General features: G+C 70.3%; 127 protein-coding genes, 1 pseudogene and 1 riboswitch. Of the genes and pseudogenes, 82 read left to right on the forward strand and 46 right to left on the reverse strand.

Annotated elements, in window-relative coordinates; all coding sequences use genetic code 11:
- Window positions 1-9: 9 nt before the first annotated feature.
- Window positions 10-462 carry a DUF4442 domain-containing protein gene (locus tag ACFYWI_RS21930; RefSeq protein ID WP_389235010.1) on the forward strand — a complete coding sequence of 151 codons (453 nt, stop codon included), beginning with the start codon at window positions 10-12 and terminating at the stop codon, window positions 460-462.
- Between the two features lie 244 nt (window positions 463-706).
- On the forward strand, window positions 707-1,375 hold the full coding sequence (locus ACFYWI_RS21935) for a DedA family protein (RefSeq protein WP_389235013.1): 669 nt from the start codon (window positions 707-709) through the stop codon (window positions 1,373-1,375).
- A 41-nt stretch (window positions 1,376-1,416) separates the two neighbouring features.
- Here ACFYWI_RS21935 and ACFYWI_RS21940 read toward each other — a convergent pair whose 3' ends face one another.
- Complete coding sequence (locus tag ACFYWI_RS21940) at window positions 1,417-1,947, reverse strand: gamma carbonic anhydrase family protein (RefSeq protein ID WP_389235015.1); 531 nt, start codon at window positions 1,945-1,947, stop codon at window positions 1,417-1,419.
- Between the two features lie 146 nt (window positions 1,948-2,093).
- On the opposite strand from ACFYWI_RS21940, the gene ACFYWI_RS21945 reads away from it, so the two are divergent.
- Window positions 2,094-2,831 carry an acyltransferase gene (locus tag ACFYWI_RS21945; protein ID WP_389235018.1) on the forward strand — a complete coding sequence of 246 codons (738 nt, stop codon included), beginning with the start codon at window positions 2,094-2,096 and terminating at the stop codon, window positions 2,829-2,831.
- Here ACFYWI_RS21945 and ACFYWI_RS21950 read toward each other — a convergent pair whose 3' ends face one another.
- Complete coding sequence (locus ACFYWI_RS21950) at window positions 2,832-3,698, reverse strand: EamA family transporter (RefSeq protein WP_389235021.1); 867 nt, start codon at window positions 3,696-3,698, stop codon at window positions 2,832-2,834.
- A 93-nt stretch (window positions 3,699-3,791) separates the two neighbouring features.
- Here ACFYWI_RS21950 and ACFYWI_RS21955 point away from each other — a divergent pair, with 93 nt between their 5' ends.
- Together ACFYWI_RS21955 and ACFYWI_RS21960 are read left to right on the forward strand one after the other, a co-directional pair.
- Window positions 3,792-4,364 carry a helix-turn-helix domain-containing protein gene (locus ACFYWI_RS21955; RefSeq protein WP_389235024.1) on the forward strand — a complete coding sequence of 191 codons (573 nt, stop codon included), beginning with the start codon at window positions 3,792-3,794 and terminating at the stop codon, window positions 4,362-4,364.
- 43 nt (window positions 4,365-4,407) lie between these two features.
- Complete coding sequence (locus tag ACFYWI_RS21960; RefSeq protein WP_389235027.1) at window positions 4,408-4,962, forward strand: YbaK/EbsC family protein; 555 nt, start codon at window positions 4,408-4,410, stop codon at window positions 4,960-4,962.
- Between the two features lie 23 nt (window positions 4,963-4,985).
- Here the strand turns inward: ACFYWI_RS21960 and ACFYWI_RS21965 are convergent, their stop codons facing one another.
- Window positions 4,986-5,393, reverse strand: coding sequence for a CoA-binding protein (locus tag ACFYWI_RS21965; RefSeq protein WP_389235030.1), 408 nt, complete (start codon window positions 5,391-5,393; stop codon window positions 4,986-4,988).
- A gap of 63 nt (window positions 5,394-5,456) precedes the next feature.
- Here ACFYWI_RS21965 and ACFYWI_RS21970 point away from each other — a divergent pair, with 63 nt between their 5' ends.
- Genes ACFYWI_RS21970 through ACFYWI_RS21980 form a run of 3 tightly spaced genes read left to right on the forward strand, consistent with a single transcriptional unit; the run spans window position 5,457 to window position 10,522 of the window.
- The gene (locus ACFYWI_RS21970) at window positions 5,457-6,083 is read left to right on the forward strand and encodes a YigZ family protein (RefSeq protein ID WP_389235033.1); all 627 of its coding nucleotides are present in this window, start codon (window positions 5,457-5,459) and stop codon (window positions 6,081-6,083) included.
- Window positions 6,084-6,125: 42 nt separating this feature from the next.
- Window positions 6,126-7,292 carry an exonuclease SbcCD subunit D gene (locus ACFYWI_RS21975; protein WP_389235036.1) on the forward strand — a complete coding sequence of 389 codons (1,167 nt, stop codon included), beginning with the start codon at window positions 6,126-6,128 and terminating at the stop codon, window positions 7,290-7,292.
- Window positions 7,289-10,522, forward strand: a complete 3,234-nt coding sequence (locus tag ACFYWI_RS21980; RefSeq protein ID WP_389235039.1) for an AAA family ATPase — start codon at window positions 7,289-7,291, stop codon at window positions 10,520-10,522. Before ACFYWI_RS21975 ends, ACFYWI_RS21980 begins: the two co-directional genes overlap by 4 nt.
- Window positions 10,523-10,542: 20 nt before the next feature.
- Here ACFYWI_RS21980 and ACFYWI_RS21985 read toward each other — a convergent pair whose 3' ends face one another.
- Window positions 10,543-10,989, reverse strand: a complete 447-nt coding sequence (locus tag ACFYWI_RS21985) for an Lrp/AsnC family transcriptional regulator (protein WP_389235042.1) — start codon at window positions 10,987-10,989, stop codon at window positions 10,543-10,545.
- 135 nt (window positions 10,990-11,124) lie between these two features.
- On the opposite strand from ACFYWI_RS21985, the gene ACFYWI_RS21990 reads away from it, so the two are divergent.
- Entirely contained in the window at window positions 11,125-11,586 is a 462-nt protein-coding gene (locus ACFYWI_RS21990) for a rhodanese-like domain-containing protein (protein WP_389235045.1), read from the forward strand.
- Between the two features lie 285 nt (window positions 11,587-11,871).
- Here the strand turns inward: ACFYWI_RS21990 and ACFYWI_RS21995 are convergent, their stop codons facing one another.
- From ACFYWI_RS21995 to ACFYWI_RS22005, 3 genes are all read right to left on the reverse strand, one after another.
- Window positions 11,872-12,657, reverse strand: coding sequence for an ATP-grasp domain-containing protein (locus ACFYWI_RS21995; RefSeq protein WP_389235048.1), 786 nt, complete (start codon window positions 12,655-12,657; stop codon window positions 11,872-11,874).
- 156 nt (window positions 12,658-12,813) lie between these two features.
- Complete coding sequence (locus ACFYWI_RS22000; RefSeq protein WP_389235051.1) at window positions 12,814-14,496, reverse strand: DUF885 domain-containing protein; 1,683 nt, start codon at window positions 14,494-14,496, stop codon at window positions 12,814-12,816.
- 48 nt (window positions 14,497-14,544) lie between these two features.
- Window positions 14,545-15,033: an Lrp/AsnC family transcriptional regulator gene (locus tag ACFYWI_RS22005; protein ID WP_389235054.1), complete on the reverse strand. Its 489-nt coding sequence runs from the start codon at window positions 15,031-15,033 to the stop codon at window positions 14,545-14,547.
- A 59-nt stretch (window positions 15,034-15,092) separates the two neighbouring features.
- On the opposite strand from ACFYWI_RS22005, the gene ACFYWI_RS22010 reads away from it, so the two are divergent.
- Window positions 15,093-16,292 (forward strand): trans-sulfuration enzyme family protein, encoded by a 1,200-nt coding sequence (locus tag ACFYWI_RS22010; protein WP_389235057.1) that lies wholly within the window; start codon window positions 15,093-15,095, stop codon window positions 16,290-16,292.
- On the opposite strand, the gene ACFYWI_RS22015 is transcribed toward ACFYWI_RS22010, so the two are convergent.
- The 3 genes from ACFYWI_RS22015 to ACFYWI_RS22025 form a co-directional block, all read right to left on the reverse strand.
- A complete protein-coding gene (locus ACFYWI_RS22015) occupies window positions 16,228-17,667 on the reverse strand; it encodes a GNAT family N-acetyltransferase (protein ID WP_389235060.1) in 1,440 nt (479 codons plus the stop codon). The genes ACFYWI_RS22010 and ACFYWI_RS22015 overlap by 65 nt on opposite strands.
- 675 nt (window positions 17,668-18,342) lie before the next feature.
- Entirely contained in the window at window positions 18,343-19,917 is a 1,575-nt protein-coding gene (locus ACFYWI_RS22020; RefSeq protein WP_389235063.1) for an alkaline phosphatase D family protein, read from the reverse strand.
- A 431-nt stretch (window positions 19,918-20,348) separates the two neighbouring features.
- Complete coding sequence (locus tag ACFYWI_RS22025; protein ID WP_389235066.1) at window positions 20,349-21,179, reverse strand: alpha/beta fold hydrolase; 831 nt, start codon at window positions 21,177-21,179, stop codon at window positions 20,349-20,351.
- Window positions 21,180-21,339: 160 nt separating this feature from the next.
- Here ACFYWI_RS22025 and ACFYWI_RS22030 point away from each other — a divergent pair, with 160 nt between their 5' ends.
- Window positions 21,340-22,230: an RNA polymerase sigma-70 factor gene (locus tag ACFYWI_RS22030; protein WP_389235070.1), complete on the forward strand. Its 891-nt coding sequence runs from the start codon at window positions 21,340-21,342 to the stop codon at window positions 22,228-22,230.
- 253 nt (window positions 22,231-22,483) lie between these two features.
- Window positions 22,484-23,248 (forward strand): GntR family transcriptional regulator, encoded by a 765-nt coding sequence (locus tag ACFYWI_RS22035; protein WP_389235574.1) that lies wholly within the window; start codon window positions 22,484-22,486, stop codon window positions 23,246-23,248.
- Window positions 23,249-23,300: 52 nt separating this feature from the next.
- On the opposite strand, the gene ACFYWI_RS22040 is transcribed toward ACFYWI_RS22035, so the two are convergent.
- The 3 genes from ACFYWI_RS22040 to ACFYWI_RS22050 all read right to left on the reverse strand — a co-directional run bounded on the left by ACFYWI_RS22040 (window position 23,301) and on the right by ACFYWI_RS22050 (window position 26,378).
- On the reverse strand, window positions 23,301-24,458 hold the full coding sequence (locus tag ACFYWI_RS22040; protein ID WP_389235073.1) for an ROK family protein: 1,158 nt from the start codon (window positions 24,456-24,458) through the stop codon (window positions 23,301-23,303).
- Between the two features lie 89 nt (window positions 24,459-24,547).
- A complete protein-coding gene (locus tag ACFYWI_RS22045) occupies window positions 24,548-25,198 on the reverse strand; it encodes a response regulator (RefSeq protein WP_389235076.1) in 651 nt (216 codons plus the stop codon).
- 4 nt (window positions 25,199-25,202) lie between these two features.
- Window positions 25,203-26,378, reverse strand: a complete 1,176-nt coding sequence (locus ACFYWI_RS22050; protein WP_389235079.1) for a sensor histidine kinase — start codon at window positions 26,376-26,378, stop codon at window positions 25,203-25,205.
- 108 nt (window positions 26,379-26,486) lie between these two features.
- On the opposite strand from ACFYWI_RS22050, the gene ACFYWI_RS22055 reads away from it, so the two are divergent.
- Genes ACFYWI_RS22055 through ACFYWI_RS22065 form a run of 3 tightly spaced genes read left to right on the forward strand, consistent with a single transcriptional unit; the run spans window position 26,487 to window position 28,629 of the window.
- Complete coding sequence (locus tag ACFYWI_RS22055; RefSeq protein ID WP_389235083.1) at window positions 26,487-27,419, forward strand: ATP-binding cassette domain-containing protein; 933 nt, start codon at window positions 26,487-26,489, stop codon at window positions 27,417-27,419.
- Window positions 27,420-27,422: 3 nt separating this feature from the next.
- Complete coding sequence (locus tag ACFYWI_RS22060) at window positions 27,423-28,169, forward strand: ABC transporter permease (RefSeq protein ID WP_389235086.1); 747 nt, start codon at window positions 27,423-27,425, stop codon at window positions 28,167-28,169.
- A gap of 40 nt (window positions 28,170-28,209) precedes the next feature.
- On the forward strand, window positions 28,210-28,629 hold the full coding sequence (locus ACFYWI_RS22065) for a hypothetical protein (protein WP_389235089.1): 420 nt from the start codon (window positions 28,210-28,212) through the stop codon (window positions 28,627-28,629).
- A 26-nt stretch (window positions 28,630-28,655) separates the two neighbouring features.
- Here the strand turns inward: ACFYWI_RS22065 and mug are convergent, their stop codons facing one another.
- The 3 genes from mug to ACFYWI_RS22080 are packed head-to-tail and all read right to left on the reverse strand — an operon-like array spanning window position 28,656 to window position 31,550.
- Window positions 28,656-29,213 carry a G/U mismatch-specific DNA glycosylase gene (mug, locus tag ACFYWI_RS22070; protein WP_389235092.1) on the reverse strand — a complete coding sequence of 186 codons (558 nt, stop codon included), beginning with the start codon at window positions 29,211-29,213 and terminating at the stop codon, window positions 28,656-28,658.
- Between the two features lie 16 nt (window positions 29,214-29,229).
- Window positions 29,230-30,672 (reverse strand): adenylosuccinate lyase, encoded by a 1,443-nt coding sequence (gene purB / locus ACFYWI_RS22075; protein ID WP_389235095.1) that lies wholly within the window; start codon window positions 30,670-30,672, stop codon window positions 29,230-29,232.
- Between the two features lie 59 nt (window positions 30,673-30,731).
- Window positions 30,732-31,550 (reverse strand): SGNH/GDSL hydrolase family protein, encoded by an 819-nt coding sequence (locus tag ACFYWI_RS22080; protein WP_389235098.1) that lies wholly within the window; start codon window positions 31,548-31,550, stop codon window positions 30,732-30,734.
- A 59-nt stretch (window positions 31,551-31,609) separates the two neighbouring features.
- Here ACFYWI_RS22080 and ACFYWI_RS22085 point away from each other — a divergent pair, with 59 nt between their 5' ends.
- Window positions 31,610-32,623 carry a maleylpyruvate isomerase N-terminal domain-containing protein gene (locus ACFYWI_RS22085; RefSeq protein WP_389235101.1) on the forward strand — a complete coding sequence of 338 codons (1,014 nt, stop codon included), beginning with the start codon at window positions 31,610-31,612 and terminating at the stop codon, window positions 32,621-32,623.
- 308 nt (window positions 32,624-32,931) lie between these two features.
- Here ACFYWI_RS22085 and ACFYWI_RS22090 read toward each other — a convergent pair whose 3' ends face one another.
- The 5 genes from ACFYWI_RS22090 to ACFYWI_RS22110 form a co-directional block, all read right to left on the reverse strand.
- Window positions 32,932-33,945, reverse strand: a complete 1,014-nt coding sequence (locus ACFYWI_RS22090; protein WP_389235105.1) for a hemolysin family protein — start codon at window positions 33,943-33,945, stop codon at window positions 32,932-32,934.
- Window positions 33,942-35,423: a hemolysin family protein gene (locus ACFYWI_RS22095; RefSeq protein ID WP_389235109.1), complete on the reverse strand. Its 1,482-nt coding sequence runs from the start codon at window positions 35,421-35,423 to the stop codon at window positions 33,942-33,944. Before ACFYWI_RS22095 ends, ACFYWI_RS22090 begins: the two co-directional genes overlap by 4 nt.
- A 159-nt stretch (window positions 35,424-35,582) precedes the next feature.
- Complete coding sequence (locus ACFYWI_RS22100; protein WP_389235113.1) at window positions 35,583-36,011, reverse strand: GNAT family N-acetyltransferase; 429 nt, start codon at window positions 36,009-36,011, stop codon at window positions 35,583-35,585.
- Between the two features lie 117 nt (window positions 36,012-36,128).
- Complete coding sequence (locus ACFYWI_RS22105) at window positions 36,129-38,693, reverse strand: ABC transporter permease (RefSeq protein WP_389235116.1); 2,565 nt, start codon at window positions 38,691-38,693, stop codon at window positions 36,129-36,131.
- Between the two features lie 7 nt (window positions 38,694-38,700).
- Complete coding sequence (locus ACFYWI_RS22110) at window positions 38,701-39,513, reverse strand: ABC transporter ATP-binding protein (RefSeq protein WP_389235119.1); 813 nt, start codon at window positions 39,511-39,513, stop codon at window positions 38,701-38,703.
- Between the two features lie 167 nt (window positions 39,514-39,680).
- Here ACFYWI_RS22110 and ACFYWI_RS22115 point away from each other — a divergent pair, with 167 nt between their 5' ends.
- Both ACFYWI_RS22115 and ACFYWI_RS22120 read left to right on the forward strand, forming a co-directional pair.
- Complete coding sequence (locus tag ACFYWI_RS22115; protein ID WP_389235122.1) at window positions 39,681-39,896, forward strand: antitoxin; 216 nt, start codon at window positions 39,681-39,683, stop codon at window positions 39,894-39,896.
- Complete coding sequence (locus tag ACFYWI_RS22120) at window positions 39,893-40,264, forward strand: fic family toxin-antitoxin system, toxin component (protein WP_389235125.1); 372 nt, start codon at window positions 39,893-39,895, stop codon at window positions 40,262-40,264. The genes ACFYWI_RS22115 and ACFYWI_RS22120 overlap by 4 nt, the downstream gene beginning before the upstream one ends.
- 8 nt (window positions 40,265-40,272) lie before the next feature.
- On the opposite strand, the gene ACFYWI_RS22125 is transcribed toward ACFYWI_RS22120, so the two are convergent.
- From ACFYWI_RS22125 to bioB, 5 genes are all read right to left on the reverse strand, one after another.
- Window positions 40,273-40,950 (reverse strand): class I SAM-dependent methyltransferase, encoded by a 678-nt coding sequence (locus ACFYWI_RS22125; RefSeq protein WP_389235128.1) that lies wholly within the window; start codon window positions 40,948-40,950, stop codon window positions 40,273-40,275.
- Window positions 40,951-41,010: 60 nt separating this feature from the next.
- Window positions 41,011-41,364 carry a VOC family protein gene (locus tag ACFYWI_RS22130; protein ID WP_389235131.1) on the reverse strand — a complete coding sequence of 118 codons (354 nt, stop codon included), beginning with the start codon at window positions 41,362-41,364 and terminating at the stop codon, window positions 41,011-41,013.
- Between the two features lie 5 nt (window positions 41,365-41,369).
- Window positions 41,370-42,098 (reverse strand): dethiobiotin synthase, encoded by a 729-nt coding sequence (gene bioD, locus ACFYWI_RS22135; protein ID WP_389235134.1) that lies wholly within the window; start codon window positions 42,096-42,098, stop codon window positions 41,370-41,372.
- A gap of 142 nt (window positions 42,099-42,240) precedes the next feature.
- A complete protein-coding gene (locus ACFYWI_RS22140) occupies window positions 42,241-43,530 on the reverse strand; it encodes an adenosylmethionine--8-amino-7-oxononanoate transaminase (RefSeq protein WP_389235137.1) in 1,290 nt (429 codons plus the stop codon).
- Window positions 43,523-44,692, reverse strand: coding sequence for a biotin synthase BioB (gene bioB / locus ACFYWI_RS22145; protein WP_389235140.1), 1,170 nt, complete (start codon window positions 44,690-44,692; stop codon window positions 43,523-43,525). The genes ACFYWI_RS22140 and bioB overlap by 8 nt, the downstream gene beginning before the upstream one ends.
- 145 nt (window positions 44,693-44,837) lie before the next feature.
- Here bioB and ACFYWI_RS22150 point away from each other — a divergent pair, with 145 nt between their 5' ends.
- Together ACFYWI_RS22150 and ACFYWI_RS22155 are read left to right on the forward strand one after the other, a co-directional pair.
- Window positions 44,838-45,983, forward strand: a complete 1,146-nt coding sequence (locus tag ACFYWI_RS22150; protein ID WP_389235143.1) for an 8-amino-7-oxononanoate synthase — start codon at window positions 44,838-44,840, stop codon at window positions 45,981-45,983.
- 204 nt (window positions 45,984-46,187) lie between these two features.
- Window positions 46,188-46,619, forward strand: coding sequence for an ATP-binding protein (locus tag ACFYWI_RS22155; RefSeq protein ID WP_389235147.1), 432 nt, complete (start codon window positions 46,188-46,190; stop codon window positions 46,617-46,619).
- 504 nt (window positions 46,620-47,123) lie between these two features.
- On the opposite strand, the gene ACFYWI_RS22160 is transcribed toward ACFYWI_RS22155, so the two are convergent.
- The 3 genes from ACFYWI_RS22160 to ACFYWI_RS22170 form a co-directional block, all read right to left on the reverse strand.
- Window positions 47,124-47,600 (reverse strand): C40 family peptidase, encoded by a 477-nt coding sequence (locus tag ACFYWI_RS22160; RefSeq protein ID WP_389235150.1) that lies wholly within the window; start codon window positions 47,598-47,600, stop codon window positions 47,124-47,126.
- A gap of 2 nt (window positions 47,601-47,602) precedes the next feature.
- Window positions 47,603-47,769, reverse strand: a riboswitch (cyclic di-AMP (ydaO/yuaA leader).
- Between the two features lie 335 nt (window positions 47,770-48,104).
- On the reverse strand, window positions 48,105-48,413 hold the full coding sequence (locus ACFYWI_RS22165) for a hypothetical protein (protein ID WP_389235153.1): 309 nt from the start codon (window positions 48,411-48,413) through the stop codon (window positions 48,105-48,107).
- A 7-nt stretch (window positions 48,414-48,420) separates the two neighbouring features.
- Window positions 48,421-49,050, reverse strand: a complete 630-nt coding sequence (locus ACFYWI_RS22170; RefSeq protein ID WP_389235156.1) for an ATP-dependent Clp protease proteolytic subunit — start codon at window positions 49,048-49,050, stop codon at window positions 48,421-48,423.
- 84 nt (window positions 49,051-49,134) lie between these two features.
- Here ACFYWI_RS22170 and ACFYWI_RS22175 point away from each other — a divergent pair, with 84 nt between their 5' ends.
- Complete coding sequence (locus ACFYWI_RS22175; RefSeq protein WP_389235159.1) at window positions 49,135-49,416, forward strand: type II toxin-antitoxin system Phd/YefM family antitoxin; 282 nt, start codon at window positions 49,135-49,137, stop codon at window positions 49,414-49,416.
- A gap of 89 nt (window positions 49,417-49,505) precedes the next feature.
- On the opposite strand, the gene ACFYWI_RS22180 is transcribed toward ACFYWI_RS22175, so the two are convergent.
- Window positions 49,506-50,492, reverse strand: coding sequence for an ABC transporter permease (locus ACFYWI_RS22180; RefSeq protein WP_389235162.1), 987 nt, complete (start codon window positions 50,490-50,492; stop codon window positions 49,506-49,508).
- A gap of 103 nt (window positions 50,493-50,595) precedes the next feature.
- Here ACFYWI_RS22180 and ACFYWI_RS22185 point away from each other — a divergent pair, with 103 nt between their 5' ends.
- The 8 genes from ACFYWI_RS22185 (at window position 50,596) to ACFYWI_RS22220 (ending at window position 57,572) form a co-directional block, all read left to right on the forward strand.
- Window positions 50,596-51,216 (forward strand): TetR/AcrR family transcriptional regulator, encoded by a 621-nt coding sequence (locus ACFYWI_RS22185; protein ID WP_389235165.1) that lies wholly within the window; start codon window positions 50,596-50,598, stop codon window positions 51,214-51,216.
- A gap of 135 nt (window positions 51,217-51,351) precedes the next feature.
- Complete coding sequence (locus ACFYWI_RS22190) at window positions 51,352-51,654, forward strand: urease subunit gamma (RefSeq protein WP_389235168.1); 303 nt, start codon at window positions 51,352-51,354, stop codon at window positions 51,652-51,654.
- A 14-nt stretch (window positions 51,655-51,668) separates the two neighbouring features.
- On the forward strand, window positions 51,669-51,980 hold the full coding sequence (locus ACFYWI_RS22195) for an urease subunit beta (RefSeq protein WP_389235171.1): 312 nt from the start codon (window positions 51,669-51,671) through the stop codon (window positions 51,978-51,980).
- The gene (locus tag ACFYWI_RS22200; protein WP_389235174.1) at window positions 51,973-53,694 is read left to right on the forward strand and encodes an urease subunit alpha; all 1,722 of its coding nucleotides are present in this window, start codon (window positions 51,973-51,975) and stop codon (window positions 53,692-53,694) included. The genes ACFYWI_RS22195 and ACFYWI_RS22200 overlap by 8 nt, the downstream gene beginning before the upstream one ends.
- 79 nt (window positions 53,695-53,773) lie before the next feature.
- Window positions 53,774-54,436: an urease accessory protein UreF gene (locus ACFYWI_RS22205; protein WP_389235177.1), complete on the forward strand. Its 663-nt coding sequence runs from the start codon at window positions 53,774-53,776 to the stop codon at window positions 54,434-54,436.
- A gap of 24 nt (window positions 54,437-54,460) precedes the next feature.
- Window positions 54,461-55,141, forward strand: a complete 681-nt coding sequence (ureG, locus tag ACFYWI_RS22210; RefSeq protein WP_389235180.1) for an urease accessory protein UreG — start codon at window positions 54,461-54,463, stop codon at window positions 55,139-55,141.
- Window positions 55,138-55,875 (forward strand): urease accessory protein UreD, encoded by a 738-nt coding sequence (locus tag ACFYWI_RS22215; RefSeq protein WP_389235183.1) that lies wholly within the window; start codon window positions 55,138-55,140, stop codon window positions 55,873-55,875. The genes ureG and ACFYWI_RS22215 overlap by 4 nt, the downstream gene beginning before the upstream one ends.
- 119 nt (window positions 55,876-55,994) lie before the next feature.
- Complete coding sequence (locus tag ACFYWI_RS22220; protein WP_389235186.1) at window positions 55,995-57,572, forward strand: alpha/beta hydrolase; 1,578 nt, start codon at window positions 55,995-55,997, stop codon at window positions 57,570-57,572.
- 145 nt (window positions 57,573-57,717) lie between these two features.
- On the opposite strand, the pseudogene ACFYWI_RS22225 reads toward ACFYWI_RS22220, so the two are convergent.
- A pseudogene (locus ACFYWI_RS22225) lies at window positions 57,718-58,149 on the reverse strand (NAD-dependent epimerase/dehydratase family protein); the annotation flags it as partial.
- A gap of 64 nt (window positions 58,150-58,213) precedes the next feature.
- Window positions 58,214-58,933: a lysophospholipid acyltransferase family protein gene (locus ACFYWI_RS22230; RefSeq protein ID WP_389235189.1), complete on the reverse strand. Its 720-nt coding sequence runs from the start codon at window positions 58,931-58,933 to the stop codon at window positions 58,214-58,216.
- Window positions 58,934-59,323: 390 nt separating this feature from the next.
- Between ACFYWI_RS22230 and ACFYWI_RS22235 the strand changes: the two genes are divergently transcribed.
- From ACFYWI_RS22235 to ACFYWI_RS22260, 6 genes are all read left to right on the forward strand, one after another.
- On the forward strand, window positions 59,324-62,131 hold the full coding sequence (locus tag ACFYWI_RS22235) for an ATP-binding protein (protein WP_389235192.1): 2,808 nt from the start codon (window positions 59,324-59,326) through the stop codon (window positions 62,129-62,131).
- 218 nt (window positions 62,132-62,349) lie between these two features.
- Entirely contained in the window at window positions 62,350-63,423 is a 1,074-nt protein-coding gene (locus ACFYWI_RS22240) for a polyprenyl synthetase family protein (protein WP_389235195.1), read from the forward strand.
- Window positions 63,420-64,502, forward strand: coding sequence for a terpene synthase family protein (locus ACFYWI_RS22245; RefSeq protein ID WP_389235198.1), 1,083 nt, complete (start codon window positions 63,420-63,422; stop codon window positions 64,500-64,502). The genes ACFYWI_RS22240 and ACFYWI_RS22245 overlap by 4 nt, the downstream gene beginning before the upstream one ends.
- 3 nt (window positions 64,503-64,505) lie before the next feature.
- Window positions 64,506-65,936 (forward strand): cytochrome P450, encoded by a 1,431-nt coding sequence (locus ACFYWI_RS22250; protein ID WP_389235201.1) that lies wholly within the window; start codon window positions 64,506-64,508, stop codon window positions 65,934-65,936.
- 197 nt (window positions 65,937-66,133) lie between these two features.
- Entirely contained in the window at window positions 66,134-67,117 is a 984-nt protein-coding gene (locus ACFYWI_RS22255; protein WP_389235204.1) for a DUF3048 domain-containing protein, read from the forward strand.
- Between the two features lie 110 nt (window positions 67,118-67,227).
- Window positions 67,228-67,578: a PRC-barrel domain containing protein gene (locus ACFYWI_RS22260; RefSeq protein WP_389235207.1), complete on the forward strand. Its 351-nt coding sequence runs from the start codon at window positions 67,228-67,230 to the stop codon at window positions 67,576-67,578.
- A gap of 58 nt (window positions 67,579-67,636) precedes the next feature.
- On the opposite strand, the gene ACFYWI_RS22265 is transcribed toward ACFYWI_RS22260, so the two are convergent.
- A complete protein-coding gene (locus ACFYWI_RS22265) occupies window positions 67,637-67,846 on the reverse strand; it encodes a DUF6381 family protein (protein WP_389235210.1) in 210 nt (69 codons plus the stop codon).
- 377 nt (window positions 67,847-68,223) lie between these two features.
- Between ACFYWI_RS22265 and ACFYWI_RS22270 the strand changes: the two genes are divergently transcribed.
- Window positions 68,224-68,628: an SSI family serine proteinase inhibitor gene (locus ACFYWI_RS22270; protein WP_389235213.1), complete on the forward strand. Its 405-nt coding sequence runs from the start codon at window positions 68,224-68,226 to the stop codon at window positions 68,626-68,628.
- Between the two features lie 10 nt (window positions 68,629-68,638).
- On the opposite strand, the gene ACFYWI_RS22275 is transcribed toward ACFYWI_RS22270, so the two are convergent.
- The 5 genes from ACFYWI_RS22275 to ACFYWI_RS22295 all read right to left on the reverse strand — a co-directional run bounded on the left by ACFYWI_RS22275 (window position 68,639) and on the right by ACFYWI_RS22295 (window position 73,136).
- A complete protein-coding gene (locus ACFYWI_RS22275) occupies window positions 68,639-68,797 on the reverse strand; it encodes a hypothetical protein (protein ID WP_389235216.1) in 159 nt (52 codons plus the stop codon).
- Window positions 68,798-68,889: 92 nt separating this feature from the next.
- On the reverse strand, window positions 68,890-69,840 hold the full coding sequence (locus ACFYWI_RS22280) for a cytochrome c oxidase assembly protein (RefSeq protein ID WP_389235219.1): 951 nt from the start codon (window positions 69,838-69,840) through the stop codon (window positions 68,890-68,892).
- Window positions 69,841-69,949: 109 nt separating this feature from the next.
- Window positions 69,950-70,975, reverse strand: coding sequence for a 6-phosphofructokinase (locus ACFYWI_RS22285; protein ID WP_389235222.1), 1,026 nt, complete (start codon window positions 70,973-70,975; stop codon window positions 69,950-69,952).
- 165 nt (window positions 70,976-71,140) lie between these two features.
- Entirely contained in the window at window positions 71,141-71,869 is a 729-nt protein-coding gene (locus ACFYWI_RS22290; protein WP_389235225.1) for a type 1 glutamine amidotransferase, read from the reverse strand.
- Window positions 71,870-71,897: 28 nt separating this feature from the next.
- Entirely contained in the window at window positions 71,898-73,136 is a 1,239-nt protein-coding gene (locus ACFYWI_RS22295; protein ID WP_389235228.1) for a MurT ligase domain-containing protein, read from the reverse strand.
- A gap of 147 nt (window positions 73,137-73,283) precedes the next feature.
- Between ACFYWI_RS22295 and def the strand changes: the two genes are divergently transcribed.
- Window positions 73,284-73,850, forward strand: coding sequence for a peptide deformylase (gene def, locus ACFYWI_RS22300; protein WP_389235231.1), 567 nt, complete (start codon window positions 73,284-73,286; stop codon window positions 73,848-73,850).
- Window positions 73,851-73,917: 67 nt separating this feature from the next.
- On the opposite strand, the gene ACFYWI_RS22305 is transcribed toward def, so the two are convergent.
- Window positions 73,918-74,553: a TetR family transcriptional regulator gene (locus tag ACFYWI_RS22305; RefSeq protein ID WP_389235234.1), complete on the reverse strand. Its 636-nt coding sequence runs from the start codon at window positions 74,551-74,553 to the stop codon at window positions 73,918-73,920.
- 163 nt (window positions 74,554-74,716) lie between these two features.
- On the opposite strand from ACFYWI_RS22305, the gene ACFYWI_RS22310 reads away from it, so the two are divergent.
- Entirely contained in the window at window positions 74,717-75,955 is a 1,239-nt protein-coding gene (locus tag ACFYWI_RS22310; RefSeq protein ID WP_389235237.1) for an acyl-CoA dehydrogenase family protein, read from the forward strand.
- 93 nt (window positions 75,956-76,048) lie between these two features.
- Here the strand turns inward: ACFYWI_RS22310 and ACFYWI_RS22315 are convergent, their stop codons facing one another.
- Both ACFYWI_RS22315 and ACFYWI_RS22320 read right to left on the reverse strand, forming a co-directional pair.
- Window positions 76,049-77,338: a tyrosine-type recombinase/integrase gene (locus tag ACFYWI_RS22315; RefSeq protein ID WP_389235240.1), complete on the reverse strand. Its 1,290-nt coding sequence runs from the start codon at window positions 77,336-77,338 to the stop codon at window positions 76,049-76,051.
- Between the two features lie 389 nt (window positions 77,339-77,727).
- The gene (locus ACFYWI_RS22320; RefSeq protein WP_389235243.1) at window positions 77,728-78,216 is read right to left on the reverse strand and encodes a helix-turn-helix domain-containing protein; all 489 of its coding nucleotides are present in this window, start codon (window positions 78,214-78,216) and stop codon (window positions 77,728-77,730) included.
- A gap of 246 nt (window positions 78,217-78,462) precedes the next feature.
- On the opposite strand from ACFYWI_RS22320, the gene ACFYWI_RS22325 reads away from it, so the two are divergent.
- The 29 genes from ACFYWI_RS22325 to ACFYWI_RS22465 all read left to right on the forward strand — a co-directional run bounded on the left by ACFYWI_RS22325 (window position 78,463) and on the right by ACFYWI_RS22465 (window position 94,573).
- Window positions 78,463-78,696, forward strand: coding sequence for a helix-turn-helix domain-containing protein (locus tag ACFYWI_RS22325; protein WP_389235246.1), 234 nt, complete (start codon window positions 78,463-78,465; stop codon window positions 78,694-78,696).
- Window positions 78,665-78,979, forward strand: a complete 315-nt coding sequence (locus ACFYWI_RS22330; RefSeq protein ID WP_389235249.1) for a hypothetical protein — start codon at window positions 78,665-78,667, stop codon at window positions 78,977-78,979. Before ACFYWI_RS22325 ends, ACFYWI_RS22330 begins: the two co-directional genes overlap by 32 nt.
- A gap of 84 nt (window positions 78,980-79,063) precedes the next feature.
- On the forward strand, window positions 79,064-79,339 hold the full coding sequence (locus ACFYWI_RS22335; RefSeq protein ID WP_389235253.1) for a hypothetical protein: 276 nt from the start codon (window positions 79,064-79,066) through the stop codon (window positions 79,337-79,339).
- Window positions 79,336-79,809, forward strand: a complete 474-nt coding sequence (locus tag ACFYWI_RS22340) for a hypothetical protein (RefSeq protein ID WP_389235256.1) — start codon at window positions 79,336-79,338, stop codon at window positions 79,807-79,809. The genes ACFYWI_RS22335 and ACFYWI_RS22340 overlap by 4 nt, the downstream gene beginning before the upstream one ends.
- Complete coding sequence (locus tag ACFYWI_RS22345) at window positions 79,809-80,231, forward strand: hypothetical protein (RefSeq protein WP_389235259.1); 423 nt, start codon at window positions 79,809-79,811, stop codon at window positions 80,229-80,231. The genes ACFYWI_RS22340 and ACFYWI_RS22345 overlap by 1 nt, the downstream gene beginning before the upstream one ends.
- Complete coding sequence (locus ACFYWI_RS22350) at window positions 80,228-80,716, forward strand: hypothetical protein (RefSeq protein ID WP_389235262.1); 489 nt, start codon at window positions 80,228-80,230, stop codon at window positions 80,714-80,716. The genes ACFYWI_RS22345 and ACFYWI_RS22350 overlap by 4 nt, the downstream gene beginning before the upstream one ends.
- 102 nt (window positions 80,717-80,818) lie before the next feature.
- Complete coding sequence (locus tag ACFYWI_RS22355; RefSeq protein ID WP_389235265.1) at window positions 80,819-81,175, forward strand: hypothetical protein; 357 nt, start codon at window positions 80,819-80,821, stop codon at window positions 81,173-81,175.
- A complete protein-coding gene (locus ACFYWI_RS22360) occupies window positions 81,172-81,573 on the forward strand; it encodes a hypothetical protein (protein WP_389235268.1) in 402 nt (133 codons plus the stop codon). The genes ACFYWI_RS22355 and ACFYWI_RS22360 overlap by 4 nt, the downstream gene beginning before the upstream one ends.
- Before the next feature lie 117 nt (window positions 81,574-81,690).
- Complete coding sequence (locus ACFYWI_RS22365; protein WP_389235271.1) at window positions 81,691-82,074, forward strand: DUF6915 family protein; 384 nt, start codon at window positions 81,691-81,693, stop codon at window positions 82,072-82,074.
- Window positions 82,071-82,586 (forward strand): hypothetical protein, encoded by a 516-nt coding sequence (locus tag ACFYWI_RS22370; RefSeq protein ID WP_389235274.1) that lies wholly within the window; start codon window positions 82,071-82,073, stop codon window positions 82,584-82,586. The genes ACFYWI_RS22365 and ACFYWI_RS22370 overlap by 4 nt, the downstream gene beginning before the upstream one ends.
- Before the next feature lie 88 nt (window positions 82,587-82,674).
- Window positions 82,675-83,013, forward strand: a complete 339-nt coding sequence (locus tag ACFYWI_RS22375; protein WP_389235277.1) for a hypothetical protein — start codon at window positions 82,675-82,677, stop codon at window positions 83,011-83,013.
- Window positions 83,013-83,165, forward strand: a complete 153-nt coding sequence (locus tag ACFYWI_RS22380) for a hypothetical protein (protein ID WP_389235280.1) — start codon at window positions 83,013-83,015, stop codon at window positions 83,163-83,165. The genes ACFYWI_RS22375 and ACFYWI_RS22380 overlap by 1 nt, the downstream gene beginning before the upstream one ends.
- The gene (locus ACFYWI_RS22385) at window positions 83,162-83,533 is read left to right on the forward strand and encodes a hypothetical protein (RefSeq protein ID WP_389235283.1); all 372 of its coding nucleotides are present in this window, start codon (window positions 83,162-83,164) and stop codon (window positions 83,531-83,533) included. Before ACFYWI_RS22380 ends, ACFYWI_RS22385 begins: the two co-directional genes overlap by 4 nt.
- Window positions 83,530-84,321, forward strand: coding sequence for a hypothetical protein (locus tag ACFYWI_RS22390; RefSeq protein ID WP_389235286.1), 792 nt, complete (start codon window positions 83,530-83,532; stop codon window positions 84,319-84,321). The genes ACFYWI_RS22385 and ACFYWI_RS22390 overlap by 4 nt, the downstream gene beginning before the upstream one ends.
- A gap of 20 nt (window positions 84,322-84,341) precedes the next feature.
- Window positions 84,342-84,950, forward strand: a complete 609-nt coding sequence (locus ACFYWI_RS22395) for a hypothetical protein (protein ID WP_389235289.1) — start codon at window positions 84,342-84,344, stop codon at window positions 84,948-84,950.
- A 102-nt stretch (window positions 84,951-85,052) separates the two neighbouring features.
- Window positions 85,053-85,589, forward strand: coding sequence for a hypothetical protein (locus tag ACFYWI_RS22400; protein WP_389235292.1), 537 nt, complete (start codon window positions 85,053-85,055; stop codon window positions 85,587-85,589).
- Entirely contained in the window at window positions 85,586-88,204 is a 2,619-nt protein-coding gene (locus tag ACFYWI_RS22405) for a bifunctional DNA primase/polymerase (protein WP_389235295.1), read from the forward strand. Before ACFYWI_RS22400 ends, ACFYWI_RS22405 begins: the two co-directional genes overlap by 4 nt.
- 448 nt (window positions 88,205-88,652) lie before the next feature.
- Window positions 88,653-89,030, forward strand: coding sequence for a hypothetical protein (locus ACFYWI_RS22410; RefSeq protein ID WP_389235298.1), 378 nt, complete (start codon window positions 88,653-88,655; stop codon window positions 89,028-89,030).
- An 11-nt stretch (window positions 89,031-89,041) separates the two neighbouring features.
- The gene (locus ACFYWI_RS22415; protein WP_389235301.1) at window positions 89,042-89,731 is read left to right on the forward strand and encodes a hypothetical protein; all 690 of its coding nucleotides are present in this window, start codon (window positions 89,042-89,044) and stop codon (window positions 89,729-89,731) included.
- Between the two features lie 55 nt (window positions 89,732-89,786).
- The gene (locus ACFYWI_RS22420; protein ID WP_389235304.1) at window positions 89,787-90,935 is read left to right on the forward strand and encodes a DNA cytosine methyltransferase; all 1,149 of its coding nucleotides are present in this window, start codon (window positions 89,787-89,789) and stop codon (window positions 90,933-90,935) included.
- 45 nt (window positions 90,936-90,980) lie between these two features.
- A complete protein-coding gene (locus ACFYWI_RS22425; protein WP_389235307.1) occupies window positions 90,981-91,331 on the forward strand; it encodes a hypothetical protein in 351 nt (116 codons plus the stop codon).
- Between the two features lie 65 nt (window positions 91,332-91,396).
- Window positions 91,397-91,729 carry a MazG-like family protein gene (locus ACFYWI_RS22430; RefSeq protein WP_389235310.1) on the forward strand — a complete coding sequence of 111 codons (333 nt, stop codon included), beginning with the start codon at window positions 91,397-91,399 and terminating at the stop codon, window positions 91,727-91,729.
- Window positions 91,726-91,956: a hypothetical protein gene (locus ACFYWI_RS22435; protein WP_389235313.1), complete on the forward strand. Its 231-nt coding sequence runs from the start codon at window positions 91,726-91,728 to the stop codon at window positions 91,954-91,956. Before ACFYWI_RS22430 ends, ACFYWI_RS22435 begins: the two co-directional genes overlap by 4 nt.
- Window positions 91,953-92,126: a hypothetical protein gene (locus ACFYWI_RS22440; protein WP_389235316.1), complete on the forward strand. Its 174-nt coding sequence runs from the start codon at window positions 91,953-91,955 to the stop codon at window positions 92,124-92,126. The genes ACFYWI_RS22435 and ACFYWI_RS22440 overlap by 4 nt, the downstream gene beginning before the upstream one ends.
- The gene (locus ACFYWI_RS22445; RefSeq protein WP_389235319.1) at window positions 92,108-92,473 is read left to right on the forward strand and encodes a helix-turn-helix transcriptional regulator; all 366 of its coding nucleotides are present in this window, start codon (window positions 92,108-92,110) and stop codon (window positions 92,471-92,473) included. The genes ACFYWI_RS22440 and ACFYWI_RS22445 overlap by 19 nt, the downstream gene beginning before the upstream one ends.
- 167 nt (window positions 92,474-92,640) lie before the next feature.
- Window positions 92,641-93,174, forward strand: coding sequence for an HNH endonuclease signature motif containing protein (locus ACFYWI_RS22450; RefSeq protein WP_389235322.1), 534 nt, complete (start codon window positions 92,641-92,643; stop codon window positions 93,172-93,174).
- Window positions 93,174-93,779, forward strand: a complete 606-nt coding sequence (locus tag ACFYWI_RS22455; protein WP_389235325.1) for a hypothetical protein — start codon at window positions 93,174-93,176, stop codon at window positions 93,777-93,779. The genes ACFYWI_RS22450 and ACFYWI_RS22455 overlap by 1 nt, the downstream gene beginning before the upstream one ends.
- 78 nt (window positions 93,780-93,857) lie before the next feature.
- A complete protein-coding gene (locus ACFYWI_RS22460; protein WP_389235328.1) occupies window positions 93,858-94,256 on the forward strand; it encodes a hypothetical protein in 399 nt (132 codons plus the stop codon).
- Complete coding sequence (locus ACFYWI_RS22465) at window positions 94,253-94,573, forward strand: hypothetical protein (protein WP_389235331.1); 321 nt, start codon at window positions 94,253-94,255, stop codon at window positions 94,571-94,573. Before ACFYWI_RS22460 ends, ACFYWI_RS22465 begins: the two co-directional genes overlap by 4 nt.
- Here ACFYWI_RS22465 and ACFYWI_RS22470 read toward each other — a convergent pair.
- From ACFYWI_RS22470 to ACFYWI_RS22485, 4 genes are all read right to left on the reverse strand, one after another.
- A complete protein-coding gene (locus tag ACFYWI_RS22470; RefSeq protein WP_389235334.1) occupies window positions 94,570-94,716 on the reverse strand; it encodes a hypothetical protein in 147 nt (48 codons plus the stop codon). The two genes, ACFYWI_RS22465 and ACFYWI_RS22470, sit on opposite strands and share 4 nt — an antisense overlap.
- A 58-nt stretch (window positions 94,717-94,774) precedes the next feature.
- Entirely contained in the window at window positions 94,775-95,179 is a 405-nt protein-coding gene (locus ACFYWI_RS22475; protein WP_389235337.1) for an NUDIX hydrolase, read from the reverse strand.
- Window positions 95,176-95,808: an NUDIX domain-containing protein gene (locus ACFYWI_RS22480; RefSeq protein WP_389235340.1), complete on the reverse strand. Its 633-nt coding sequence runs from the start codon at window positions 95,806-95,808 to the stop codon at window positions 95,176-95,178. Before ACFYWI_RS22480 ends, ACFYWI_RS22475 begins: the two co-directional genes overlap by 4 nt.
- 144 nt (window positions 95,809-95,952) lie before the next feature.
- Window positions 95,953-96,183, reverse strand: coding sequence for a hypothetical protein (locus tag ACFYWI_RS22485; protein WP_389235343.1), 231 nt, complete (start codon window positions 96,181-96,183; stop codon window positions 95,953-95,955).
- A gap of 172 nt (window positions 96,184-96,355) precedes the next feature.
- Between ACFYWI_RS22485 and ACFYWI_RS22490 the strand changes: the two genes are divergently transcribed.
- The 8 genes from ACFYWI_RS22490 (at window position 96,356) to ACFYWI_RS22525 (ending at window position 101,741) form a co-directional block, all read left to right on the forward strand.
- Window positions 96,356-96,508 (forward strand): hypothetical protein, encoded by a 153-nt coding sequence (locus ACFYWI_RS22490; protein WP_389235346.1) that lies wholly within the window; start codon window positions 96,356-96,358, stop codon window positions 96,506-96,508.
- 90 nt (window positions 96,509-96,598) lie between these two features.
- Window positions 96,599-96,796, forward strand: a complete 198-nt coding sequence (locus ACFYWI_RS22495) for a hypothetical protein (protein WP_389235349.1) — start codon at window positions 96,599-96,601, stop codon at window positions 96,794-96,796.
- A gap of 39 nt (window positions 96,797-96,835) precedes the next feature.
- Complete coding sequence (locus ACFYWI_RS22500) at window positions 96,836-97,006, forward strand: hypothetical protein (RefSeq protein WP_389235352.1); 171 nt, start codon at window positions 96,836-96,838, stop codon at window positions 97,004-97,006.
- Window positions 97,007-97,022: 16 nt separating this feature from the next.
- Window positions 97,023-97,211, forward strand: a complete 189-nt coding sequence (locus ACFYWI_RS22505; RefSeq protein WP_389235355.1) for a hypothetical protein — start codon at window positions 97,023-97,025, stop codon at window positions 97,209-97,211.
- A gap of 86 nt (window positions 97,212-97,297) precedes the next feature.
- Window positions 97,298-97,492 (forward strand): hypothetical protein, encoded by a 195-nt coding sequence (locus ACFYWI_RS22510; protein ID WP_389235358.1) that lies wholly within the window; start codon window positions 97,298-97,300, stop codon window positions 97,490-97,492.
- Between the two features lie 32 nt (window positions 97,493-97,524).
- Window positions 97,525-98,859, forward strand: coding sequence for a hypothetical protein (locus ACFYWI_RS22515; RefSeq protein WP_389235361.1), 1,335 nt, complete (start codon window positions 97,525-97,527; stop codon window positions 98,857-98,859).
- Window positions 98,856-101,057, forward strand: coding sequence for an FtsK/SpoIIIE domain-containing protein (locus ACFYWI_RS22520; protein WP_389235364.1), 2,202 nt, complete (start codon window positions 98,856-98,858; stop codon window positions 101,055-101,057). The genes ACFYWI_RS22515 and ACFYWI_RS22520 overlap by 4 nt, the downstream gene beginning before the upstream one ends.
- Before the next feature lie 222 nt (window positions 101,058-101,279).
- The gene (locus ACFYWI_RS22525; protein ID WP_389235367.1) at window positions 101,280-101,741 is read left to right on the forward strand and encodes a hypothetical protein; all 462 of its coding nucleotides are present in this window, start codon (window positions 101,280-101,282) and stop codon (window positions 101,739-101,741) included.
- Between the two features lie 4 nt (window positions 101,742-101,745).
- Here the strand turns inward: ACFYWI_RS22525 and ACFYWI_RS22530 are convergent, their stop codons facing one another.
- On the reverse strand, window positions 101,746-101,931 hold the full coding sequence (locus ACFYWI_RS22530) for a hypothetical protein (protein WP_389235370.1): 186 nt from the start codon (window positions 101,929-101,931) through the stop codon (window positions 101,746-101,748).
- Window positions 101,932-102,114: 183 nt separating this feature from the next.
- Here ACFYWI_RS22530 and ACFYWI_RS22535 point away from each other — a divergent pair, with 183 nt between their 5' ends.
- The 7 genes from ACFYWI_RS22535 (at window position 102,115) to ACFYWI_RS22565 (ending at window position 107,923) form a co-directional block, all read left to right on the forward strand.
- Complete coding sequence (locus ACFYWI_RS22535; RefSeq protein WP_389235372.1) at window positions 102,115-102,369, forward strand: hypothetical protein; 255 nt, start codon at window positions 102,115-102,117, stop codon at window positions 102,367-102,369.
- A 60-nt stretch (window positions 102,370-102,429) separates the two neighbouring features.
- Complete coding sequence (locus ACFYWI_RS22540; RefSeq protein ID WP_389235375.1) at window positions 102,430-104,889, forward strand: collagen-like protein; 2,460 nt, start codon at window positions 102,430-102,432, stop codon at window positions 104,887-104,889.
- 13 nt (window positions 104,890-104,902) lie between these two features.
- Entirely contained in the window at window positions 104,903-105,613 is a 711-nt protein-coding gene (locus ACFYWI_RS22545) for a hypothetical protein (RefSeq protein ID WP_389235378.1), read from the forward strand.
- The gene (locus ACFYWI_RS22550) at window positions 105,610-106,203 is read left to right on the forward strand and encodes a class I SAM-dependent methyltransferase (protein ID WP_389235381.1); all 594 of its coding nucleotides are present in this window, start codon (window positions 105,610-105,612) and stop codon (window positions 106,201-106,203) included. The genes ACFYWI_RS22545 and ACFYWI_RS22550 overlap by 4 nt, the downstream gene beginning before the upstream one ends.
- Window positions 106,200-107,069 (forward strand): NAD-dependent epimerase/dehydratase family protein, encoded by an 870-nt coding sequence (locus ACFYWI_RS22555; protein ID WP_389235384.1) that lies wholly within the window; start codon window positions 106,200-106,202, stop codon window positions 107,067-107,069. The genes ACFYWI_RS22550 and ACFYWI_RS22555 overlap by 4 nt, the downstream gene beginning before the upstream one ends.
- A 17-nt stretch (window positions 107,070-107,086) precedes the next feature.
- A complete protein-coding gene (locus tag ACFYWI_RS22560) occupies window positions 107,087-107,428 on the forward strand; it encodes a hypothetical protein (RefSeq protein ID WP_389235388.1) in 342 nt (113 codons plus the stop codon).
- Window positions 107,429-107,722: 294 nt separating this feature from the next.
- Window positions 107,723-107,923 carry a hypothetical protein gene (locus ACFYWI_RS22565; protein WP_389235391.1) on the forward strand — a complete coding sequence of 67 codons (201 nt, stop codon included), beginning with the start codon at window positions 107,723-107,725 and terminating at the stop codon, window positions 107,921-107,923.
- Window positions 107,924-108,097 lie beyond the last annotated feature (174 nt).

Consider the following 108,097-nt stretch of genomic DNA (forward strand, 5'->3'; position numbering starts at 1 on the left):
ATAGCCGTCATGAGCGCTGATCAGATGTCCGTCGGCGAGATGCTCGCTGCCACCGTCCCCATGGCCCGGACCCTCAACCTGGAGTTCCTGGAGACCACCGCCGAGCGTGCGGTCGTCCGTATGCCGGACCAGGCCGACTTCCACAACCACGTCGGTGGACCGCACGCCGGAGCGATGTTCACGCTCGCCGAGTCCGCGAGCGGCGCCATCGTCCTCGCCGCCTTCGGCGACCAGCTTTCGCGCGCGGTACCGCTCGCCGTCAAGGCCGAGATCGGTTACAAGAAGCTGGCCATGGGCATCGTGACGGCCACCGCCACGCTCGGTCGCTCGGTCGCCGACGTCATCAAGGAACTGGACGCGGGGGAGCGCCCCGAGTTCCCGGTGAACATCGCCATCCAGCGTGAGGACGGCGCCGTGACGGGCGAGATGACCATCGTGTGGACCCTGCGCCCCAACAGCTGACCGCGGCGCGCACAGACCGGGCCGCCCCGACACCCCCGAGGTGACGGGGCGGCCTCCTGCACCCCGCCGGCACCTTGGGCGGCCGGTCGGAGAGACCAAGGCCCCGCGGCCGAGCAGCCCGCAGATGGCTCTGCGCAGCGCCCGGCCGACCGTCGTGCGACCAGGTAGGCTGCCCGGGGTGCGCCGACGGGGGTGCATTGAAACGGCGGGCCGTTTGCCCATGAGATGTCGGGAGGATGCGGTCTTGCACGTCCAGGAGTGGCTCGAGAACGTCCCTGCGATCAGCATCTACCTTCTGGTGGGTGTGGTGATCGGCCTCGAGAGCCTCGGCATCCCGCTTCCGGGTGAGATCGTCCTTGTCAGCTCGGCGCTGCTCGCCTCCCAGCACGGCGACATCAACCCGTACATCCTCGGCGCATGCGCCTCGGCGGGCGCGATCATCGGCGACTCGATCGGCTACGCCATCGGCCGCAAGGGGGGCCGCCCCCTGCTGGCCTGGCTCGGCGGAAAGTTCCCCAAGCACTTCGGCGAGCCGCAGATCGCCATGGCGGAGCGTTCCTTCGAGAAGTGGGGCATGTGGGCCGTGTTCTTCGGCCGCTTCGTCGCTCTGCTGCGGATCTTCGCGGGCCCGCTGGCGGGCGTGCTGAGGATGCCGTACTGGAAGTTCGCCATCGCCAATGTCTTCGGCGGAATCCTGTGGGCGGGCGGCACGACCGCCGTCATCTACTCCGTCGGCATCGTCGCCGAGGCGTGGCTCAAGCGGTTCTCCTGGCTGGGGCTGGTCCTCGCGCTGCTGATCGGTGTCACTTCGATGCTGATCCTCAAGAACCGGGCCAAGAAGGCGGCCGCGCAGGCCTCCGCAGAGCAGCCGGCGACGGCGGCCGAGCCGGAGCCCGTGCCCGCCGCCGACTGATCCCCGGCCGGACTCGCCGCGCGGTCCGTGTGCGCCGCTGCTCAGTCCGTGTGTGCCGCGCGGTGTTCCCGGGACAGGTCCACGTAGACCGCCGCGTTCAGCCTGATGCCCTCGAGCTCCTCGGCGGTCAGCTCCCGCCTGACCTTCGCGGGAACGCCCGCGACCAGCGAGCCCTGCGGCACCTGCATGCCCTGCGGTACCAGTGCCTGCGCCGCGATCAGCGATCCCGCGCCGATGTGTGCGCCGTTGAGGACGGTCGCGCCCATGCCGACCAGTACGTCGTCCTCGACGGTGCAGCCGTGCAGCACGGCGTTGTGACCGACCGAGACCCGCTCGCCGACGGTGACCGGGAAGCCGGGGTCGCTGTGCACCGTGCAGTTGTCCTGGATGTTGCTGTCCGCCCCGATCACGATCGGACCGCAGTCGGCGCGCAGGACGCTCTGGTACCAGACGCTCGACCCGGCGGCCAGGGTCACCTCGCCCATCAACACGGACGTCGGCGCCGTGAAGGCCTGCGGATCGACCTTCGGCTCCCTGCCGCCCACACCTGAAACCAACGCCCGCTCAGCCATGCCGTCTCCCTGGTGATCACCACTCACGCGTACGAGCACGGTAAGCGAGCCACCCTGCCCGCGGTGAGGTGGGGTCCGGTGGGGTGGGGTGAAGATCACAGCATGCGGCGCCGGGCCCGTCGTGCGGGGGCGACTACCGTGTGCGGGTGCCGAAGAACCGAAACACGTTCCCATCGCCGACCGCATGGGGCCGGCGCGTTCTCGCGCGCGCCGTCCACCTCGGATGGCGCTGGGTCCAGGAGGCGGGCGCCGTCACCGCCGAGCACCCGGGGCGGCTGCGCTTCCGGCGCCTCGGCCCCGGCACCCGGCTCGCCTTTCCGCAGGGCACCGTCTTCGGCGAGGCCTGGATCGAACTCGGTGACCACTGCATCATCGCCGAGCAGGTGACCCTGACGGCCGGGATGATGCCGGGTCTGGACCTCGGTTGCGACCCGATCCTGACCCTGGGCGACGGCGTGGTTCTCGGACGCGGCAGCCATGTCATCGCCGACACCCGCGTGACCATCGGCTCGAACACCTACTGCGGGCCGTACGTCTACATCACCTCGACCAACCACAGTTACGACGATCCGCACGAGCCCGTCGGCAGGCAGTGGCCGCGCACCGACCCGGTGGAGATCGGTCCGGGCTGCTGGCTGGGGACCGGCGCGGTGATCCTGCCGGGCGCGCGGCTCGGCCGCAATGTGGTGGTAGCCGCGGGCGCGGTGGTTCGGGGCGAGGTTCCCGACCACTCGGTGGTGGCGGGAGCGCCGGCCCGCGTCGTACGCAGCTGGGACGAGGAGCGCGGCTGGCAGCCCCCGCTGCGCACGCCGGCTCCCCGGCCGATCCCCGAGGGGGTCACTCCCGAGCAGCTCGTGGCGCTCGCCCAGCTCGAGGAGAGCTGATCAGCCGGTGGCCAGCATGACGGTGCCGACGAGTGCGAGTCCGGCACCGGCCGCCTGGACCGTACGCAGCCGCTCCTTGAGAACGAGCAGGGCGGCAAGCGCCGTGACCACCGGGTAGAGGTTGGCGAGCACGGCCGCGACCGTGACCGGACCGGTCTGGGCTGCGATGGAGTACGTGCCGTTCGCCGCGACATCGGCCAGGCCCACGAAGGCGAGGGCGGGCAGCGCGGCCAGGATCGCCTTCGGACCGCCGGCCTCGGGCAGCGCCCGCGCACCGCGCCGTACCGACACGTACAGCGCGGCGCCTCCCACCGCGACATTGGTGACGCGCTGCACGAACAGTGCGAGGAACAGGCCGGTGAGGGTGGTCGAGGCCTCGGCGATCAGGGCGAGCACCGCACCGAATCCGAAGGCGGCGACCAGGGTCATGATGACCGCCTGCCGCTGTACGGGTGCGCCGCGCAGCTCCGGGCCGCCGGCGAGCACGATGCCGGCCACGGCCACCGCGATGCCCGCGAACTGCAGCAGCCCCGGCCGCTCGCCCAGGATCAGGCCCACGCCGACCGGTACGGCTACACCGAGCGACCCGAGCGGTGAGACGACTCCCATCGGGCCGAGCGCGAGTGCCTTGTAGAAGCAGAGCATCGCCACCGGGCCGACGGCGCCCGCCGCCACGGCGTACCAGAGCTGCGGGCCCGCCTCGGCGAACCCGCCGGTGGCCACGACGATCGTCCCGAGCACCAGTACCGCGATCGACTGCGAGACGACCACGACGGTGAGTGCCGGGGTGCGTCGCGTCAGCAGCCCGCCGCCGAAGTCGGCCAGCCCCCAGAGCAGGCTGGTGGCCAGGGCGAACAGTGCGGTCATGGCGTGCCTCGCAGTACAGTGCAGTGAACGATTGAGTACAGCACACCGTAGTGCAGTCTGTTGGACTATGTCATCCAGAATATTGGACGGAATGTGTCGGATCTCGACCAGCTCACGCAGTCGCTCGCGCGCAACCTCAAGCACTGGCGTGGCGAGCGGGGTTTCACGCTGGATGCCCTCGCCGCCCGCGCGGGCGTCAGCCGGGGCATGATCATCCAGATCGAGCAGGCCCGCACGAACCCGAGTGTGGGCACCACGGTGAAGCTCGCCGACGCCCTCGGCGTCAGCATCACCACGCTCCTCGACTACGAGCAGGGCTCCCAGGTCCGCCTTGTCCCCGCGGACCAGGCCGTGCGCATGTGGTCCACGTCCACCGGCAGCTACACCACCCTCCTGGTCGGCAGTGAGCGCGGCGGACCGCTGGAGATGTGGGGATGGCGGCTGATGCCGGGCGACGGCAGCGCCTCCGACCCGCACCCCGACGGAACCACCGAACTGCTGCACGTCACCGCCGGTGTGCTGACCCTCGTCGTCGACGGCCGGTCCCACACCGTGCCGGCCGGCACCTCGGCGACCTTCGAGGCCAACGTCCCGCACGCCTACCGCAACGACGGCGAGGAAACGGTCGAGATGACGATGGCGGTCTCGGTGCCGCCCGTCCGCTGAGAGGGACGATCACCTGCTGCGGCGGGGCTGTTAGCGTGCGACCATGCGCGCACCCATCGGAAACTTCGACGACGCCACGCCTGCCCCCGACTGCCTCGACGAGCTCACCGCACCGGTCGCCGCCGCCGTGCGCGCCTGGAGCGGTGACATCCCCGCCGAGCAGCTGATCTACGTCGACACCGACCCGGAGATCGCCGACACCGCCGTCTTCGTCGAGCACTACGGACAGGATCTGCTCGAGCAGTCGGCGAACTGTGTCATCGTCGTGGGCAGGCGCGGCGGCGGGACGACACTGGCCGGCTGCCTGGTCCTGTCCCACACGCGCGTCGACGTCAACGGTGCCGTACGCAAGCAACTGGGCGCCCGCAAGGCCTCGTTCGCGGCAATGGACACCGCCACCGGCGAGAGCGGCATGGAGTACGGAGGCATCACCCCGATCGGGCTGCCCGCCGACTGGCCGCTGCTGGTGGACTCCGCCGTGATCGACGCGGAATGGGTCCTCGTCGGCAGCGGCCGCAGGCGGGGCAAGCTGATCGTGCCCGGGAAGGCCTTCGCCGCACTGCCGGGTGCCGTGGTCATCGAGGGCCTCGGCATCTGACCTGCGGGGGCGAGCGGTGGCGCTCAGCCCAGCCGGGGGATCTCGATCGCGGGGCAGCGGTCCATCACCATGTCGACACCGGCCTCACGCGTGCGTGCGTACGCCCCGACATCGATCACCCCCAGCTGGAACCAGACCGCCTTCGCGCCGATCTCGACAGCCTCGTCGGCGATCGGACCCGCGAGGTGGGAGTTGACGAAGACGTCCACCACATCCACCTCGAACGGGATGTCTGCGAGTTTCGCGTACCCCTGCTCACCGTGGACCGTCTCCGCCTTCGGGTGCACCGGCACGATGCGCTTGCCGTAGCGCTGGAGCGCATCGGCCACGCCGTACGCCGCCCGCGACTCGTTGCTGGACAGGCCCACCACCGCCCAGGTGTCGCCGGTGGAGGTCAGGATGCGGCGGATCGTCTCTGCGTCTGCGTACATGCCAGGGAACAACCGGCCCACCTGGCGGAGAATTCCGCTCCGGCCGCCGCATAGGGTGGCGGGATGCAGGAGCAGTACCGGACAGTCGCAGGCGAGGGCGTCCACGAGACCGAGATCAACCGATCGCGCTTCATCTGTGCGCTCGCCCCCGCCGCGACCGAACAGGAGGCGCAGGCGTTCATCGCCCGCATCCGCAAGGAGCATCCGACCGCCACGCACAACTGTTCCGCGTATGTCATCGGAGCCGATGCCGCCGTGCAGAAGGCGAGCGACGACGGTGAGCCGGGTGGGACGGCGGGCGTGCCGATGCTGCAGATGCTCCTGAGGCGGGAAGTCCGGTATGTCGTAGCTGTCGTCACCCGGTACTACGGCGGAGTGAAACTCGGCGCGGGCGGACTGATCAGGGCCTACGGGGGAGTGGTCGGTGAGGCACTGGACGCGCGCGGCACGATCACCCGGCAGCGCTTCCGGCTGGCCTCCGTCACGGTCGACCACCAGCGCGCGGGCAAGCTCGAGAACGATCTGCGGGCGACCGGCCGACAGGTGCGCGAGGTCCGGTACGGCGAAGCCGTCACGATCGAGCTCGCCCTGCCCGGCGCCGGCGTGGACGACTTCCGGGCGTGGCTCGCCGATGCCACGGCCGGTACAGCGGAGTTGGAGCTCGGTGGCGAGGCGTACGCAGATGCCTGAAGCCACCCGCGATGTCCGACCCCACCGATACGCTCCTGGATCATGAGATTCCTGCATACGTCGGACTGGCACCTGGGGCGGTCGTTCCACCGGGTGAGCATGCTCGACGCCCAGGCCGCGTTCCTCGACCACCTGGTGGCGACGGTGCGCGCGCGGGACGTGGACGCGGTGCTGGTCGCGGGAGACGTGTACGACCGGGCCGTCCCGCCGCTCGCCGCCGTCGAGCTGTTCGACCAGGCACTGCACCGGCTCGCGGCCGCATCCGTACCGACCGTGATGATCTCCGGGAACCATGACTCGGCGCGTCGGCTCGGCGTCGGCGCAGGACTCATCGAGCGGGCCGGTATCCATCTGCGGACCGACCCGGCAGGTTGCGCCACTCCCGTACTGCTGGCGGACGCCCATGGTGAGGTCGCCTTCTACGGACTGCCGTATCTCGAACCGGCGCTGGTCAAGGACGAGTTCAAGTCGGACAAGGCCAGACACGAGAGTGTGCTCGCCGCGGCCATGCGGCGCGTACGGGACGACCTGGCCGCCCGGCCGCAGGGCACCCGGTCCGTGGTCCTCGCCCATGCCTTCGTCGCGGGCGGTGAGGAGAGCGACAGCGAACGGGACATCACCGTCGGCGGGGTCGCCGCCGTGCCCGCGGGGGTCTTCCAGGGCGTGGACTACGTCGCCCTCGGCCATCTGCACGGCTGCCAGACCATTACCGAGCGCGTGCGCTACTCGGGATCGCCGCTGGCCTACTCCTTCTCCGAGACCCACCACCGCAAGACCATGTGGCTCGTCGACATCGACGCCGAGGGCGGCATCGCGGCCGAGCGCATCGACTGTCCCCGCCCCAGGCCGCTGGCCAGGCTGCGCGGCACCCTCGAGGACCTCCTCGAGGATCCGGCGCTCGTGCGCCACGAGGAGTCTTTCGTGGAAGCAACCTTGACCGATCCGGTGCGTCCCGCCGAGCCGATGGCACGGATGGCCGAACGGTTCCCGCACACCCTCAGCCTCGTGTTCGAACCGCGGCGCACCGGCGAGGAGACGCTCGCCTCGTACGCCCAGCGATTGCGCGGCCGCAGCGACCAGCAGATCGCGGAGGACTTCGTGGCCCATGTACGCGGCGGCAGCGGGCCCGACGACCAGGAGCGCACGGTGCTGCGGGGCGCCTTCGACGACGTACGGGTCGAAGCGGGCGTGCGCGAGGTGGCCGGGTGAGGCTGCACCGACTGGCCGTCACCGCCTTCGGACCGTTCGGAGCCACGCAGGAAGTCGACTTCGACGCGCTCTCCAGTGCCGGTATCTTCCTGCTCCACGGGCCGACCGGCGCGGGCAAGACGTCCGTGCTCGACGCCGTCTGCTTCGCGCTGTACGGCGCCGTACCGGGAGCGCGGCAGAGCCCGGGCGCATCGTTGCGCAGCGACCATGCCCAGGCCAATACGCCCACCGAGGTCCGCCTCGAACTGACCGTCGCCGGACGGCGTCTGGAGCTCACCCGCCGCCCCGCTCAGCCGCGGCCCAAGACGCGGGGTACGGGCTTCGTCACCGAACGGGCCCAGAGCCTGCTGCGCCAGTACGACAGCGAGCGCGGCGAGTGGCAGGCGCTGAGCAAGTCGCATCAGGAGATCGGTGAGGAGATCACCCAGCTCGTCGGGATGAGCCGCGACCAGTTCTGCCAGGTCGTGCTGCTCCCGCAGGGCGACTTCGCGCGCTTCCTGCGGGCCGACGCCGAAGCACGCGGCAAGCTCCTCGGGCGGCTCTTCGACACCCGGCGCTTCGCCGCCGTGGAGGACAGGCTCGCCGAGCGGCGGCGCGCCGCGGAACAGCGGGTGCGGGCCGGTGACGAGCGGCTCCTCGCCCTCGCCCACCGGATGGCGCAGGCCGCGGGCGAGTCAGCGGGCGACTGGCCGCTGCCGGAGCAGCAGCCCGGTGACCCGGGCCTGGCCGCGGCCGTCCTGCAGTGGGCGGCGATCGGCCGCTCGGCCGCCCGCGAGCGGCTGGAGATCGCCGAATACGGCCTGGCCGGGGCCGAAAGCCGGCAGGCCGCGGCCCGGCGAACGCTGGACGACGAACGCGAACTGGACCGGCTGCAGCAGCGGTTCGCGGACGCCCTGCGCCGGTCCGAGGAGCTTCAGGCGCGTCGCCCGGAGCACGAGGCGCTGCTGGCGCGCCTGGAGCGGGCCCGCAAGGCGGAGCTCGTCGGGCCCGCACTGCGCCTGCGCGAGGACGCCGAGCGTGACCATCGGGTGGCTGTCACGGAGCGCGAGCGGACCCGGGCCGGGCTGCCGGCCGACCTCGCCGACGCGGGAGCGGAGCAGCTGGCGGCCAGGGAGGGGAGCCTGCGTCAAGAGCTCGGCGGCCTGGACGCCGCCCGCCGCGCGGAGCGGCGCAGCGCTGACATCACTCGTGAGCGGGGCGAACTGGACCGCCAGGCAACGGCCGACGACGACATCCTGCAGGACGCGGCGGACTGGCTGGCCGATTGGGAGCGTATGCGCAGCCGCCACCAGGAGCGGATCGAGGCCGCCCAGGAGGCCGCGACCCGTGCCGAGCACCTCGCGGGCCGGCTCGAATCGGGGCGCGAGCGCCTGCACGCGGCGCGCGAGCGCGACGAACTTGCCGCCCGTACGGATCGGGCCGAAGCCCGACTGCGTAGGCTCCACGACGAGGCGAACACCGCGCACGGTACGTGGCTGGACCTGAAGGAACGCCGACTGCGCGGCATCGCTGCCGAGTTGGCGTCCGCGCTGGTCGCGGGAGACCCCTGCGCGGTGTGCGGTTCGGCCGAGCACCCCGCGCCGGCGCGCGCGGACGCCGACCATGTGGACCGTGCGGCGGAGGACGCCGCGTACGAGGGCTACACACGGGCCGACGAGGCGAAGGCGGCGGCGGCCAGTGAACTGGCGGTGCTCCGGAGGTCGCGTGCGACGGCTGCCGCCCGCGCCCGTGGCACGCAGCCGTCGACGCACCCAAGTGCGTCTGCGGGGACGGTCGATGCGGACGGCGAGTCGGATATCGGCGTGCCCGGTGCGGGGGGTCCCGTCGACGACGCTCCGGCACAGGTCGTCGGCGGCACCTCTGCGTTCGGGGTCGATGGGACGGACGGTCGGCCTTCGACTCCCGCCGAGCACGCCGGAACCGGCGGTCCGGCCCAGCCGTCGGCGCCCGACCGCGAGCCATCGGTCGTTCAACTCCTGGCTGTCGTGGAGACGTTGGAGCAGGACCACGACCAGGCGCGCCGCATCGCCTCCGGTATGCATGCCGCTCGCGAGGCACTGGACCGGGGCGAGCGCGAGCACCGGGAGCGCATGGACGCCCAGCAGCAGGCCGGGCGACGGGTCGCCGCACGGACCTCGCGGCGGGAGTCCCTCGAGCAGGAACAGACCGAGCTGGAAGCCGAGTTGATACGGGCGCGCAGCGGCGCGGCCGACGTCGCCGAGCGGGCCGACCTGCTGGAGCGCAGGGTGCGGCACCTGGCCGGCGCGGCGGAGGCCGTACGAACCCTCGACGGCACGGCCCAGCGACTGAAGGAGGCCGACGACCGGCTCGCCGACGCGGCGTTCCGGGCCGGCTTCGGCACCCCGAGGGACGCTGCCGCCGCCCTCGTCGGCGACGGCGAGCAGCGCGAGATCCAGCACCGGATCGACGCCTGGCAGACCGAGGCCGCCGCGGTCGCCGACCGGCTCGCCGAGAACGACAGCCGCGCTGCGGCCGAGCGTCCGCCTGCCGACCCCGGCTCGGCGCTGACCGTCCATGAGGCCGCCGAGCGGGCGTCGCGGACAGCAGCGACCGGGCTCGCCGCCGCGCGCGAGCGCTGCGCCGAACTGGACCGGCTTTCGGGGCAGGCGACGGCAGAGGTCCGCGGTCTCGGTCCGCTGCGTGAGGAGTACGACCGCGTCGCCCGCCTCGCCGCGCTCACTGCGGGCACGTCGGCCGACAACGAACGCAAGATGCGCCTGGAGTCGTATGTGCTCGCCGCCCGTCTCGAACAGGTCGCGGCGGCTGCCACCGTACGGCTGCAGCGGATGTCGTCCGGCCGCTACACCCTGGTCCACTCCGATGCCCGTACCGGAGGCAAGCGGGCCGGCCTCGGCCTGCATGTGGTGGACGCGTGGACCGGCAGTGAGCGCGACACCGGCACCCTCTCCGGAGGAGAGACCTTCTTCGCCTCGCTCGCCCTCGCGCTCGGCCTCGCCGATGTGGTGACCGACGAGGCCGGGGGAGTGCGGCTGGACACGCTCTTCATCGACGAGGGCTTCGGCAGCCTGGACGACCAGACGCTCGACGAGGTGCTCGACGTGCTTGATTCACTGCGCGAACGGGACCGCAGCGTCGGCATCGTGAGTCATGTCGCCGATCTGCGCCGCCGGATCCCCGCGCAGCTGGAGGTGGTCAAGGACCGGCACGGGTCGGTGGTACGCCACCGTACGGCGGGAGGGGGGAGCTGAGGCCTGTTTCCAAGCGGGGATCAGCCGCTGATCGCCCGGCGCGGAAGGGGCGAGGAGTAGACGACGCTGGTGGTGACGGACCCCAGCGTGCCGATCTTCCCCGAGACCTCCTCGAGGTGGCTCATGGAGCGGGTGGCGACCTTGATCACAAAGCAGTCGTCGCCCGTCACATGGTGGGCCTCGAGGATCTCGGGCGTCGTGCCGAGCAGATCGTGGAACGGCTTGTAGTTCCCGTTCGGATAACGCAGCCGCACGAACGCCAGGAGGGGCAGTCCCAGCCGCTCGTGGTCGACGACGGCCGTGTAGCCGGTGATGACCCCCGCCTCCTCCAGCCGCCGCACCCGCTCGGTGACCGCGCTCGCCGACATCGAGACGGCCCTGGCCAGCTCGGCGAAGCCGGCCCTGCCCCGGGCCTGGAGTACGTGGAGTATGCGCCAGTCGGTGGCGTCCGGTGAATATCCCGTCATGTCCGAGAGATAACAGGGGAATCCCCGGCCGATCAAGACACCTCCCGTGGATTCCCACTTCATGGGAACGACCAGCGACCCTAGATTCTCAGTCATGACCACGACGACGATTCCACAGCTCGGGGCAGTCGGCCGGTGAACTCCGTCCTGCGGGTGCCGCCCGCCTCCCCGGCCGCCGCTGCCGTCTACTTCAGCGCGAGCCTGGCCTTCCATGCCGATGTCTCGGACGTCGCGGGCGCCCTCGCGGCCGACGGGGACCCCGGATTCGTCGTGCTGGACTCCCGCTCCACCGAGTCCTGGGACCAGGGCCATGTGCCGGGGGCGATCCACCTGCCGACCGCGCTGATTCCCGCGCAGGCGGAGAAGCTCCTCGACAAGTCCGTGCCGGTCGTCACGTACTGCTGGGGTCCCGGCTGCAACGGTGCCACCCGTGCGGCGCTCGCCCTTGCGGAGCTCGGCTTCCAGGTCAAGGAGATGCTCGGCGGCTTCGAGTACTGGGCCCGGGAGGGCTTCGCGTACGAGACCTGGCAGGGTCCGGCCGAGCGTGAGGCCGACCCCCTGACCGCGCCTGTCGACGCGGAGGACTGCGGCTGCTGAGACGGGGCCGCCGCTTCGTCGCGGGTCGTGCCGTGGGCCCAGCAGCTCGAACACGCTGGAGAATCGGTCGGATCCATGCCCTCGGCCGAGCGCCGCCGTGGCCGACCGGGGGCCGCCGCGCTGCGCGCAGCAGCGGTGCTCCCATGCCGCAGGCCGAGCGGGGCGATGTCGAGCGCATCACCGTGCGGAACGGGCCGCGCCGGGGGAGGAGGCACACGCGGCGGAGTTCGCCGCGTACGCCGACGCCGGGGCCGGGATCCCTGCCCAGGCTGAACGGCGCCGCGGTCACCCCCCGCGCAGGACCGACGGGCAAGGGCGTACAAAGCGCGCGTCCGACGGCAGTGTCTCGGCCGCCGGGCGTGCGGCCCGCAGAACGACGTCCAGGGCCGTGTCGTCGTCGCAGGCGTAATGGCCGCTCGCCCAAGCAGCGTTGGCCTCCACGACCGCCCAACCACCGTCCACGGCGCCGACGTCGACCACGATCGCGCTCGGCAGACCCGTACCCCCGAGCCGGGCGGCGAAGTCGAGAACCTCGGCCCGGCGCGGGTCCTTGTCGAGCGGCGCGACATCGAGGTCGCCGTGCACGGCGTAGCGGCTCCCCGTCACCACGACACCGTCCAGCAGGAACAGCCGGTACTCCGTCATGAACCTCACGATGTCGCTGACCAGCACTCGGGTGTCGTCGTCCGCCGCGTCAGGTCCCGGCAGCCCGCTGCCGTCCGCGTAGATCCGTGCGGGGAAGCTCTTGTCGTTGGGCGGCTTGACGAAGGCGGGCCGGCGAAGGGCGCGGGCCTTCGCGAGAGAGGTGAACTGGATCTCGCGGCCGGTGAGTTCGTACGGCAGCGAGGCCAGCCAGTCCTCGGGGGCCTCCAGCAGCGCGAGCCCCAGCTCGTCGGCCACCGCGTCGGCGAACAGCGGAGCGGCGTACAGGGAGGCGCCCGGCGCGCCCTTCGACTCCTCGGGCACCCGCCAGTCGTGCATCGTCCGGACGCTCATGCCGCGCCGCACTGCCGCTGCCGCGAGGGCGGAGCCGGTGGCGGTGACTCTGGGGGAAAGGTGAAGCGTGCGCATGACACGACAGGATGCGGCAGGGGGAGGGGGAGCGGGAAACGAATTCTCGGGGCGGGGCGGGGCGGCGGCGCTCGCATCCCCCGGCCGATGAGCTGCGGGGTCCCGGGTACGGCCGGCCGGGGGGGCGAACCCGCCCCCCGGGCCGGCCCTCAGCCGTCACAGTTTCGACAGCTCGTCGACCAGGTCGTCCAGTCCCAGCGCGCCCTGTGACAGGGCCGCCATGTGCCACGCCTTCGCGTCGAACGCGTCGCCGTGCGCACGGCGGGCGTTCTCCCGGCCCAGCAGCCAGGCGCGTTCGCCGAGCTTGTAGCCGATCGCCTGGCCGGGGATCGACAGATAGCGAGTCAGTTCACTCTCCACGAAGTCCGCGGGCCGGCCGCTGTGGCTGCCGAAGAACTCCTGCGCCAGCTCCGGCGTCCAGCGCTCGCCGGGGTGGAAGGGCGAGTCCGCCGGAATCTCCAGCTCAAGATGCATGCCGATGTCCACGATCACCCGGCACGCCCGCATCATCTGCGCATCGAGATACCCGAGCCGGCGCTCCGGGTCGGGCAGGAAACCCAGCTCGTCCATCAGGCGCTCCGCGTACAGCGCCCAGCCCTCCACATTGGCGCTGACGCCGCCGACCGTCGCCTGGTAGCGGGACAGCTGGTCGGCGACATGCGCCCACTGCGCGATCTGCAGATGATGGCCCGGCACTCCCTCGTGGTACCAGGTCGACACCAGGTCGTACACGGGGAAGCGCTCGGCTCCCATGGTCGGCAGCCAGGTGCGGCCGGGGCGGGAGAAGTCCTCGGAAGGGCCGGTGTAGTACGGGGCGGCCGCTCCTCCCGGCGGGGCGATGCGGGACTCCACTTTCCTTACCCGCTCGGCGAGTTCGAAGTGCGTGCCGTCCAGCGCGACGATCGCCTCGTCCATCAGGTTCTGGAGCCACACCCGCACCTCCTCCTCGCCCTCGATGTGCTCGCCGTGCACGTCGAGGTGGGCCAGAGCCTCCCAGGGGCCCGCGCCCGGGATGATCTTGTCGGCCTCGGTCCTCATCTCGGCGAGCAGCCGGTGGTACTCGGCCCAGCCGTAGGCGTACGCCTCGTCGAGATCGAGATCGGTGCCGTTGTAGTAGCGCGACCAGCGCGCGTAGCGCTCGCGGCCGACCGTGTCCGGGGCGTCGGCGACAGCGGGGGCGTACACATCGCGCATCCAGTCGCGCAGCTCGGAGAGTGCCGTGCCGGCGATACGGGCGGCCTCGTCCAGTTCGGTGCGCAGCGCCTCGGGGCCGTCCGCCGCGAACTCCTCGAACCAGCCCCGCTCCGAGCCGATCCACTCCGTCAACTGCCCGATGACCGTCCTCGTCGCACGCGGGCCGCCGTGCAGCTTCCTCTCGAGTCCCAGGGCCAGCGACGCGCGGTACCCCTCCAGAGCCGCCGGGACCGCGCGCAACCGCTGTGCCACGGCCGCCCAGTCCTCCTCGGTCTCCGTCGGCGTCACGCTGAACACCGAGCGCACGTCATGGGCGGGCGAGCTCAGGTTGCTGACCGTTCGCAGGCCCTCGTCCGCCTCATGGACGGCAAGCTGTGCCGTCAGCCGCTCGCGCAGCAGACGGCCGCAGCGCCTTTCCGTACCGCTCTCGGCCCCGGGGAGCTTCTCCGCCTCGTCGAGCCGGGCCAGTGTCGCGCGAGCGAGCGCGGCGACGGCCTCCTGCCCCACGGGCGAGTAGTCCGGGAGGAGACCGGAGCTCTCCCTGATTCCCAGATAGGTACCGGTGATCGGGTCGAGTTCGATGAGTGCGTCGACGTAGGCGTCGGCTACTTGGCGCGGCAGCGCGCTGTTGGAAGTGTCTGGCATGCGCACATCCTGATACGAGCGGGGCCCCCGCGTCACCACCGTCCGGATTCAGTCGCCTGTCGCCGAAGCGGGCGGGAGCAGCGGGCCGCAGTCCCACTGCTGGAAGATCAACCGGGTTTCCACACGCGCGACTTCGCGCTGCGACGTGAATTCGTCCAGAACCAGCCGCTGCAGATCCGCCGGATCCTGCACGGCCACATGCACCAGATAGTCGTCGGGGCCGGTGAGATGGAACAGCGCGCGCGACTCGGGCAGCGCCCGGATGCGGTCGACGAACGGCCCGATCAGCTCCCGCCGGTGCGGCCGCACCTGCACCAGGAGCAGCGCCTGCAACCCGCGCCCCAGCCGGGCCGGGTCCAGGGCGAGCCGATGGCCCAGAATCACGCCGGAGCGGCGCAGCCTGGTGACACGGTCCAGACAGGTGGACGGGGCGACCCCGACCTCTGCCGCCAGCTCCCGGTACGTGGTCCGGGCGTCGTTCTGCAGAAGGCGGAGTATGTGCAGATCTACCGGGTCCAGTGCGACAGATTCAGCCATTTGTCGAACGTAGCACGGGCCTGGAGCATTACTTTCCGGTAGGTGTTCACAGTGCGGCCATGGAGAACGCAGCTTCGGTCACCCCTGTACCCCGGGCCCTGGCCACCGATGCCGTGCACGCCGGACGCGAGGATCTCGCCCAGCTCGGCCTGCACGCCCCGCCGCTCGATCTGTCCACGACCTACCCGTCGTACGACGCCGCAGCCGAGGCAGGACGGATCGACGCATTCGCCACGACCGGCGCCAAGCTGGAGGGCCCGCCGGTCTACGCCCGGCTGGACAATCCGACCACGGCCCGGTTCGAGACCGCGCTGGCCAAGCTCGAGGGAACCCAGAGTGCGGTTGCGTTCGCCAGCGGTATGGCGGCATTGACAGCCGTCCTGCTGGTGCGGGCGAGCATGGGGCTGCGCCATGTGGTTGCCGTCCGGCCGTTGTACGGCTGCAGCGACCATCTGCTGAACGCCGGGCTGCTCGGGACCGAGGTGACCTGGGCAGACCCGGCCGGCATCGCCGACGCCCTGCGCCCCGACACCGGTCTGGTGATGGTCGAGACGCCCGCCAACCCGACGCTCGCCGAGGTCGATCTGCGGGCCGTACGGCATGCCTGCGGCTCGGTTCCGCTGCTGGTGGACAACACCTTCGCCACCCCCGTGCTGCAGCGCCCGGTGGAGGAGGGCGCCCGGCTGGTGCTGCACAGTGCGACCAAGTACCTGGGTGGTCACGGTGACGTCATGGGCGGCGTGGTCGCCAGCGACGAGGACTTCGCCCGCAAGCTGCGCCAGGTGCGGTTCGCGACCGGCGGCGTACTGCATCCGATGGCCGGATACCTGCTGCTCCGCGGCCTGTCCACGCTGCCGGTACGGGTCCGGGCCGCATCCGCGACCGCCGCCGACCTGGCGCGGAGGCTTGCCACGGACCCGCGGGTCGCCCGGGTCCACTACCCGAGCATCGGCGGGGCGATGGTCTCGTTCGAGGTCTACGGCGACCCGCACGACGTGATCGCCGGAGTCCGGCTGATCACCCCGGCGGTCAGTCTCGGCAGCGTCGACACCCTGATACAGCACCCGGCCTCCATCAGCCACCGGATCGTGGCCGAGGGAGACCGGCGCGCGGCGGGCGTCAGCGACCGGCTGCTGCGGCTGTCGGTCGGGCTCGAGGACGTCGAGGACCTCTGGCGGGATCTGACCGAGGCGCTCAGCGCTCGATCTGTTCGTAACGGGACTCCGGACGTGCGGGAGCCGTATCGAGTCGCGCGGTGACCACCAGCGTTCCTTCCTCGATCTGGTAGTCCAGCGGCAGACCGAGACCGCGCATGGCCGCAACCATGGCGGTGTTGGACGACTGGGTGACGGCGTACACGCTCTCGCAGCCCGCCTCGCCGGCGAGCACGACCAGCCGGCGGAGCAGCTCGGAGCCGATACCGCGCCGCTGCCAGTCGTCCTCGACCAGCAGAGCCACCTCGGTTTCGTCGCCGTCCCACAGCAGATGGCCGAGGGCGACCAGGCGGCCGGACGCCGCCTCCACGGCGAGCGTGCGGCCGTAGCGCGGGCTGAGCAGATGGTCGAGATAGCGGCCGGCGTCGCCGACCGGCCCGTGGTAGCGCAGGCTCAGGGTGCGGTTGGAGCACCGCTCGTGCATGGCCAGGGCGGCCTCGACATCGCCCTGGTCGGCGCGGCGCACGGTGATCTCGTTGCCCTCGGGGAGGGTGAGGACGTCCTGGCTGCGCGGGATACGGGGGCCCAGACGGGCGTCGAGCTCGACCAGAGCTCGTGCCCTGGCGAATTCGGTGGGCGTGAAGGGGAGATAGGGCCGATCGACGGTGATCGCGCCGCCGTTCGGGTCACGCAGGTGCATCACCGTCTCCTCCAGTACGCCCTCCAGTGGCGGCAGCTCACCGGTGGACCGGCCGGTCAGCGAGAGGGCGGGCCGGGAGCGTATCGTGCAGCGGCCCAGCAACTGCCGTAGCGCGAGAGGGAGTTCGGCCGCGTCCAGCGCGGTGCGGGTGGCGAGTCCGAGCACCCGGGTCGGGGTGTCGACCAGATCGTGGGCATCGGCGCGCTCGATCCACGTGCTGCGTCCGCCGGCCGCGGCAACCTCACGGCTGATCTCCTGTGCCTGGAGTGCGGCCGGGGCCCGCAACAGGAATTCGTCCACCGTCCCGTCGGCCAGTGGATGGGTCTGCAGCGTCAGAATGTCCACGCGCTGCCCCGCGAGCGCCGTGCACAGCGCGGCAAGGCTGCCCGGCGTGTCCCGCACCGTGGTGCGCATGCGCCACAGCACGGTCTCCCGCGGGCGGTCGTCGGTGGAGTGGTCGGTGGAGTGTTGCGTGGAGTCGTCGGTGGAGCCGGAGTTGTGGCCCGATGCGGTGCGGCCTTCGGCGGCCGGTGTCCGTGTCGGGCTTCCGGTCGGAGGAGCATGGCTGTGGCGGCGTGCCCACCATGTGTGGAACGCGGCCGTGGCGACGAGCGTCCCCGCCGATACGACCAGCAGGAACGGGCCGTCGGGACCGTGCCCGACGAGATTGGCGACGGCGTCGGCGACCGCGACGGCGGTGAACATGGCGGCCAGTTCGACGAGATCCCGTCGCCAGTGGTGCGGACGGCGGGCACTCTTCGCAGAAGTCACATCTGTCATGGCACCACTGTGACCGAACGGTGTTGCGTGATCACGAACGCTTTGTGACTGATGGGTTAAGCGTGCTTCTAGGCCGCTATAGGTGGTTTTTGGCTATTCCTGGCGTGGAGTGTTCGTTCCAGGATGCGCCGCAGTCGTCAGCCGGGATGCCGGCCGGGGGTGGGCCCGGGCGAACCCGTTTTCCCGGCCGGTGCGGCCGGACCGCAGATCTCCTGCTCGCCGGCCGCACCCGTGCGCCGTGACCGCGGCGCGCACTGCTCGACACAGTCTGCGGCATGTCCAGTACCCGGCGAGTCCGCGCGGCGGCGGTCGGCGCTGGGCAGCGACCCGGGCGCGGCCGGGAGGACCGCCCACGTCCTCGCACAGGTGCCGATCACGGCGGTCGCACGGGGGCCGAAACGACCGGCCGGTGGAGCTGCACCGTCCCCTCCCCGCACTCCGATCTTCCGCCCGCGCCGCGTGCTGTCCCGCTGCCGGCGTGCGGACGGCACCGGCAGTGCGTCGAAGGCCCGTAGCCGGTCCTCGCCGCGCTCGGCGCCCACGCCGTCGGAGGAACTGAGCAGCGCCGGTGCCTCCCCGCCGTCGCCTTCGGCGAGCAGGGCCCCGGCCGCGACGAGCGCAAGCCCGGACGGCCCGGCAGGTCACCATGCGCTGCGCGACCCGCGCTGCCCGCCGCTACTGGCCCACCCGGCCCGGCTGAAGCGTCTTGCTGAACAGAACCGTGTTGCCCTCCGCCCGCAGCCGCACGGTCAACTCGCCGCTGTCGCCGTCGATGGCCACCTCTCCGAAGTACTGCGGCGACTCCATCGGCGACACATTCGGGCGCTCAGGCGCCCGGACGAAGATCCGGTCCGGACCGAAGGTGCCGTCCAGCGCGTTGGCCGGGAAACCGCCGGCCGCCAGTGGACCGGAGACGAACTCCCAGAACGGCGCGAAGTCCTTGTACACCGCCCGCTCCGGCGCGTAGTGCTGAGCGGACGTGTAGTGCACATCCGCCGTGAGCCACAGCGTGCCGGTGATCCGGCGGTGCTTGATGAACCGCAGCAGATCGGCGATCTGCAGCTCCCGGCCGAGGGGCACGCCCGGGTCCCCCTGTGCCACGGCCTCGAAGTTCGCTGAACCGTCCGGCACCACGAGCCCCAGCGGCATGTCGGATGCGATCACCTTCCACACCGCACGCGACCGGGAGAGCTCCCGCTTGAGCCAGGCGAGCTGCTCGGCACCGAGGATGCCCTCGGCGTCGTCGGCCTGGCGCCCGGGGGAGTTGGCGTTGCGATACGTCCGCATGTCGAGCACGAACACGTCGAGCAGCGGACCGTGGTGCACCACCCGGTGGATACGGCCGTCGCTGCCGCGCGGGGACAGCGTGCCGACGGGGAAGTACTCGCCGAACGCCTGCATCGAGCGCCGCGCGAGAACATCGACGTCCTTCTCGGTGTACCGCGGATCGTCGAGGATCTGGCCGGGGTACCAGTTGTTGCGCACCTCGTGGTCGTCCCACTGCACGATCGTCGGGACCTGGGCGTTGAACCGCCTCACATGGTCATCGAGCAGGTTGTACCGGAAGTTTCCGCGGTATTCGCCGAGCGTCTGGGCGACCTTCGACTTCTCCTCGGTCACGAGGTTGCGCCACACCCGTCCGTCGGGCAGCGTCACACTCGCCGCGAGCGGCCCGTCCGCGTAGACCGTGTCACCACTGCACAGGAAGAAGTCCGGGTCGAGGCGGCGCATCTCCTCGTAGGCACGGTAGCCGCCGATGTCCGGGTTGATGCCCCAGCCCTGCCCCGCGATATCGCCCGACCACAGGAAACGCACACCCTCACGCCGCCGGGCAGGGGCCGTACGGAACGTCCCGTACACCGCCTCGCCACAGCGCCGCGGATCGTCCGGGTCGGCGAGCGTGACCCGGTAGTGCACCTGCTCGCCGGGCGGCAGCCCGCGCAGCGCGGTCGTCCCCGTGAAGTCCGTGCCCGGGCCCAGCAACGGGCCGTGCCAGCGGCGCGCGTGCCTGAAGGACTCGGTTGCGGAGGTCTCCACGATCATCCGCGCGGGCCGGTCCGAGCGCACCCACACCAGCCCGGACGAGGTCGTGACATCGCCGGTCTGCACGCCCCACGCGGCGCGCGGGCGGCCGGACAGCGCCAGCGCGGGGGCGGCGGCCGTCGGCAGCGCCAGCGCGGCCGATGCGGCGACCGTGCCCATCAGGACGGAACGGCGGGCGGGGGAGGATCTTGGCGGGATGTGCGACATCGCTTGCGCCTCCAGGCGGTTCCGGACAGTGTGCCGTGCCATGCCTAGTGCCCGGCCGCGGCCGGCACGCGAACCCCAAGTGAACAGCCGGCAGCGGACGTTGAGGGACCGTCCCAGCGCGCCGCGCGCGTGGACCGCTTCAGTCGGCGGCCGTACCTCGCGAGCGATCTCGGACGGTCCAGATGCGCGTACCCGAGCAGCTCCACCCCGTCGTCCGCCCCAGCGCCGGCCGCACCCGTCGACTGCCCGAGCGGCCGACGGGTGGTCGGTCGGCGGACGCGTGGCCCGGCCGGCCCCGGAGTGGCGCTCGGCTCGGGCGTGCCCGCGCCCGAGCCGGACGCCGCGACGCCACCGTTGCCGCCGCGGGCCTCCGGTTCGGTCTCCACCGCCGCGGCGGCCTGCGGCACCGGATCAGCCGCAGGCTTGCCGGGTCAGTTGCTGGCGTCCAGCAGGAGGCGGGCCACCAGCGCCGGGTCGTCGTTCATGGGGACATGCCCGCAGCCCGGCAGCCGGACCAGACGCGCGCCGGGAATGATGTGCTTGGCCCGCAGGCCCTGACGGCGCACGAGCAGACGGTCCCTGGTGCCCCAGCCGATGGTGACGGGCAGATCGGGGATGTCGTCGGTGAACAGCACATCGCGCCCCGCGGCGAGGGTCTGGTGGAAGCCGGTGGCCCCCCGCAGGCTGAGCGTCTCGGCGACGGCGGCCTCGGGTGAACGCCGTCCGGGCCGTGCGTAGATGGTGCCGGTGAGCGCCGTCCGACCGGCGGCCGTGCGGGACAGTCGCTCGATCAGCGGCAGGGGCATGGACCGCGCCCCCAGCCGCATCGCGCGAAGCGTCGTGAACGCGTAGCGCCTCTCGGCCTCCGACCAGAAGCCGGCCGGGGACAGTGCGGTCACCGACCTGACGAGCTTCTCGCGGCCCAGCTCGAGAGCGAGCAGGCCGCCGAGGGAGTTGCCCGCGACATGCGGCCGCTCGACGCCCAGCGCCGTACAGAACGCGCCGAGCGCGACGGACACGGTGGACAGGTCGTAGGGCACGCCGTCGGGCAGCGCGGGCGAGGTGCCGAAGCCGGGCAGATCGACGGCGATCACATCGCGCTCGGCGGCGAGAATCCCCAGCACGGGCTCCCATGCCTGCCAGTGGTGCCCTATCCCGTGGAGCAGCAGCAGCGGCTCACCGGAGCCGCGGCGTTCATAGGCGACGGACAGCGCGCGGCTGCCCTGCGCCGTCTCGATGGAGAACGAGATCTCTGCGGCCATCCAGCTGCTCCCCTGACACTTGTCGTAGACGCACTGTCAGTAACAATTACCGTTCGGTAGCTTCCAGTTCAAGGGGACAGTAGTGCGGTGCTCGCCACTGTGCCGCGCGACGCACCCATACCGCCTGGACAGCGGAGGCCGCGTGGGCTGGGATGGAGGGGTGGCAGCAGACACCGCAACCGCCGTTTTCGAGGAGCACCGACCCGTTCTGACCGGCGTGGCCTACCGGATGCTCGGCAGGGTCGCCGACGCCGAAGACGTGGTGCAGGAGGCCTGGCTGCGCTGGTCGGCCGAGGAACGCGACGAAGTCCGGGAACCGCGGGGGTACCTCGTCCGGATCACCACCCGCCTCGCCATCGACCGGCTGCGCCACGTCCGGTCGCGGCGCGAGGCGTACGTCGGTCCCTGGCTGCCCGAGCCCATCGTCACCGACTTCGGCCCTGCCGTGCCCGACACGGCCGAACGGGTGGTGCTCGCCGACTCCGTCTCCCTCGCCGTCCTTGTCGTCCTGGAGTCGCTCTCGCCGCTGGAGCGGGCGGTGTTCGTGCTACGAGAGGCCTTCGGCTTCTCCTACGGGGAGATCGCGACCACGCTGGAGCGCTCCGAGGCGGCCGTGCGCCAGCTCGCCGGCCGGGCACGCAAGCATGTCGAGGAGCGCAGACACCGGTACGACGTGGACCCCGCCGAGTGCCGCGATCTGACGGAGCGTTTCCTCGCGGCGGCGGCCGGAGGCGACCTGCACGGGCTGCTGAACCTCCTCGCCCCCGATGTGCGCCTGGTCAGCGACAGTGGAGGCAAGGCCAAGGCCCCCTTGCGCGTCATGGAGAGCGCCGACAAGGTGGGTCGTTTCCTGGTCGCCGTGGCACAGCAGCAGGCACCCGACGCGGAAGCCCGCCTGGTGGAGCTCAACGGCGCTCCCGCCCTGCTCGTGCTCTCGGGCGGGAAGCCGGACACGGCCTTGCAGGTGGAGGTTCTGGACGGACGCATTCAGTGCATTTACATCGTCCGCAACCCAGACAAGCTCGGCGCGCTCGAGTCCCTCCAGCGCTGACGCCACGGCTTTCGCCGCACGTCGGACCCCGTGTCGGATCCGGACACGGGGTCTCATGCCGTGCCTGTTCGGCGGGGTCACGAACGTCCTGTAAACGCTCTGCGAAGTCGTGCTGTTCCGTAGCGTGACGGAGGCAGGATTGGTCTTGACCAAGGTCCTGGGCGGTCCTATGGTCGCAGAGATAGTGCAGGAACCTTTAATAAACAAGGGCGCGGAAAAGCCGCCGCTGACACGGCGATTGCGGAGGATCAGGGTGGGGACCACGCAACTGGAATCGGTGCCGGAACCTAAGTACTGGCATCTCAAGACCGTGATCGGTGAAGCACTCGACTCGGACTTCACCGTGGGCGAGATCCTGCCGAACGAACGAGATCTCGCCGCACGCTTCGGCGTCGCCCGCGCCACGCTCCGCCAGGCGCTCGAGCAGCTCGAGCTGGAAGGCCGCCTCCAGCGCCGCCGCGGCGTCGGTACGACCGTCGCCCCGCCGCGCATGGGCGTGGACGTGTCCACCTCCGAGCACGACTGGCCCGGCACGGACGCCGACGCCTGGCAGGCCGCCGAATGCACCGTCACCGTCCCGCCGCCCGCCGTGGCCCGCGTGCTCGGCACCGACACCGACGAAGCCACCCACATCGTGCGCCGCGTCCGCATGATCCACGGCCAGCCGGTCGCCGCCGAGCTGCTGTACGTCCCCGCCTCCTCGGTGCCCGCCCTGCCGGCCATCGACGCACCGTCAGGACCCGCGCTCGCCCGCGGCGTCCTGCGCGAACTCCAGCACCTCGACCTCGAGGGCCAGGACCGCGCGGTGGAACTGGGCTCGGCGCGCGCCGACGACGCCAGGGAACTGGACCGGCTGCCGGGCGCGCCTGTACTGGTCGTCACCACCCGCTACTTCTCCGCCGGCCGCACGGCCGCCGTCTCGGTGGCCACCTACCGGGCCGACACCTGCCGTCTGACGTTCGGCGACTCCGGGGACCTGGAGATCAGCCACCACGACCAGGAGCGCCGCGCCTCCTGACGGGCCCGCTCCACGCCCGCCGGTGCGGCCGGCCGCAGCCGAACTCTCACGCTCAGCGCCGGGCCGTCACCGTTCGCTCGACCGCGAACAGCTGCTCCTCCACGTGGTCGAGCGCCAGGCGCAGCGCACCCGTCGCCACGGCCGCTTCGCCCAGCAGGGACAGTGCCACCCTCGGTGGCCGCAGGCAATAGCGGGACAGCTGCTCGCGCAGCGGATCCAGTACGCCGTCCAGCCCCGCCGCCCAGCCGCCGACCACCACCAGCTCGGGATCGAGTGCCAGCACCAGGGCGGCCACATTGTGCACCAGTCGCTGGATGAACCGGTCGACCGCCGCGCGTGCCTGCTCGTCACCGCCCTTGGCGAGCGCGAACACATCGGCGACCGCCTGCTCGTCCAGCGGGTGCAGCGGCTTGTCCGTTGTCGACAGCAGCTTCTCGGGGGTCGCCTCGCGGCCCAGCAGGTGCAGCGCGCCGATCTCGCCCGCCGCACCGCCGTAGCCGCGGTGCAGCCTCCCGCCGATCAGAGAGCCCGCGCCCGGGCTCAGCCCCGCCAGCACGAACACGATGTCGTCCGAGTCCGTCGCGGCGCCCTTCCAGTGCTCGGCCACCGCGGCGGCGTTGGCGTCGTTCTCCACGAGGACGGGGCAGCGGAACGACCTGCGCAGCCGCTCGCCGAGCGCCAGACCGGTCCAGCCGGGCAGCGCCGTGCACAGCCGTACGGTGCCGTCGGACTCCACGATCCCGGGTGAGCCGACCCCGACCGCACGCAGACTGCCGCGGGCGACACCGGTGCGGCGCAGCACATCGGCGACGACCGCGCGCACGCGTTCCAGTCGCTCGTCCTCGCCGGCGGTCTCCGGCACCTCACGGGAACCGGCGCCGATGATCCGCCCGTCGAGGCCGGAGAGCAGCACGGCGACGCGATGGGCCCCGATCTCGATCCCCAGCAGATGACCGGCTTCGGCACGGAACCTGAACCGCCGGGCCGGACGCCCCTGTCGGCGCGTCTCGCCCTCCTCGGGAACGCACTCGACGACCAGACCGATCTCGATCAGCCCTTCGACCACACCCTCGACGGTCGGCCGGGACAGCCCTGTGATCCGGGTCAGATCCGTGAGCGTGGGGGAGTCGGCGCTTCGCAGGGAATGGAGTACCACCGCGGAATTGATCCGCCGCAACAGCGACGGGTCTCCGCCGGTCAGCCGCCCCATCCGTTGTGTCCTCCCAGCTCGAGCGCGTGTGTGCGGATCGTACTCGCCTGCGTACGACGGCGGCGAGCTCCTGCCGGACGGAGCCGGGGTCAGGCAGGGGCCACGAAACCGGACTCGTACGCGGCGATGACCGCCTGGGTGCGGTCGCGGGCGCCCAGCTTGGCGAGCACAGCGCTGACATGGGACTTCACCGTCTCCGAGCCGACGATCAGCTCGGCGGCGATCTCCGCGTTGGACAGCCCCCGGGCCATCAGCCGCAGCACCGCCGCCTCGCGCTCGGTGAGCGCGGCCCGCTGCATCGCGTCGCGGGCGGCGCAGTTGCCGTACTCGGCGGCCAGGGAGCGGACCGCAGCCGGGAACAACAGCGACTCGCCCTCGGCGACCAGCCGCACCGCGTGCACGATCTCGGCCGGCCGGGCGCGCTTGAGCAGGAAGCCGTCCGCCCCGGCGCGCAGCGCCTCGTAGACGTACTCGTCGTTCTCGAAGGTCGTCACGACCAGGATCTTCGGCGGCTGAGGGACTGTACGGAGCACGATCCGTGTGGCCTCGATGCCGTCGAGCAGCGGCATCCGCACGTCCATCGCGACCACGTCGGGCCGCAGTTGCCGGACGAGGGGGACCACGGCCGCGCCGTCGGCCGCCTCGCCCACCACCTTGATGTCGGGCTGCGCCTCCAGCACGGCGCGCAGACCCGCGCGGACCAGGGGTTCGTCGTCAACGAGCAGAACGGTAACCGGCATCCGGTCAGCGTAGGCCGTCCAGCGGCAGCCTTACGCGCACCCTCCATTCTCCCTCGCACGGTCCGGTCCGGGTCTCTCCGCCGAGCAGAGCGGCCCGCTCCCGTATGCCGCGCAGCCCGCTGCCGCCCTGTCCCCTCGGTGCCGTGCCGCTGGTGAGCGGATTGGTCACGTCCATCTCCAGTCGCTCCCCGATGACAGCGATCCGCACCTGTACCGCGACGGGACCGCAGTGGCGCAGCACATTGGTGAGTGCTTCCTGGAGGATGCGGTAACCCTCCCGGGAGACCGGCCCGGGCACCAGCTCCAGCGGACCTGTCATCTCGGCGTCCACCTTCGCCCCGGACGCCCGTGCCGACTCCAGCAGGCGGTCCGACTCTTCGAGAGACGGTCGCTGGCTCACCGGCTGTCCGGTCTCGCGCAGAACGAGCAGAACGCGCTCCAGATCGTCGAGGGCGGCCCGGCCCGTCTCCTCGATCGCGGCCAGGGCCCGTTCGGTGAACTCCGGGTCCCCGGCGACCCGCGCCGCACCCGCCTGCACCACGGCGACGGTCAGCGCGTGCCCGATGGAGTCGTGGATCTCCCGGGCGATGCGGTTGCGCTCAAGCAGTTGCTCGGTGCGTTGCTCGAGGGCGGTGAGACGTTCGGTCGGGGATGGCCCGAGCAGGCGGCGGGCGAGGAAGGTGACGAATTCACCGAGCACCACGAAGCAGACGCACAGCATCACGATCGGTACCACCGCGAGCAGCGCGTACCACCAGTGCGGCTCCCAGGAGCCCAGCACTTTGGCGTCGGTAGGTGCACCGCCCCCCGCCCGCGCGATCAGATCGATGGTGGTCACGGGCAGCCACACGCTCGCCATCGTGGCCACGCCGGACAGGAGCAGCCGCACCTCGAGCCACAGCACCGTCCTCCAGCGGTCCCGCCAAGTGGCCGCCGGCGCGGTCGCGATGGAGGCGTCCGGCTTGCCCCGCTCGTGCGGCGTCAACAGCAGCTGGGCCTGTATCCCCTCTTCGAGCCGCACCGCAGGAAGGAGACCCACCGGAACGGCCAGCGCAGCCACGACGTAGACCCGCTCCATGTCGATGAACATCCAAATGGCCACGAAGGCCATGGGGATGCACAGATGCAGCCAGCGTGTGTACGTGACGGGCCGGGCCAGCGGGCGGAGGAAGCGGAGCATTCGTCCATGGTGCCAGCGCCATGATCGCAGCCGCTCCCCCCGCACGGGGGAGACGAAGTCCACGAGTGGGGGAGGTCCGGGACCTGGTGCGAGGGCGAATGTTGAGACATGAGCAGCATCGATGTCCAAGAACTCACCAAGGAATACGGCACGACCCGCGCCGTGGACCACCTCACGTTCAGCGTGCGGCCCGGCCAGGTCACCGGATTCCTCGGCCCCAACGGCGCCGGAAAGTCCACCACCATGCGCATCGTCCTCGGTCTGGACCGGCCGAACTCCGGCACCGCCACCTTCGGCGGACGGCGCTACGCCGAGCTCGGCGAGCCGCTGCGCCAGGTCGGTGCCCTGCTCGACGCCCAGGCCGCGCACGGTTCGCGTACCGCGCGAAACCATCTGCTGGCCCTCGCGGTGAGCAACCGCATCCCGGCGCGGCGTGTGGACAACGTCCTTGAGGAGGCGGGCATCGCGGGGGTCGCGGACCGGCGGACAAAGACCTTCTCGCTCGGGATGCGCCAGCGGCTCGGGATAGCCGCAGCCCTGCTCGGCGACCCGTCGGTGCTGATTCTCGACGAACCCTCCAACGGACTCGACCCCGAAGGCATCATCTGGATCCGAGAACTGATGCGAGGGCTCGCCCGGGAGGGCCGCACCGTCCTGGTCTCCAGCCATCTGATGAATGAGACCGCGACCTTCGCCGACCACCTCGTCGTCCTCGGCCGGGGCCGACTGCTGGCCGACACCCCCGTGCAGGACTTCATCGACCTGCGCATCCGGCCGAGGGTCCGACTGCGGACCACGGAAGGCAGCCGACTGCGCGCTGCCCTGCTTGCCCGGGGCTTCGCACCTGTCCGGAGCGAGGACGGACTCTGGACGGTCGAAGGCGCTCGGGTGGAGGAGATCGGGCGGATCGCCGCCCACGAGACCATTCCCATCCTCGAACTCACCCATGAGACAGCCACGCTGGAGCAGGCCTATCTCAATCTGACCGCAGACCAGGCGGAGTACACGTCCGTTCGTACCAACGTGACCCAGGAGGCGTGAGCCGTGTCATTCCCTGCAGTTGTGTATGCCGAATGGATCAAGATCCGCTCGCTGCGCTCCCTTGCCGGTTCGCTGATGTCCGTCTTCCTGGCTACAGCCGGCTTCTCCGTCCTCATTTGCGCCGCGCTGGGGCGTCCGGAGCCCGGCGTCACCGACTTCGATCCGGTGCTGTTCTCCTATTACGGCCTGAACTTCGGCCAGATGGCGGCCCTCACCTTCGGTGCCATAGCCATGGCCGCCGAGTACAAGAACGCCGGTATCCGGGTCTCCCTGGCGGCTGTTCCGAACCGGGGACTCTTCTACGCCGCCAAACTGGCCGTTGTGGGCTGGGCGGCGTTCGTCGTCGGCCTGGCCACAAGCCTGACCTGCTTCCTGTCGGGTCAGGCACTCATGGACGAGGGATTCGGCATAGGCATCGGCGACCCGGGAGCGCTGCGCGCGGTCGTCGGCTGCGCCCTCTACTTCGCGCTGATCAGCCTGCTGTCGGCCGGGCTCGCAGCCCTGCTGCGCAGTGTGACCGGTGCGCTGAGCCTGCTCGTTCCGCTGTTCCTGATCATGCCGTTCGTGATCGGGGACGTATCGCGTGACAGCAGCGCCGCCGAGTTCCTGCCGGACCGGGCGGGGCAACAGATCCTGCTGCAGGATCCGGCAGGGACGCTGGGTCCCTGGAGCGGCATGTCGGTCCTGGCGCTCTGGAGCGCACTCGCGATGGCGGCGGGCTGGTGGGCCCTGCGCGGACGCGACGCCTGACGGGCAGCCACATGTCAGTGCCGACAGGTTTACTGGGACCATGACCACCGCACGGCATCTCGAAATCATCGACCTGCTGCGCGCCCGTGACTTCCCCCCGGAGTGCGGCCCGTCGGACGTCGGCTCGCAGGGCCCCGGATTTCACATCGCGGAGCTCAACGGGCACTTCGGCGACGGCGCCTCCGCGGACGCGGACCGAGAGGCGGAGGCGGAACAGCGTCTGGCCGAGCAGGAGGGCTTGTTGCGGGGACTCACAGAACGCTGGGGCGAGCCGGACACCTTCAGCCTCGCCGGTACGCGGCTGCGCGTGGAGAGGGACGAAGAGGTGCCGGAACCGTGGCGGCGGCTCGGCCAGCAGATGGGGTGGCTGCACCTGTGGCGCGTCGATCAGCGGTGGATAGGGGTCGGACTGTCCGCGTTCCAGCTGCTGGCCGTGGTGACCGAGACAGACCCGCCCTGACGATCCTGGAACAAGCCGTCCTGGATTCAGCCGTCCTGGAGCGAGTCGTCACCTTCCGCCGCGGCGCGCAGCCGCGCGAATTCGTCGGCCATCGTCTGCGCGGTCCAGTGGGCGTTGAGTCCGCTCGGATTGGGCAGCGCCCAGATCCTCGTCCCACCGATCGTGCGCTCCTGCGGTCCGATCTTCGCCTTCCGTTCGCCGAACGCCGTGCGGTACGCAGTCACTCCGACGACCGCCAGCCACCGGGGCCGCAGTCGCTCCACCTTGGCGGCCAGCAACTGCCCGCCCGTGCGCAGCTCCTCCTCGCTCAGCTCATCGGCGCGGGCCGTGGCCCGCGCGACCACATTGGTGATGCCGAGGCCGTAGTCGAGCAGTTCGCGCTGCTCCGCGGGCCGTAGCTGACGCGGCGTGAAACCGGACAGATGCAGCACCGGCCAGAACCGGTTGCCGGGCCGGGCGAAGTGGTGGCCGGTGGCCGCGGACATCAGGCCGGGATTGATGCCGCAGAACAGCACCGACAGGCCGCCCGCCACCACGTCGTCGATGACGCGGTCGCGGGCGGTCTCGAGTTCCTCGGGGGTCACGCGGGGGCGCCGAAGCTCACAGGATCGAGCCCGGGGCGTAGGCCGCCGCCTCCGGGTGCTGCTTGACGATCTCCTCGACTCGGGAGACCACCGAAGCGACCTGGTCGCCCGCGGCGCCGGTGAACGACAGCTTGTCGGCCATCAGCACGTCCAGCTGCGACCGGTCCAGCGGGATCCGCTCGTCGGCGGCGAGCTTGTCGAGCAGCTCGTTGCGCTCCGCGCCCTGCTCCCGCATGGCCAGCGCCGCCGCGACGGCGTTCTGCTTGATGGCCTCGTGCGCCATCTCGCGGCCGACGCCTGCGCGCACCGCGGCCATCAGCACCTTGGTCGTCGCGAGGAACGGGAGGTAGCGGTCCAGCTCGCGCGCGATGACGGCGGGGAACGCGCCGAACTCGTCGAGGACCGTCAAGAACGTCTCCAGCAGACCGTCGAAGGCGAAGAACGCGTCCGGCAGCGCGACCCGGCGAACCACGGAGCAGGACACATCACCCTCGTTCCACTGGTCGCCCGCCAGCTCGCCGGTCATGGACGCGTAGCCGCGCAGGATGACCATCAGGCCGTTCACCCGCTCGCAGGACCGGGTGTTCATCTTGTGGGGCATCGCCGACGAGCCGACCTGTCCGGGCTTGAAGCCCTCGGTGACCAGCTCGTGTCCTGCCATCAGACGGATGGTCTTGGCGAGCGAGGACGGGGCGGCGGCCAGCTGCACGAGTGCCGAGACGACGTCGTAGTCCAGCGAACGCGGATAGACCTGGCCGACAGAGGTGAAGGCGTGCGCGAAGCCGAGATGACCGGCGATGCGCTGCTCCAGCTCCGACAGCTTCGCGGTGTCGCCGCCCAGCAGGTCGAGCATGTCCTGTGCGGTGCCGACCGGGCCCTTGATCCCACGCAGGGGGTAGCGGCCGAGCAGGTCCTCGAGGCGGTCGTAGCCGACCAGCAGCTCGTCGGCAGTGGTCGCGAACCGCTTGCCGAGCGTCGTGGCCTGCGCGGCGACATTGTGCGAGCGGCCGGCCAGGACCAGCTCCGCGTACTCGCCCGCCAGCTTGCCCAGGCGCGCCAGCACGGCGACGGTCCGGTCGCGCATGAGTTCCAGCGAGAGCCGGATCTGCAGCTGCTCGACATTCTCGGTCAGGTCCCGGGAGGTCATGCCCTTGTGGACGTGCTCATGGCCCGCCAGCGCGTTGAACTCCTCGATCCGCGCCTTCACATCGTGGCGTGTGACCTTTTCGCGCTCGGCGATCGACGCCAGGTCGACCTGGTCGAGCACCCGCTCGTAGTCGGCGATGGCGGCATCCGGCACCTCGATCCCGAGGTCCTTCTGGGCACGCAGCACCGCGAGCCAGAGCTGACGCTCCAGCTTGACCTTCTGCTCGGGGGACCAGAGGACGGCAAGCTCCGCAGAGGCGTAGCGGCCGGCCAGGACATTGGGGATGCGAGGCTTCGCAGACACAGCAGTCACGTGACCAGATTCTACTGGCGGTTTCTGCAGGCCAGCGCCGCGCCCCGGTTCGTACCTTGCTACGAAAGGGCCTCGTCCCGGCCGAGCGGTGCCTCGTCCCGGCCGAGCGGCAGCTCGTACGGGAGCAGTTCGGCGCGCTTGGGCGGGCGCCCGTCGCCCGAGGAGCGGCCCGTGAGCCGGCGCCCTATCCACGGGCCCAGGTACTGGCGCGCGAAGCGCAGATCGGCGGTCCGCCGGGCTGCCCAGCCCGTGGGATCGGTCGGCGGTAGCGGCGCCTGCCAGTCGTCCTCGGCATCGAGGCCCAGCGCCTGCCACACCGCCTCGGCGACGCGGCGGTGCCCCTCGGCCGTCAGATGCAGCCGGTCCACGTCCCACATCCGCCGGTCGCTCAGAGCCGTCGATCCGTACAGATCCACCACCAGCGCACCGTGCCTGGCCGCCAGGGCGTCGATATGCGCGAACAGCTCCTCCATGCGCGGGCGGAAGCGCTCGAGCACCGGGCCGCTGCGACCGGGACTGCGCATCAGCACCAGCTGCCGGCAGGACGGTGCGAGTGTCTCGACGGCTTCTTCCATCAGCCCGCACACCCGCGCCATGTCGCATTTGGGCCGCAGGGTGTCGTTCAGCCCGCCCACGAGGGTGACCACGTCCGCCTGCATGGCCGCCGCCATGCCGATCTGCTCGTCGACGATCTGGCCGATGAGCTTTCCGCGCACGGCGAGGTTGGCGTAGCGGAAGCCGGGTGCGCTCGCGGCCAGCCGGGCGGCGAGCAGATCCGCCCAGCCGCGATAGGAGCCGTCGGGGAGGAGGTCCGACATGCCTTCGGTAAAGGAGTCACCGACCGCGACAAAACTGGTGTATCTGGCATTCATCTCCATGGCGGGGAGATCCTACCGCGCGGTAAGGTCCGTCGGTTCCGTACCGGGAGGGGAGTTCTGTGAGTGACGCACTGCTCCACGCGCTGACCGAAGCGTTGGCCGATGTGGTGACCTCGATCGACACCTGTGACGACGATGTGCTCGACCCGGACACCGCGGTGAAGTGGATGGAGACCACCGCGTATCTGCTCGACCGGCTGTCGCCCGCCGACCGCCGTGAGCTGGCCGGACTCTTCCGCCGCGTTGCGGCGCGCCGGCCGGAGGGTGCCTGGCGGGACGAGCTGCTGAAGATCCCCGAGGGCTTCGGCCTCGACGACGACCAGCACGAGCTGTACTGCGACGGCGTCGAGCAGCTGGTGCGGCGCTTCGTCGACGCCGTACGGGACGTGGACCCCGCGACCCCCGTGCCGACCTGCCCCGGCTGGACTTTCGCGGACCTGGTGAAGCACCACGGCACGACCCACCGCTGGATGGAGCACCTGGTCCGGACCCGGGCCGCGGAGCGGGTCCGGTCGCGGGACGTTCCCCTCGATCTGCCCGAGGAGACGACGGCGTATCCACGGTGGCTGGTCCACAGCGCCGAGGCGACGCTGCGCACGCTGCGGAAGGTGGACCCGGACACGCCCATGTGGTCGCACGGGGCGGACCAGCGGGTGGGCTTCTACCCGCGGCGACTGCTGTTCGAGACGGTGGTTCATCTCGCCGACGCCGAACTCGCCCTCGGCCGGGAGCCGGGCATCCGGCCGGGCACAGCCGCGGACGGAATCGACGAGTTCCTGGAGAACGTGCCGTACTTCGCGTGGATCGCCGAACCGGTCGGCGAGCTGGCGAACGGCTCGCTCCGGCTGACGGCCACAGATACCGGCGGAGCCTGGACGATCACGTTCGGGGATGCGGGCTACGCCTGGACGACGCACGGGGAGAACGCCGACACGGCCGCCGTGTGCGTTGCGGCCCCGGTCGCCGATCTGCTGCTGCTCCAGTACGGCCGCCGACACCCCGACGACCCACGGTTCGCCGTTGCGGGCGACCACGCCGTACTGGACAGGTGGCTGGCGGCGACGGCGATGTAGGGGGCGAAGCCGTAGGCAGGCCGCCGGGCACGGGCCGCAGCCGGGCGCGGTGACCCGAGCCGGGACGCCGGGGCGCGCCGGCGCGCCCCGGCGTGCGGTAGCGGGCACCTGCCGCCGCGGTCGTCGCCGCGCACGGTGGCCGAGTGCGGGGATGCCTGCCCCGCAACGCGACGGCCCGGCCGATCGGGCACGCGGGCGCAGGCCACCCGACGCGGCGACGCCCGGGCCCGCGGCCACAGACCGCGGGCCGGTGGCGGCCGGTGCCGTCACCGGCCCGCGCAGCGCCGTCAGTGCGGTCGGGTATCCCGTCAGTCCGGACGGCCCACCAGTTCGCGCAGGACGTCCTCCATCGTCACCAGGCCCCCCGGTCGGCCGTCGTCGTCGAGGACAGCCGCCAGGTGGGTGCGGCTGCGGCGCATCGCGGTCAGGACGTCGTCCAGCGGCGTGGTCGCCCGGACGCGGGCGATCGGGCGCATCGCCGACACCGGGAACGGCGCGTCCCGCGGAGTCGCGTCCAGCGCGTCCTTCACATGGAGGTAGCCCAGGATCCGCCCGTCCGCGTCCACGACCGGGAAACGCGAGAACCCGGAGTGGGCGGCCAGCAGTTCCAGCTGTTCCGGAGTGGTCCCGGCCCGCGCGTACACCACGCGGTCGATCGGCACCACCACGTCCCGCACGGGCCGGCGGCCCAGCTCCAGGGCGTCGCGCAGCCGCGCGGCCGACCGGTCGTCCAGCAGCCCGGCGTCGCCCGAATCACGTACCAGCGCCGCGAGCTCGTCGTCCGAGAACGCCGCCGACACCTCGTCCTTCGTCTGGACCCGCAACAGCTTGAGCAGCCCGTTCGCCATCGCGTTGATCGAGAAGATGACCGGACGCAGTGCCCGGGCAAGCGTCACCAGTGGCGGGCCGAGCAGCAGCGCGCTGCGTACCGGCTCCGCGAGCGCGATGTTTTTCGGCACCATCTCGCCGAGCAGCATGTGCGAATACGTCGCCAACGACAGGGCGATCACGAAGGAGACCGGGTGGACCGCGCCGTGCGGCATGCCGACCGCGTCGAAGACCGGCTCCAGGAGATGCGCGATGGCAGGCTCGGCGACGATGCCCAGCACCAGAGTGCACAGGGTGATGCCCAGCTGCGCGGCGGCCAGCACTGCCGAGACATGCTCGAGGCCCCACAGCACACTGCGCGCCCGCCGGTTGCCCGCCTGCGCCTCCGGTTCGATCTGGCTGCGGCGAACGGAGATCAGCGCGAACTCCGCGCCGACGAAGAAGGCGTTGACGACCAGCGTCAGGAAACCGATGAAGAGCTGAACGGCGATCATCGTCCGGCCTCCTTGTTCCGGCCGGTCCGGCCGGTCCGGCTGCGCCGCTCGGAGCCGGGGCCTCTGTGGCCGTCTCCGTGTCCTCTTTGGCCCCGGCCGCTCCGGCCGTCACCATCGGTCTCTTCCGTCCCCTCGCCCCGGTCCGGCCCGGCCTCGTCCGCGTCCTGGACCGGGTTCAGGGGTGCGTGCAGCAGCACCCGCGCCGCCCGCCGCCCCGTGGCGTCGACCACGTCGAGCCGCCACCCGGCGACGTCGATACGGTCGCCCTCGACCGGGATACGCCCCAGCTCGGTTGCGATCATCCCCGCAAGTGTCTCGTACGGGCCGTCAGGTACCCGTAGTCCGATGCTCGCCAGCTGGTCGGTACGGGCGGCGCCGTCGGCGGACCACAGCGTGCGGCCGTCCGCGTCCTCGCCCGCCGGGGCCAGATCCGATGTCTCGTGCGGATCGTGCTCGTCGCGCACCTCGCCGACGACCTCCTCGACGATGTCCTCGAGCGTCACCACGCCTGCCGTACCGCCGTACTCGTCGACGACGACAGCCATCCTGGACCGGCCGGACAGCCGGTCGAGCAGTCGGTCCACGGTGAGCGTCTCGGGTACGAACAGCGGCTCGCGCATCAGCTCCGAGACCGGCTGGCGGGGCCTGCGCTCGGCCGCGATCGCCACCACGTCCTTGATGTGCGCGATACCGACGACGTTGTCGAGGTTGCCCCGGTAGACGGGGAAGCGCGACAACCCGGTCGCCCGCGTGGCGTTGGCGACGTCCTCGGCGGTCGCCTGCACATCGAGTGCCGTGACCTGAACCCGCGGCGTCATGACGTTCTCCGCGGTCAGCTCGGCCAGATGAAGCGTGCGGACGAACAGCTCGGCGGTGTCCGCCTCCAGAGCACCCTGCTTGGCGGAGTGGCGGGCCAGCGCGACCAGTTCCTTGGGGCTGCGCGCGGATGCCAGCTCCTCCGTCGGCTCCAGGCCCAAGCGCTTGACGATGCGGTTGGCCGTGTTGTTGAGATGGCTGATCAGGGGCCGGAAGGCGGCGGTGAAGACCCGCTGTGCGGGTCCCACCGCCTTGGCGACGGCGAGCGGCGAGGAGATGGCCCAGTTCTTGGGGACCAGCTCGCCGACGACCATCAGGACCACCGTCGACAGCCCCGTACCGATGACGAGCGCGGCCGAGGACGCCACCGAGTGGGAGATGCCGAGGTCCTCGAGCGGGCCGCGGATCAGCCTGGCGATCGAGGGCTCGGCGAGCATGCCGACGACCAGATTGGTGACGGTGATACCGAGCTGGGCGCCGGAGAGCTGGATGGTGAGGCTGCGTACGGCCTTCAGCGCGCCTGCCGCACCGCGCTCGCCGCGCTCGGCCGCCCGTTCGAGCGCGCCGCGCTCCACCGTGGTGAGCGAGAATTCCGCCGCGACGAAGGCCCCGCAGGCGAGTGAGAGCAGCACGGCCACGAAGAGCAGGAGCACTTCGGTCATCGGTTCACCTCCGTCCCATGATCGGACAGCGGGAGGAGGATTGCTCGATGTCGGCTACTGGGAGGCTCGCCCATGGGCGGACGCTCACACCTTTCCTACGGGAAGTGAATGATCCACCCATGGTAAAGGGTCGGCAAAGCACCCCGGGCGGCCGGTGCCTCAGAGCGATGCGAACGGCTTCACCCACCGCCGCCAGTGGTCCTCGCGCCGGTAGCCTGCCGCCGCCCAGGCCAGCTGAGCCCGCTCGTTCGCCTCCAGCACCATGGCGTCGCCGCGCCTGCCGCCCGCGGCGCGGAACCGCCGCTCGGCCGCGTCCAGCAGCGCCGCCGAGATGCCCTGCCGCCGGTGCGAGGGCAGTACGGCGAGCCGGTACAAGGAGCAGCGCCACCCGTCGTAGCCCGCGATCACCGAGCCGACGAGCAGCCCGTCCCGTTCGGCCAGAATCAGTGCCTCGGGGTCCCGGGCGATGAGCCGGGTGACCCCGTCCACGTCGTCCGTGATGCTCGTGCCCTCCGCGGCCTGCTTCCAGAAGGCGAGCACGGTCGCGGCGTCGGCGGCCACAGCGGTACGGATATGCGGGTCGGTCATGGCCGGAGCCAAGCATGTGCGGCCGCTGGGCTGCCACCGGCTTTCGCAGGCCGAGACGGGCGCGGGGCCCTGCCACCGGCTCCCGCCCGTCCCTGCGAACACCATGGCGCAGCGCGGCTACTCGTGTGCGATGGCAGCGAGCACATTCATCCGGGAGGCGCGCAACGCGGGCAGCACGGCCGCCGCGAGACCCACGACGACCGACCCCACGACGACCGCCGCCATCGTGCCCCAGGGCACGGCGAATCCGGTCAGTCCCTCCAGCGCCAGAACCTGCTGCACGGCCACGCCCCACACCAGCCCGAGCGACAGGCCCAGTACCGCCCCGAAGACGGCGATCACCACGGACTCCAGCCGGATCATGCGGCGCAGCTGGATCCGGGACAGCCCGATCGCCCGCAGCAGCCCGATCTCCCGGGTCCGCTCAACCACCGACAGCGCGAGCGTGTTGACCACGCCCAGTACGGCGATGACGATCGCGAGTCCCAGCAGCGCGTACACCAGATAGAGCATCACGGAGATCTGGCGGCGCACCAGGTCCTTGTAGTCGGCCTGGTCCCTGACCTGGACCTGCGGATACGGATCGAGGGCCGCCTCAAGCCCCTCGCGCAGCCGGGCGACGTCGTGGCCGTCCGCCGCATTGACGTACAGCGCTGCCTCCTGCCCGCCCGGCTGGTACTTATCCACCGTGCCCAGCCCCGTGAACAGGCCGCCCTCCATGCCCGGGCCGCCGCTCTGGTCCATGTCGGTGAGCGCCCCGACCCTCAGCCGCGCACTCTGTCCGCCCGCGAACCGCGCGGGCAGCACCGAGCCGACCCGCACCTTGTGCTCCGCCGCGTAGTCGCGGTCCATCGCGATGCTGTCCGGGGCCAGTGCCGCGGCGGTGTCCCCGGCGGCGTAGGTGATGTGCGCGGCCTCGTCCAGCCCCGGGTCGTAGCCGGAGGCCGTCGACTCGATCCGCTTGCCGTCGGGCAGCGTCAGGGCGAGCGCCGCGAAGCGCTGCCGTACGACCGTGCCGGCACCCGTCACACCCCGCACCTTCTCGGTGACCTCCTCGGGGAACGGCATGAAGTTGCTGTTCTGTACGACGAAGTCCGCGCCCAGCGTCCGGTCGATCTGGTCGTCGAAGGACTTGGTCATCGAGGCGCTGGCGATCGACAGTCCGCCGACCAGTGCCAGGCCAACCATCAGGGCCGCCGCCGTGGCCCCCGTACGCCGCGGATTGCGCAGCGCGTTGCGCCGGCTCATGCGCCCGACCGGGCCGAACAGCCGTGTGAACGTGCCACCCAGCACCCGGATCACCGGCCGTACCAGCAGCGGGCCCGCCACCACCATGGCGATCAGCGTCAGCACCACACCCAGACCGAGCAGTGAGGAGGCGGTGGCAGTCCGCTCGCTGACCGCGCACCCGGCCAGCGCGGCCAGGCCCGCGGCGCCGACCACCGCTCCGGCGACCGCCCGCGCCCTCAACGGCCGTCCTGCTCCGGCGACTTCCGCGTCCACCAGGGCCGCCATCGGGGACACCCGGGCAGCGCGTCTGGCCGGCAGATACGCGGCCACGAAGGTGACACCGACCCCGACCACGTACGCCGACAGCGGTGTCGCCACCCCCACCACCATCTCGGCAGCGCTCAGGTTCATGCCGAGGAGACCCATGAGCTCGATCAGTCCCGCGGCCAGACCGATCCCGGCCGCCAGCCCCAGCGTGGAGCCGACCAGACCCAGCAGCAGCGCCTCGGTGAGCACCGAACGGCGTACCTGGCGGCGGTCGGCCCCCAGCGCCCGCAGCAGCCCCAGCTCTCTGGTGCGCTGGGCGATCAGCATCGAGAAGGTGTTGACGATCAGAAAGATGCCGACGAGTACGGCGACCCCGGCGAAGCCGAGCATCACCCATTTGATGACATCGAGGAAGGGGCCGAGCCCGGCCGCGGCGGACTCGGCCTGTTCGTCGGCGGTGCGGTATGCGTAGCTGTCACCGAGCGCGGCGGCGATCCGTGCTCTGAGCACCTCGTCGCTCACGCTGTCCGCGGCCTCCACGGCGATGGACGTGGCCAGACCGGGCCGGCCGAGCAGTTCGTTCTGGGCGGTCGGTGTGTGCAGAAAGACCAGCGCGGCACCGGGGTTGGTGGTGGTGAAGGTCGCGATCCCGACGACCTTCACCGTGAACGAGCCGGGCTGGGCGAGGACGGTCAGGGTGTCGCCGATGCGAACGTGCTTGTTGTCGGCGGTGTCCTTGTCCAGCAGCGCCTCGCCGGCGCCGCCCGGTGCGCGGCCGCTGGTCAGCTTCACCGGACTGCGGTCGGTGACGTACCAGTTGGTGGCGATCGTGGGCGCGCCGGTCGTCGGACCGACCGGCTCGTTGTCGGCGTCGACGACCGTCAGGTTCTCCACGGAGGCCTCGACATGGGTTGCCCGCACGCCGTCGACCGCGTCGATGCGCCGCGCGAGCGAGGCCGGCACGGTTCGTACGACACCGGTCGGCAGCCGTTCGCCGATGTCTTCCTTCGGTGACACCGTGACATCCGCCGATGTGGAGGCGAAGAGCCGGTCGAAGGTACGGGAGACGGTGTCCGAGAAGATGAGACTGCCGGCGACGAACGCCACCGACAGCACCACGGCCAGTGCGGACAGCAGCAGCCGTCCCTTGTGTGCGAGGAAGCTCCGCAAAGTCGCCTTGAGCACCGTGGCCTCAGCTTCTGTGTGGTTCGTCGGAACGGGCGCTCTGGGGGTGCCCGCCGGAGAACAGGCGCATGCGCTCCAGGACCGCCTCCGCCGTCGGGTCGGGCATGACATCCACGATCCGGCCGTCCGCCAGGAACAGCACCAGATCGGAGCGGGCCGCCGCGCCCGGGTCATGGGTGACCATGACCACCGTCTGCGCCAGCCGGTCCACGGCCTCACGAAGAAAGCCCAGCACCTCGGCGCCCGCGCGTGAGTCGAGATTGCCCGTCGGCTCGTCGGCGAAGATCAGCTCGGGCCGGGACGCCAGCGCCCGGGCGCAGGCGACCCGTTGTTGCTGGCCGCCGGACAGCTGCGACGGCCGGTGGCTCAGCCTGTCGCGCAGCCCGAGGGTGTCGATGACCTGGTCCACCCACTCACGGTCGGGTTTGCGCCCGGCGATGTCCATGGGGAGCGTGATGTTCTCGGCGGCGTTCAGCATGGGCAGCAGATTGAAGGCCTGGAACATGAAGCCGATGCGGTCCCGGCGCAGCCGGGTCAGCTCACGCTCCTTGAGCCCGGTGATCTCCGTGTCACCGAGCCACACCTGGCCCGCGGACACGGTGTCGAGGCCGGCCAGACAGTGCATCAGCGTGGACTTGCCCGAACCCGACGGCCCCATCACCGCGGTGAACCGGCCGCGCGCGATATCGACGTCGACCGCGTCCAGGGCGCGTACGGTCGTCTCGCCGCTGCCATAGGCCTTGGTGAGGGAGCACGCCCGCGCGGCGAGGGGCACGTCCGCGGTCCGGTCGCCGTGAGGTGAAGTGGCAGGTGTGGACAAGGCCGCCTCCTGGATCGTGGCCGCTCCCCGATTCCCGTACAGGAGGGGAGAGTAGGGCCGGCGGGAGCACGCCGGTATCCCTCGTAGGGTTCGGTTCTCGGGGTCGGTGTAAGGGCCATTCGGGTGCCGTCTTGCGGCTGCTAGCATCCGCGCGCTAGCTTGTTGGTGTGGCGAAGACTCAGCTGAACGTAAGGGTGGACGAGACCACCGCCGAGGCAGCCCGCCAGCGGGCCCTGCAGCGCGGGATGAGCGTGAACCGCTACATCGAGGAGCTCGTCAAGCAGGACGCGGGTGAAGTGGGGCGTACGTTCGTGGACGCGGCCGCCGACTTCATGAAGCAGTACGAGTCGGTCTTCGTCGAGGAGTTCGGCGAGAAGCGTTGAGCCTTCGGATCGATCTGGCCTGGCTGCTCATGGTCGCCGAGCACAAGACTCCCGGCGACCCGCAGGTCGCCGACTGGGGCGCGCTCGTGGCCGCCGTCACCCGACATGATGCCGAGATATTCGGCATCCCCGTCTACAGCGATCCGCACACCAGGGCCGCTGCCCTGCTCCAGCTGCTGCTGCACGTGCCCGCGCTCGAACACTCCAACGCGATGTTCGCCTCCGCCGTGGCTTACGGCTATCTGGTTGCCTGCGGCCTCAAGGTCGTCACCTCGCCGGAACAGGTGCGCGACCTCGCCCGGCTGGTGAAGGAGGGCAAGGCGGACGTGCGCGCCATCGCCGACGAACTGCGGCAGTGGAGCCGGTAGGCCCTGCCCTAGTCCGCGCCGAACGGCCGGCGCGCGACTCCCAGCACACAGGGCGACGTCGGTAGCTGGATACGGCTCTCGGGCACCCGGAACCTGCGGTGCACCCCCAGCTCGAACCCGGCCTCCTCAATGGCGGCGACCGTGTCCCGCGCCGTGTGACAGCCACCGCACAGCAGCGGCCACACCGTACGGTCCAGGGCGCGCTGGGTACGCGCGAGGCCCGTGCCGGCTGCCAGCGTGTGCTCGAAGAACCGCAGTTCACCGCCCGGCCGCAGCACCCGCCGGATCTCCGACAGCGCCCGGGGAAGGTCCCGTACGGAGCACAGCACCAGCGAGGCGACGGCGGCGTCGAAGGCCTCGCTCTTGACCGGCAGCGCCTCCGCGGCGCCCGGCACCACATCCACCGGGACATCGGCGCGCAGTGCCGCGTCGGCGGCCAACTTCCGCAGAGTACGCTCCGGTTCCAGCGCGACGACCTCGCTGACGGCCGCCGGGTAGTGCGGGAAGTTCAGACCGTTGCCCGCGCCGATCTCGATCACCCGGCCCGACAGGCCGCTCAGCAGCTCCGCGCGGTACGCGGCGATGCCGCCCTTGGTGTCCGCGGCGACGCTCATCCTGGCGTAGAAACGCGCGAAGAGCGGATGGTGGACGGCGTCGTGGGGCACGTTGCTGCTGCGCAGCGGCATCGCGGGCCTCCTGGGAACGGACGGACCGGTCACCGCCATTCTCCCCCCGGGCGGCGCGAGTCAGCCGCCCAGGGCGGCCACGAAGCAGAATTCGTTCCCCTCCGGATCCCGCAACACCTGGAACCGGCCGTGATCGTCGGTGACGATCGAGCCGAGCCGCACCGCGCCGAGCCGGGCGGCCTCGTCGGCCGCGGTGTCGACATCACCGGCGTCCACATCCAGGTGGAGCCGGTTCTTGGCCGTTTTGCCCTCGGGCACGCGCTGGAAAGCGATCCGTACGCACTCCGGCGGATCGACGTACGACCAGTCGTCGCTGCGGTCCACCGGATCGCCGCCGAGGAGAGCGGCCCAAAAACGCACCAGCAGCGCGGGGTCCTGACAATCGAAGACGATCTCGTCGATACGTGCACGCATGCGGGTCAGCGTACGGCCACGTCGAACGCCGCCGCGGTGAACGCCGCCGCGTCCCAGCGGCCGCCGAGCCGGGGAGCGAGCCAGTCCCCGGCCTGCTCCCGGAACCGGTCGGGTGGCAGTGCCCCGGCACCCTGCGGTACGGCTCCGAGCAGCGGCGCACCCGCCGCCTGAGGCAGGTCCGCCAGATTGCAGCGCGCGGCGAGGTCCGGGTCGGCGGGCCAGCTGCCCACGACCACCCCGAGCTGCTCCAACTGCCGTGTCCGCAGAGCCTCCGCGGTCAGCGTCGTCATGTTCAGCGTGCCGAGCCCGGCGGGCGCGACCACCAGGACGGGCGCGCCCAGCTCACCGGCCACATCGGCGAGCGTGGCCCCGCTGTCGTCGAACCGGACGAGCAGCCCGCCCGCCCCCTCGACCAGCACCAGATCGTGCTGGGTCGCCAGCCGCTGCGCGGCCTCGGCCACCTGCTGGGGACGTACGGGAACCAGGCCTGCCCGTCGCGCGGCCGTGGCGGGCGCGAGCGGCTCGGGGAAACGGGCGAGCTCGGCGCCGGTCACCTCCCCGGCGAGGCGCCGCACCTCCTCGACGTCGCCGGCCTCACCCGGCGCGACCCCGGTCTGCGCGGGTTTGACGACGGCGACGGACCGCCCCCGCGCCCGCGCGAGCGCGGCAACCGCGGCGGTCACCACGGTCTTGCCGATCTCCGTCCCGGTTCCGGTCACGACGATCACTGGCATGGTGCTTTCCTCTGTTCGCTGCGGCCCTGCCCGTCTGCCGGCCGCGGTCGTGTCGCCGGGTGCCCGAGGCGCAGCCCGTCCGCCGGTGGCCTGCGGTGCGCCCGGCAGGTGAGCCCCGCCGTGGGGACGCACCCACGCGCCCTCATCCCGCGGACACGGCCGCGCACACCGCCCTGCACACCCGGGCCACATCCTCGTCGCCCGTCACGTACGGCGGCATCGTGTACACCAGGTCGCGGAACGGCCGCAGCCACACGCCCTCGCGTACCGCCGCCGCCGTGGCCGCCTCCATGTCCACCGCGTGGTCCAGCTGGACCACGCCGATCGCCCCGAGCACCCGGACATCCTTCACCCCGGGCCGGCCGGCCGCCTCCGCCAGACCGTCCCGCAGGCCCGTCTCCAGGCGCTTGATCTCCTGCTGCCAGTCCTGGGCGAGCAGCAGGTCGATCGACGCGCAAGCCACCGCCGACGCCAGCGGGTTGCCCATGAACGTCGGTCCGTGGGCCAGTACCGGGATCTCGCCCTGCGAGATTCCGTCGGCCACGCGTGAGGTGCACAGCGTCGCCGCCATCGTGAGATAGCCGCCGGTCAGCGCCTTGCCCACACACATCACATCGGGCGCGACCCCACCGTGCTCCGCAGCGAACAGCGCGCCCGTGCGGCCGAACCCGGTGGCGATCTCGTCGAAGACGAGCAGCACACCGTGCTCGTCGCACGCCGCCCGCAGCACCCGCAGATACTCGGGGGAGTGGAAGCGCATACCGCCCGCGCCCTGCACCACCGGCTCCACGATCACCGCGGCCAGCTCGTGCGCATGCCGCGCGATCAGAGCGCGCAGCCCGTCCGCGTACGTCTCCTCGTACTCGGCCGGCGGCGCGTCCGCGAAGATCTGACGCGGCAGCACACCCGACCACAGCTCGTGCATCCCTCCCTCGGGATCGCACACCGCCATCGGCTGCCACGTGTCCCCGTGGTACCCGCCGCGCCAGGTCAGCAGCCGCCGTTTCTCCGGCCGTCCCACCGATCGCCAGTGCTGCAGGCACATCTTCACCGCCACCTCGACGGACACCGAGCCCGAGTCGCACAGGAAGACGTGCCGCAGGGGCTCGGGGGTGATCTCCACCAGCCGGGCGGCCAGCCGTACGGCGGGCTCATGCGTGAGCCCGCCGAACATCACATGACTCATCCGCCCCAGCTGGCCGTGCGCCGCATCGTTGAGAACCGGGTGGTTGTAGCCGTGGATCGCCGACCACCACGACGACATGCCGTCGATCAACTCGCGCTGACCGTGGGCGGGTTCCGCGAGCCGCAGCCGTACCCCGGACGCGGACTCGACGACCAGCGGGTCCGTACGGCCCGGCATCGGGCCGTACGGATGCCAGACATGGGCCCGGTCCAGGGACAGCAGTTCAGCGGGGGACAGCTCAGGCATTGGGCGCGAGATCCGTGCCGGCACCACGGCGGCGTACGGACACGAGGTCGGTGCGCGCCGCCTGGACGTCGGGAGCCTTCTCGGCAGTGGCCGGACCGCCCGAGCACGCGCCCGCCCCTTCGCCGTCGCCGCACACGGACGTGGCACAGCCGCCACCGGACCGGTGCTCGGGCAGGGTCGAGGTGTCCGTACCCTCCACCTCGAAACCGGCGTCCGTGATCATCTCCAGGTCGGCCTTGCCGGCCTGGCCCTCACTGGTCAGATAGTCGCCGAGGAAGATCGAGTTGACCAGGTGCAGGGCGAGCGGCTGCATCGTGCGCAGATGCACCTCGCGGCCGCCCGCGAGCCGTACCTCCACGTCCGGGCAGACGAACCGCACCATCGCCAGAATGCGCAGGGCGCGCTGTGGTGTGAGGTTCCATTCCTTGGCGAGCGGGGTGCCCTCGAACGGGATCAGGAAGTTCACCGGTACCGAATCCGGGTCCAGTTCACGCAGCGCGAAGACGACGTCGACGAGGTCCTCGTCGCTCTCGCCCATTCCGGCGATCAGACCCGAACAGGCCGACAGACCGGCGGCGTGCGCCTTGTTCACCGTGTCCACGCGGTCCGCATAGGTGTGCGTGGTCGTGATGTCCCCGTACGTCCCCTCCGAGGTGTTCAGGTTGTGGTTGTACGCGTCGGCGCCCGCGTCGCGCAGTCGCTCTGCCTGGCCGTCGGAGAGCAGCCCGAGGCACGCACAGACCTCCACGCCCTCGTTCTGCTCCTTGATCGCCTCGATCGTCTTCGAGACCCGGTCCACGTCCCGGTCCGTCGGACCGCGGCCGCTCGCCACCAGGCACACCCGCTTGGCCCCACCGGCCACACCGGCGGCCGCGGCCTCGGATGCCTCGTCCGGCTTGAGCCAGGTGTACTTGAGGATCTCCGCCTTGGATCCCAGCCGCTGCGAGCAGTACGAACAGTCCTCGGGGCACAGACCCGACTTGAGGTTGACCAGATAGTTGAGCTTCACCCGCCGCCCGAACCACTGCCGGCGCACCTTGCCGGCCGCGGCAACCACATCGAGCAGATCGTCGTCGGAGGTCGCCAGTACGGCGAGCGCTTCTTCACGGGTCGGCAGCTCGCGCCGCAGCCCCTTCTCCACCAGTGCGTTCAGCAGGTCCATGGCGTCGATCCTGACGTACGGCACACGCCGTGGCCAAGGAGGATCCCCACAACAGCGTCTGTTTGAGGTGTGTGCATGGCCACATCCACTCCTCGAGCGCACCCGGTTAAGGTCTGTGCGCTGCCTACAAAAGGACCGGACCACCATGCCCCAGGATCCTTTCGACTGGATCGACGACGAGTCGCGCCGCCGTGAGCGCGCGGGCCTCGTACGGACGCTCCGGCCGCGCCCCGCCGACTTCGGCCTGCTCGATCTGGCGAGCAACGACTACCTGGGTCTCACCCGCCGCCCGGAGATCACCGAGGCCGCGGCCGAGGCTGCCCGCCGCTGGGGCGCGGGGGCCACCGGATCCCGGCTCGTCACCGGCAGCACCGCACTGCACGCCGAGCTCGAACGCGAACTGGCGGCCTTCTGCGGATTCGAGGCAGCCCTCGTGCTGTCCTCCGGCTACGCCGCCAACCTCGCCGCCGTGACCGCGCTCAGCGGCCGCGACGCGCTGATCGTCTCCGACGCGGGCAACCACGCCTCCATCGTCGACGGCTGCCGGCTCTCCCGTGCCGAGACCGCGGTCGTACCGCACACCGATGTGGACGCCGTACGCAAGACGCTCGACGCGCACCCGGGCCGCCGGGCCCTCGCTGTCACCGACTCGGTGTTCTCGGTGGACGGCGACGCCGCGCCGCTGCCGGCGCTTGCCGACGCCTGCCGTGAGCACGGCGCAGCGTTGCTCGTCGACGACGCACACGGGCTCGGAGTGCTCGGCGACGGCGGTCGCGGCGCCCTCGACGCCGTCGGCCTGGCAGGCCGTCCAGGTGTCGTCACCACGCTCACGCTGTCCAAGTCGCTCGGCAGCCAGGGCGGCGCGGTCCTCGGCCCGGCCCGTGTCATCGACCATCTGGTCAACACCGCCCGCACGTTCATCTTCGACACCGGCCTCGCCCCCGCCGCCGCGGGCGCTGCCCTCGCGAGCCTGCGGCTGCTGCGCCGGGAGCCCGCACTCGCGGGTCGGGCGCGAGACGTGGCGGCGACGCTGCACCGGCGGCTGACCGATGCCGGACTCATCTCCGCGCGTCCGGACGCCGCGGTCGTCTCGGTCCAGGCGCCCTCACCGGAGGCAGCGCTGCAGTGGGCCGCCGACTGCCGGGCGGCGGGGCTCGTGGTCGGGTGTTTCCGTCCCCCCTCGGTGCCGGACGGAATCTCCCGGATCCGGCTCACGGCCCGGGCCGACCTCACCGATCAGCAGCTCGGCGCAGCGGTCGAGACCATCGTCCGGGCCGCGCCGATGCGTTGACGCGCGGCGGTGTCACCGCCCCAAATACGCTCTCCCGTAGCAGAGTTCACCGCATCGAGCGACAGATAAATGCCTATCTCGGTGGATCGGCGTCCCTGACGCCCGATAAGTGGCAGTCTGACGCGCAGCGCAATCCGTGGCCGTCCTCGCATTTCATCCGCTACGAGTCGGAGACCGGCCCGGTGGGAAAGGGACAGCGTCGCCATGGCAGACCACCAAGAAGCATCCGTCACTCTGCCGAGCGATCCCGCCTCGGTCTCGGTGGCCCGAAGATATGTCACGAGCGTCGTATCCGGGTGGGGGCTGCCGACCGAGGCCGAAGCAGCCGACACCGTACGCCTGATCGTTTCCGAACTGGCTACCAATGCCGTGCAGCACACCTTCGGGCAGTCGCCCACCTTCACCGTCGACCTGCGGCTCGAGCGCGACGAGCAACTGTGCATCGGAGTCACCGACAGTCATCCGCGCTGGCCGCAGCGGCTGCCCGCCGCGGTCCGCCAGGACAACGGCCGTGGCATGGTCATCATCCGCAGCCTCACCGCGGAGTGCGGTGGCAGGCTGTCGATCACTCCTACCGCGGACGGCGGAAAGACCGTGTGGATCGCCCTGCCCTGGAGCGTTCCGGTACAGAGCTGAGCCCGGGTGCTCCTGCGCGGACTGTCGGCCGGTCCGGCCGAACACGCCGCGCAGCAGGGCCTATAGCGACTGCGCGGCGGCACTCGATTCCGGACCACGGCGCACGAGCGAGATCGTCCGGCGCAAAGCGGTGGGGTCCAACTGCCGTACCTCCAGCGGAGTCGCGGCCATTGCCGCCACCATCTCCGGTACCACGGCCACCCCGAGGCCCCGGAGCAGGCGCACTCCAGCGCATGGCCCGGCGACCTGCACACCGCGGCGGGCGTCGCACCCCGCCTGCGCCAGAGGGCCATCCGCCCCTGCAGGAAGGATGCGAGGGCGCGCTGCCGATCAGCGGCTGCCCGGCGAGATCACTCACCAGGCAGCCGAACCGGTGTTGCAGGTCGAGGGCTGCGACGGCCGTGCCGTGGAAGGCGTCACGGGTGGCGCGTGCACCGTACCGTGCGCGCGGTCCGGCCGTTGCCGCACTGGTGCAGGGGAGCGTGATCCGTATCGGTCGTGGTGTCAGCGCACGCGGCCGTACCGGACGCTGCTCGACCAGATCTTGTCCCGCCGCACCACCGAACCCGTTTTGGGGGAGTGCCAGATCCTGCCCCTGCCGGCGTAGATCCCTACGTGGTAGACGTGACCGCCGTAGTGGAAGAAGACCAGGTCGCCGCGTTGTCTTTCCGCGGCGGAAATACGGCGGGTCCGGTTGTACTGCTGCTGGGCGGTACGCGGCAGTCGTTTGCCCGCCTTCTTGTAGGAGTACTGAGTCAGCCCTGAGCAGTCGAACAGATGCGGGCCCGTGGCGCCGTACCCGTAAGGCGCTCCTCTCTTCGACGCGGCCACTTCGAGTGCCCTGGTGGCGTGGGTGGTCACCGCCTGGGCGGGAGCTGCGCCACCGGGTGCCACAAGTGTGCCGCCGACAACGGCAAGAGTCAGTGCCGATACGGCCCCCGCTCGTGACAGCAGGAGCGGGAGATCAATCTGCGCAGTCATGCGCAACCCTTCGTCAGCCGCCTGTGAAGGGTGACCTGTCGGGTTCGGACCGGCGAAGACGCCCGGCCGCTGAAAGCGGCTTAACCCCAAGGGACGACCGAAGGAAACGGTCGCCCCGTACTGCCTGGGCCCTCCACTCCTGCCGATGCACTTCTGTCGACCAGTCATCCGGTGCGGCGGCAGGACTCAGCGTCCGCCCGGACCGCCCCGTCAAGGTGGCGGGGGCTTGTCGTCTCACGGATCCTGACCCACACATGTCCGTTTTCCGAGTTGAAACGGCTATTGTGAAGCTAATCACGACTGATCTATTTGGGTATTCGGTACCGTTTTGATCGCTTTTGCGTGACGTCGAACCCCCGCTGTGCAGGGGTGAAACCGTCAATTACGCCAAACCGGTAGTCGTGTTGCGCAACTCCTTGAGCAGGTGCTCAATTCGTCCGGAGTCCACCGAACGGGGTACTGGAGGCAGTACCCCGTTGGCGGTTGACGGCAGCAGATAGTCCGTCAACTCGTGGCTGAAGGTGGCATCGTCACCCGGTTCGCCCTCCGCTCACCGTCGAGGACCCGCAGAGCCTCGGCGAGCGTCGCGGCGTGAACCTCGCTCTCGCCGCGCGTATGCATCAGCGTCAGGGCCTCCTTGAGAGCGGCGGCCCGGCCGACCAGAGCCTGAGCCGCGCGCAGCGCCCCGTAGGTGTGGGCGGAGCGTGCAGGGTTGATCCGCCCCAGCAGATCGACCACGGCGAGGTAGCTGTCGACGAAGTCGGCCTCTGCGCGGGTCAGAGCGGGCAGCGGCGGCAGTTCCGGCAGCGGCATGTGCCACTCACCTCTGCCCGGAGAGCGAGGTCTTGCGGTTGTCGACGACATGGTCGACCAGACCGTACGCCCTGGCCTCCGTGGCGTTGAAGATCTTGTCCCGCTCCAGGTCGGCGGTGATCCTCTCGGCGGGCTGCCCGGTGTGGCGCACCAGCATCCCGGCGACTTGGGTGCGCAGCCGCAGCAATTCCTGGGCATGGATCTCCAGATCGGACGGCTGTCCGCGCAATGGCTCCTCGAAGGAGGGCTGCTGGACGACGATCCGTGCACCGGGCAGGGCCATCCGCTTGCCGGGTGCGCCCGCGGCGAGCAGCACGGCGGCGGTCGAGGCGGCCCGGCCCAGGCAGTACGTCTCCACGTCGCAGGTGATGACCTGCATCGTGTCGTAGATCGCGGACATGGCGCTCATCGAGCCGCCCGGGGAGTTGATGTACAGCGCGATGTCGCGGTCCGGGGCCGCGTACTCGAGATGCAGGAACTGGGCGATCACATCGTTCGCCGCGGTGTCGTCGACCTCGGTGCCGAGAAAGATGATCCGCTCGTCGAGGAGCTTCGAGTAGGGGTCGAGGGTGCGCGTGCCGTTGCTCGTGCGCTCCGTGAACTGCGGCAGGACGTAACGGGCGGAAGGGCGGTTCATGGCGGCGTGGCTCTCCTCGTCTCCGGGTCATGTCCCGTTCTCTGTAAAAAATGTACAGGACGTACAGACCGTTATGATGGGAGCATGGCCTACGAGATTCCGGTGACGCAAGCCCGCGCAGAGCTCGCCGAACTGATCAACCGCGTCGTCTACGGCGGGGAGCGTGTCGTCGTGACCCGGCACGGCAAGCCGCTCGTGGCGCTCGTCTCCGCCGCTGACCTGGAACGACTCGAGAGTGAGCGGCAAGCGGACGAGGAACAGGTGATCAGCTCGGTCTCCTCGCTCGGCTCGATGACGTCCGCTTCCGGCGAACAGGGGCGCTTCGGTCTGGCGGCGGAGCACCGCCGGCCCGACCGGCACGGCTGACCCGTTGCCCGAGACCCTCCGCACAGCGCAAAGGGCTGCGCGCCCCCGTCCGCTACAGCGGGGACGCGCAGCCGGTCCATGACGGCCGGTCAGCCGACCGGTACGGGCGCGGCCTGAGCGGATTCCGGGGCGGCGGGCCGTTCCGCGCGCCTGCCGCCGAGCAGGACTGCGGTGAGCCCGAGCGCCGCCCAGACCGACAAGGTGAGCAGCTCGGCCCCGGCGCCGCTCCCGTCGAAGTACGCGACCGAGCGGAGCGCGGTCGCGCCCGCACCCGGCGGCAGCCACTGGCCGATCGCCCCGGCCGGCTCGGGCAGCAGTTCGGGTGCTGTCGCGGCACCCGCGAACGGGTTGCCGATCAGCACCATCAGCAGTGCGCCGACTGCGATGCCCCGCGTGCCCATCAGGGCCCCGAACCCGGCGACGGTCGCGGAGATGGCGAGGGCGGTCAGTGCCAGTACGCCGGCCTCGGCCCACCAGTCGCCGGTGAGCACCCCGAGCCAGCTGCCCGCCAGCGTCACGGCGGTGATGCCGACGAGTGCCGCCGTGGCGACGAGGGCCACGGCCGCCCGTGTGCCGCGCAGCCGCAGCAGGGTCACCATCGCTCCGGCAGCGACGCCTGCGAGGGCGAGTGGCAGGACGCTCGCCGCCAGAGCGCTGCCGCGCGGGTCGCCGGAGGGGGTCGGGGCCACATCCGTGACCGGCACCGCCGTGCCTGCCGGTGCCTGCGTGGTCACGGCCTCCTTGAGCAGCTGCGCGACCACAGGGCTCGCCGCCGACGCGGTCAGCAGCCGCGGGCCCTCGGGGGTTGCCACGACCGCTCCGTATACGACCCGGTCCTCGACCGCGGCGCGGGCGGCGGCCTCGTCGTCGTAGCGGTGGACGTCGAAGGCTCCTGCCCGCTGCTCGAACCGATGCTCCAGCTCGGTGGCCGCGGCGGCCGGCCCGGCGACGCCGATGGGCAGATCGCGCGGTGCGATGCGGGCCGCCGGCCAGGCGAAGGCCCACAGGGCCAGCGCCACCACGACCGGAACCAGGACCATCACAGCGACCATGCGGCGGGTTGGCGCAGTGGACATGATGTCTCCACGTAAAGAGAAGGATCGTTCGTTTTATTGCCTTCCCACTGTCGCGCCGGAGTGGGAGGTTGTCAAGAATGAATGTTCGTTTTAAATTCGGGACATGGCTCGCGTATCCCAGGAACATCTCGACGCACGCCGTCGGCAGATCATCGACGGCGCCTCCCGCTGCTTCGCCCGCAACGGATTCCATGCCACATCGATGCAGGACATCCTGCGTGAGGCGGGCCTGTCGGCCGGGGCGGTCTACCGCTACTTCCGCAGCAAGGAGGAGCTGATCGAGGCCATCGCGGACGAGGCGTTCAGCGGGATCCGCGCCGCCTTCGAGGAGGCGGCCCGTCACACCCCGCCGCCGACCCCCGACGTACTCCTCGGCAGGGTGCTGCGCCGCATGCTCATCGAGGAGGTGCCCGGTGGCGACCGGCAGGCCTTCGCCCGGCTGATCGTGCAGGTGTGGACCGAGACCCTGCGCAACGAACGCCTCGCCGCCACATTGGGCGAGGGGTACGCGGGAATGCGGCTGGCCTGGGCGAAGCTCGTCGACGCCTACCGCGCGGGCGGCCTGATGGACGCGGACGTGCCGGCCGACCATGTGGCCCGCACCCTCATCGCCACCGCTCAGGGGTTCATCGCCCAGCAGGCGCTGTTCGGCGACGCGAGTGTCGAAGTCATCGAGGACGGTCTGCGGGCCCTGATGTCCATGCAAGATCCCAAGATCAGTTAACGCGCAGGAAAAACTCGCGTCCTAACGTTCAACCCCTGGTCGTGGGATGCCCGCGACCCGGTCGGCAGAGCGTTGACCGGGTCAGGGCCCCGCTGCACCCGGACGGCCCGGGCAGGACGACAGTGAGGTGGACGCGTGCAACTCTCCCCGCACGAACAGGAACGACTTCTCATCCATGTGGCTGCCGATGTGGCGGAGAAGCGCCGGGCGCGCGGGGTGAAGCTGAACCACCCCGAAGCCGTCGCCCTGATCACCTCGCACATCCTCGAGGGCGCGCGCGACGGCCGCTCGGTCGCCGACCTCATGAACTCCGGGCGCACGGTGCTCGGCCGCGCCGACGTCATGGAGGGCGTCCCCGAGATGATCCACGACGTTCAGGTCGAGGCCACCTTCCCCGACGGGACCAAGCTCGTCACCGTCCACGACCCGATCGTCTGAGGGGAGCACCGCCGATGATTCCCGGAGAGATCCTCTTCGCGGAGGGGACGGTCCCGCTCAACGAAGGCCGCGAGACCACCTCCCTCACCGTCGTCAATGCCGCCGACCGGCCCGTCCAGGTCGGCTCCCACTACCACTTCGCCGAGGCCAACCCCGGTCTGGACTTCGACCGCGCCGCCGCCCACGGCAAGCGGCTGAACATCGCGGCGGGCACCGCCGTGCGCTTCGAGCCCGGCATTCCTGTCGAGGTCGAACTCGTACCCCTCGCGGGCCGCCGGGTGGTCCCCGGCCTGCGCGGCGAGAGCGGAGGTACCCTCGATGGCTGAGCTCAGCCGCCCCGTGTACGCGGATCTCTTCGGGCCCACCACCGGTGACCGGATACGGCTCGCCGACACCGACCTCCTCGTCGAGATCGAGGACGACCGCTCGGGCGGACCCGGACGCGCGGGCGACGAGGCGGTGTTCGGCGGCGGCAAGGTGATCCGCGAGTCGATGGGCCAGTCCCGCACGACCCGGGCCGAAGGCGCGCCCGACACCGTGATCACCGGCGTCGTGATCATCGACCACTGGGGCATCGTCAAGGCCGACATCGGCATCCGCGACGGACGCATCAACGGCATCGGCAAGGCCGGCAACCCCGACACCATGGACGGGGTCCACCCCGCTCTGGTCATCGGCCCCGAGACCGAAGTCATCGCGGGCAACGGGAAGATCGTCACCGCGGGTGCGATCGACGCGCACGTCCACTTCATCTCACCGACCCTCGTGGACCAGGCGCTCGCCACCGGCGTCACCACCCTGGTCGGCGGCGGCACCGGCCCGGCCGAGGGCACCAAGGCCACCACCATCACCCCCGGCCCCTGGCACCTTGCCCGGATGTTCGAGGCACTGGAGACCTTCCCGGTCAACATCGGCCTGCTGGGCAAGGGCAACACCATGTCCCGCGAGGCCATGCACTCCCAGCTGCGCGGCGGGGCGCTCGGTTTCAAGATCCACGAAGACTGGGGCGCCACGCCCGCGGTCATCGACGCCTGTCTGAGCGTCTGCGACGAGACCGGCGCCCAACTCGCCGTCCACACGGACACCTTGAACGAGGCCGGATTCGTCGCAGACACCCTCGCCGCAATCGCGGGACGCACCATCCACGCCTACCACACCGAGGGCGCGGGCGGCGGGCACGCACCGGACATCATCACCGTGGTCTCGGAGCCCTACGTCCTGCCCAGCTCCACCAACCCGACCCGGCCGCACACCGTCAACACCATCGAGGAACACCTCGACATGCTGATGGTCTGCCACCACCTCAACCCGGCCGTGCCGGAGGATCTCGCCTTCGCGGAGTCCCGGATCCGGCCCTCCACCATCGCGGCCGAGGACATCCTGCACGACCTCGGTGCGATCTCGATCATCTCCTCCGACTCCCAGGCGATGGGGCGCATCGGCGAGGTGATCATGCGTACCTGGCAGACGGCGCATGTGATGAAGAAGCGCCGGGGCGCGCTGCCCGGCGACGGCCGGGCCGACAACCACCGGGCACGTCGCTATGTCGCCAAATACACGATCAACCCGGCGGTCGCCCAGGGGCTCGACCGGGAGATCGGCTCGGTCGAGACAGGCAAACTCGCCGACCTCGTCCTGTGGGAGCCCGCCTTCTTCGGCGTCAAGCCGCAGCTCGTCATCAAGGGCGGGCAGATCGCGTACGCACAGATGGGCGACGCGAATGCCTCGATCCCCACGCCGCAGCCCGTGCTGCCACGGCCGATGTTCGGTGCGCTGGGGACCGCCGCGGCGCGCAGCTCGTTCAACTTCGTGGCCGAGGCGGCGATCGAGGACGATCTGCCCGAACGCCTCGGTCTGGCGAAGAAGTTCGTGCCGATCACCAGTACGCGACGGGTCACCAAGGCGGACATGCGCGAGAACGACGCGTTGCCGCGGGTCGAGGTGGACGCCGACACCTTCACCGTGACGATCGACGGCGAGGCCGTCGAGCCCGCGCCCGCTGTGGAACTTCCCATGGCCCAGCGGTACTTCCTGTTCTGATGGACGCGCGCAGGGGGACCCGCGGGCGGCCCGGGCCAGGGGACGGCCCGGCTGCGCGACCGGCCCGTGGGCGGCGACCATGAGCCGCGCCGCGCTGCTCGTCCTGGCGGACGGGCGCTTCCCCGCCGGAGGGCACGCCCACTCCGGCGGCGCCGAGGCGGCCGTCAAGGCAGGCCGCATCAAGGACGCCCGCGATCTCGCGGCGTTCTGCCAGGGGCGCCTGCACACCAGCGGCCTCACCTCCGCCTCACTCGCCGCTGCGGCTGCCCTCGGGCACGACCCCGTCGAACTCGACGAGGCCGCCGACGCCCGTACGCCCTCGCCCGCCCTGCGCGCCGTCGCGCGCAGGCTCGGGCGACAGATGATGCGTGCCGCCCGGGCCGCCTGGCCGTGCGCCGAACTCGCCGCGCTCGCCGCGGCGTTCCCCCGCGGCACGCATCAGCCGATCGTGCTCGGGACCGCCGCCCGCGCAGCCGGTCTCGAGCCCGAGGACGCCGCGCACTGTGTGGCGTACGAGACGGTCAGCGGTCCGGCCACGGCCGCGGTGCGGCTGCTGAGCCTTGACCCGTTCGAGGCCACCGCCGTCCTCGCCCGCCTCGCCCCCGAGATGGACGACGTCGCCGGGCGCGCCGCCGCTGCCGCGCGCGAGGGTGTCGACGCGCTGCCCGCCGTATCGGCGCCGCTGCTCGACATCACGGCCGAGCAGCACGCGACCTGGCCCGTACGCCTGTTCGCCTCCTAGAACCCCGCACCAAGGAGCCGCACCATGCATCTCGACCACAGCCATGACACCGCCACCGCGGCGGTCGGCGCCGACGCCGCGCGCCCCGACGGCAGTCGGCGTGCCCTGCGCATCGGCCTCGGCGGACCGGTCGGCTCCGGCAAGACCGCCACTGTCGCGGCCCTGTGCAGAGCCCTGCGCGACAAGCTGTCCATCGCGGTCGTCACCAATGACATCTACACCCGCGAGGACGCGGAGTTCCTGCTCCGCAACGCCGTACTGCCGCCCGAGCGCATCCAGGCGGTCGAGACCGGGGCCTGCCCGCACACCGCCATCCGCGACGACATCTCCGCCAACCTCGAAGCCGTCGAGGACCTCGAGGACGGTGTCGGCCCGCTCGATCTGATCCTCGTCGAGTCCGGCGGCGACAACCTCACCGCCACCTTCTCCAAGGGGCTTGTCGACGCCCAGATCTTCGTCATCGATGTCGCCGGCGGCGACGACATTCCGCGCAAGGGCGGCCCCGGCGTCACCACTGCCGATCTGCTGGTGATCAACAAAACCGATCTGGCGCCGTACGTCGGCTCCGATCTCGCACGTATGGCCCGCGACGCCGAGGAACAGCGCGGCGCACTCCCCGTCGCCTTCACCTCCTTGACGAGCGACGAGGGCGTCGGACCGGTCGCCGACTGGGTACGTGCCCGGCTCGCCGACTGGACCGCATGAGCGTCCGGGCCACGGCCCGTATCGTCGCCACTCCGGCCGGCCTGCCCGTCCTGGCCGGAGAAGGACCGATCGCACTGCGCCGCACCCGCTCGACGGGTGCCGGCCTGCGGGTCACCGTCGTCGGCGCGATGAGCGCGCCGCTCGGCGGTGACCGGCTCGCGATCCAGGCCGCTGTGACCGAGGGCGCGCGGCTCACCGTGGACTCGGCCGCCGCGACGATCGCACTGCCCGGCCGCACCGGGGAACCGGCGCACTACGACGTGACGCTGACCGTGGGGGAGGGTGCCGCACTGCAATGGATGCCGGAGCAGCTCATCGCGGCGCGCGGCAGCGAGCTGCGGATGCGTACGCGGGTCGAACTGGCCTCAACGGCACGGCTGGTGCTGCGCGAGGAGCAGATCCTCGGCCGCCACGGCGAGGAGCCGGGCACCCTGGCCACCCGCCTTTCCGTGCGCCGCGCGGGACGCCTCCTGCTGGACAGCGAGCAGGTCTGCGGACCGGGCGCACCCGCAGGCTGGGACGGGCCCGCCGTACTCGCCGGACACCGTGCTGTCGGCCAACTCCTCGTCGTTGACCCGCAATACGCCCAGAAGCCGGTCCCCGCGCGGCTGCTGGGCACGAGTGCGGTGCTGACTCCCCTTGCCGGACCGGGAGTTCTGGTCACCGCCGTGGCCGCGGACGCGCGGGCGCTGCGCGCCCTCCTGGACGAGGCGCTCGGCGAGCTGCACCGCTGAGCGGGACGTGACACACCGGTTATTGGTTCGGTAAAGAACACCAGTACGGCCTGTTCCCCGCTGCCCTGCCCACGAAAGGATCCCCGGGACAACTCGACAACAGCAGGGGGAGGTTCTACGTGAGACGCACAGCAGTGCTCGGCTCGGCCGGCACTCTGGTCGCGGGCACCCTCATAGCGGGCGCGATCGCCGCTCCGGCGGCGAACGCCGAAAGCCGCTACCACGGTTGGTCCGAAGCACGCGGCGTTCAGGTCGCCGCCGAGCGGGCCGCCAAGAAGGGCATCGACTGGGCGGACTGTCCCGACGACTGGGGGCTCGCCAAGCCCATCCAGTGCGGCTCGGTGAGCGTTCCGCTCGACTATGCCCGGCCGTACGGCAAGCAGATCAAGATAGCCGTCGACCGCATCGGCAACACCGGCACCAAGGAAGAACGCCAGGGTGCCCTGATCTACAACCCGGGCGGCCCCGGCGGCTCCGGTATGCGCTTCCCCGCGCGGGTCACCAACAAGAACCCGCTGTGGGCCAAGACCGCGAAGGCATACGACTTCGTCGGCTTCGACCCGCGCGGTGTCGGCCACTCCACGCCTATCTCCTGCATGGATCCGCAGGAGTTCGTCAAGGCGCCGAAGCTCGACCCGGTGCCCGACAGCGAGGCCGACAAGCGCGCGCAGCGCAAGCTCGCCGCCGAGTACGCGGACGGGTGCGCCGAGCGCAGCGGCTGGATGCTGCCGCACATGACGACCCCGAACACCGTGCGCGACCTGGATGTCATCCGGGCCGCCCTCGGTGAGAAGAAGCTCAACTTCCTCGGCGTCTCCTACGGCACCTACCTCGGCGCGGTCTACGCGACGCTGTTCCCCGGCCACGTCCGCCGGATGATCGTCGACAGCGTGGTCAACCCGTCGCGCGAGAAGATCTGGTACCAGGCCAATCTTGACCAGGACGTCGCCTTCCAGATGCGCTGGGACGACTGGAAGGCCTGGGTCGCCAAGAACGACGCCACCTTCCACATCGGGGACACGCCGGAGAAGGTCGAGCAGCAGTGGGTGAAGCTGCGGGAGACCGCGAAGAAGAGCCCGCTCGGCGGGGTCGTCGGCCCGGCCGAACTCATCGGGTTCTTCCAGAGCGCCCCGTACTACGACTCCGCCTGGGTGCCCACCGCACAGACCTGGAGCAAGTACCTCGCCGGTGACACCCAGGCCCTCGTCGACGCCGCGGGGCCCGACCTGTCCGACACCGCGGGCAACATCTCCGCGGAGAACGGCAACGCCGTCTACACGGCAGTCGAGTGCGCCGACGCCAAGTGGCCCGCCAGCTGGAAGAAGTGGGACCGGGACAACACCCGGCTGCACAAGGACCATCCGTTCATGACGTGGGCCAACGCCTGGATGAACCTGCCGTGCGCCACCTGGTCCGCGAAGCAGCGGACGCCGGTGGAGGTGCGGACCGGCAAGGGCCTGCCGCCGGTGCTCATCGTGCAGTCCGCCCGTGATGCCGCCACTCCGTTCGATGGCGCTGTCGAGCTGCACAAGCGGCTCAAGGGCTCGCGTCTGATCACCGAGAAGGACGCCGGTTCGCACGGTGTGACCGGCCTGGTCAACCCGTGCATCAACGAGCGGGTGGACGCCTACCTGCTCGACGGCACGCTGGACAGCGGCGACGTGACGTGCACCCCGCACGCCACGCCCAAGCCGTAGCATCCGGCGTCAGGGAGGGGCGGCCGGTTCCGGCCGCCCCTCCTTCGTCCTGGCGGTCACCTCACCGTGCGCCCCTGCTCCGCGAGCCACGCGTCCTCGTCCGCGTAGCCGAACAGATCGCCGGGCGGGGCGTACTGCTGTGCCAGCTGCTGTACGTCGCCTCACCGGGCACCACGGTCCGCTGCGCCTCGGGGATCGGCACCGGATAGCGCACGACGCCGTCCGGCTCGCCCTGGGTGTCGAAGCCGCGGCCCCGATCGTCCTCGTACACGGCTCAGCTGGACATCACGACAGCCGAACCGATCCGGTCCGTGAGCCCGCGCAACTGACGTCCGTGGCTCTGGTCGTACGCCACCATGTCGACGAGCACATCACAGCCGTCGCCGAGCGCCTCGGCCAGCGCCCCGTCCTCCTCGCGGTCGACCCGGACCGCCCGCACATCCTCGGGCCGGCCCTCGTCCCGGCCGCCACCGAGGGAGGCCGCCCGCACCCCCCATCCGTCCGCCGCGAGCGCGCCGACCGCTGCCCGTCCCACCTGCCCTGTCGCTCCGAGTACGAACACACGTCTTTTGATCATCCACCGCACGCTACGAGGCCGGGAAGGGACGGACCGGACTCGTTCGCCGAGCACGGATACGCTGTCAGCTGCGCCTGCGCGGGAACCTCTTCCGGCTCTGCTGCTGTTCCTGCTCCTCGGCCTTCACCACCGCCGCGTAGCGGTCCACGTACTCCTGGCCGGACAGTTCGAGAATGGCGTACATGATCTCGTCGGTGACCGCCCGGATGGCCGCCTTCTCGTTCTCCAGGCCCGCGTACCGCGAGAAGTCCAGCGGCTCACCGAACCGCACCGTGACCCGTTTGATCTTCGGGATCACCTGTCCCGGGGGCTGGATCTCGAAGGTTCCCACCATCGCGCACGGCACCACCGGCACCCCGGCCCTGATCGCCATGACCGCGACGCCGACCTTGCCCTTGTACAGCCGGCCGTCGTGGGAGCGGGTGCCCTCCGGGTAGACGCCCAGCAGCTCGCCCTTGCCCAGCACCCCCAGCCCCTCGCGGATGGCGGCCTGGCCGGCCTCCTTGCCGGAACGGTCCACCGGGATCTGCCCGGCACTGCGGAAGAACGCCGCCGTCAGCCGGCCCCTGACACCGGGCCCGGTGAAGTACTCGGCCTTGGCGAGGAAGGTGATGCGCCGCTTGATGATCGCCGGCATCAGGAAGTGGTCCGAGAAGGACAGGTGGTTGCCGGCGACGATGGCCGCGCCCTCGGCCGGGATGTGCTCGAGTCCCTCGATCCTGGGGCGGAAGAGCAACCGCAACAGCGGCCCCAGAAGGACGTACTTGAGCACGTAGTAGAACACGGATCGCTCCCAACGGTACCGGTTCGGCTCTGGGGCCGCGTTCTGCCAGGTCACAGGGCGTGCGGAGAGAGTCAGTGTAGGGGGAGGTCTCGCCACCTGTAACCACTTCTGATCGGACTCATGTTGACTCAATGCCGACTTTACTGATAGCTCGTCAGGTGCCTGCGCAGGGCGACCGGTACTGATCCGTCCGTGACCGACATCGATGTCGGAGGGATCCGCCGCATCCATGGGAGTCAACGCGCCGCAGGAGCGGGACAGTGTAGGGGCTCGTCCACTCATCGGGGTGTATCTGTGCCGCCGCCCTCTCGCTGACGGCCATTCGGCGGATAGTCTGCGTCACGAGCAGGTTCGCCGGCGGGCATGCTCGCCGTGTCGGGAGGGGAACGGGTGGTCGCTGATCGGTCGGAGACGCAGCGAGCCGAAGGCCGGGCACCGGACGAGGGGCCGCTCGAGGGGTCGCACGAGCGGGACCGGCGGATCGTTCCGAGGACCCTTGAGCGAGATGCCGAGCTGGTCGTTGTCAAGGCGGCGTTGGACGCCGTGAGCGGCCGCTCGGCGAGGGGTGCGGTGATCCCCTCCGTACGCCGCGGTGGATTACTGGCCTTCACGGGGCCGGCGGGAGCGGGCAAGACGACCCTGCTGGAGGAGGTGCGTCGCCGTGCGGCCGAGCGGGACTGCGCGGTGCTCATCGCGAAAGGCGGCGAGCAGGAGCGGAATCTGGCCTTCCATGTCGTGCGGCAGCTGCTCCAGCCACTGCTGGCCTCCTACTCCGAGAGCGAGCGCCGGGAGGTGCTGGGCGACTGGTACGGCATCGTCGGTCCCTGTGTCGGCCTGTGTCCCGCGGCGAAAGGCGCGGTACCGGACCCCCAAGGTGTGCGGGACGGTCTGGACTGGGTGGTCACTCATGTGGCGGTAAGACGTGGCCCCTTGGTCCTGGGCGTCGACGACGCCCACTGGGCGGACGCCGAGTCCATGGCCTGGCTGACCTCGTTCGCCGCACGGGTCGAGGATCTGCCTGTTCTCGTGGTCGTCGGGTACCGTCCGGAAGAAATGTCCGATGGGGCCGCGGCGTTCAGCGACATGGTCGCGCGCAACCAGGTGGGCCCGCTGGACCTGGCACCGCTGACACCGACCGCAGTCGCCGATCTGATGCGCGAGGCGCTGGGTACGGAGGCCGACGACGACTTCTGCCGTGAAGCGTGGCTGGTCACCGGCGGCAATCCCTTCGAGACGGTCGAGCTGGTGGCGAAGGTACGCGATCGCCGGCTGGCCCCCAGGAAGGACAACGCCTGCGCGTTGCGCGACCTCGGGGCGGAGACCAAAGGCGGCGGCCTGGTGGACCGGCTCGAGCAGCTGGGCACGATCGCGGTGCGCCTCGCGTGGGCCGTGGCCGTCCTCGGCTCGGAGGCGACCTTCAGCCTGGCGGCATCGCTGGCGGCGCTGGGACCGGCCGAGTCCGCGGAGGCGGCGGACGTGCTGCGGACCGAGCGTATTCTGACCTACGGCCTGAAACCGGAGTTCGTCCATCCGCTGATCGCGACAGCGGTCTACCGGGCCATCCCGCCCGCGATGAGGGTGGCACTGCACGGCAAGGCTGCCTGGGACCTCGTCGAAGCGGGCGAGGGTCCGGCCGTGGCGGCGCGCCATCTGCTGGAGACACAGCCGGAGGGCGACGCCTGGGTGGCGGAGCAACTGCGCGAAGCGGCCCAGGAGTATGTGCGCCGCGGTGCCCCTGATGCCGCCCGGCGCTGTCTGAGCCGTGCGCTGCGCGAGCCTCCCCCTGCCCGGCTGCGGGCCAGGGTGCTGCACGAACTCGGCTCCCCGGCGCTGCTGCACGATCCGGCGGTGACGGTGAACCACTTGCGTGCCGCCTTGGACGAGCCGGCTCTGCCGCCGGAACTGCGGCAGAGCATCGTCATCCGCCTCGGGCGGGCGCTGTCGCACTGCGACCGGCTCGCCGAGGCCGCTGAGGTGGCGATGGAGGAGGTCCGTATCGCCACGGACTCCCGCGTACGCCTGCGCATGCTCATGGAGCACTTCATGCTGTCGGCGTTCACCTCCGACGACCGGGAGGCCCCGGCCCTGTCTCGCCGGCTCAGCCACCTCACGCAGCGGCTGTCCGGCCAGAGCCAGACCGAGCGCTATCTCTACGGACTGCGCGCATGGGACGCGGTGGTGCGCGGCGAACCGGTGGCGACAGCACTGGAGTTCGCGGAGCGCGCGCTGGGCCCGGACGGGATGCGCTGGACGGACGAGCAGTGGGGCTTCGAAGTTCCGTCGCTGGTGGCCCTCACCTTCCTGTACTGCGACCGCCCGGACCGGGCCGAGGAGCTGTACGCCGAAGGCATCACGGAGTACGAACAGCAGGGCTGGCGCGGGGTGCACCTCTCTCTCGGCTACAGCCTGCTCGGTTACATCCGGTTCTGGAAAGGCCAGCTCACCGACGCCGAGGACTTCGTACGCGCCGGGCTGCAGCTCGCCGACCGTCTGGGGCCCGCGGGCGTCCACGCGCAGTGGTACGCGATGGCGAGCCTCATGGAGATCCTGATGGCCCGCGGGGAGACCGCGGCCGCCCAGGAGCTGGCGGGCCGCCGTCGGTTCCACAAGCCTTTCCCCTCGGCAGTGACGCTTCCCGACGCCGAGACCGTCCACGGCGAACTGCTGTTGACACAGGGCAGGGACAAGGAGGCCGCCGAAGGGCTGGCCGCCGTCGGCCGCCGCCTCGATCTGCGCGGTATGCGCAACCCCGCCTGGTGCCCGTGGCTGCCTCATCTCGCTCTGGCCACCCGGACGACGGATGCTGAGGGGGCGCTGGAACTGGCGCGGGAGGCGCTGCGCCGCGCCGAGCGTTTCGGTACGGCAACGGCAGTGGGGAAGGCGCTGTGTGTGCTCGCCCGGCTGACGGACGGGCCCGAAGGGATCGCTCTGCTGCGGCGTGCTGTCGCCACGCTGGAGTTGGCGCCGTCGTCGTACGAACTCGCGGGCGCTCTGGTCGAGCTCGGCACCGCGCTGCGCCGTGCCGGACTCCTCTCGCAAGCCGCCGAGCCCCTGCACCGTGGTGTGGACCTGGCCGGTCAGTGCGGGGCCGGGGGTGTCGCGGCGCGGGCGCGTGACGAACTCGTCGCGGCGGGGCTGCGACCGCGCCGCCTGGAGGTGGTGCGGCACGAGCCGTATAGCGGAGCACCGTCTGCGTAGTCAACGGCGCATGGTGGCCCGAGCGTTCGGTGCCGTGCACCACATCATGCGTGAGGGGTTGCACCGCTGGTTTCGCGCGGCGTGGAGAGGTGAAGCATCAAGGGCGTACGAGCGGGGAGTGCACGCTCCCCACCCTGATGTGCTCGCTCTTGCTTCCTCGTCTCGCTCCCTCGGAGGGGGCCATGCGCGCTGATGTGGCAGGTGCGGGGGGCCACACCGTGGTTGCACCCACTCATGCCGTGCCGGACCTGATGGAGATCCGGCGCGCGGTCGACTCCGTGCTCGTGGAGTTCCTGGCGGCGAAGAGCCTCTCGGCTCCTGCCCAACTCAGGGAACCCATCAAGGCGTTACGCGGATTCCTGTTCGTGGGCGGCAAGCGCATACGGCCGGTGATGTGCGTGTGCGGCTGGTACGCCGCCCAGGGCCGCGGAACCCCGGAGCCGGTGTTGCAGGCCGCGGCGTCCCTGGATCTGTTCCACACGTTCGCCCTCATTCACGACGACGTCATGGACGACAGTGACACGCGCAGGGGGCGTCGAAGCGTTCACGTGGCCCTGGCCGACCGTCATCGAAGCCGCAAAGGTCCCCAGGGCCCCGACCGGTTCGGCATCAACGCCGCCATCCTGCTCGGCGACCTCGCACTGAGCTGGTCCGACGAGTTGCTCCACACGGCGGACCTGGCCCCCGTCCAACGGCGCGCGGCCCATGTCGTGGTGGACGCCATGCGTACCGAGGTCATGTTCGGCCAGTACCTCGACCTGCTGGGTACCGGAATACCGAGCGGCGATATCGCCCGTGCCCTGACGGTGAGTCGCTTCAAGACCGCCAAGTGCACGGTCGAACGCCCGCTGCATCTCGGTGGCGCGCTGGCAGGCTGCGGCACCGCTGTCCTGGACGCCTGCACCGCCTACGCCCTTCCCCCAGGAGAAGCGTTCCAGCTCCGGGACGACCTCCTGGGCGGATTCGGGGACCCCACGGCGACGGGCAAACCCAGTACCGACGACTTCCGCGACGGCAAGTGCACGGTCCTGATGGCCCTGGCCGTCGTACGGGCAAATCCCGCACAACGCCGGCTTCTGCGTGCTCTGGTGGGACGCCCCGACCTGACCGAGGAGCAGGCCGATTCCGTTCGTGCCGTTCTCGAAGCCACCGGGGCCCGCTGCGCGGTGGAGCGGATGATCGCCCGTCGCTGCCGGCGAGCGATGAAAGCACTCGACCACGCCCCCTTCCCCGAGGCGGCGATCGACGTACTGCGCCAACTCGCCCACGCTGCTTCCGTGAGGACGTCATGACCGAATTCTTCCTGCCCGAGCTGCCTCGGTTGCTGCCGGTGGCCTACCACCCCAAGGCAACGCAGATCGAGTTCCGGTCGAACGGCTGGGTGCGCAGCCACCTCGCCGACTGCTTCGCGAACGAGGAGGACCTGTTGTCCTTCCTGCGTCAGCGGAACGGGCTGTACGGACCACTGACCGTGCCGTACACCGACGAGCAGCGGGCGCTCAATGTTGCCGACTGGTACCAGTACGTCACCGTCATCGACAGCTTCGTCTCGGACCGCTCGGCGCTGGGAGCCGATGAGGCCGGTGCCCGCGACATGTTCGCCGACATCATGGACGACTTCCACGGTGACGGAGGCGGGAGAGAGGACTTCCCCTACGGCACGGCGGGCAAGGAGCTGTGGCGCCGTATCAGCCCGGGGCTCTCTCCTCATCAGATTCGGCGGTTCGCCGGTGCTCTCGAAGCGTTTCTGCGCGGGTGCGTCACCGAGATCCGATTCAAGCTCACGGAGCAGGTGCCGGACTACGAGACGTGTATGAGCGTGCGTCTGGACAGCTTCGGCTGCGACTTCATCCGGTTGATGACCGAATACGCGGCGGGCGTCGACATGACCGGACGCGATCGGCTGCTCGCGGACGTGCACACACACTGCATGCGACAGATGATCACGGTCAACGACCTGCTCTCGTGGCGCAAGGAGCATGCCCAGAACGACAAGATGACCGTCGCCCGTGTGCTGATCGAGCGCGAGGGACTCGGTCTGCAGCAGTGCGTCGACCGGCTCCGGGAGCTGGTCGATCACCATGAGAGGGCCTACATCGCGGCCCGGGACGAGATGCTGAACGGTCGCCACGGAAAGCGCGCGGACATCCGCGCGTATCTGAACGGTCTGGACCACCTGATCGGTGGCAGTGCGGAGTTCGAGTACCTGACACCCCGGTACTTCGGCGACGGCTACGTCTGGGACGGCTCCACCTCGGGCTGGATCAGCCTCACCGCTCCCGTCACCCGGTTCAGGGCACGACCCCACACCGATACCGGTACCGAGAGCAGCAGGCCGCAGGCGACGACACCGTCGATGACGAGGAGCTGAAGAGTGGCAGAGACTGCACGCATACGGTCGAGCACCCGCCACACGGCGACCGGCACGGCCGCGCCGTCGAGGAAGGGCAGCGCCCCCGGCCGGCTCCCCGTTCTCGGCCACGCGATCCCTCTGCGGCGCCGTCCGCTGGAGTTCCTGGCCGGCCTGCCCGCGCACGGCGACCTGGTCGAGATCCGTCTCGGCCCCCAGCGCGCCTACATGGCGTGCCACCCCGAGCTCGTACGGCAGATCCTGCTGGACCCGCGCACCTACGACAAGGGAGGCCCGCTGTTCGACAAGGTCCGCCCCCTTGTCGGCAACGGCCTGTTCAGCTCCGCCTGGGCCGAACACCGGTTGCAGCGCCCACTGGTGCAGCCCGCCTTCCACCCCGGTCGGACGGCGTCGTACGTCGCCATGATGTGCGAAGAGATAGACGCCGTGCTGAGTTCGTGGCAGGAAGGCCGTGCCATCGACCTCGGCGCCGCGCTGCACGCGCTGACGGTCCGGGTCACCACACGCACCCTGTTCTCCACCACGATCAGCGCTCGGGCGGTGGCCGACGTACAGCGTTGTCTGCCCATCATCCTTCGGGGCATATACCGGCGGATGACCGCGCCGGCCGGTTTCCTGGAGCTCCTGCCCACCGCCGAGAACAGGGGATTCGAGCAGGCACGCAAGAGGCTGCACGCCGTCATCGACGAAACGGTCCAGGACTGCCGGTGCTCGGGGGCGGACAAGGGAGACCTGCTGTCGACCCTGGTCGGTGCCCGGGACGAGGCGAGCGGTGACCGCTTCACCGATGACGACCTCCGCGACCAGGTCATGACCCTGCTGATCGCCGGTACCGAGACCACCGCGAGCGTCGTCGCCTGGAGTCTGCACCTGCTGAGCCGACATCCCGAGGCCGAGCGGCAGTTGCACAACGAAGCCGACCGCGTACTCGAGGGCCGGCTGCCCGCGTTCGCCGACCTGCCCGCCCTGGGCCACGCCCGACGCGTCGTCACCGAAACCCTTCGCCTCTACCCGCCCGCCTGGCTGCTCAGCCGGATGGTCACCGTCGAGACGGAACTCGCCGGGGAAAGGCTGAAGCCTGGCGCGATCGTCCTCTACAGCCCGTACATCCTCGGCCGCTCTCCCGGCCTCTTCCCCGACCCCGGTCGCTTCGACCCCGACCGCTGGCTTCCCGAGCGGGCCGCATCGGTGCCGCGTGGGGCGATGGTGCCTTTCGGCGCAGGCGGCCGCAAATGCATGGGTGAGGCCTTCGGCATGGCCGAGGCGACCCTGGCTCTCGCCGCCATCGGCACGCGCTGGCACCTGCGGCCCGTGCCCGGGACGACGATCCGGCCGAAACCGGAAGCGTCCCTGGGCACCGGTCCTCTCTGGATGACCCCTCACCCACGCCGCTTCGGGCCGGACCCGGCGGGCCCGGGGCGAACGAATCCCTGACTTCGGCGGGGCGGGTACGAGCGACGCCGCCCGTGCGACCGGACCTGTGACGGCCGGGCCGCGACCTTCGTGAGACCTCGTCAGGTCGCGCCGGGCCCGGTGTCGGCCCGCGCCGTTCCGCATCCGGCGCACCGCCTCGGCCCGGCTCTGTCGCGACACCGATTGTCGTGGTCCACTGGTGGTCAGGAGCCAGGTCTATGGGTGCGAAGCGCAAGCCGGGACCTGCCGGTGCAGTCGTCATTGCGGTGGTTTCCGCGGTGGCGGCGGCCGGCCTCTTCGGATGCTCGAATTCACGGCCCGAGCCGAGAACCCCCTCCCACCCGGCACGCCACGGAGCGTCCTATTTCACCGGGCTTCCGGCCCGATCAGGTCCGGTGCTCGCCGTAAAGATCGACAACGTGGGCCCCGCACGGCCGCACACCGGGCTCGGCGCCGCCGACATCGTCTACATCGAACAGGTCGAAAGCGGCCAGAGCCGCATACTCGCCATCTTCTCGTCCCGGCTGCCGGAGACGGTGGGACCGGTGCGCAGCGCCCGCGAAACGGACATCGACCTGCTGCGGCAGTTCGGCCGCCCGGCTCTGGCCTACTCCGGTTCGCAGTCCGCACTGCGACCGCTGATCGAGGCCGCTCCGCTGGTCGCCCTCCCGCACGGGGACGCCCCACAGGCGTACGTCCGCGACCTCGGCCGGGCGGCCCCGCACAATCTCTATCTGCTTCCCGCGCGTGCCCTGGCCGCCGCGCCGGACGCGGACACGGCCGGGGACATCGGATTCCGGTTCGGCGCAGCCCCCGCGGGCGGCAGACAGGTGAACGAGCACACGGTGCGCTACCCCGCGGCGCGGTTCACCTTCAACTGGTCGGACACGCAGAAGCGCTGGCTGGTGGTCATGGACGGTGCCGCCGCCCGCACCACGGACGGCGGACAGCTGGGTGCCCCGACCGTCGTGGTGCAGAACGTCGACATCCACCCCTCGCGGTTCAAGGACCGCTGGGGCAGCGTCTCCCCCTACACCGAGACCGTGGGCTCCGGCACCGCGCTGGTGCTGCGCGACGGCAAGAGCCACGACGCCCGGTGGAGCCGGCCCACGGCGGCGAGCGGCACCACCTTCACCACGCCCGCCGGGCAGCCGCTGAACTTCGCCCCCGGCCAGGTCTGGGTGGTCCTCACGGCGCGCTGACCGCGGCCGCCCCTGCCCCCGGACCGACAGAGGTGCGTGTATGGCATGAGATCGGCCGGGTACGTTCCCACCGACCCGGGGGCAGTTCACAGAACAGAGAGGGGACCGCCATGGGCGCCGACATCTGGGGCTATCCCGAGACCGCGCAGTTCGTGCCGGGGGCGCAGCTCGTCGGCTATCAGGTCGAGGCGACCGACGGGGCGATCGGCAAGGTCGACAAGCACACCGAAGAAGTGGAGCGTTCCTACCTGGTGGTGGACACCGGGCCGTGGATCCTGGGCAGGCGTGTACTGCTCCCGGCCGGACTGGTGTCCCGTATCGATACGGACGACGAGACCGTCCATGTCTCCTGCACCAAGGCGGAGGTCAAGGACTCGCCTGACTTCGAGAGCGGCAGGCACGAGAAGGACGCCGCCTACATCCAGCTCATCGAGGACCACTACGCGAACCGGCACATGTGATCCGGGGCGACGGTGGTCCGGGCGGCCCGGCGGTGTCGGTTCTGCGGCCCTGCGTACCCTAGCCGGGCGGTGCGTGGCGGAGGTCGCCCGGTTCGTCCCCGGGCTCGTGGCGCAGGGCCGCCTCGCTCCTGACCCGCAGCTGCTCCGCCCGATAGCGGAGCCGTTCGGCCTCCTCCGGATCGATCGAGCGGCCGGCGCGCTGCAGCAGCTGTTCCGCCTTGTCCCGATCGTGCTGGGCGTGCACGCGACTGCTGTCCTGGTCGGACATGGTGTCCTCCTGCGGATACGGACCCAAGCGGGCGAACGATCTGGGGACAAGTATCCCTGTATGAGCCGATTTCCCCCATCGGGGAAGGCCAAAACCGGCCTGCGAGCCGGGCGACGGCACGGCGACCCGGTCGCCCGCATCAGCGGCCTGTGCTCGGGGGCCGGGTGAGCACGCGGCCGTCCCGCACCGGCGCATGGCGGCGTGCGCCAGGGCCGGGCAGGGCGCATGCGCGCCGCGGTAAGGGGCGTCCTGTGCACCCGTACGTATCAGTGTGCGGCGTGGTGCCTTGCCTCGGGGCGTGCCCGGGGGGTGCTCTGGGCCTCGCCCCGCCCGACCGTGTCCGACGTGAGTCGGCTCTCCAGCACCAGGAGCACCGGATGCACCGCAGCGCCGCCTTCGCCGCCGCCCTTGTCGCCGTCGTCGCGGCCGTCCCCGCCGCGTCGGCCTCGGCGGCGGGCCATGAAGAAACCCCGACGCCGCCGCACGGTCTGTTTCTGACCGTGTCGGGCGACGAGAACACCTGGATCCGTGGTGTCCTCCTGCACTGCAGCCCCCTGCCGAGCGGGCCGCACCCCGACCCGGTGGCCGCGTGCGCGGAGCTGGAGGTGGCCCGCGGCGATCTGGACACGCTGCCGGGTGATCCGCACCCGTGCACCAAGCAGTACGATCCCGTCACCGTCAGCGCCACCGGCGCCTGGCGCGGTCGCCCGACCGCCTGGCACAAGACCTACGCCAACGTCTGCGAACTCTCCGCCGCGACGGGCAGCGTCTTCCGTTTCTGAGCGGAGCGGGTCAGCTGCTGCGCGACGAGATCACCCCGAGCGTCACCAGACCGAGCACCACCCACCCGAACCAGAGCCAGCCATTGCTGCCGAGTGCTGCCGTGTAAGCCGTCACGACCACCAGGGCCCCGACGGTCAGCACTCCCATCACCTTCGTGGATCCGGACATGCATGCCCTCCTCGGACGGCGGCCGACGGCCCGGGCCGTCGAGGACAATCGTCGCCCCGGAGGAGGGCACCGCGCTACTGCCAGGTCCCGCGCTAGTGCCCGCGGGCCTGGAGTGAGGCCAGGTAGGCGTTGTACGCCTCGAGCTCCTTGTCCCCGTCCCGGTCCGCGGCCCGGTCCCGACGCTTGGCCTGGCGCTGGTCCGAGCGGTACCACTGGAAGACCAGCGCGATGAGCACCAGCACGGACGGGATCTCGCTGAACGCCCAGGCGATCCCGCCCGCCGCGGTCTGGTCACCGAGCGCGTCGATGCCGAGTGACGCCGGCGGGTTCTCGTACGCCTTGATCATCGGTTCGGTCGCCATCATCAGCGCGATGCCGAAGAACGCGTGGAACGGCATGCCCGCGAACAGCTCCAGCATCCGCATCACATAGCCGGGGCGGTGCGGCCCCGGATCGACGCCCATGATCGGCCAGAAGAACACCAGGCCGACCGCGAGGAAGTGGACCATCATCGCGGCGTGCCCGGGCTCGGACCCCATGAGGAAGTCGAAGAGCGGCGTGAAGTACAGCGCGTACAGGCTCGCGATGAACAGCGGGATGGTGAAGGCCGGGTGCGTGACGATCCGCATGTAGCGGCTGTGCAGCAGCATCAGCAGCACTTCGCGCGGTCCCTTGCTGCCGCGCGCCGCGACCGGAAGCGCCCGCAGCGCCAGCGTGATCGGGGCGCCCAGCAGCAGCACGATCGGCGAAACCATGCTGATCACCATGTGCTGCACCATGTGCACGCTGAACATGACCATGCCGTAGTCGTTCAGCCGGGTGCACATCACCAGTGCCACACTCAGCACGCCGATGACGAAGGAGACGGTACGGCCGACCGGCCAGGCGTCGCCGCGCCTGCGCAGCCGGACGACCCCCCATCCGTACAGACCGAGCGCCACCAGACAGCCGATCAGGAAGAAGGCGTCCGGTGAGTACGCAAGGCCACGCCCCAGCGTGAACGGCGGCAGATCCATCGTCATGCCGTGCCCGCTGTGATCCATCTGTGTACTCCTGGGGGACTTCCCGATTCGCGCCTGTTGTCCGGACCAGACTAGAACCGCCCCCGGTCGCGGCTGCGACCGGGGGCGGTTCGTCGGGTATGCGGCTACCTCACAGGACGCACTCGGCCTCGGCGTAGCGTTCCGCGGGGACGGTCTTGAGGGTCTCGGTGGCCTCGGCGAGCGGCACCATCGTGATGTCGGTGCCGCGCAGCGCGGTCATCATGCCGAACTCGCCCCGGTGCGCGGCCTCCACCGCGTGCCAGCCGAAGCGGGTGGCGAGGACCCGGTCGTAGGCGGTCGGGGTACCACCGCGCTGAACATGGCCGAGGATCACCGGACGCGCCTCCTTGCCGAGCCGCTGCTCCAGCTCGATGGACAGCTGGCGGGCCACGCCGGCGAAGCGCTCGTGCCCGTAGATGTCCTTGCCGCCCTCGTCCCACTGCATCGAGCCCTCGCGGGGCTTCGCGCCCTCCGCGACGACGACGATCGCGAACCGCTTGCCCGCCTCGAAGCGCTGCCCGACCCGCTTGCTCAGCTCGTCGATGTCGAAGGGACGCTCGGGTACCACGATGGCGTGCGCACCGGCCGCCATGCCGGAGTGCAGGGCGATCCAGCCGGTGTGCCGGCCCATGACCTCCACGATCAGCACCCGCTGGTGCGACTCGGCGGTGGTCTTCAGCCGGTCCAGAGCCTCGGTCGCGACACCGACGGCGGTGTCGAAGCCGAAGGTGACGTCGGTCGATGCGATGTCGTTGTCGATGGTCTTCGGGACGCCGACGATGGGCAGCCCGCCCTCGGACAGCAGATTGGCGGCCTTGAGGGTGCCCTCGCCGCCGATCGGGATGATCGCGTCCAGGCCCAGCTCCGCCACGTACCCCCTGGCCCGCTCCACACCGTCGCGCAGATGCGCGGGCTGGACCCGGGAGGAGCCGAGGATCGTACCGCCACGGGCCAGGATGCCGCCCACCGCGTCAAGGTCGAGCTTGCGGTAGTCGCACTCCAGGAGACCCTTCCACCCGTCGTGGAAGCCGATGACCTCGTCGCCGTGGTCGACGACGGCACGGTGCACGACGGAACGGATGACGGCGTTCAGACCGGGGCAGTCGCCACCGGAGGTGAGCACACCAATGCGCATAGCCCGAAATACCTTTACAACGTGGGCCGACTCCGGACCACGTCGTCCGGTTGGATCCCCGCCACCCTACCGGCGCAGGGTGGCGGGGACGAACCGGGCGTCCGAGTGCTGGGACCGGGCTCGGGTCCCCTGCTCGGTTGAGCGAGCGGCCTGTCAGACGGGCTGTCAGGCGGGTTGTGTCGCGGTCGCGATCCGCTCCGCGCGCAGCGCCTCGTACCAGCGGTCGTCGGTCGGCGGCAGCGCGTTCACATCGAGGGCCAGCTTCAGCAGCAGATCCGCGATCTGCGGATTGCGGGCCATCACCGGACCGTGCATGTACGTGCCGAAGACGGTCTCGTTGTACGCGCCCTCGGTGCCGTCGCCCGTGCCGTTGCCCCGGCCGAGGATCGTGCGGGCGAACGGGCGGGCCGTGGGCCCGAGGTGGGTGATGCCCTGGTGGTTCTCGAACCCGGTCAGCTGGGGCAGGCCCAACTGCGGGTCGATGTCCGCCAGTACATCGCCGACGCACCGCTCGCCCTCGCCGCGCGTGGAGACGACGTCGAGCAGGCCCAGGCCCGGCTCGCGCTCACCGAGGTCGTTGACGAACTCGTGCCCGAGGATCTGGTAGCCGGCGCAGACCGAGAAGATGATCGCGCCGTTGGAGGCCGCCCGGCTCAGTCCGCCGTCGCGGCGCAGCCGCTCGGCCGCGAGGCGCTGCGGCCGGTCCTCACCGCCGCCGATCAGATAGATGTCGCCGGAGGTGGGGACGGGCTGGTCGCTGCGTACGTCCACGCGCATCACGTCCAGGCCGCGCTGCCGGGCCCGGCGTTCCACGACGAGCGCGTTGCCCTGGTCACCGTAGGTGCTGAGCAGGTCCGGGTAGACCCAGACCAGGCGCAGGCTGCTGTCACTCATGCTCATCAGTCCTTTTCGGGTCCGCGGGTCAGTTGCCGACGCGGCGGCGCACGTCCTGGAAGGCGGTGTAGTTGGCGATCAGCTCGATCCGTCCGGGCGGGGCCAGCTGCACCGCCTCGTCGACGGACTCGCACACGCGGAAGTCCAGGCCCGCGACCTCCAGGCGGACCGCGAGGTCCAGCTTCCGGTCGCCGATGACGAAGATCGGGTGGCCCGCGAGCCGGGTGTAGTCCACGTCCCACAGCCAGGAGGTGTCCGTGCCGTCGGCGCCGCGGGCGTTGACGGACAGGACGACCGGCGTCGGCGGCAGGTCGATCAGGGAGAACGTCTCCAGCCAGCCGGCGGGGTTCTTCGCCAGCAGCAGGCGTACCTCGCGGCCGAGGAACGAGACCACGTCGTACCGGCCGGCCACCGCCTGGACCTGGTACATGCGCTCCAGGGCGACCTGCGGCGGCACCCCGAAGGCGGCGGCGACCGCGGCCGAGGTGGCGGCGTTCGCCTTGTTGGCGCGGCCGGGCAGCTGGAGGTGAATGGGCCATGCACTGCCGTGCGGGTCGAGGACATGGTCGCCGCTGAGCACCCAGCTCGGTGCGGGGCGGCGGAAGCCGCACTCGCCGCAGAACCAGTCGTCACCGGGACGCTGCATCACACCGCCGCAGGACGGGCAGGACCAGGCGTCGTCCTTCCACTCCTGGCCGGCCGCCACCCACACCACGTTCGGCGAGGACGACGCGGCCCACACGATGAGCGGGTCGTCGGCGTTGGCGATCACGGTGGCCTTGGTGCCGGACAGGCCCTCGCGCCACTTCTCGGCGAGCATCCGGGTCTCCGCCGCACGGTCCAGCTGGTCGCGCGAGAGGTTCAGCAGTGCGATCGCCTTGGGGGTCACATCGCGGGCGACACCGGCGAGGTACTTCTCGTCGACCTCGATCACGCCGAACTTGGCGTCCGAGCCGCCGGCCAGCGCCGAGGTGATGCCCGCCGGCATGTTGGCGCCGAGCGCGTTCGACACGACGGGGCCACTGGCCCGCAGCGCCTCGGCGATCAGCCGCGTCGTGGTGGTCTTGCCGTTGGTCGCCGACACGAGGACGACGTCCAGGTGCTGCGCCAGCCGCCCCAGCAGATCGGGGTCGAGCTTGAGCGCGACCCGGCCGCCGATCACCGATCCGCTGCCGCGTCCGGCGGCGCGCGACACCGCCGCCGCGGCCTTGCCTGCCGTCACGGCCAGCTTGGCTCGCGGCGTCAGGGGCTCCGAGTTGCCTGACATCGTCCTTGATCCTCCTTGCGTCGGTCCGGGCCAGCCTATCGAGGTCCGGTGCCAGGCCCGTACCTCGGCTCCGGGGGAAAGGTGTGGAGGTCAGGCGGGAACGGCGGGAATGCGGGGGGAAAGCGGCGGGATCGTACGCTGTGCGCCATGCGAAACAGGCCGATCCCCGGCAGCTTCGGACTCGTCAGGGCCATGAGCCTGCTCGGCGAACCCGCGTTGCACGCCCCCTGCGCGACCGTCACCGACTTCGGCCCCGGGCTGGCGAAGCTGATCGAGGACATGTTCGCGACGATGTACGCGGCGCAGGGCGTCGGTCTCGCGGCCAATCAGGTCGCGGTGCCCTTGAGGGTGTTCGTCTACGACTGCCCCGACGACGAGGACGTCCGCCACCTCGGACATGTCGTCAACCCGCGGCTGGTCGCCGCGGACGGTGTCACCGTCCGCGGCCCCGAGGGCTGTCTGTCGCTGCCCGGTCTCGAGGCCGGCGTCGAACGCTTCGACCACGCGGTGGTGGAGGGTGTCGACCGGGACGGTGAGCCGGTGCGGGTGGAGGGCACCGGGTTCTTCGCGCGGTGTCTGCAGCACGAGTGCGACCATCTGGAGGGGACGGTCTACACCGACCACCTCTCGGGATGGCGTCGGTCCAGGGTCACTCGTGCGGCACGTAAGACGTCCTGGGGGACGGCCGAGCGCCGCGAGCGACTGCGTCGCTGACCCGCTCGGTCGCCGGCCGGGACAACGCACCGGCTCCGCTGCGGCGGGCAGGGGGAGCAGTGAAGCCCTAGAACCCGGGGCCGCCCACCCGGTCGTCCACCTCGAACAGCCGGCCGCTCAGCAGGTCGGTCAGGCTGTTCACCAACTCGGCGCGGGAGCAGGGGCGTTCGCTGAGCCACCAGTCGCCGGCGGCATGCATCATCCCGACGACGCCATGGCCCCACATACGGGCCAGCCGCTCCCCGTCGGGGCCGAGGTCCACCCGGTCGGCGATCACCTTGCCCAGCTCCTCGCCGAGCCGTCGCAGCAGCGGCGCGGAGTGCCGGCCGACGTCGAAGCCCTGCTCGGAGGTCTGGGTGTCCTCGCCCGGGTGCATCAGGAACCGGTAGACCTGCGGGCGCGCCTCGATGGCGGCGAGGTATGTGTCGAGGGTGGCCGCCACGCGCTCGCGGCGGTCGGCGGGTGCGTCCACCGCCGCGCGCAGCGCGTTGAGCAGGGCGTCGGTGTGGCGCTTGGCCAGGGCCCGGTACAGGCCGCCCTTGTCCCCGAAGTGCCGGTAGAGGATCGGCTTGGTGATGCCCGCCTCGGCGGCGATGGCGTTCATGGAGGCCTGCGGCCCGTCGCGGAGCACCACTCGCTCGGCTGCCTCGAGCAGCTCCCGGCGCCGCTGGTCGGCCGACCGCTGGTGGTGTGTCGTCTCCATGATTCGTTTCTCCCCGCCCTTGCGAAATGCGTGACGCGCAAGGTAACACCCGTTCGTCCGAGAGAGTGATCGGGTGGCGTCGGTTGACACGAGCTACCAACCGGTAACAGACTTCTGTTACCGTAAGTAACGCCCTGGTGGGCGTAGTAGTGCTGGAGGGGACATGACCGAGTTCACGCTCGATCTGAACGACGACCAGAAGCAGGTCCGCGACTGGCTGAACGGCTTCGCCAAGGACGTGATGCGCCCGGCCGCCGCCGAGTGGGACGAGCGTGAGGAGACCCCCTGGCCGGTCATCCAGGAAGCGGCGAAGCTCGGCATCTACTCCCTCGACTTCTACGCCCAGCAGTTCTTCGACCCCACCGGGCTCGGCATCCCGATGGCGGTGGAGGAGCTCTTCTGGGGCGACGCGGGCATCGCCCTGTCGATCGTCGGTACCGGGCTCGCTGCCGTCGGCGTCCTCTCCAACGGCACCGAGGAGCAGATCGGCACCTGGATCCCGCAGATGTACGGCGACGTGGACGATGTGAAGGTCGCCGCGTTCTGCTCCTCCGAGCCGGACGCCGGAAGTGACGTGGGGGCGATGCGCACCCGCGCGGTCTACGACGAGGCCAAGGACGAGTGGGTGCTGAACGGCACCAAGACGTGGGCGACCAACGGCGGTATCGCCAACGTTCATGTGGTGGTCGCCGTGGTCGACGCGGAGCTCGGCTCCAGGGGCCACGCCTCGTTCATCGTGCCGCCCAGCACCCCCGGTCTCTCGCAGGGCCAGAAGTTCAAGAAGCACGGCATCCGCGCCTCGCACACCGCAGAGGTCGTCCTGGACGGCGTCCGCGTCCCCGGCCACTGCCTGCTCGGAGGCAAGGAGAAGCTCGACGAGCGCCTGGCGAGGGCCCGCGAGCGAAGCGCCGCGGGCGCCACGTCCGGTGGCGAGCGGGTCAGGAACGCGGCGATGGCCACCTTCGAGGCGTCACGGCCGGCGGTCGGCGCCATGGCGGTGGGCACCGCGCGCGCCGCGTACGAGGAGGCCCTCGAGTACGCGACGACGCGCGAGCAGTTCGGCCGCCCGATCATCGACAACCAGGGCATCGCCTTCCAACTCGCCGACATGCGCACCCGGATCGACGCGGCCCGGCTGCTGGTGTGGCGTGCCTCCTGGATGGCGACCACGGGCAAGCCGTTCACCTCGGCCGAGGGATCGATGTCCAAGCTGTTCGCCAGTGAGACCGCGAAGAAGGTCACGGCGCAGGCCATCCAGATCCTCGGCGGCAACGGCTTCACCCGCGAGTACCCGGTGGAGCGCATGCACCGCGACGCGGCGATCTACACGATCTTCGAAGGCACCAGCGAGATCCAGCGCCTGGTGATCGCCCGGACCCTTTCGGGCATGCCGATCCGCTAGGACAACGCTACAGCAGAACGCGCATAGATGACCTTGCAAAGAAGCGCCCTCCCGTACCTGCGGGAGGGCGCTTCGTCTGTTGCCCGACCAAGATCAAGCAGCGATTGGGAGATTTCTGGGAGATCGTTTCCTGCGGGAGGGTTCGAGCGGGGGATGGGAGCCGAACTCGCGGCGGTCCACGGCGATCCTCAACGAGCCCTCCCACAACTGCTGCAGGTACTCGGCGATCGCCAGCTCCATCCTCAGTGTGACATGCGAGTACGTGCCTTCGACACCCTGCAGTTCATGCCCCATCCGAGCCTCGACCGCAGCCCGCGGATGGTTGCCCTCATCGAGCCAGACCTTGTGGGAATGGCGCAGGCCGTGGGGCGTCAGCCCCTCAACACCCAGCACAGGCCGCACTCCCACCCGTTCCTTCGCTCCCCGGACCACGCCGCGGGGCGCCCGCCCTGACACCAGCGGCTGCCAGGTCTCCCTGTACCAGTCGCCTCCTCGCAGCAGCCGGCCCCCCTTCGGAGCAGTGAACACCCACTCGCTGTCCGGCCTCGAGTCCATGAGCTGCTGCAGGAGTTCGGCAAGGAACAGGGGGAGGATCAGTCCGCGGCCCGAGTCGTACTTGTTGTCGATCTCGGTGAACACGCCGTCGACATACTGGCTTTGCTGCACCGAGTGCAGACGGGGCCCCTGCGTCGTGTCCTTGAGTGCCAGCTGGTCGCGGTGCACGCCGGCCAGCTCACCGATCCGCAGGCCCGTATATGCGGAGGAGAGAACGATCGCGTACTCATTGAGGCCCCGCATCTCGAGCGCGTTGCGCGCGATCAGCAGCACCTGGCGCGGGGATGCGATGACCCTCTCGTCCTTCGGCCTCGGCCGGTACTTGCCACGCCGGCCGGTCTTGCGCGTCGCCACGGGGTTGTCACCGCGGAGCTTCTCGGTGACCGCGTCGTCCATCATCGTGCGGAAGACCGACATGACAGCGTCCGCGTAGTTCTTGCTGATCCTCTGGCGCAGCCGCTTCTCCCAGGCAGCGATGCCGGTGGGGGAGAGGTCTCCGACCGCGACATCTCCCCACTCGGGGAGGATCTGGTTCTTCAGCCGCAGCCGGTATTCCTTCTCGCTCAACGGACCTACATCGACGGACGGCAGCCACTTCTCCGCCCACTCGCCGACTGTCATCCTGCCATCGCGAGGGTTGATGAACGTCTTGCGGCGGACGTCCGTCTCCAGTCCGGCCGCGTACTGCTCTGCCGATCTGCCCGTATAGAAGGGGTTGCCTTCGTCGTCTTTCGAGACGGAACCCCACTTGCCGTTGGGGAGTTTGTACCGGCCGCGGTATCGCATGCGGCCGTCCTTGCCCTTGCCGCGCTTCTCGAAGTACGCCACTGCTCACCTCGCTGGACGATTCTAAGTGGTCGGCTGGCCGGCTTATGGGGGTAGCCGGCACCGCCGTCATCCAGTGTGGACGCCCCGACGCGGCCTCTTCTGCTCCGCTTCCGGGGCCCAGTGACACGAGGTCAGCCGGAACGCCGCCTCGATGAATCGCGCACACTCGTCAGTGATGATCTGATCGTTGACCTGCAGTACCAACTTGCCGCGCCGAATGACAGGCCACACCTGCACGTTGTGCGGCATGCCAGACACCCGAAGAACCCGAACCTGCATAGGTCCCCCAAAACCACCGAGGTTGGCCCGCTCGTTGGTAACAACATGACATCACATGTGACAGGGGTGTGGGGAGGGGTCGGTGCTGATCGGTGAGCAATAAGTTGCGATCAGTTAGCAATCTCGGTCGGGTCGTCGTCTCCGTCGAGATTCTGAAGGTGGCGCTGAGCCTTCGCCCAGGCGAGGAGGTCGGCGCGGATCTGCTCGGGGCTGGCGTCTGGCTCGCCCTTGACGACCACGATCATCCGGGCGCTGGAGCCCAGTGGTGTCAGGTCGAGGACCGTGGTGTCGAGGAGCGGCCCGTCCTGTAGTTCCTGCAGGATCCGCAGCGGCAGGTCCGTTGGCGCGGGGGCTGTCTCGCTAAGGGGTGCTGGGTCACGGCCCTCGAGCACCTTCTCACCCGAGCCGGCCGCCCAGCCGAGGGCCCGCTCGACTGCGGGCAGCGATGCGGGAATCCGTTTGCGCTCCGTGCCCGACTCGAGGTTCTGGATCGTCGACTCGCTGACGCCTGCCGCTTTGGCGAGCGCCACCTGCGTGAAGTTCTTCGCTTCGCGTGCCGCCTCGATGGCTTCCGCCAGGCGCGGCCAGTCCTTGCCCATGCGCTCATCATGCACCAGGGCATGGCAACACGCACCCATCGGGACACCTAAGTGACCTGTATCAATCGGTGTTCGAGGCTCACATTCGTTGCTTTTTGAAGCAGAGCGCCGTGCACGCCGTGCCGTGCGCGCGCCCCCCATCTGACACCCCGTGCACCCAAAGACACCCATCGAGGGCAGAGAAACGCCCAAACAATCCGGGCGTACACCTTGCGAAGCGGCGACAACACCCATACTTTGGGTGCTGTGACACCGAACGGAGCCGCAATCAAGTCCATCCGTGAGGCACGCGGAATGAGCCTGAGACGGCTCGCCGTCCGCATAGATCGAGACCCCGGCTTCCTCTCTCACGTCGAGAACGAGAAGCAGGGAGCAGGGCTCGAAACGCTCAACCGGATCGCCCAGGAACTGCGAGTTCCCCTCGCAGCCATCACAAGGGAGAAGCCCCGTGACCAGGACGAACCTGGCCCCCTCGCCTGAAGTCCCCCCGACCGTCGATGCCGCGCTCATGGAGCGGCTGGTCGGCGCCCTCGAGAACCTGACCGCCTCGGCAGACCGCGAGCTGCGCACCTACTCGCCGGCCGAAGCCGCCGAGTACCTCGGCAAGACCGAGAACTGGGTCACCGAGCAGATTCAACTCGGCTCGATCCCGTACACGCGGATCGGGAAGACGCCGCGGCTGACGGCAGGGCACATCCGCTGGGTGCTGGAGAACGGCGAAGTCATGCCGCACAGGTACAGCCCCCGCCCCCTCGCCGCCTAGCGGCTATGCGGCCGACGCCGTGCTGGAACACGACGCCGGCCTGGATCCACCCACACCATCCGCGAGAACGAGAGGAGTGGACCCGTGTCCACTATTCCATCCGCATCGGCAGGCGAACCCCGCCTGGTCCCCGTCCCTATCCCTGACGCTGTCGCTGTTCTGATCGGCAGCCAGATGCCGGCCCACGTGCTGGAGGCGGAGATCGCCGCGGAGTCTGCGGCGTACTCGATCCGCCTGTGCCGCACCCCGGCCACTGCTCGGGCCCGCGAGTACCAGCTCGCCGAACTGGCCTGGCACAACAAGGTGCTGGCCGCCTACAACCCGCGCCTGATCGTCACCTCGAAGGCGGTGGCGGCATGAGCACTGGCGAGGTACTGGCCAACGTCACTCGCGCGGCCAACGACATGGCCCGCGAGATCGAGGCTCTCCGCAAGGAGCTGGCCGACTGGCACGGCATCCGATCGGCTCTCGATCTGATCCTGAAGCACGGCGACATGAGCGACACCGTCCGTCAGGAGATTGCGCTGCTGATCAGCGACGAGCCTGGCGTCGACGGGGCCGGTCGGACCTACGAGTCGTACCAGCCCGCCGCGACCGCCTCGGACGCCACCACCGGAGTCGAGGAGTACCCCGGCGAGCTGGCCCACCTGCGCGACCTGCTGCGGGCCGTCGGCCGTCTCGCTGACAAGCAGCCGGAGGGCAACCCGGTCACGGAGCTGCTGATCGACCACTACTCCGACAGTCGCATGGTCGACGCCCAGCTCGCGAAGTGCACCTGCGCCGGCTGCCGGGTCCACGGCGAGTGCCTGACCCCGAAGGCGGGTGCGTGATGGCGACGATCGGTATCCCCGCCCGCCCGTCCGGCGAATGGGAGTGGCCGCTGGAGCAGGTCGCGGACGAGCTGACCGCGTTGAAGGCGAAGGCCACCGCTGAGGGTCTGCTCCTCGAGCAGCGGCACCAGTACCTGGACCTCGACCCCGACTCCGCATTCCCCCTGCCCGGCTGCACCTGCCCCGCCTGCCCGCCCAAGAACCGGAGGTGCGTCATGAGCCGCCCGGTCGCGGTGGTCGTCTCGCCGCTCCTGTCGGATGCGCCGGTCGTGTCGGGTGAACCGGCACGGGCTCTGCTCGCCGGCCTGGACCTGGCGCCGCGGACCAGGGTCCCCGCCTGGATCACCGACGAGGGCTTGCGGGCCTCCATCCTCGCCGGGTTCGTCGACATCCCCGACGACCTGATCGGCGGTGCGGCGTGACACCCGACGACTACAGCCGCCTCTACGACGAGGCCCGCGAAGGGTCGCCGTTCTCCAACGGCACCGAGGGCGACGGCTGGCTGAGCGCGAACTGCTCGACCTGCATCCACGACAAGCCCGCACGGAACGGCGACGACGCCAACGGCTGCCCCCTGATCCTCGTGGCCCTGATGGGGCGAACCCCCATCCAGTGGATGGAAGGGCCCCTCTCCCCGGAGGGATACATCTCCATCGCCAACCAGTACCGGTGCATCGAGTACCGGCACGAGGACGACGGACCTTCCGATCCGCAGCCGATCCCGGACCCGCCCGGCCAGCTCACCCTCGCCCCGCGCTCGGACTACGAGGGCGTGCGGATGCTCAGCCCGCTGCCCGAACCGGTGCCCGTCGACGAGCAAGTACGGGCCAGCGCGGTCCTCACCCACGTGGTGCTCGCCGCCCGGGTGGCCCAGCTCGAAGCCGCAGTAAAGGCGGCCCGCCGGTGAGCCGCCTCCTGAACCCGATCGGCGTCGCCGTCTCCGCCGCCGTATTCCTCGCCCTCCACCTGTGGGGGCGCCACGAACTCAAGCTCCTCAAGGGGGAACCCCGTGCCTGACGCCGACCGCCTGGGCGAGATCCAGCAGCGCGTAGACCAGCTGAACGCAGACCGCATCCTGGCTGGCAGCACTTGGACCGCCAGCCCCGTGACCGAACGAAGCTCGCTGCCGCCTGTGCAGGCACACGTGGTGGAGGACATCCTCCGCACCCAGCACTCCGTAATCCGCGGCTCAGTAGGGGTCTTCGCCAACGAGCTGCATGCCGACTTCGCGGCAGCCGCCCGCGACGACGTGCCGTTCCTCCTCGACCAGCTGCGCCAGCGGGACGCCGAGATCGCCGAGCTGCAGTCCAAGCTCCGCATCCGCGAACGGCAGCTCGAAGACATGGACGCCGGGGTGATCGCGTGAGCAGCATCCTTCCCCGACTCCGCGGCACGGGCGGCCACCGCGCCGCCGACAAGATCCGCGAACTGCAGGCCGACATAGCCAAGCTCCTCAACTGGCAGCTGGCCGCACAGGACTACTTCGCCGTCCTCCAAGCCGACCGGGCCGACGTGTACGCCGCCTGGCAGTGGGCCGAAGACAAGGCCGCACGGGCTGAGGACATCGTCGCCCTGCAGGAAGTCCAGCTCGAGGACTGCGACCGGCAGATCGCCGACCTGAAGGAGCGGCTGCGGGTCGCCTGCCTCGCCGACTCGGCCGCCTCCACGACGCAGGAGATCGACGCCCGGACCATCCAGGCCCGGTTCGCCGAGGGCCCGGTCGTCTCGCTGCACCACTCGCCGCTGGCCGACAGCGGCACCTGATCCCGCCGGGCCGGCGGATGTCCACGGCCCCCGACCCGGCGCACCACGTAGGACGCCCCGCCCGAGACGAATTCGGGCGGGACGCCAAACCAGCATCGCACCCCAGGAGAAGCCGCTGTGAACAGCTGGCATCACGCCCAATCGTCCGCCCGCAAGTGGGGCGGCAGCCCCGAGCTCTACCTGCCCATCCACGAGTTCATCGACAGCTCCAAGCGAATCATCGGCGACGTCCGACACCGCTCCCTCTACCACCACACCGAGGGCGTCTGGCTCTGCCAGCGGATCTTCGGCGTCACCCTCGACGTCCCCAAAGCCCGCACCACGGCCAAGGTGCCCGTCCGCCTGATCGCCGAGCAGCACGTACTCGAAGACCTCGGCTGGCTCCCCTCCCCTGCGGACTACATCGAAGGCATGCCCGTCAAGGCGTGGATGTCCGGCAGTCAGCGCAAGACCGTGCCCCTCTCCCACCTGCTCCTCACCACCGCCGGAGGCGACCAGTGACCACCGCCCGCAACTTCCTTGGCATCCCCGTCGAGGGCGACATCACCCGCGGTGCAGACCGCGAGAAGCAGCGCCCGCTTGAGGAGTTCCAGCCGATCCTTCAGGCCGTGCTCGACGACCCGACCATCGTCGAGTTCGGGTGGCGTCAGGCCACGCCGTACTTCAACGACGGCGAGCCCTGCACCTTCAGCGTCTACGGCACCTGGATGCGCACCGACGCGGACCGTGAGGTTGAGGACGAGTACGAGCTCGAGGTGGGGTACAGCCACCCGAGCCTCGGCCAGATGACCGGCGGCGAATGGGTCGATGACCCTGACCGACCCGGCCGCAAGAAGAAGGTCGGCGAGCGGTACGAGGGGCCGGACCAGCAGCGGTACGAACGGGCGCGCGCGCTGGACCGAGCCATCGAGGGCGGCGAGTTCCACGACGTTCTCCTCGACGCCTTCGGCGACCACGCGACCGTGACCGTCCGCCGCGACGGCATCCAGGTCGAGTTCTACGAGCACGACTAGCCACCCCTCCCGGCCGCGTGACCCCCACCGCGGCCACCGCCCGCCCGGCCCCCACCGGGCGGGCACCCAAGACCCGCAAGGAGAAGCAGTGAGCACCAAAGGAACGAGTACCTCCATAGCCCGGTTCGATGCAGCCGCCGGCGAGCGCCTCAAGAACGACGGCATGGCAGAGGCCGACGACAGCAGCGACCCGGCATGGGCCGACCAATGTGACGCCGCCATCGAGGAGATGGCCCGCCGCCGCATCCCGTTCCAGGCCTCCGACCTCGTGAAGCAGGGACTCGTCGGTGAGCCGGACAAGCACCAGCAGTGGGGGCCGCGGTTCAGTACCGCCGCAAAGCACGGGCTGATCCGGGAGCTGACGGCCAGCAAGTCGAAGCGGACCTCGTCCCGCAGCTCCCGCCTCGTCACCTGGATCGGTGCCTGATGGCCGACCGCATCCTCTACTTCCTCGCCGCGACCGGCCTCGTCGTTCTCGTCGGCCTCGCCCTGGCATTCGCCGTCGCCATCGTCCTGCTCGCCGCCCAGACGATCCGGCGCCTCGCCACCCACGCACTCGCCAAGGAGACCGACCAGTGAGCGCCTCCAAAAGGAAAGGCACCGCGGCCGAAACCGCGATCGTCAACTACCTCCGCACCATGGGCTTCGTCCACGCCGAACGCCGCGCACTCAACGGCACCCAAGACCGCGGCGACATCGCCGGCATCCCCGCCGTCGTCATCGAAGCCAAGAACTGCGCACGCCAGGAACTCGCCGCCTGGGTGACGGAGGCCGAAGTCGAGCGCGACAACGATCGCGCCTCGCTCGGCGTGGTGTGGCACAAGCGCCGTGGCAAAGGCCACCCGGGCGACTGGTTCGTGACCATGTCCGGCCAGCAGTTCGCGTACCTGCTCCGCGAACTCCAGGGCCTGCCCGCGCTCGAGGTCGAGGGCGGTGAAGCAGCGTGATTGCCACCGGCTCCGACGACATCGGCCAGGCCCTCGCCTCCCGCGTCGCCGACCTGATCGTCGACGCGGCGAACAACGCGCCCCGCTCCCAGCAGAAGCGCATCGGCCCCTCCGAGGTCGGCGACCCGTGCGAGCGCAAGCTCACCTACAAGATGTACGACTGGCCGACCGTCACCGACGGCGGCGACCCCATCGCCTCCATCCTCGGCACCGGCTTCCACTCCTGGATGGAAGAGGCCTTCACCGGGCGCAACACGGCAGGCCGCTACAAGATCGAAGAGCGGGTGACCGTCCGCGAGGGCGCCACCGACGACTCGACCCTCGCCGGCTCGAGCGACCTGTACGACCGGGGCACCGGCACAGTCTTCGACTGGAAACTCGTCGGCACCTCCACGCTGGACAACTACCGGCGCAAAGGCCCCGGCGACCAGTACCGCAAGCAGGCCCACCTGTACGGGCTCGGTCAGGAGAACGCAGGCGAGACCCCGCAGCGTGTCGCCATCGTCTTCGTCGCCCGCTACCACGAACTCCGCGTCCACGTATGGACCGAGCCGTATGACCGGCAGGTCGCGCTTGATGCCCTCGAGCGGCTCGACCGCATCCGCCAGCAACTCATCGACCTCGACCCCGAGGCGCACCCCGAGCGCTGGTCCCAGATCCCCACGAGCGAAGAGGCCAAGTGCCGCTTCTGCCCGTGGTTCAAGCCCGGCTCCACCGACCTTTCCGTCGGCTGCCCGGGCGTCCAGAAGCAGCCCACCCGGAGCGGCTTCGAATCCCTGATCGCATAACAGCCAAGGAGCACACAGCAATGAGCACTCCGGTCAACGCCAACGACTTCCTCATGGGTGGCGGCGGCGCCCCCTCCGCCAAGTTCCCGACCATCGGCACCAGCTTCGCCGGGCGCATCACCGAACAGCCCACCGTCGAGCAGCAGAAGGACTTCACCACCGGCAACCCCAAGTTCTGGGAAGACGGCAACCCGGCCATGCAGCTCGTCGTCACCATCCAGACCGAGCAGCGCGACCCGTCGGTCGAGAACGACACCGGCAAGCGCCGGCTGTACGTCAAGGGCCAGCTGAAGACCGCGGTCCAGGAAGCCGTCCGTAACTCCGGTGCCCGCGGCCTCGAGGTCGGCGGCCACCTGACCGTCACGTACACGCAGGACGGCGAGGTGAAGAGGGCCGGGTTCAACGCGCCCAAGATCTTCCGTGCCGAGTACGTGGCCGCCGCGCAGATCGAGATGACCGCACCCGCCGCGGCGCCGTCGGGTGTCAACCCGACCACCGGCGAAATCACCGCACCGGCTGCGAATCCGGACCTGAACGACCCGGCGGTCCGTGCCCTGCTCGCGCAAATGCAGGCACAGCAGGGAGCGCCCGCCCCGGCGGGCGGCAGCTCCACCCCGCCCCCGTTCTGATCCATCCCTATCGCCCGCCCGGTAACCAGGCCGGCGCCCCGGTGTTCGACGCCCGGGCGGGCACTGCGCACCAGCCCCAAGACCAGAAAGGAGCCGCCCACTATGGACCACGCAACGATCCAGAGCATCATCAACGCCAACCGTCGCCGGGACGGCGAGCTCTACCGCTGCCGTCGATGCAGTGCCTCGTTCCGTACTTACGGATCCATGTGGTGTTCCGTCTGCCGGTACCGCCACTACTGCGGCCACCAGCACCGGCTCCTCGGCCACATCATCCGGCGCGACGGCAGCAAACAGGGCTGGTGGTGGTGCCTGGCCTGCGGCAAGATCCTCGCCGCCCGGAAGAGCGAAGGCCTTGGTCACTACCTCTTCCACGATCTGCGCGACGAGCACGACACGCCTGAGTGCGAACGCTGCGGCAGCGCCGCCGGAACCCAGCTCCACCACTGGGCGCCCCGCGCCATATTCGGCAGCCGCGAAGCCGACCGCTGGCCCACCGCGTACCTGTGCCCGCCCTGCCACTCCCAGTGGCACCAGCTGATGCGCCAGGCCGCGGGCGTCCGACTCCCGCCCGAGCAGCGCATCGACGAGTACAGCAGCCTCCCGACCCACTGCAACGACACCGAGGACGCGGCGTGACAGAGCTGACCATCCCCGAGATCACCGAGGAAGACGACACCATCTCCGCGGCGCTCAAGTACGCCGCCGCGGGCTGGTACGTCCTCCCGGTCAGCCGCGCCAGCAAGCACGCAGGATCCGTCCTCGGCAAAGGCTGGCCAGCCAAGACCAGCCGCGACGCCGACCAGATCGTCGCCTGGTTCGCCGGCTCCAGCGACAGCCTCGCCCTCCACATGGGCCGCTCCGGCGCAGTCGCCTTCGACGTCGACCACCCCGACCGCATCCCCGGACCGCTCGCGCAGGCAACCGCGGACACCGCAGCCCCGTTCCAATCCACACGCCGCAACACAGCCGGCCGCGGTCACTACATCTTCGCCGTGCCCGACGGCCGCACCCTCGGCAACGGCACCGGCGGACTCGGCAAGGGCTGGGGAGATGTCCGCGGCGCCAACGGCATCATCGTCGTCGCCCCTTCCACACACGAGAAGGAAGCCGACGGCGCGCACTACCAGTGGAAGCTCACCGGCCCCGTCCCTGTCCTGCCGGCCGAAGTGGCAGACCTGCTGAGGGATGCCGGAGACAACGCCGACGCCGCCACCGACGAGCAGCTGAAGAACTTCATCGACCGGCACACCAGCAGCGCGCGGCCCGAGCTGCTCGGCGGCATCCTCACCCAGTTCACGACCGCACTGTCACAGGGACAGTCGCGTCACGAGGCCGCGGTACTCGCGACCGCGTCCGCCGTGCGCGAGTCGGCAGCCGGCATGTACCCGGCCAAGACGGCGGCGGAGCAGCTGTTCGACGCCTTCGCCACCGCCATGCAGCAGTCCCGCGACGGGCAGGAACGCACCCGCAGCAAAGACAGCGCTCGTGCCGAGTTCCTGGGCATCCTCGCCTGGGCAATCGGGCAGCTCACCGAAGCGGACGTTGAAGCCACGCGTCAGAGCCTGGCCGCCCGGCTGCCCCGCGACGACGCCGAAGGCCTGCGCGCGCTGATCGCCGACCCGCCGCCCCTGCCCACCCCGCGGGAAACCGACGACGATCCGGCCGCAGGTGACATCCGCCCCTCGGTCGCCATCAACAACGAGCCCGCCGCCATCACCGGCATCGCCGACACGATCGCCGACGGCGCCCTGCCCGACACCTACGTCCGCGCAGGCAACCTCGTCCAGGTCGTCGAAGTCAGCGGCCACACCATCGCCGAGCAGCCCCACACCCTGACCCGCACCATCCAAGCCATCACACCCGACAGCCTGCGGCGCCTCCTCGCCCAGCACGTCGACGTCTACCGCACCAAGGCCAAGGACGGCGGCACTGTCCAAGTGCCCGCCAGCCCGGCAGTCGCCACCTGCAAAGCAGTCCTCACCGAAACCCGATGGCCCAAGGTCCCCGCCCTGGTCAACATTGTCGGCACCCCGGTGCTGCGCCCCGACGGAAGCATCCTGCAGGATCCCGGATACGACCCCGCCACCCGCCTCTACCACGCACCGCAGATGACCATCCCGCGGGTCCCCGACGTACCCGACGTCGTCGACACGGAACGGGCCCGCAGCTTCGTCCTCAACTTCGTCCTCGGCGACTTCCCCTGGGCATCCGCAGCAGCACTCGCCAACTACATGGCCCTGCTCATCTCCCCGATCCTGCGGCCCTACATCGGCGGCGTCGTTCCGCTCGGCGCGATCTCCGCCGCCGACCGCGGCTCCGGCAAGACCCTCCTCGCCGACATCATCGGCAGCCTCTACGGCGCAACCGTCCGCCCCTGGGTCAGCGACGACGACGAACTCCGCAAAGCCATCACCTCCACCCTGCTCTCCTCCAACGCCGTCGTCGTGTTCGACAACGTCGGCGAATACGACGCCGTCGACGCCCCGTCCCTCGCCAAGCTCCTGACCAACCCGGTGTGGGACGACCGCATCCTCGGGCGCAGCGAAGAGGCCCGCCTCGTCAACGACCGGCTGTGGCTGGTCACCGGCAACAACATCCGCTTCGGCGGCGACATCGCGCAGCGCACCGTTCTGGTGCACCTGGACCCCAACTGTCCGCGGCCAGACCTGCGCGGCGGCTTCCTCATCCCCGACCTGGGGGAATGGCTGGAGGACCCGGCCAGCCGCGCCAACCTGCTGCACCACCTGCTCGTCATGGTCCGGGCGTGGATCGTCGCCGGCGCCCCGCGCGAAGACCAGCCCATGCGCTCCTTCCGCCGGTGGGCCAGCGCGATGGGCGGCTTCCTCGCCTTCCACGGGCTGGCGGGCTTCCTGTCCAACCGCGACGAGATCGAGGCGCAGGACGACGAGGCGTCCATGTGGGCCGCGTTCCTCACCACCTGGTACTCGAAGTTCGGCAGCACCCCGCAGGTGGCGACCGACGTACTGGCCAGCGCCCAGACCATTCCCGGCTTCGGCTTCGGCGACGACCCGTGGAAAGGCACGTTCATCACCCGGGCCAACGGCACGCTGCCTTCCCCTCGTGGACTGGCGATGATGCTCGGCTCACGGCGCGGCAGGTTCTTCGGCGACCTTGTTCTGCACGGGGACTTCGACGCACACCGCAAGGTCTGGCACTACCGCGTGGACCGTTACGTGGCGGCCGACGGCACGGCTGAATCCGCGGCTGAGTCCCCGGGGGAAGCGGCATGAACAACACGCTGATTCTTACTCTGGGTTACCGATTCTTGCGGGTACTAGAAATCGGCCAGTACCCGCAGGTACCCGCGAAGTACCCGCAGGTACCCGCGAAGTACCCGCAGAGCCCCGGAGTGTCCCTCTCCGCATCACCCAAGCGGATCGCCCTCGTCCGTTCCTGCGGGTACTGGAACCCGGTTGCGGGTACTTCACTTCGCTTGCTACTTGCCAGTACCCGCACTTTCGATCTTGTAAAGATGCAGGTCAACAACTTGCTGCGGGTACTTGCGGGTACTTGCGGGTACCTAATCGCACTCAATGCGTTGAGAGATGAGAGAACAAGATCGTCTAGCGCGCTTTTTCATATAGGGGCGGGGAACCGGCTTCCAGTACCCGCAAGTACCCGCAAGCCCTCCAGGGTCACTCACCGTGTAACTGCGGCAGAGCCGGCGCGGGTGGTCGCATGACCCCCGCCAAGCGCAAGCCTCCGCCGTCGTGGCTCGACTTCTCCAGCCCGATGAGCGACCGGCCGCGGACCCAGCTCTGCCCCTGGTGCAAGGCGCCGATACTCCGGGCCCTCGTCGGCCACGTCGCCGCCGTCCAGGTGCGCGCCGACCCTCGGCCCCTCGATCTGCAGCAGGAACTCGCGGCCCGCCTCCAAGGCCGCCTCACCTACTGCCTCCGCCTCCACCCGCTGCTGCGGCCCCGGCTTCTCCACCGCGGCCCCGAACACATCCGCGCCGGCCGCTGCACCCACATCGTCGTCGCCGACCACCAGTGCACACGGACACCGGCGCCCGCCGAACCCGCCAGCACGACCGAACCCGACCACCTGTTCTGAAGGAGGAACCAATGCCCGATCGAATCCCCGCCCACGGCGCAGCCAGCCGCTACCAAGGCCCCCGCCGCCACAACCGCTGGGCACCCTGCCGCTGCGATCTCTGCCGCGCTGCTTGGCGCCGCGACTGCAAGATCCGCGACCTGCGTCGGCTGCGCGGCGCCGCCGCCTACGTCGACCGTGCCGTGGTCGTGGCCCACATCAACCGGCTCATCGCCTCCGGCTGGAGTCAGACCGCGATCTACACGACGGCAGGCGTGGCCCGCCGGACGCTCTGGTCGTGGCTGAACGGAACGGTCGAAGGCGTACAGCACTCGGCCGCCGCCCGCGTCCTGGCTCTTCGCCCGGTATCGAGGACACCCGATCTGGTTCCGGCGATCGGCACGGCCCGGCGGCTTCAGGCGCTTGCTGCCATGGGCTGGCCCGTGACCCGCAGCGGCATCGAGGCCGGCATCAGCGACACGCACGCCCGGAACTTGGCCCGCGGACGACGCCAGCAGGTGACGAAGGAAGTCGCCCAGAAGGTCGACGTGTACTACCGCCAGCGCTGCATGCGTCCCGGACCTTCGGCCTGCGCCAAGACCGTGGCCCTGCGCAACGGCTGGGTGACCGCGGTGGCTTGGGACGACATCGACGACCCGAACGACATCCCGCACATCAGCCCCAGCTATAGGCGCCCGAAGCACCTGGCCAGCGCCGCATGACTGCCCCTGCCGGCCCCCACCTCGAACCCACCCACCCCGACCCGAAGGAGGCACCGTGAACGGCCCGCGGATCGGCTCGCTGTGCACCGGATACGGCGGCCTGGACATGGCCGCAGAAGCGGTGTTCGGGGGCAGCACCGCATGGGTGTCGGACATCGACCCCGGCGCCTGCCGGATCATCGCCCACCGCATGCCCGGCGTGCCCAACATCGGCGACCTCACCAGCACTGACTGGCACCAAGTGCTCGACACGTTCGGACGCCCGGACATCACCCTCGGCGGCTACCCATGCCAGCCCTTCAGCAACGCCGGACTCCGGAAAGGAACCGAAGATGAGCGGCACATCTGGCCCGACATTGCCCGTGCCCTTGGGGTTCTACGACCCCGAGTCGCGATCTTTGAGAACGTCGCGGGTCACCTTCGACTCGGATTCGACATCGTCCTCGCCGACCTTGCCGGCCTCGGGTTCGATGTTGAGTGGTGCCTTGTACGCGCGTCGGAGGTCGGCGCTCCCCACCAGCGGAACCGACTCTTCATCGTCGCCACTGCTGCCGACGCCCCGACCGCAGACCAAGGGCGGCTGCTCCGCAGTGGAGGCTCCGCCGAACCGGCAGGGCGGCCCGAACCTCGCGACAGCGATTGCGCTGCTGCCGACGCCACGGACCTCGGACACGAACGGGGCCGGGGCGCACGGGACGGGCGGCCCGGACCTACGGACTGCGGTGTCCCTGCTGCCGACACCGGCGGCGCGGGACTGGAAGTCGGGGGAGTCGAACCTGATGGACAGGAACGCCAGGCCGTTGAACGAGGTCGTCGTGAACCTGCTGCCGACTCCGGCTGTGGCGAACTGGCCGAGCAATCGCAGCCCGTCGGCGGGCGCGGCGATCAGGCCGACCCTGCACTCGGTGTCGGAACTGATTGGGGCAAGTTCGCCCCCGCCGTCGCCCGATGGGAAGCCGTCACCGGACGACGTGCCCCCTGGGCAACTGACGATCGCAATCGCCTGAGCCCCGCCTTTGTCGAGTGGCTGATGGGCCTTCCCGCCGGCCACGTCACTGACGTCCCCGGCCTGACCCGCACCCAGCAGCTGAAGGCGCTCGGCAACGGGGTCGTACCGCAGCAGGCCGAGGCCGCCATCCGACTCCTTGCAGCGCGCGCAGCCACCGCCCCCGCCGTGTCGTCCCGTCTGACCCCCGCCGCCTGACGCACCCACCCGCGCCCCGCCCGGGGCCCACCGAAGGAGAACCGCATGCCCGACCTGCTCATCACCCCCGAGCGCGCCAAAGAGATCAAGCGCGCCGCCGCCCGCCATGCCGCAGGCATGATCCTCGTCTCGCTCGTCGAGTGGGCACCCCGTGAGTACGCCCCCAACGACGCACGCAGCGATGCCGAAGAGGGGCTTCTTCGCGAGGAGATCGAGCGCATCGCCTACGAGATCAAGGCCCGCTCCGTCGTCGGCACCGCGCAGCCGTGCGCCAAGTGCGGGTTCCGGTATCGCGTGAAGGCCAACGGGCGTGTGGGCCGCCACCACGGCGTGGACCAGGCCGGCTTCTCCACGGGCGAGCCGTGCCCCGGCGTCGGCCTGACCCCTGCCCCGTGACCCGCGTGTCCCCGCCGGGGCAGCCGGCGGGGACCCACCCACCCAACCACGAAGGAGACAGCCTGATGTTGAACCCCGACCAGTGGAAGACGATCACCGGCCTCGTCGGCTGGCTTGACCGCGAGAACGGCCGCGACCGGCAGGAGATCACCCTGCGCCTGCTGAAACTCACCGAGGAAGCGGGCGAGGTCGCGCAGGCGTGGATCGGCGCCGTCGGCCAGAACCCGCGCAAGGGCACCACCCACAGCCCGGACGATGTCGCCGCCGAACTGTGCGACGTGATCGTCACCGCTGCGGTGGCGCTCGTCAGCATCGTCGACGCCGATGCCGAGCCGGTGTTCGCCGCGAAGCTGCAGCGCATCGCCGACCGGGTGGCCGCGCTGGAGGTGACCGCATGAGCCGTCAGCCGATGACCACGCCCGCTGATGAACTCAGCGCCGCCGCCGAGAAGCTGCGCCCGTCCTCCCCTGCCGTCGCGGCGCACACCGAGTGGGTCAAGATCCGCCCGGCTGCTGCGGAAGCCCTCGCCGAGCTGCTGGACGACCTCGCTGACGGCGACGACGAAGGCGAGATCAACCCGTGGGCCCTCGCCGTGGCCCGCGCCCTGAACGGCGGCCCGCGGTGACCGCCGTGCAGCCGCCGCTGTTCCTGCCGGGCTGGGAGGTGGAGCCGTGCGACACCGCCCCACCCCCAGCCCGGGTCCGCATCCCGCGGTGGATGAAGAACACCGTGACCGTCCGCATCCCGATCGACCAGTACCCGGAAGGAGCCAGCCAGTGCCAGGCCCAGACCTGACCGACCGCGAGTTGCACGTTCTCCGACGGTCGGCACAAGGCGAGATCTACGACCGGATAGCCGCCGACTGGGGCGTCACCGGCCGAACCGTGAAGCAGATCGCTTCCAGGATGTTCAAGAAGCTCGGCGCCACGTCCATGCCGAACGCCGTGCTGCTCGCCTGCCAAGCCGGCCTCCTCGATGGCCGGCCCCGCCGTCACGGCGACCACGCCGGGTTCATGCAGCACGTGCGCGCCGGGGAGGACGCGTGGGACTGCGAGCCGTGTGCCACCGGCGAGCGGGCCTATCGGGCCGAACGGCGGGCAGCGAGACGGGCCACCAAGACCCGGGCGGGGGTGGCGGCGTGACGCATCGACGCCGACGGCTCAGGCCGCAGCGCGCCCGAGAAGGGCCCCAGGCGCCCGCCTAAGCCACGAACTCGCCCCGCATGCACCGATCCTCATCCGACCCCGAGAACGCCAGCGAGGCGCACAGCCCCGCCCCGCACGCCCGAACCGCCCAGCAAGGAGCCGACGTGACCCAGCCCGCCGTGTGCAAGATCGATGACTGCAGCAAGCCGGTTGATGCCAGGGGTTGGTGCGCCATGCACTGGTGGCGTTGGCGCCACTATGGCGATCCCCTTGCCCTGAAGCCGAAGAAGTCGGTGATCGAGAGGATCGCCGAGAGGATCGAGAAGGACGCCTCGTCTGGCTGCTGGATCTGGACGGGGATCCGCAACAACAAGGGCTACGGCCGGCTCTACATCGGAGAGAGTGGAAGACAGGAGCTCGCCCACCGGCTGTCCTACGAACACCACGTTGCGCCCATACCTGACGGCCTCGTGCTCGATCACACCTGCCGCAACCGTGCCTGCGTGAACCCTGAGCACCTTGAGCCGGTCACCTTCGCCGAGAACGTCCGCCGCGGCGATGCCGTGAAGACGCACTGTCCTGCTGGGCACCCCTACGACGAGTCCAACACCGGTAAGGGCAACGGCAAGCGCTGCCTGACGTGCCATCGAAAGCGGCAGCTCGAGTACTACCACCGCACGAAGAACGGAGCCGCGTGATGGAGACCCCCGAGTCCTGGCCGTGTGCCGTGTGCGACAAGCCGTCCCAGCCCCGCGTCCACCGCGGCTGCGAAGACCGCATGCGCGCCAACCTCGAAGCCCTGCCCGGCCTGTACCGCCAGCTCGAGTCCGCGCTCTACCCCGGTCGCCGCGGTGGTGACGGACGCTCCGCCACCCGCACCGCACCCCTGCCATGCAGCCTTGATGCCGTAGACCTTCGGGCCCGCGGCGGCATCGAAGGCGTCGTCGGTGGCTGGGCCCGCGACCTGTGCGAGCGCGAGCAGTGGACCGTCCCCGAGTACCGCAGCGTCGAAGCGGTCATTGACTGGGGGACGAAGACCCTCCTCGTCAACCTGCCGATGATCTGCGACGAGCATCCCGCCGTGAAGGAGATCGCGCACGAACTCCAGTCCACCGTCGCCCAGGCGCAGCGGCTCATCACCGGCGACCGCCCTCCACGCCGAATCCCCGTCGCCTGCCCGTGCGGCCAGACGCTGCGCATCACCCTCGACACCGCCGGCGTCCGCTGCCCCGGCTGCTCCGAGCAGTACGGGCACACCGAAGCCCTGTCACTGCCGCTCGCGGAGAGGCGGGCCGCGGCGTGACCACCCCAGCGGGTGAACCGCAAGGCGCCCACCGCATGGCACCCACGTCAACGGCCGTGCATGCCCTACGAAGCGGGCATGACCTTCCGCAAGGACCCCGCCGACTTCCGGATCGCCCTCAAAGAAGTGATCTTCGAAGAGACTGGCGCCCGTAGGCCCGACAGCTACACGCTGAAGTTCGGATGCACCCTCCTCGACTTCCTCAACAGCAGATTCGGGGAGGAGGACCTCCTCACCCTCCTCAGGTGCGGGGAGACAGCGACCCGAGACTTCAACGCCGCCACGAGCAGGCTCCTGATCTACAGCGACTTTCTGGCAAGGGCCCTCGAGCGGAGCACCTTCGCCGAGGATGACGACCGCCTCGACGCGGCCTGGCACACCTTCTTGGCGCTGCACCGACTGGCCGGCCAGGAAGGCTGCGACCGCCTCGTGGGCTGGGGCATCGCTGCCCTCGAGCGCGAGCTGGCGAACGCATGACTGAACCCACCGAGCCGCTCTTGATCGAGTTCCCCGAGCCCATCGTCGGCTGGCTCAACTTGCCTGACAGGGCCGGGAGGGTGCGCGGCAAAATCACCGCGGTTGAGGTGCGCGACAACGTCGTGTGGGTCAATGTGCGCCTCCCCATGTGGCAGCGATGGTCCACCCAAATCCGCGTCGGGAAGCCGGCCACGGTCGGCATCAGCCCGGGCGGCGTGGACGTGTGGGCTCCCGCCGAGGTGGTCCAATCCGACCCGGACGAACTGAGGCCGCTGCAGGCGATGGTCCATGAGCGCATTGCGCAGCGCCCCACCTAGTCCGACGGCAGCCTGAGCGCCAGGTCGTGGGCGAGCCGGCCCGCTTTGGTGCCGATGTCGTCCCCGTCCTCGCCGAGGACCAGCAGCAGGCCCACGACCTTCCGCAGCTCGTCGACCGTCACCAGCGGCATACGCTCATCCATGCCGTTCTCAACGACAAAGCCCCCGCCTTCGTGGCGGGGGCTTTCGTTGTGTCCGGGGTCAGGCGAGCGCGCCGTCGAGGTACTCCTGGACCGGGGGGTAGAGACCCCACGGCACGTAGGTCGGGATGTCGTCGAGCCGGATCCATGCGACTTCGGCCAGCTCTTCCGCGTCCTCGACCCGCGCTTCACCGGCGACCGGCTCGCAGGCGACGTAGGTCATGTCGGCGCCTGTGTCCGGGTGGATCCGATTGCCCAGCACTCGGACGGCTTTGACCTCGAGCGCCGTCTCCTCGAGCGTCTCGCGGACCGCGGCCTGCTCGGGTGTCTCGCCCTGCTCGATGCCGCCGCCGGGGAACGCCCACGACAGCTTCCCTTCCCGCTGCCTGCGCCTGATCATGAGCACCTTGTCGCCGCTCGTGATGATGGCCATGGAGATCGGGGGCTTCTGGTCGGTCTCGGTCATGCGTCCTCCAGTGCGGCCACGATGGGCGGATAGATCCGGCTGGGCGGGATGAACTTCGTCAGGTCGGAGATCGGCACCCACTGGACCGCGGCGTTCTCCCGCATATCCAGGTTCGCGGCCTCGCCCGTCAGGTAGTCGCAGAGCCTGTACTCGCACAGCGCCCCCGAGTCGGGATGCAGCCGGGAGCCGAGGCTCATGCGCACCGAGCAGTGGACGCCCGTCTCCGCGAACGTCTCCGACACGGCGACCGCATCCGGCACGGCGCCGGGCTTCACGATCCCTGCGGGAAACTGCCACGAGATGCGGCCGTCGTCGCTCCTGCAGACGAGCAGCACATCGCCGCGGCGCACGACCACCGCGATGGCGACGCGCAGGGCTTGCGCCTCAACCGGGCCAGCGGTCGGGCGGGTGAGGAGGTTGAACCTTCGGAGCACTGCGGCGGGAGCCCTTCCGTAGACGGTGTCGAGGGCTTCCTGGATCTCGGCGCGCGGCACCGTGTCCGGCCGCTGGTGCCAGCTGGCGACGGTGCGCACGGCGACGCCGATCCGGTTGGCGAAGTCCTCGTTCGTGGCGCGCATCGCCGCCTGCAGCGCACAGGCGGTACGTCCGGTCCACGAGATGACGTCCACTATCCGCCCCTCACGGTCGCGGTATCGGGCACCTGCACTGCTGTTGCACTGGGACCGCACTGCCACTGCACCGCCGGCTCATTGGGCGGTAAGCCGCTGACGGCCAGGCTCGAAGGCATGACGGATTCCCCCTCGGCTGCGGGTTCAGGGCTTGACGCGCTCCTGGTCGATCTGGTCGGCGATCTTCCGGGCCCACTCGCGGCTGTACGGGGTGTGCTCCGCGATCGAGGTGAGGGGTACGCCAGCCGCGCGGGCATCGGCGACCAGCTCGTCGAGCTGTCGCCTCGCCTTCTCGTGCGCGGCGGTGGCTCGGTCAAGCCGACGCAGCCAAGGCTGCCGTTCCTTCTCGTCGAGCCTCGCGGGCGTACCTGTCATGTCCGGAATGGTCTCACGCCTCACCGCCAACTGAATAGGCGCACCACTCTCGGGTTTTACTGCCAACAATGTTGCACTCGATGGCCTCCCCGTGCTCTAGTGGAACTGCCAACAAAGTGGCAGTCGGCTCGCGCCGGAAGGGAACACCGCCATGCCCTCAACCCTGAGCACCGTGACCGTAACCACCGGCAAGCCGAACCCCCTCACCGCCGCTGATAGCGAAGCCATCGCCGCCCTGAAGCGCGCCGAGGAAGCGCGCCTCGGCGCCGAGCAGGCCAAGTACCTCCGTGACTGCGCCGCTTCCTCGCGCCGCGTAACCCCCTGACCGCCGGCCTGGCGGGGATGACGTTCCCCCGCGGCCTCCGCCAGGCCGGCATTCCACTCATCCGGATTGACCACCGATCGGAGTACCCCCATGTCTCTGCGCCTCATCACCGACGCCGAGCTCGACGCCTACGAGGCCATCGAGAAGGAGCGCGTCGACCTGTCCACCCGCTACGAGATCGCCGTCGGCCTCGGCGACCAGCTCGCCATCCGCAGCGCCAAGAAGGCCATCAAGGTCCACGACTTGCGTCACGGCACCAGCCTTCTCGCCGAGCTCGCCGCCGCCTGACCCCCAGCCCGCGCACCACCCGACCGAGAGGAGCCCGTCATGGGCAAGAAGTTCTTCCGCGCCAAGGTCCGCGACCACCGCACCGGCGAGACCAGCGAGGCCACCGGCACGACCGACGCCCGCAACGAGCGCGACGCCAAGGCCGAGATCCAGGCCGAGATCCGGAAGCTGCCCGGCGTCCAGACCGTCACCGACGTCGACCTGTACTGACCGAAGGGAGCGCACCGTGCCGTTCAGCCGCCGCAAGAAGGACGAAGCCCGCACCGATCGCCTGCTGGACGCCGTCGACAAGGCGTTCGACAACGACCCCAACGCCACGTTCGAGCCCGGCACCTTCGAGTCGGTCGTCCTGCACGGCGTCGCCTACAACCCGGGCAAGCCCTATCCGCCCGCCGGACACCCCTACCCGCGCTGACCGGCTGCCCGATCCGCCCGTCTCGCACGGGCGGTGAGGAGAACCGGCCAGACCACCAACCACGACCACCGAAGGGCCGACCACCCATGAAGAAGTTGATCTGGATCCTCGTCGCCGTCGCTCTCCTGCTGCTCTTCCCGGGCCTCGGCAGTGCGATCGCCGCCACCGTCACCCCCGTCATCACCTGGATCGCCTCGCAGCCGCTGCTCGTCGGCTTCGGCCTCGGCGCCGCAGCCATGCCCCACCTGCGCAAGGCAGTCCAGCCCGCCAAGCACGCCTGATCCACACCGACACCCGAAAGGACACAATCACCGTGAGCAGCACGTACCGCTCCTGGGAGGAGCGCGAGGCCGCGGCCGAGAAGACCCGAGCCGAGGCGGCCAGGATCAGCGCCGAGGCTGCGGCTGCCGCGGAGTCCCTCGGAGCCGTCGCCGCCAGGACCGAAACTGACCAGCTTGCTGAGCGGGTCAAGCAGGCCAAGCTCGTCAAGCAGTTGAAGACCGTCAAGGAAGACGCCGTCGACGACAAGCGACAGCGGAAGCAGCAGCGCCGCGAGCAGGCCGCCGACAACGGCACCGGGTTCAAGGCGCTCGTCAGGGTCGTCATGGTCCTCGGGCTGCTGGCCGCCCTCCCGGCGCAACTGTCGTACTTCCTGGGCCTGCACAAGAAGGGCGAGCAGGACGCCGGTTACGCGTGGCTGATGCTGCCGGTGCCGTTCTTCCTGGAGATCCTGGCCTGGGTCGGTGTCCGCGGTACGCAGTGGGCGCACCGCAAGGGCCTGCCCCGCTGGCCGTTCTGGATCCTCACCGCCGGGCTCGCGTCGGTCGCCGGCTACATCAACTTCACCCACGGCGTCGCCGAGTACGGCATCGTCGCCGGTGTCGCCCTCTGCGCCACGTCGATCATCGGCCCGATCCTCGCGGAGGTCGACCAGTTCCTCGAGACCATGGCCGCCTCCGACCCGCGGAACCTGCAGCAGCGGGCCGCCGACAAGGTCGTCGCCAAGGCCAAGGCCAAGGCGGAGGAGGAGCTCGCCCGCACGCACGCCGCAGAGGACGCGAAGCGGCGGAAGCTGTTCCCCGAAGAGTTCGCCGAGTACGAGCGGATCATCGTCGCGCACCCGACCGGGGCGATCGACCGGAACACGGCCTGGGAGCAGGCGTGGCACAACCTCCACCTTCTCCCGCTCAGCGTGACTGCCGGAACCCTGGCAGCCCGTGAGGCGGCCCGCGCCGGGATCGAGTCGGTCCTCTCCAACGCCGGCCGCACGCCCGAGTCAATAGCTGTCGACCTCCTGCTCCAGGAGATGTTCGGCCCTGACCGCGGCGACGGTGGCGCGGCAGGCGGCTCCTCTGGCGGCAGCCCGAAGGGTGGCACGGGGGGAGGGTCAGGCGCGGCCCCGCAGGGCGGCACCAAGACGGCTACAGCCCTTGGGCGTAAAGGGAACCGGGCATCCGGCCGCACCGCGCCGAAGGCCCCCGAGAAGCCCCTCGACCCGGCCGACATCCAGAAGGTCCGCACCCTCGCTGAAGCACTCGGTGGCACCGACCGTCTCTCCGCCCGCAACGTGCGCGAGGTCATCGGCGGCGGCGCGAACGAGTACGCGGTCCGTCTCCGCAACCACGTCAAGACCGAGGAGCAGCTGTGAGTATCGAGACCACCCCCAGCAGCGCTCCCGACCCGGAGTGGGAGCGGCTCGTCGCCGGCTACCTCGGCGAGCCGGGCAAGGCACCTGGCGCGGCGCCCGTCAACCAGCCCGACCACATGGGCGACACGCCCCTCGTTCCCGCGTGGACGCGCACCGGCGACGGATGGAAGGACCGCACTGCCGCCGGCCGCCTCAACAGCGTCCGCGCCTTCCGCCGGTGGGTGCGCCGTCAGGCCACCGAGCACGGGCACGGCGCCCAGACGTTCCGCGGCCTCCGCCGCACCTTCCTGTGGATCCAGGGCACCGAAGGTGTGCAAGTCACCGCGGCCCGCCATGAGGTGCAGCAGGCGCAGCGCGACTACAAGACAGCCAAGTGGGCGCACGACCGGCGGCTCATCCCCGGCAAGGAGAAGGACAAGCGCCGTAGCGAGATGGAGAAGGCGTTCGGCTCGTCGGTGTCCGCGATGTCCAAGTACAAGTCGGCGCAGAAGGGCGCCCGCGTCAAGCGGGCCGTCCGTGCCGCCGCTGCTCTCACGCCGATCGCCGCCGCCGAAGGTACCGGCATGTACCTGATCGGCGGTCCCGGCGGTCTCCTTGCCACCGGCTCGGCGCTCCTCGCCTTCGCGCTCATCGGCCGCCGCACTGACGCGGGCGAGCTGTACAACGACCGCGACGCCAAGATCGGCGACGGCGACCGCATGACCGACGACATGATCGACCGGGCCTTCCGAGACGCCGGCATCATCCGCGCGGAGCAGGCCGTCGTCTTCCGCTCCCCGGTCATCCAGGACGGCCGCGCCTGGCTCGTCCACGTCGAGGTGACCGGCGGCGTGACCGTCGCCGAGGTACAGAAGAAATCCGGGTCGCTCGCCTCCGCCCTGGGCATCCCGCGGCACCAGATGGACATCCGCCACGAAGGCCGCGAGGACCAGCTCAGCCTCTGGGTGAGCATGACCGACCCGTTCGGCCGCGCCGTCGCCAACCCACTCATCGGCACCACCGACAAGGTCAACGCCTGGCGCAGCGGCCTGCCGCTCGGCTTCGACAAGCGAGGCTCCATCGTCCTGGCGACCATCTCCGACTACAGCCTGCTCGTCGGCGGCACCACCCGCTCCGGCAAGGGCATGGCCATCGCCAACATCCTCGTCGGCGCCATGCTCGACCCGCGGATCCGGGTCCGTCTCTTCGACGGCAAGGGAACCGGCGAGTACGTCGGCATCGCCGAGTCCCTCGATACATTCGTCCGCCGCAATCCCGAGCGGCTCCTGCAGTTCCTGAAGGTGCTCGCCGCCGAGCTGGAGCGGCGGACCGAGATCCTCGTCGACCTCGGCGTGTCCAAGGCGACCGAGGAGCTGCTCGAGCAGCTGGGCGGCATCGAGCTCGTCATCGTCGACGAGCTCGCCACCTACACGGTCAAGGGCGGCCTCAACGGCCAGTACGCGGAGGAGATCGTCGAGCTCCTGGCTCAGATCGCCGCCGTCGGCGCCGCGGTCGGTATCGTCCTGGTGCTCGCCACCCAGTCTCCGAAGGTCGACGTCGTGCCGTCCCGGCTGCGCGGCAACTGTGCCGGCCGGTGGGCGATGCGCGTCGAGTCCGCGACGGCCTCCAACACGATTCTCGGCGACGGTGTCGCGGGCGACGGCTACGACTCCAGCAAGATCGAGAACAGTAAGTCGACTCGTGGGCGCGGATGGCTGACCACCCCCGACACCGGATTCATCGAAGCACGCAGCCTGTTCGTCGACGTCGAGAACGGCGACCTCCGCAAGGCAGCCCGGGTCGGCGCCGAACTCCGGCGCGCCATAGGCCGGCTGCCGAGGGAATGCGCCGACCCGATCGAGGACCAGCTCGCAGCCGAGACCGGCGTCTCGATGGTCGCCGGCGGACCGACGGGGAAGGGGACCGCCGTCCAGGCGGAGGGCGCGCCTACCCTTCTCGACCACATCATCAAGGCCGCGACCGGGACTGGGCGCGGTGTGGTCACCCGGGCCGAACTCTTCGCCTACCTCGCAGACATCGACCCGCAGTACCAGCGCGCCAAGGACGAGAACGACGGTCAGTACGGGGCGCGCGTCGGCAAGCTGCTCGCCGCCGCGATGACGGCCGAGGGCCTGGCCGTGGAGGCGGGGAAGGTGGTGACGGCTGACGGGTCTCGCTCGATGGGCTATCGCCTCGATGAGCTGCACGCTGCCCGATAGGACCCGCTTTGACCGTGGACACACCCCGGACCCGGTCCTAGTTTGACCTGGTTTGACCATAGACGGTAAGGCACTGACCCTGGACGCCCATGTCCAGGGTCAGGGGCCCACCGGACTCGCCCGTCCACCCACGTCCACGCCCGCGACCTGCACCTATGCGGCGCCTGGCCAGGGTCTGTCCAGGCGAAGACCCACCCCGCGCGATCACCGACAGGAGACCCGATGCCCACCGAGATCAACCCCGCCCGCCCCGCAATGACCGACGCAGAGGCCGAAGCGAAGGCGCGGCAGATCATCGCCGACTTCGCCACCAGCTTCCGAGACGACAGCCCCGTTCCCAACGTTGGTACCGCGCCGCCCGTCGCCCAGCCCGGCCGGCCGCCCATGAGCCAGAAGGCGACCGACGTCAGCGCGCTCATGCTCGCCGGAAGTGTCCTGACCGTGGCCGTCGGCGGCACCGGCTCGCTCGTCATGCTCGCCTCCGGGTATGCCGACCCGGTCGTCTGCGCCATCGTCTTCAGCGCCCCCGCCGCGCTCGTCCTCGCGATCAGCCGCCTGGTCAAGCGCGCGGCAGCCGCGGCCCCGACTGAGCATCACCACCACTACTCCGGGCCCGTTCAGCAGACCAGCAAGACCGTCAACAACCAGGCGAAGCTGTGGGGCCGCTCGACGACGAACCTCTGACCCGCTACGCCCCGCGGCCCTGGCCCTCTGCGGCCGGGGCCGTTGGCGTTGCCCTCGCCATCCACCTGTCCGTGCCTGTCGACCGCACCGGGCGCATCACCGGCTCCAGGCCCAGCAAGGCGCAGGCGCGCTGCAGATGCCGCACGCACTCCTCGCGACTGTCCGCCTGCACCGTGACGACAAGAGCCATGGACGCAGTCTGGCGTCCACCACGTCCGCGCAGTCCTAGAACGGCCGAAGAAGGCCCGTTCTAACGCTTGCTGGACGCTGAGATCACCTGTATGTCACACTGCCATCGGCGGTCCACACGTGTGTCGCCATCCTCGAAGCCCCCAGCAGTCGCCGGGGGCTTTCGTCGTTTCCAGGGGGCGTGATGGACCCGACGGAGCTCTACACCCACGATCTCGTCTTCGAGCACGAAGCCGTCGCCGCCACCGGAGTCCCCGGGCCGACCATCCGCCAATGGGCACGGCGCGGCAAGATCCGCCGCTTCCAGGGCGACCCGCGGCAGTACGCCGGCCAAGGCCACGAGTACAAGACCATGTACGCCCTGCCCGAGATCGAGCAGCTGGCCGCCAACTTCAAGCGCATGCCGCAGCGACGGCCCAACGCCGCACGCGCCGCCTGATCGTCCCGCCGCCAACGATCCCCCCGCCTGGCGGCGGGACTTACAGACCCGGGAGGTGTCATGGCCTTCCCTGTCGGCACCCCGACTGTGACCCTGGTGGGCACGCTGCCCGCCGCGGCAGTCGGCACCCCCTTCACCGGCCGGGTCGTGCTCACCCCGTCGGCTGAGCTGATCGACTCCGACCGGCATGCGGTCTATCCCGGCGGCGGGAAAGTCGACATCACCGCAGGCGCGTTCAGCATCGAGCTCATCCCCAACAATGCCGCGGGCATCGCGCCGGACGGCTGGCGGTGGCAAGTCGACGTACAGCCCACCGGTGGTCAGCGCCTGGTCTTCTGGACAGACATCCACGGGGCCGACGGGGAGACCGTTTACCTGGACGACCTCGTCCCAGCGCCGGCACCCGGCGGCGGACCTGGTCCCGGCCCGGCCGGTGACAGCGCCTACGAGATCGCCGTTGATGAAGGGTTCACCGGCACCGTCTCCGAGTGGCTCGCCTCGCTCGTCGGACCCGAAGGGCCGGCCGGACCGGCAGGCGCGACAGGGTCGGCCGGAGCAACAGGCGCAACGGGACCGCAAGGGCCAACCGGGCCCGAAGGCCCGCAGGGCGACACCGGGCCGCAGGGTCCCGAAGGCCCGCCCGGCGAGATCACCGAAGCAGAACTGAACACCGCCCTCGCGCTCAAGGCCGACAAGTCCGGGGCCACGTTCACCGGAGACGTCAACGTCACGGGCGCCAACCTGACCGTCACCCGCGCAGACGGCGAAGGCGCCTACCGGTTCCGCGTAACCGGCGGCGGCCTGGACCTCGAAGTCGGCGGCATGGACGTCACCGTCTCCGCCTGGTCCGAGGCAGACTTCACCGGCACACAGTCCAATGTGATGCGATGGGAGCCAGCCGGCCCGCACCTGATCGGCCGAGCCCAGTTCGGCACGTCGCCGTTCGACAACGTCCACGACATCGACGCCGGAACCGGTGTCGCCGCGGTCGGCAAGAAGAACACGCTCGCCAACCTGAGGTTCTGCGGGCTGAAGTCCACGCCTGGCGCCCCGACCACGGGCACGTGGGCCACCGACGATGTCGTCCTCGACAGCGTCAACGTCTGGCACCGCTGCACGGCCGGCGGTACGCCCGGCACGTGGCAGTCCCGCCTCGAGCTCACCTCGACCGCGGAGACCGACGCCTTCGGTACAGCCGAGGCGGTCCGCCTTCACTTCGCCCGCCCGGCAGGCAAGGGCGGCAACTCGGCCAAGAACGCCATCGCGTTCTTCGACGACGACATCTCCACCACCACGTCGCAGGTGTGGCTTCAGGCTCACCGCTACCTGCACTGGTACAACCCGTTCACGGTCGCGGCGGCTGCGGTGAGCACCGGTACGGACAGGGTCACGGCGACCGCTCACGGGCTGCCGTCTACGCCCGGATGGAAGGGCCAGTGGACGACCACGGGCACGCTGCCCGGCGGCCTGTCGCTCGCAACGGACTATTACGCGAAGCGCATCGACAACGACACCATCGAGGTGTACACCGACGCGGCGCTGACGTCGCTGGTGAACCTGACCAGCCAGGGCAGCGGGTCGCACACGTTCACCCCGGACAACACGTTCAACAACAACGAGCACCGGCACTTCAGCATCGAGGTCTCCAACGCCGATCTCAGCGACAAGAACACCCGGTTCAGCATTCCGTGGGGTTACGACACCACCGAGGTCGGGTTCTTCCAGTCCAACGTCAACGTCAACGACGGCACGCTGAGGATCAACGGGTCGACCGGCCTCAACAGGGACATCCAGTTCGGCGGGGGGCTGTCCAGCAACCTCACGCCGGACCTCCAGAACATCCGGTGGGCGGCCCGTGCGGACTCCACCACGGAGTCTGGCAGCAACGTCGGTAGCGACTGGCGCCTCGTGCGCTACACCGACCTGGGCGCTGCGGTCGACAGCCCGATCTTCGTCAAGCGCAGCAACGGATTCGTCGGCATCGGCGGCGTCACCAACCCGCAGGTAGCGCTCGACATCGGACCGGGCACCGGCACGGTCGAGCAGCGCGTCAACCGCGGCACGACCGGCCAGTTCGCCTCGATCTCCTGGGCCACGGCCAGCACCACCTCCTGGACCGCCGGCCTGCGCAACGACTCCACCTCCAACTGGCAGCTGCGAGACGTCGTCAACGGGCGCAGCCTGCTCGTGGGCAGAACAGCCGGTGCGATCGAGTTCCCGTCCGGCATCGCGCGCGGCAGAACCGCGGTAGCCGACGCCAACCGCACCGTCGTCGCGACCGACTCCCGGATCTGCTACACGTCGATCACGGCGGCCCGGGTCGTCACCCTGCCGTCCGTCTCGACCGCGACCGGTCAGGAGTTCCTGATCAAGGACGAGTCCGGTAGCTGTGACGGAACGAAGACCATCACGGTCACCCCGGCCAGCGGAACCATCGACGGCGCCGCCAACAAGGTCATCAACACCGCCTACGGCTCGCTGCGGGTCTACAGCAACGGCACCAACTGGTTCACCTTCTGAGGAGGTCCGCGCCATGGCCGACGACCTGCTGATGATCGTGCCCACACGTGGCCGGCCCGACAGCGTGCCCGCGATCCTCGACTGCTGGAGGCAGACCGGCGCAACCGCCGACCTGCTGTTCGCCGTCGACGACGATGACCCGATGCTGGCGGGCTACCGCGAGCACATGGAGCGTCTCGAGGAGGCTGGCAACTACCGAGTCGACTGGTCCGTCGGCCCGCGGCTCCGCCTCTGCGGCACGCTCAACGAGGTCGCCCGCGACATGGCGCACCGCTACCGGTTCCTCGCCTTCATGGGCGACGACCACCGGCCCCGGACGGCAGGCTGGGACGAGCGCTTCCGGATCTGCCTCTCTGGCGGGCCCGGCATCGTCTACGGCAACGACCTGCTGCAGGGCGAACTCATGGCCACCGCAGTGGCGATGACGTCGGATATCGTCACCACCCTCGGCTACATGGCGCCGCCAGCGCTCGTCCATCTCTGCTTGGACCTGTGCTGGATGGACTGGGGCCGCGGCATGGGCCGCATCACCTACCTCGACGACGTGATCCTCGAGCACATGCACCCCGCGAACGGCAAGGCGCCCATGGACGCCGGCTACCAGGAGTGCAACAGCTCGGAACAGTCCACCGCCGATGCGACTGCCTATTTCGACTACCGCGACAACGGCGGACTCCAGACCGACCTCGCCAAACTCCGGGCCCTGATCGAGGAGGTCGCATGAGCGCCGACGACGTCATCGCCGCGTGGAACGAGGCAGACCCGGCAGCCATCCACCCGACGCGCAGCGTGTCGGAGGAGGCGTACCGGGCTTCCGGTGAGGCGCAGGCTGAGCTGCTCGCCACCGTGCTGCCCAAGGGTTGTCGAGTTGTCGACTTCGGCTGCGGAGACGGTCGTGTCACCGTTCCGCTCGCCCGCCTCGGGTACAAAGTGACTGCTGCTGACGGTTCCGAGAACATGCTGCGCAGGTTCCGGGAGAAGTCGAACTCCATTCCCTCCGTCTACTCCAACGGAGCCGACCTCGCCGACAAGCTGGGCAAGAAGGTCGACGCCGTCGTATCCCTCGCCGTCCTGATCCACCACAGCTACGAGGCGTGCGAGCAGATCGTCACTGGCCTGCGGGCAGCAGTGCGCGCCAACGGTCTCCTCGTCCTCGACTGGCCGCTGTCGGACGAGCCGACCGAGGCCGGGTCTTGGATCGGGGTCACTACCTGGTCCCGTGAGCAGCAGGATGAGATCTGTAAGCGCGTCGGTCTCAAGCGGCTCGACCACGACCTGCCATGGGGCGTGTTCCGTGCCGTGAAGGCGGCATGATGCGCGTCCTCCTCACCGGCTCGGCCGGCTTCGTCGGGCGCCACCTGCACGCAGCGCTCGAGGCCCGAGGCGATGACGTCACCGCGGTCGACCTCGTCGACGGACGCGATGCCCTGGATCTGTTCCGGTTCGACAGCGCCCCCTACGACCTCGCCATTCACTGCGCGGCGATCGTCGGAGGCCGGGCCAGCATCGACGGCTCACCGCTCGGCGTCGCCACCAACCTCGCCCTCGACAGCTGGTACATGCGCTGGCTCGCCCGCACAGGGACGCCGAAGGCCGTGTACTTCAGCAGCTCCGCGGCCTACCCGGTCGCCCTTCAACAGCCCGGCGAGATTCACCGCCTGGTGGAGACGGACATCGACTACGCGCAGCCCGGCCGACCGGATGCGACCTACGGACTGGCCAAGCTCACCGGTGAGCAGCTGTGCCAGTACGCGGCAGCCGAGGGCACGCAGATGACGGTCCTGCGGCCGTTCTCCGGTTACGGCAGCGACCAGGACCAGGCGTACCCGTTCCCGGCTTTCATCCGCAGGGCGCGCGAGCGGCAGGACCCGTTCGAAGTCTGGGGCGACGGACGCTCAACGCGCGATTGGATCCACATCGACGACCTCGTCGGCGCGACCCTCGCGGCCGTCGACCAGGACGTGCCCGGCCCGGTCAACCTCGGATGGGGCAGGGCCACCAGCTTCGACCAGCTCGCCGGATACGTCACACAGGCCGCCGGTTACAGCCCACTCGTCAAGCACCTCGCGTCCGCGCCGCAGGGCGTACACCACCGTGTGTGCGACCCCAGCCGGATGCTCGACTTCTACCAGCCCAAGGTGACCCTCGAAGAGGGCATCAGGAGGGCACTCAACGCCTAGACCCAGGAGCCCGCGCCATGGCCCGCATCCAGATCCTCGAACTCCCCGAAGGCGCCGGAGACGACCGGCCGCCCTTCATCCTCGTCGTCGACCAGTACCAGCCGCAGCGCTACGTCCTCGGCCCCTGCGACGAACAGCCCCAGACCGTTAACCCCTTCGAAGGCCTCGCCAATCAGGTCGGCGCCCGCGCCGTTCTCGTCTTCGAAGAGACCATCGACATCCCCGCTAACGAGGTGCCGGTTGACCCCGATGGATACCCGGTGCGCCTCCACGTGGAAGGTGACTTCGACCAGTTCCGTGAGCAGGTGAAGGCAGAGATCGCCAAGGCGCAAGCCGACCTGCGAGGCGGGCTGAAGTGAGCGGCGGTTGGCAGGGCTCGGACCGGGTCAAGCGACTGCCGCCCGGCTGGAAAAAGATCCGGGCCCGGATCCTGGAACGCGACCCGATCTGCAAGATCTGTGACGTCAGGCCTTCCGCCTTCTGTGACCACATCCTGGCCAAGGCGGATGACCACAGTGACACCGGACTTCAAGGCGTTTGTGGCCCTTGCCACGACCAGAAGTCCAGCCGTGAGGGCAACCAGGCCCAGCGTGAAATCCCCCGGCCCGGAAGAACACGGCCCCCCGAACAGCATCCTGGGCTGAGGTGAGACCGTGCCGGCCTACCTCGTCACCCACACCAAGGCCCAACGTGGGGACATCCTCATCGAGGACGACACCCTGACCCTTGAGGTCACCAGTCAATGGGCGATCTTCACCGACCATCAAGGCGTCGCACTCGCACTACCAGCCGAGCAAGTCGCCAGCATCCAGCGGGTAGACGAACCCCAGGAGTCCGCGCCAGAGGAGGAGTGATCCACCGTGGCACGAGGACGCAGCAAGGGCGGCAACGCGGCCACCCTTAGGCGCTACTGGGGACAGGGCGCAGGGGCAGCACGCATCAGGTGGGGGACACCAGGCGACTGGACCAGGTGCAACAGGCAGCTGTCCAAGTACCTAGGGCCCAGGGCCAAGGGCTACTGCGCACGC

The sequence above is a fragment of the Streptomyces sp. NPDC002889 genome (assembly GCF_042888425.1).
In the GTDB taxonomy this organism is placed as follows: domain Bacteria; phylum Actinomycetota; class Actinomycetes; order Streptomycetales; family Streptomycetaceae; genus Streptomyces.

What these genes read in the sequence shown, in the direction of transcription:
- ACFYWI_RS21930 (WP_389235010.1), top strand. Translation starts at nt 10, where the DNA reads ATGAGCGCTGATCAGATGTCCGTCGGCGAGATGCTCGCTGCCACCGTC.
- ACFYWI_RS21940 (WP_389235015.1), bottom strand. Translation starts at nt 1,947, where the DNA reads ATGGCTGAGCGGGCGTTGGTTTCAGGTGTGGGCGGCAGGGAGCCGAAG.
- ACFYWI_RS21950 (WP_389235021.1), bottom strand. Translation starts at nt 3,698, where the DNA reads ATGACCGCACTGTTCGCCCTGGCCACCAGCCTGCTCTGGGGGCTGGCC.
- ACFYWI_RS21960 (WP_389235027.1), top strand. Translation starts at nt 4,408, where the DNA reads ATGCGCGCACCCATCGGAAACTTCGACGACGCCACGCCTGCCCCCGAC.
- ACFYWI_RS21965 (WP_389235030.1), bottom strand. Translation starts at nt 5,393, where the DNA reads ATGTACGCAGACGCAGAGACGATCCGCCGCATCCTGACCTCCACCGGC.
- ACFYWI_RS21970 (WP_389235033.1), top strand. Translation starts at nt 5,457, where the DNA reads ATGCAGGAGCAGTACCGGACAGTCGCAGGCGAGGGCGTCCACGAGACC.
- ACFYWI_RS21975 (WP_389235036.1), top strand. Translation starts at nt 6,126, where the DNA reads ATGAGATTCCTGCATACGTCGGACTGGCACCTGGGGCGGTCGTTCCAC.
- ACFYWI_RS21985 (WP_389235042.1), bottom strand. Translation starts at nt 10,989, where the DNA reads ATGACGGGATATTCACCGGACGCCACCGACTGGCGCATACTCCACGTA.
- ACFYWI_RS21995 (WP_389235048.1), bottom strand. Translation starts at nt 12,657, where the DNA reads ATGCGCACGCTTCACCTTTCCCCCAGAGTCACCGCCACCGGCTCCGCC.
- ACFYWI_RS22000 (WP_389235051.1), bottom strand. Translation starts at nt 14,496, where the DNA reads ATGCCAGACACTTCCAACAGCGCGCTGCCGCGCCAAGTAGCCGACGCC.
- ACFYWI_RS22005 (WP_389235054.1), bottom strand. Translation starts at nt 15,033, where the DNA reads ATGGCTGAATCTGTCGCACTGGACCCGGTAGATCTGCACATACTCCGC.
- ACFYWI_RS22010 (WP_389235057.1), top strand. Translation starts at nt 15,093, where the DNA reads ATGGAGAACGCAGCTTCGGTCACCCCTGTACCCCGGGCCCTGGCCACC.
- ACFYWI_RS22015 (WP_389235060.1), bottom strand. Translation starts at nt 17,667, where the DNA reads ATGACAGATGTGACTTCTGCGAAGAGTGCCCGCCGTCCGCACCACTGG.
- ACFYWI_RS22020 (WP_389235063.1), bottom strand. Translation starts at nt 19,917, where the DNA reads ATGTCGCACATCCCGCCAAGATCCTCCCCCGCCCGCCGTTCCGTCCTG.
- ACFYWI_RS22025 (WP_389235066.1), bottom strand. Translation starts at nt 21,179, where the DNA reads ATGGCCGCAGAGATCTCGTTCTCCATCGAGACGGCGCAGGGCAGCCGC.
- ACFYWI_RS22040 (WP_389235073.1), bottom strand. Translation starts at nt 24,458, where the DNA reads ATGGGGCGGCTGACCGGCGGAGACCCGTCGCTGTTGCGGCGGATCAAT.
- ACFYWI_RS22045 (WP_389235076.1), bottom strand. Translation starts at nt 25,198, where the DNA reads ATGCCGGTTACCGTTCTGCTCGTTGACGACGAACCCCTGGTCCGCGCG.
- ACFYWI_RS22050 (WP_389235079.1), bottom strand. Translation starts at nt 26,378, where the DNA reads ATGCTCCGCTTCCTCCGCCCGCTGGCCCGGCCCGTCACGTACACACGC.
- ACFYWI_RS22055 (WP_389235083.1), top strand. Translation starts at nt 26,487, where the DNA reads ATGAGCAGCATCGATGTCCAAGAACTCACCAAGGAATACGGCACGACC.
- ACFYWI_RS22065 (WP_389235089.1), top strand. Translation starts at nt 28,210, where the DNA reads ATGACCACCGCACGGCATCTCGAAATCATCGACCTGCTGCGCGCCCGT.
- ACFYWI_RS22080 (WP_389235098.1), bottom strand. Translation starts at nt 31,550, where the DNA reads ATGGAGATGAATGCCAGATACACCAGTTTTGTCGCGGTCGGTGACTCC.
- ACFYWI_RS22090 (WP_389235105.1), bottom strand. Translation starts at nt 33,945, where the DNA reads ATGATCGCCGTTCAGCTCTTCATCGGTTTCCTGACGCTGGTCGTCAAC.
- ACFYWI_RS22095 (WP_389235109.1), bottom strand. Translation starts at nt 35,423, where the DNA reads ATGACCGAAGTGCTCCTGCTCTTCGTGGCCGTGCTGCTCTCACTCGCC.
- ACFYWI_RS22100 (WP_389235113.1), bottom strand. Translation starts at nt 36,011, where the DNA reads ATGACCGACCCGCATATCCGTACCGCTGTGGCCGCCGACGCCGCGACC.
- ACFYWI_RS22125 (WP_389235128.1), bottom strand. Translation starts at nt 40,950, where the DNA reads ATGCCGCTGCGCAGCAGCAACGTGCCCCACGACGCCGTCCACCATCCG.
- ACFYWI_RS22130 (WP_389235131.1), bottom strand. Translation starts at nt 41,364, where the DNA reads ATGCGTGCACGTATCGACGAGATCGTCTTCGATTGTCAGGACCCCGCG.
- bioD (WP_389235134.1), bottom strand. Translation starts at nt 42,098, where the DNA reads ATGCCAGTGATCGTCGTGACCGGAACCGGGACGGAGATCGGCAAGACC.
- ACFYWI_RS22140 (WP_389235137.1), bottom strand. Translation starts at nt 43,530, where the DNA reads ATGCCTGAGCTGTCCCCCGCTGAACTGCTGTCCCTGGACCGGGCCCAT.
- bioB (WP_389235140.1), bottom strand. Translation starts at nt 44,692, where the DNA reads ATGGACCTGCTGAACGCACTGGTGGAGAAGGGGCTGCGGCGCGAGCTG.
- ACFYWI_RS22150 (WP_389235143.1), top strand. Translation starts at nt 44,838, where the DNA reads ATGCCCCAGGATCCTTTCGACTGGATCGACGACGAGTCGCGCCGCCGT.
- ACFYWI_RS22155 (WP_389235147.1), top strand. Translation starts at nt 46,188, where the DNA reads ATGGCAGACCACCAAGAAGCATCCGTCACTCTGCCGAGCGATCCCGCC.
- ACFYWI_RS22160 (WP_389235150.1), bottom strand. Translation starts at nt 47,600, where the DNA reads ATGACTGCGCAGATTGATCTCCCGCTCCTGCTGTCACGAGCGGGGGCC.
- ACFYWI_RS22165 (WP_389235153.1), bottom strand. Translation starts at nt 48,413, where the DNA reads ATGCCGCTGCCGGAACTGCCGCCGCTGCCCGCTCTGACCCGCGCAGAG.
- ACFYWI_RS22170 (WP_389235156.1), bottom strand. Translation starts at nt 49,050, where the DNA reads ATGAACCGCCCTTCCGCCCGTTACGTCCTGCCGCAGTTCACGGAGCGC.
- ACFYWI_RS22175 (WP_389235159.1), top strand. Translation starts at nt 49,135, where the DNA reads ATGGCCTACGAGATTCCGGTGACGCAAGCCCGCGCAGAGCTCGCCGAA.
- ACFYWI_RS22180 (WP_389235162.1), bottom strand. Translation starts at nt 50,492, where the DNA reads ATGTCCACTGCGCCAACCCGCCGCATGGTCGCTGTGATGGTCCTGGTT.
- ACFYWI_RS22185 (WP_389235165.1), top strand. Translation starts at nt 50,596, where the DNA reads ATGGCTCGCGTATCCCAGGAACATCTCGACGCACGCCGTCGGCAGATC.
- ACFYWI_RS22195 (WP_389235171.1), top strand. Translation starts at nt 51,669, where the DNA reads ATGATTCCCGGAGAGATCCTCTTCGCGGAGGGGACGGTCCCGCTCAAC.
- ACFYWI_RS22200 (WP_389235174.1), top strand. Translation starts at nt 51,973, where the DNA reads ATGGCTGAGCTCAGCCGCCCCGTGTACGCGGATCTCTTCGGGCCCACC.
- ACFYWI_RS22205 (WP_389235177.1), top strand. Translation starts at nt 53,774, where the DNA reads ATGAGCCGCGCCGCGCTGCTCGTCCTGGCGGACGGGCGCTTCCCCGCC.
- ureG (WP_389235180.1), top strand. Translation starts at nt 54,461, where the DNA reads ATGCATCTCGACCACAGCCATGACACCGCCACCGCGGCGGTCGGCGCC.
- ACFYWI_RS22215 (WP_389235183.1), top strand. Translation starts at nt 55,138, where the DNA reads ATGAGCGTCCGGGCCACGGCCCGTATCGTCGCCACTCCGGCCGGCCTG.
- ACFYWI_RS22245 (WP_389235198.1), top strand. Translation starts at nt 63,420, where the DNA reads ATGACCGAATTCTTCCTGCCCGAGCTGCCTCGGTTGCTGCCGGTGGCC.
- ACFYWI_RS22255 (WP_389235204.1), top strand. Translation starts at nt 66,134, where the DNA reads ATGGGTGCGAAGCGCAAGCCGGGACCTGCCGGTGCAGTCGTCATTGCG.
- ACFYWI_RS22260 (WP_389235207.1), top strand. Translation starts at nt 67,228, where the DNA reads ATGGGCGCCGACATCTGGGGCTATCCCGAGACCGCGCAGTTCGTGCCG.
- ACFYWI_RS22265 (WP_389235210.1), bottom strand. Translation starts at nt 67,846, where the DNA reads ATGTCCGACCAGGACAGCAGTCGCGTGCACGCCCAGCACGATCGGGAC.
- ACFYWI_RS22270 (WP_389235213.1), top strand. Translation starts at nt 68,224, where the DNA reads ATGCACCGCAGCGCCGCCTTCGCCGCCGCCCTTGTCGCCGTCGTCGCG.
- ACFYWI_RS22275 (WP_389235216.1), bottom strand. Translation starts at nt 68,797, where the DNA reads ATGTCCGGATCCACGAAGGTGATGGGAGTGCTGACCGTCGGGGCCCTG.
- ACFYWI_RS22280 (WP_389235219.1), bottom strand. Translation starts at nt 69,840, where the DNA reads ATGGATCACAGCGGGCACGGCATGACGATGGATCTGCCGCCGTTCACG.
- ACFYWI_RS22285 (WP_389235222.1), bottom strand. Translation starts at nt 70,975, where the DNA reads ATGCGCATTGGTGTGCTCACCTCCGGTGGCGACTGCCCCGGTCTGAAC.
- ACFYWI_RS22290 (WP_389235225.1), bottom strand. Translation starts at nt 71,869, where the DNA reads ATGAGTGACAGCAGCCTGCGCCTGGTCTGGGTCTACCCGGACCTGCTC.
- ACFYWI_RS22295 (WP_389235228.1), bottom strand. Translation starts at nt 73,136, where the DNA reads ATGTCAGGCAACTCGGAGCCCCTGACGCCGCGAGCCAAGCTGGCCGTG.
- def (WP_389235231.1), top strand. Translation starts at nt 73,284, where the DNA reads ATGCGAAACAGGCCGATCCCCGGCAGCTTCGGACTCGTCAGGGCCATG.
- ACFYWI_RS22305 (WP_389235234.1), bottom strand. Translation starts at nt 74,553, where the DNA reads ATGGAGACGACACACCACCAGCGGTCGGCCGACCAGCGGCGCCGGGAG.
- ACFYWI_RS22310 (WP_389235237.1), top strand. Translation starts at nt 74,717, where the DNA reads ATGACCGAGTTCACGCTCGATCTGAACGACGACCAGAAGCAGGTCCGC.
- ACFYWI_RS22320 (WP_389235243.1), bottom strand. Translation starts at nt 78,216, where the DNA reads ATGGGCAAGGACTGGCCGCGCCTGGCGGAAGCCATCGAGGCGGCACGC.
- ACFYWI_RS22340 (WP_389235256.1), top strand. Translation starts at nt 79,336, where the DNA reads ATGAGCACTGGCGAGGTACTGGCCAACGTCACTCGCGCGGCCAACGAC.
- ACFYWI_RS22345 (WP_389235259.1), top strand. Translation starts at nt 79,809, where the DNA reads ATGGCGACGATCGGTATCCCCGCCCGCCCGTCCGGCGAATGGGAGTGG.
- ACFYWI_RS22380 (WP_389235280.1), top strand. Translation starts at nt 83,013, where the DNA reads ATGGCCGACCGCATCCTCTACTTCCTCGCCGCGACCGGCCTCGTCGTT.
- ACFYWI_RS22395 (WP_389235289.1), top strand. Translation starts at nt 84,342, where the DNA reads ATGAGCACTCCGGTCAACGCCAACGACTTCCTCATGGGTGGCGGCGGC.
- ACFYWI_RS22400 (WP_389235292.1), top strand. Translation starts at nt 85,053, where the DNA reads ATGGACCACGCAACGATCCAGAGCATCATCAACGCCAACCGTCGCCGG.
- ACFYWI_RS22410 (WP_389235298.1), top strand. Translation starts at nt 88,653, where the DNA reads ATGACCCCCGCCAAGCGCAAGCCTCCGCCGTCGTGGCTCGACTTCTCC.
- ACFYWI_RS22415 (WP_389235301.1), top strand. Translation starts at nt 89,042, where the DNA reads ATGCCCGATCGAATCCCCGCCCACGGCGCAGCCAGCCGCTACCAAGGC.
- ACFYWI_RS22425 (WP_389235307.1), top strand. Translation starts at nt 90,981, where the DNA reads ATGCCCGACCTGCTCATCACCCCCGAGCGCGCCAAAGAGATCAAGCGC.
- ACFYWI_RS22430 (WP_389235310.1), top strand. Translation starts at nt 91,397, where the DNA reads ATGTTGAACCCCGACCAGTGGAAGACGATCACCGGCCTCGTCGGCTGG.
- ACFYWI_RS22435 (WP_389235313.1), top strand. Translation starts at nt 91,726, where the DNA reads ATGAGCCGTCAGCCGATGACCACGCCCGCTGATGAACTCAGCGCCGCC.
- ACFYWI_RS22455 (WP_389235325.1), top strand. Translation starts at nt 93,174, where the DNA reads ATGGAGACCCCCGAGTCCTGGCCGTGTGCCGTGTGCGACAAGCCGTCC.
- ACFYWI_RS22460 (WP_389235328.1), top strand. Translation starts at nt 93,858, where the DNA reads ATGACCTTCCGCAAGGACCCCGCCGACTTCCGGATCGCCCTCAAAGAA.
- ACFYWI_RS22465 (WP_389235331.1), top strand. Translation starts at nt 94,253, where the DNA reads ATGACTGAACCCACCGAGCCGCTCTTGATCGAGTTCCCCGAGCCCATC.
- ACFYWI_RS22470 (WP_389235334.1), bottom strand. Translation starts at nt 94,716, where the DNA reads ATGGATGAGCGTATGCCGCTGGTGACGGTCGACGAGCTGCGGAAGGTC.
- ACFYWI_RS22475 (WP_389235337.1), bottom strand. Translation starts at nt 95,179, where the DNA reads ATGACCGAGACCGACCAGAAGCCCCCGATCTCCATGGCCATCATCACG.
- ACFYWI_RS22485 (WP_389235343.1), bottom strand. Translation starts at nt 96,183, where the DNA reads ATGACAGGTACGCCCGCGAGGCTCGACGAGAAGGAACGGCAGCCTTGG.
- ACFYWI_RS22495 (WP_389235349.1), top strand. Translation starts at nt 96,599, where the DNA reads ATGTCTCTGCGCCTCATCACCGACGCCGAGCTCGACGCCTACGAGGCC.
- ACFYWI_RS22500 (WP_389235352.1), top strand. Translation starts at nt 96,836, where the DNA reads ATGGGCAAGAAGTTCTTCCGCGCCAAGGTCCGCGACCACCGCACCGGC.
- ACFYWI_RS22510 (WP_389235358.1), top strand. Translation starts at nt 97,298, where the DNA reads ATGAAGAAGTTGATCTGGATCCTCGTCGCCGTCGCTCTCCTGCTGCTC.
- ACFYWI_RS22525 (WP_389235367.1), top strand. Translation starts at nt 101,280, where the DNA reads ATGCCCACCGAGATCAACCCCGCCCGCCCCGCAATGACCGACGCAGAG.
- ACFYWI_RS22530 (WP_389235370.1), bottom strand. Translation starts at nt 101,931, where the DNA reads ATGGCTCTTGTCGTCACGGTGCAGGCGGACAGTCGCGAGGAGTGCGTG.
- ACFYWI_RS22535 (WP_389235372.1), top strand. Translation starts at nt 102,115, where the DNA reads ATGGACCCGACGGAGCTCTACACCCACGATCTCGTCTTCGAGCACGAA.
- ACFYWI_RS22540 (WP_389235375.1), top strand. Translation starts at nt 102,430, where the DNA reads ATGGCCTTCCCTGTCGGCACCCCGACTGTGACCCTGGTGGGCACGCTG.
- ACFYWI_RS22545 (WP_389235378.1), top strand. Translation starts at nt 104,903, where the DNA reads ATGGCCGACGACCTGCTGATGATCGTGCCCACACGTGGCCGGCCCGAC.
- ACFYWI_RS22550 (WP_389235381.1), top strand. Translation starts at nt 105,610, where the DNA reads ATGAGCGCCGACGACGTCATCGCCGCGTGGAACGAGGCAGACCCGGCA.
- ACFYWI_RS22555 (WP_389235384.1), top strand. Translation starts at nt 106,200, where the DNA reads ATGATGCGCGTCCTCCTCACCGGCTCGGCCGGCTTCGTCGGGCGCCAC.
- ACFYWI_RS22560 (WP_389235388.1), top strand. Translation starts at nt 107,087, where the DNA reads ATGGCCCGCATCCAGATCCTCGAACTCCCCGAAGGCGCCGGAGACGAC.